This is a genomic window from Roseixanthobacter pseudopolyaromaticivorans, assembly GCF_043195145.2.
Classification (GTDB): Bacteria; Pseudomonadota; Alphaproteobacteria; order Rhizobiales; family Xanthobacteraceae; genus NCEH01.
In genome coordinates this window covers 512,380-624,968 of sequence record NZ_CM195539.1, presented here as the reverse complement: position 1 = coordinate 624,968, position 112,589 = coordinate 512,380, and the positions used below count along the sequence as shown (strand labels likewise).

Here is a 112,589-nt window from a genome sequence, read left to right as displayed (position 1 = left end):
CCGCCGGAGGCGGGGCTGCGCGCCGCATCACCCGCGCGCGGCGTGCTATGGGCCGTTCAGCGCACCGCCTTGCGATAGAGATGCCAGGTGGCGTGGCCGAGCACCGGCATCACCACGATCAGCCCGATCAGCCCCGGCAAGGCGCCGAGCAGCAGCAATGCGGCGACGATCAGGCCCCACGCGAGCATGGGCAGCGGATTGAGCAGCACCGCATCGACCGAGGTGCGGATCGCCGTGACCATCGACACGCGGCGGTCGATCAGCAGCGGAAACGACACGACGGAAATGGTGAGGACCACCACCGCGAACACCGCGCCCACGGATACGCCGAAGATGATCAGCGCCCACCCGGCGGGCGTGGTGAACACCGCGCGCGCGAAATCCGCGAGCGAGGCCGGCATCTGCGGGCCGAGGGTGGCGTAATAGATCGCCATGGCGGCCACCAGCCAGAGGCCGAAGATGAGCGTGAGCAGCACGCCGAGTTCCAGCATCGGCGCCAGCGCGGGCGAGGCGAACACTTTGAAGCCGTCGCGCCAGGAGAGCGGCAGCCCCTGTTCGCGCCGCCGGCTCATCTCATAGAGCCCGGCCGCCGCGAACGGGCCAATGAGGGCGAAGCCCGACACCAGCGGAAACAGCAGCGGCCACATGCCGTAGCCGAGCGCGATCCGCGCCAGCACCAGCCCGGCCAGCGGATAGATGACGCAGATGAAGACGATATCGGTGCGGCAGGCGCCAAAATCGCCGACGCCGCGCCGCAGGGCCTCCCCGAGATCGGCGAAGGTGATGCGGCGCACGCGCGGCATCGGCGTGCCGATCGCCTCCTCGGGTGGCGCGAACGCGGCCCCCGCCGCCCGCGCGGCGTTGAAGGTGAACCGAACTTGGTCGGCACTCCATTCTACTGGATTGCGGATCGTCATGGTGCTTCCTCCCGATGATTTATCGGGACGTCGCAGAGCCGGGGTAAAGCGCAAGCTGCGCAAGGCCACGAACCACGCCGCGACACCCGTTTGAGAAGAAGTGTACGCTTCGCACCACGGCTTGTCAGTTCAACTTCTTCTGGCGCGTCGCTATCGGCGCGCGGGCCCCCTGCGGGGCGATTCCATCTCGCCCTGGTCGGTCAGGGTCGGAAACTCCCCCTGGTTATCGAGGGCGATTGTGGAATCCTCCACCTGCTCCTGCGCGTCGCCCACCGGCTTGGTGGTGGAAAGATAATTCTCCTGCTGCGCCACTAGTTCGCGGGCCATGTCCCAATGCACCGCCTCGCGCCCGTCCGGGCGCCCTTCATCCAGCCAGATCTGATAGGCTTTCTGGCGAATCTTGTCCTGCTCTTCGTCCATGCGCGTGACCTCCTGCGTTCGGCATCAGAACTTGCGGGCGGCACGGCATGTTCCCGGCATTATTGCTACGGCCAAGAACGTTGATATCGGGCACATTTACTGCAACGCTTGCATTTAAATCATACAAATTGCTTGGGTATAGCTTGAAAATTCGCACAATTTCGGAACAACGCGGGGGGCGCGGGGTTGAGGGGGCAGCGGGCGCAGCGGCGTCCGACGACAAATCCCACCAGCGAGGACCGCATCATGGGCTTCTTCTCCAAAGACATTCAGACCTTCGACGACCTGTTCGTGCACACCCTGCGCGACATCTATTATGCCGAGAAGCGCATCCTGAAAGCGCTGCCCGACATGATCGAAAAGGCCAGCGATCCGCAGCTGAAGGCCACCTTCCAGGCCCATCTCAAGGAGACCGAGGGCCATGTGAAGCGCGTGGAGGAAGTCTTCTCCATGCACGGCGCCGAGGCCAAGACGGTCACCTGCCCGGCGATCGACGGCATCCTCAAGGAAGCCGATGAAATCGCGGGCGAAGTCGAGGACACCGAAGTGCTCGACGCCGCGCTCGCCGCCGCCGCGCAGGCGGTGGAGCATTACGAGATGACCCGCTACGGCACGCTCATCGCCTGGGCCAAGCGCCTCGGCCGCGCGGACTGCGCGAGCGTGCTCCAGCGCAATCTCGACGAGGAAAAGGCGGCGGACAAGAAGCTGACCTCCATCGCGGAATCCAAGCTTAACATTCGCGCGGCGGAATAAGCCGTGCTGCGTGCTGGCGGCCCGTCCGCCGGCACCGGGCCATCACTCGCGCCGTGCCTACCCGCGTATTGGGCAAGAGTTTTGCCCGGCCCGGGCGGCACGGCCGCGTTCAGGCCAGGAAGGCCAGCACCTCGTCCAGCGTCTCGCGCGGGCATTCCTCCTGGGGCGTGTGCCCGCAGGGCATCGCGCGGCCGCGCACGTCGTCCGCCTTCTCGCGCCAGGTTTCCAGCACATCATAGAGCGCACCCACCGTGCCGAGGCCGCCCCACAAGGCGAGCAGCGGGACTTTGATGCGCTTTTCCGCGTCCGCGGCATCGTGGTCGAGATCGATGGTGGCGGCGGCGCGATAATCCTCGCAGATGGCGTGGATGGTCTGCGGCGTGTAGCAGCGCAGATATTCGGCGAAAGCCGCCGGCTCCGTGGCGCCGGAAATCTTGATCTGCGCGGCGATGTGCTCGTTCAAAAAGTATTCGCGGTCATTGCCGATCATGCGTTCCGGCAAGGGAAAGCGCTGGATCAGGAAGAACCACCAGAAATAGCGTGTGGCAAACGCCTTGTCGGTGCGCGCATACATGGTAGAGGTGGGGGCGATGTCGAACAGGGCGAGGCGCTCGACCGCGTCGGGAAAATCCAGCGCCATGCGGTGCGCCACCCGCGCGCCCCGGTCGTGCGCCACCACTGCGAAACGATCGAAGCCGAAGCGGCGCATCAGCGCGATCTGGTCCTTCGCCATCTCGCGCTTGGAATAGGCCTTGTGATTCTCCCCACCCTCGGGCTTGGAACTGTCGCCATAGCCGCGCAAATCGGCGGCAATCACGGTGTGGGTGCGCGCCAGCTCCGGCGCGATCTTGCGCCAGGTCACATGGGTCTGGGGATGCCCGTGGAGCAGCAGCAGCGGCGGACCATCGCCCGCCTTGGCGGCACGGAGCGTGATGCCGCCGCCCACGTTCACGTCCAGCAGCTCGAACCCCTCCATGAGGGGTGCCGGGCCGAGGGAAACGATGTCGGCAGTCTCGCTCAGGCCAGCCATGGATTCCCCTTGAGATAGGCGGTTTCGAAGGCGGCGATGTCGTCGCGCGCTTGCAAGGTGGTGCCGATGGCGTCCAGGCCGAGAACCAGCGCCTCCTTGCGTGTCGCCTCGATTTCGAAGCGCAGCGAAGGCCCGCTGGCGGAGATGGTCTGGTTCGGCAGGTCGATGACAATGCGGCAGGTTTCGGGGTCGCTCGCGCGCGCCGAGAGCGCGGCCACGTCTTCCGCCGGCAGGGTGATCGCGAGCAGGCCGTTGCGCGCGCAATTGTCGAAGAAGATGCCGGCGAACGAGGTGCCGATCAGCGCGCGGATGCCGTTCTGCGAGAGCCCCCACACCGCATGCTCGCGGCTCGACCCGCAGCCGAAATTCTCGCCCACCACGATGAACGCCGCCTCCCGCCAGGGATCGCGATTGAGCACGAAATCCGCGCGCGGCGCGCCGTCGGGCCCATAGCGCAAGGCGGCGAAGGTGCCCTCCTTCAGGCCGGAGCGGTCGACGCCCTTCAGGAATTGCTTGGGCATGATGACGTCGGTATCGACATTGGCCGCCGGCAGCGGCGCGGCGATGCCCTCGACCCGTGTGAAAGGCTGCATCATTCGGCTCCGAGATAGGGGCGCGGATCGCAGATGCGGCCCGCGAGCGCCGCCGCCGCGACCATGGCCGGGCTCATGAGATGGGTGCGGCCGCCCGCGCCCTGGCGCCCCTCGAAATTGCGGTTGGTGCTGGAGGCGCAGCGTTCCCCCGCGCCCAACACGTCGTCATTCATGGCGAGACACATGGAGCAGCCGGACTGGCGCCATTCGAAGCCGGCATCGGCGAAGATGCGGTCCAGCCCCTCTTCTTCCGCCTGCCGCTTCACCGCGCTCGATCCCGGCACCACCATAGCCCGTACGCCGGGCGCGACCGTACGGCCGCGCACCACGCAAGCCGCGTCGCGCAGATCCTCGATGCGGGCATTGGTGCAGGAGCCGATGAAGGCCCGCTGGATGGCGATCTCCTCCAGCGCCGTGCCGGGGGTAAGGCCCATATAGGCCAGCGCCCGTTCCATGTCGCGCCGCCGGTCGGGATCGGCCTCCAGGGCCGGGTCTGGCACCTGCCCGCCGACGGGTGCGGCCTGATCCGGGCTGGTGCCCCAGGTCACCATGGGCGCGATGGCGGCGGCATCGATGCGCACCTCGCGGTCGAACACCGCGTCGGCATCGCTCGAAAGCTCCCGCCAGCGGGAAACCGCCATGTCCCACACTTCACCCTTGGGCGCGCGCGGGCGATCCTTGAGATAGGCGAAGACGGTCTCGTCCGGTGCGATGAGGGCGCCGCGCGCGCCGCATTCCACCGCCATGTTGCAGAGGGTCATGCGGCCTTCCATGCTGAGCGCGGAAATGGCCTCGCCGGCAAATTCCACCGCGGAACCGGTGGCCCCGGAGGCGCCGATATCGCGGATCAGCGCCATCACGATGTCCTTCGCCCGCACCCCCGGCCCGAGGCGGCCGGACACCGTGACGCGCAGGGATTTCAGGCGCTGGTAGACCAGGGTCTGGGTCGCCAGATAATGCTCGATGTCGGACGTGCCGATGCCGAAGCCGAGCGTGCCGAACGCGCCGTAGGTGGTGGTGTGGCTGTCGCCGGCGGCGATCACCAGGCCCGGCAGCACGAGGCCGATCTCGGGCATCACCACATGCTCGATCCCCTGCTGGGGATGCAGCACATCGAACAATTCGATGCCGAAGTCCCGGCAGTTCTCGGCGAAATAGACCGCTTGGCGCTGCGCGTCGTCATCCGGCATCCGGGCGGTGCGGGCGCTGGCGGTGGAATTGACATGGTCCACCGTGCCGAGCGCCGCCTTGGGGCGCCACAGCGGGCGGCCCGCCTGGCGCAGGCCGGTGAAGGCCTGCGGGCTGGTGTATTCGTTGAGCACCGTGCGGTCGATATAGAGCAGCACCTGCCGCCCGTCCGCATCGAGGCGGCGGACGGTGTGGGAATCCACCAGCTTGTCATAGAGGGTTCTGGCCAAGGTGCGCTCTCGCTCTCCTGCGTCGGCGGCGATCATGCATCCGATCGCCGCCCGGCGGTGATGCAAACTGCGCATGAATGCGTGCGCGAACCGGCATACAGGCCGGCATCCGCGCCCGCGCTACACCAGCATCTGCATGTCGCCGTCGATGGCGATCGCCTGGCCAGAGATGGTCGCGCCGAGCGGAGAGGCGAGGAACACCGCCATGTTGGCGAGATGCTGCGGCGGGATCAGGCATTTCAGCGAGGTGGCGGAAAGCGCCATGGCCTGCACCTCGGCCATGGAGAGATTGCGCTCGCGCGCCTTGTTCTCGAACACCGAGCGGATGCGCGGGCCATCCACCGAGCCGGGCAAAATGGCGTTGGCGCGGATGCCGAACTCGCCCAGTTCCATGGACAGCGACTTGATGAAGCCGATTACCCCCCATTTTGCCGCCGCATAGGGCGAGCGCAGCGGAAAGCCGAACCGCCCGGCGGCCGACGACAGGCCGATGATGGAGGCGTTCTTGCTCGCCTTTAGCGCCGGCACCGCGAGGCGCGTCACGTTGAAATGGCCAGTGATGTCCACCGCCAGCGTGCGGTCCCAATCGGCGGGGTCGATCTGGTCCACGCGGCCCGTGGGCCCGGCGATGCCGGCGTTGTTCACCAGCACATCGAGCCCGCCGAGGCGCGCCAGGGCGCCGTCCATGAACACCTGCACGCCGGCGCGGTCGGAAACGTCGCAATAGCTGCCGGTCAGGTCGGGATCGCTCTGCGGGAGAGCGGCGAGCGCGGCCTTGTCCACGTCGCACACTTCCACCCGCGCGCCCTCGCGAGCGAAGGCGCGGGCGATCTCCAGGCCGATGCCTCCGGCCCCGGCCGTCACGATGGTGCGCAGGCCGGCAATTCCCATGTCCATGGCGTCTCTCCCTCGGCGTTTCGCCGTTCTTGATTGGGTCCGCGCGGCGCCGGTTCAGTCCGGCAGGATGCCGCGCGAGAGGATGAAGTCTCCGGCGCTCCAGATGTCCGCCAGCAGCGCCTCGCGCGCCGCCGTGCCGTCGCGCCGGCGCATGGCCTCGACCAGGGCGGCGTGGTGGATATGCGCCTCGCCCTCGCGCACGCGCTCCGGCCCGGCCTGGAAATCGAGGTTCAGCACCGGGCCGATCTGCAGCCACAAGCTCTCGATCATGGTGAACAGGGTCGGCAGGCGGGCGGCACGATAGAGCGCGAAATGCAAATCCTTGTTGAAATGCATGGCGGCGGCGCCGTCGGGCCGGGGCTTGTCGCGCTCGGCGGCGAACGCGCGCTCGCAGCGGATGATCTCGTCCAGGTCCGCATCGGTGGCATTCACCGCAGCGGTCTCGGCCGCAAGGCCTTCCAGGCTGGAGCGGATGAGGCGCAATTCCTCGAACCGCGCCCGCGACATGAGCGGCACACGCACGGCGCGGTTGGGCAGCACCTCCAGCGCATTCTCGGCCGCAAGGCGCGAGACCGCCTCGCGCACTGGCATCGCGCTGGTGCCAATCGCGCCCGCGAGCCCGCGCAGCGTGAACCGCTCGCCCGGCGCGGCGCGCCCCGCCAGCAGCAATTCCTTGAGGTCGCGATAGACCGTGTCCGCCAGCGTGACGCGGACGATGCGGCCCATGCGGGTGCCGAGCGTTTCGTCGCTTGCCGGAGCGGGGTCGTCGGCGGGGAGAGGCTTGTGTTCCATCACCATCGTCTGCTAAGTGTGATCACAGATAACAGATTGCCGCGTCAATCGGCAACACTTCCGTCGTCGGATGCAAGGAGGACCCGCCCGCCAGGCGTCAACCTCCTGCGGTTCCCGGCGCGGAGCCATAGGGAAGAAACAACGCCATGACCGAAAAGCCCCATCCCGCCACGATTCTGTCTGCGCCTCTCCCCCGCCGCCGGGTCCTCCAGGGCCTCGGGGCCGCCGCCCTCGTGGGCGGCGTCGGCATGCCCGCCATCGTCAAAGCGCAGGCCGACACCATCACCTTCGGCCACCTCACCCCGCTCACCGGCTTTCTGGGTCCGCTCGGCGCCTATGGGCAGATGGGCGTGCAGCTCGCGGTGGAAGAGATCAACGCCGCCGGCGGCGTGAACGGCCGCAAGATCAATCTGATCATGGAAGACAGCGTCAATCCCGCCACCGCCTCCTCCAAGGCCGAGCGCTATATCGAGCGCGACAAGGCGGCGGTGATCATCGGCGAGATTTCCTCCGCCTCCTGCCTCGCCATCGCCCAGGTGGCCGCGCGCAACAAGATCGTGTTCGTCAACACCGGCGGCAATTCGGACGCCCTGCGCGGCAAGGATTGCAACCGCTACATGTTCCATGTGGAAGGCGCCAACACCCAATATGTGAAGGCGGTGGGCGCGGCGATGCTGCGCGACGGCCTGATCAAGGGCAAGAAGCTGTTCTTCCTCACCGCCGACTACGCCTTCGGCCACGACCTCTCCCGCGTCGCCAAGCTCTACATCAACGCCAATGGCGGCGAGGTGATCGCCGACGAGCTGGTGCCCACCGACGCCTCGGATTTCTCGGCCTATATGCTGAAGATCCGCCAGATGAAGCCGGACGTGGTGATCTCCAACCTCGCGGGCAATCAGATCACCAATTTCATCAAGCAATATGCCGAATTCGGCCTGCCCTTCCCGTTCGGCGGCTTCGGCTTCGACACCGCCGTGGCCTGGGGCGCCGGCAAGGGCAATTTCGGCGGCGTGTGGCCGTGCATCTGGCACCACGACGTGGATGCCGCCTCCTCCAAGGCGTTCGTCGCCGCGTTCGTGAAGAAGTACGGCAAGCCGCCGGAAAACCAGGCCTGGGGCGATTACGTCGCCACCAAGACGGTCGCCCGCGCCATGAACGAGACCAAGAGCACCGACAGCGCGCAGATCATCGGCTTCTTCGAGAAGGAGCCCAAGCTCGACATCCTGAAGGGCCGCGAGGGCTATTACCGGGCGTGGGATCACCAGCTGATCCAGGAGATGTACACCATCACCGCCAAGCCCGTGGCCCAAGTGAAGGACCAGTGGGACCTGATGGTGCTCGGCAAGGCGGTGCCGGCGGCCAATGACGCGCTCGACGTGATCGCGCCGACGCCGGCGGAAAACGCCTGCTCGTTCCCGGTCTGAGACCGGCCCGCCGCCTGCCCGATGAATTCCCTCTCCCGCGTGCGGGGGAGGGTTCGGGTGGGAGCAAGGGCGGTCCCCCGCGCGCGGCCCTCCCGCGCTTCGCTCGGCCCTCTTCCCCCTCCCCCGCACGCGGGAGAGGGAGCCTGCTCGGGGAGATCGGAACCGCCGCCCTCGCTCGCAAACCGCCCTGTCCCCTCTCCCGCTTGCGGGGGAGGGTCAGGGAGAGGCAAGGCGCCGGGCACAGCCCCGCAAGGCGCGCACGACGGAACCGGGTGCCCCCTCCCCAGCCCTCCCCCGAACGCGGGGAGGGAGCTTCTCGCTTCGGCCGAATACATCGCCCTCAGGACGAAGATCGCCATGCCTCTCGAACTCGTCTTCCTCATCGAGCAATTGCTCAACGGACTTCTGGTGGGCGTCGCCTATCTGCTGATCGCGCTCGGCCTCTCGCTGATCTTCTCGCTCGGCGGCATCGTGAATCTCGCCCATGGCGGCTTCTATGCCATCGGCGCCTATATCGCCGTGGAGGTGGGCAATCGCTTCGGCTTTCCCGCCGCCTTCGTGGCCGCGCCGCTCAGCGTGGCGCTGATCGGCGTGGTGATCGAGCGGGTGCTGTTCTCGCGCTTCTACCGGGCCGATCCGATCCTCTCTTTGCTGCTCACCTTCGGCCTCGCCATGGTGATCGAACAGGCGCTGCGGATGATCTTCGGCGCCACGCCGATCCCGTTCGCGATTCCCCAATTCCTGCGCGGACAGGTGTTCATCGGCGACTTCATCTATTCGCGTTACCGCCTCGCCATCCTGCTGGTGGCCATGGCCGCCGTGCTCGGCCTGTGGCTGCTGCTCCAGCGCACCGCCTTCGGCCGTGTGGTGCGGGCCGGGGTGCAGAACCCCGACATGGTTGGCGCGCTCGGCATCTCGCTGCGGCCGTACCTCACGGCGGTCGCCGCCATCGGCATCGGCCTCGCCGGGCTCGCGGGCGTAATGCTCGCCCCCATCTCCGGCGTGCACCCGGCCATGGGCGCGGAAATCCTCACCGCTTCGTTCGTGGTGGTGGTCATCGGCGGCCTCGGCTCGTTCTGGGGCGTGGTGGCGGCGGGGCTGCTGGTGGGCGTGGTGCGCGGGCTGACGGTCTATTTCCTGCCGCCGGCCGCCGAGGCCTCCATGTACATGCTGATGCTGCTGGTGCTGCTGGTCCGCCCGCGCGGGCTGTTCGGCGAACGCATCCTGCGCTTCGAGTGAGGCGGCCGCGATGCACCAGCCCGTGAGCCGCCGCGACACCGCAATCCCCGCCTCCGCCGACCCAGCGAAAGGGAGCGCAATGCTCGCCCGGAACGCCAATCTCCTGATCGCCGCAGCGGGCCTTCTCCTCCTGCCCTATGTCGTCACGGCCTTCGGCCTGACGCTGACCTCCGCCACCGACATCGTGGTGCTGGCGCTCGCCTGCATGGCGCTGAACCTGCTGGTGGGCTACACCGGCCTCGTCTCATTCGGCCACGGCGCATGGTTCGGCCTCGGCGCCTATGCGGCGGCGCTGCTCCAGCGCCACGTGTTTCCTGAATCCGGCATGATCCTGGTGGTGCCGGCGGCGCTGCTGGTGACGCTGGCCGCCATCCCCATCGGCTTCGTGGTACTGCGCCGGCGCGGCGTGTATTTCTCGCTGCTCACCCTCGCCTTCACCGCTTTGCTCTACACCGTCGCCTTCCGCTGGACCGACCTGACCGGCGGCGAGAACGGGCTCGGCGGCGTGAAGCGCGGTGCCGCCTTCGGGCTTGATCTGGAACGGGCCTGGCCGTTCTATGTGGTGGTGGCGCTGGTCACGCTCATCGCGGTCTACGGCCTCCAGCGGTTCGTGCGCTCGCCCATGGGCGCGGTGCTGGTGGCGATCCGCGAGAACGAGCAGCGGGCCCGCTTCATCGGCTATGACACGACCCTCTACAAGGTCGCCTGCTTCGTGCTCTCGGCCGGGCTCACGGCGCTCGCCGGCGGGCTCATGGTGTTTCACCATCGCTTTGCCTCGGCCGACCCGGTGAGCATCGCCTTTTCCGGCGAACTGCTGGCCATGGTGGTGATCGGCGGCATGCGGTCGTTCCTCGGCCCGGCGCTGGGCGCGCTGTTCTTCGTGCTGTTCCGCGAATTCCTCTCCATGTGGACGCCCAACTGGCTGTTCTATTTCGGCCTGCTGTTCGTCGCCTTCATCGTGTTCTCGCCCACCGGGCTGGTTGGGGTGGCGGGCCGCCTGCTGGCGCCGCTGCTGAAGAAACGCGAGCAAGGCTCGGCCATGGGCGCGCGCACGGGGGCCGAATTGCGTCCCCTGCCCTCATCCCTGCGCAGCCAGCCGCGCTGGAGCGGTGCCGGGGCGCTGCTGGAGGCGAAGGACCTCGCCCGCGCGTTCGGCGGCATCAAGGCGGTGCGCTCCGGCGCGGTGGCCGTGAAGGACCGCACGCTGCATGCCCTGATCGGCCCCAACGGCGCCGGCAAGACCACCGCCTTCAACCTGATCTCCGGCATGTTCCGCCCGGATTCCGGCGAGATCCGCCTGGCGGGCGAGCGCATCGACGGGCTGCCGCCCCACAAGGTGTGCGCCAAGGGGCTGGCGCGCTCGTTCCAGATCACCAATCTGTTTCCCACCCTCTCGGTGCACGAGAATTTGCGCCTCGGCGTGCAGGCGACCCACAAGCGCCGGTTCGATCCTTGGACCGACATCGCCGACATTCCCGACATCCACCACGAGACCGGCGAGATGGTCGCCTTCCTCGGCGTCTCCGGCATGGAGCATGCGGAGGCCGGCGCGCTCTCCTATGGCGGCCAGCGGCTGCTGGACATGGGGCTGGCGCTCACCTCGCGGCCGCGCGTGCTGCTGCTGGACGAGCCTTTGGCCGGCCTTGCCGCGGCAGAGCGCACACGGGTGTCCAACCTCATCAAGCAGATTTCCGGCGAGGTGCCGGTGCTGCTGGTGGAACACGACATCGACCGGGTGTTCGAATTGGCCGACGCGGTCACCGTCATGGCCGACGGCGCGGTGCTGGTGGACGGCACTGTGGAGGACGCGCGCTCCGACAAGCGCGTGCAGGACGTCTATATCGGCTCCGGCGCGGCGGCGCTGGCCTCCCGCGACCTCGCCACGGCGGCGACCGACACCGTCATGCTGGAACTGTCGAAGGTGGATGCCTTCTACGGCAAGAGCCGCATTCTCACCGAAGTGTCCATGGTGGCGCGCGAGGGCGAGATCGTCGCCTTGCTGGGCCGCAACGGCGCCGGCAAGTCCACCTTGCTGAAGACCATCGTCGGCATCGTGAAGCCCGCTTCCGGCTCGGTGCGCCTCGCGGGCGAGGAACTGGCCGGCCTCTCCTCCGCCGCCATCGCGCGACACGGGGTCGGCTATGTGCCCCAGGGCCGGGCGCTGTTCCACGGCATGAGCGTGCGCCACAATCTGGAGCTGGGGCGCCTGAAGCGCATCACGGGGGCGGGCCGCCACTTCTCGGAAGAAGAAGTGCTCGACCTGTTCCCGCGCCTGAAGGTGCGCCTGGATACGGCGGCCGACCTGCTCTCCGGCGGCGAGCAGCAGATGGTGGCGGTCGCCCGCGCGCTCATGGGCGACACCCGCGTGCTGCTGCTGGATGAGCCGTTCGAGGGGCTCTCGCCGGCGGTGACCGAGGAATTGTTCGACGCCTTCGACCGGCTGCGCCACCAGCTCTCCCTGGTGATCGTCGACCACCATCTCGACGTGGTGCTGAATCTCGCCGACCGCGCGGTGGTGCTGGAGCGCGGGCAGGTGATGCACGAAGGCCCCGCCCGCCCGCTGGCGCGCGACCTCGACCTGCGGCGCAAGGTGCTGTGGTTGTGAGGGATGTTTGGCGAGGCGGGCCGTGATTTCCCCCCCACCCTTCCCCCGCACGCGGGAGAGGGAGCGCTGGGACTTACGGAACCACCTCCTCGCCCGCACCACCCTTGTCCCCTCTCCCGCGTGCGGGGGGCTGGGGATGGGGCAGGCTGAGGAGAGGAAAGCGCCGCGTCCGACCGCTTTGATCGACACGTACTGAAAGGCCATCCATGACCAAGATCGCCATCATCGGCTCCGGCTTCATCGGCCGCGCCTGGGCCATCACCTTCGCCCGCGCCGGGTTCGAGGTGGCGCTCGCCGACCAGGCCCAAGGCGCGCCCGAGGCGGCGCTCGGCTATATCGACGGCGTCCTGCCTTCGCTCGCGGAAAACGGCCTGCTGAACGGCGATACGCCCGCCGTCGTGCGCGCGCGCCTTTCCGCCGCGCCCTCCTATGCGGCGGCGTTGGACGGCGCCGTGCATGCGCAGGAGAACGCGCCCGAGGTGCTGGACGTGAAGCGCGCTTTGTTCGCGGAACTGGACCGCCTCGCGGCGCCGCACACCGTGCTCGCCTCCTCCACCTCGGCGCTCCTGCCCTCGGCCTTTTCCGAACACTTGAAGGGCCGCGAACGGGTGTGCGTGTGCCATCCCATCAACCCGCCCTATCTGATCCCGGCGGTGGAAGTGGTGCCCGCGCCCTGGACCAGCGCCGAGACCATGACCCGCGCCGCCGATCTCATGCGCGCCGCTGGCCAGGCGCCCATCGTCATGAAAACCGAGCTGGACGGCTTCGTGATGAACCGCATGCAGGGCGCCCTGCTGGAAGAGGCGTTCCGCCTGGTGGCGGAAGGCTATGCCAGCGTGGAGGACATCGACGTCGGCATCCGCGAGGGGCTGGCGCTGCGCTGGTCGTTTATGGGGCCGTTCGAGACCATCGACCTCAACGCGCCCGGCGGCGTCGCCGATTATGCGGCGCGCTACCAGCAGATCTACGAGCGCATCTCGCCCAGCCAATGGCACCGGGTGGACTGGAACGGGCCTGTGATGGCGCAGGTGCTCGCCGAGCGCCGCGCGCGCCTGCCGCAAGACCAGCTCGCCGAGCGGCAGGTGTGGCGCGACCGCCGGCTGATGGCGCTCGCTGCCCACAAGCGCAAGGCCGACGCCGATATCGGCGCGTGACGCGCGCCCAAGAAATCTCCTCTGAATTTCTTCTGAATTCTTCTGAATTCTTTCAGGAAAGGCTGACTTCATGGCTGAGACGAAGACCCCCGCCGCCACCGGACCGCGCAAGGTGGTGATCACCTGCGCCGTCACGGGCGCGATCCACACCCCCACCATGTCGCCCCATCTGCCCATCACGCCGGACGAGATCGTCGCCGACGCGCTGGCCGCGGCGGAAGCGGGCGCCGCGATCCTGCACCTGCACGCGCGCAATCCCGAAACCGGGCAGCCGGACCAGACGCCGGAAGCCTTCGGCCGGTTCCTGCCGCGCATCAAGCAGGCGACCAATGCGGTCATCAACATCACCTCTGGCGGCAGCCCCTATATGAAGGTGGAAGAACGGGTTCTGCCCGCCGCCACGTTCAAGCCGGAAGTCGCCTCGCTCAACATGGGCTCGATGAATTTCGGCCTGTTCCATTTGCTCGACAAGTATCCGGAGTTCAAGTTCGACTGGGAGCGCACCCATCTGGAAAACACGCGGGACCTCGTCTTCCGCAATACGTTCAAGGATATCGAATATATCCTCCAGACTTGCTACGATAACGGCACCCGCTTCGAGTTCGAATGCTACGACATCGGGCATCTCTACAATCTCGCCCATTTCCTTGAGCGGGGCCTCGTGAAGCCGCCTTTGTTCGTGCAGTCGGTGTTCGGGCTGCTGGGCGGCATCGGCCCGCACCCGGAAGACGTCATGCACATGAAGCGCACCTGCGACCGGCTGTTCGGCGATCAATATCGCTGGTCGGTGCTGGGCGCGGGGCGCCACCAATTGCCGATCGCCGGCATGTCCGCCTCCATGGGCGGCAACGTGCGGGTGGGGCTTGAGGATTCGCTCTGGGCCGGGCGCGGCAAGCTTGCCACGTCCAATGCCGACCAGGTGAAGCTGGCGCGCAAGATCATCGAGGGCCTGGGCCTGGAGATCGCCACCCCCGACGAGGCCCGGCAGATCCTGCAATTGAAGGGCGCCGACAAGACCAACATCTGAACCGACATCGGGAACGGCCGCGCGAGCCGTTCCCGGGCGGGCCGCGTGTCTCCCGGCCGGCCCCGCCCCGTGCCCCTTCCCTGGCCTCCGCCGCGCGACCTGGCGCCGGGGACCAGGAATCCCCAATCCTCCCAAACCCCTTCCCGCCCGGCAGCTTGACAGGCTTGCGGCAAAACATGATATATCATGCATACTAATAAGAAGGTCGGCCCCGCCGGGAACGATCATGCATCTGGGAGGAAAAATGCTCACCTTGTCATCATCCAAGGCATGGGGCTTTGCCGCTGCCCTGTTGGCCGGCGCCGCCTTCGCGCCCGCGGCCGGCCATGCCCAGGCGCCGGCGCAGAAGCCGGCCGAGGTCACCATCGGCTTCGTCCTTCCGCTCTCCGGCGGCTCCGCCACCATCGGCAACCAGACCAAGATGGGCGCGCAGGTCGCGGCCGACCAGATCAATGAAAGCGGCGGCATCGCCTCCATGGGCGGCGCCAAGCTGAAGCTGATCTTCGCCGACAGCCAGTCCAAGCCCGACATCGGCGCCTCCGAGACCGAGCGGCTGATCCAGCGCGAGAACGTCTCGCTGCTCGTCGGCGCCTATAACAGCGCCGTCACCTTCCCCGCCTCCGAGGTCGCCGAGCGCTACAAGACGCCCTGGATCGTGACCGGCGCGGTGAAGGACGAAATCACCGAGCGCGGCTTCAAATACGTGTTCCGCCCCAACAACAAGGCCACCTACGACGCGCGCGAGCAGCTCGACGCCATCGATCTCCTCAAGAAGGAGAGCGGACAGGGCCCGAAGACCATCGGCCTGTTCTATGAAGGCTCCGACTGGGGCCGCTCGCACGTGGCGAACATCAAGAAGTTCGCCAAGGAACGCGGCTACGAGGTCACGCTCGACGAGAGCTTCCCGCCCAACCAGGTGGACTTCACCGCGCAGCTGCTGAAGATCCGCGCCTCCAAGCCCGACGCGCTGATCGTCGTGGCCTATACGCCGGACCATATCCTGTTTACGCGCCAGTATTTCGAAAACAAGATCAATATTCCCTACGGCATCCACTCGGTTGGCGGCGGCTCGGAAGACCCGTCCTATTATAAGGCCGTGCCGCAGAAGGCCGTAGACTATCTGTTCGTGCAGGAAGACTGGCAGATCGACCGCCTGAAGACCGACAAGGACCCGAAAGTGCTCGACGCCAACACCCGCTTCAAGACGCTGGCCGGCTACGACATCAACTCCTATGGCGCCCAGGGCGTCTCCAACCTGTACATCATCAAGGACGTGCTGGAGCGCGCCGCCTCGGCCGATCGCGAGAAGATCCGCGATGCGCTGGCCGCCACGGACATCACCTCCGGCATGCCGCTGATCGTCGGCTACCAGCGCATCAAGTTCGACGACCAGGGGCAGAACACCTTCGCGCACGGGGTGATCTCCGAGAATATCGGTGGCGAACGCCTCACCGTGTGGCCGCTGGAAAACCGCGCCGCCACCACCAAGCCGGTGTGGCCCGTGCCGGACTGGTCCAAGCGCTGACCCCCGCCTGAACGGCGGGGCCGCAGGGTCCCGCCGGTCTTTTTGCATGATGCCCCTTTGCCGAGAGCAAGGCTGGCACGAGGCAAGCCGGATCTCCCCCCCAACCCTCCCCCGCAAGCGGGAGAGGGAGCGCGCGAGACTAATCGTCGACCCTTTCGCCCGCCGATGCTGCACGGGTTCTTGCTTGGGCGTGCGGGTGAGGACTGCATCCGTCCCCTCTCCCGTGTGCGGGGGAGGGCCAGGAAGGGGAAGCGAAGCGAAGGCCGCACGCCCCCGGCCTTCGCCCAAAGCAACGCCTCATCCCGCCGACCAAATGACCTTACGGGAGTTTGATATATGGATCTGTTGACCCTCTCGTTCGCGGTCATCAACGGGCTTTTGATCGGCGGCATCTATGGCGGGGTGGCGCTGGGACTGAGCCTGATCTTCGGCGTCATGCGGGTGATCAATTTCGCCCATGGCTCGTTCCTGATGCTGGCCATGTATTGCTCCTATCTGCTGTGGGCGAGCCTCGGCCTGCATCCTTATGTGAGCATTCTCGCCACCGTGCCGTTCCTGTTCGTGGTGGGCTATTTCGTGCAGGGCGTGGTGATCTCGCCGCTGTTCAAGCGCGAGCGCGCCCTGGTGGTGGAGCCCACGAGCGCGCTGCTGCTCACCGCCGGCGTCTATCTGGTGGTGGACAATATCGTGCTCATGGCCTTCGGGCCGGACGTGCGCTCGGTGGCTGTCGACATCACCTATGAATCCATCTTCGTCGCCGGCCTGCCCATCAATCTCGCCCGCCTTGTCGGATTTTTGGCCGCCATCGTGGTGGCGGCGGCGCTGTCCTTCTGGCTGAAGCATTCGGAGATGGGCCGGGCGATCCGCGCCACCGCGCAGAACCGCGATGCCGCTTCGCTCTCCGGCATCAATGTGCAGAGGGTCTACAACGTCACCTTCGGCCTCGGCTGCGCGGTGCTCGGCCTGTTCGGCGCGCTGCTGGTGCCGTTCTTCTCCATCACGCCGAACATCGGCCTGTCGTTCGGCATCAAGTCGTTCCTGGTGGTGGTGCTGGGCGGCATCGGCTCGATCCCCGGCTCGATCCTCGGCGGCCTGCTGCTGGGCGTGTTCGAATCCGTCGCCTCGCAATTCGTCACGGCGACCTCGGCCGCGATCTTCTCGTTCGGCCTGTTCATCGCGATCCTGCTGCTGCGGCCGGCCGGCCTCATGGGCCGGGCCTGAGGTTTCCCATGCGCACCAAAATCACCTTCGTCCTCGGCCTGCCGCTGCTGGCGCTCGCCCTCGCGATCCCGCTGTTCGTGACCGACAGCTACATCCTGCATTCCATGGCGATGGTCCTGTTCTTCGCCTATATGGCTTCGTCCTGGAACTTCGTGTGCGGCTATGTGGGCCAGCTCTCGCTCGGCCATTCAGCCTTCGCCGGGGTGGCGGGCTATGTGACCGTGCTGCTGTTCACCCAGCTCGGCCTTACGCCCTGGATCGGCATGCTGGCGGGCGGGGCGTTCGCGGCCCTGCTCTCGGTGCCGGTGGGCTATGCCACCTTCCGCCTGAAAGGGCCCTATTTCACGCTGACCACCATCGCGTTCGCGGAAATCCTGCGCATCTGGCTGGAGAATACCGACGATTTTCTCGGCATTCCGCTGAAGGGCGCGCAGGGGCTCACCGTGCCGCCGGTGGGGGGCTCGAATTTCCTCGCCTTTCAGTTCGACGGCAAGGTGCCCTATTATTACATCATCCTCGCCATGCTGGTGGGCGTGATGGCGGCGACCGCCTTGATGGAGCGCTCGCGCCTCGGCTTTTATCTCAAAGCCATTCGCGGCGACCGCGACGGGGCGGAGGCGCTGGGCGTCGATCCCACCCGCTACAGCCTGACCGCGCTCGCCATCAGCGCCTTCCTCACCGGGCTCGGCGGCGCCTATTACGCGCAGCTGTTCCGCTACATCAATCCCGAGCGGAACATGGGCATCGATCTGTCCATCGACATGGCCATCATGACCATTGTCGGCGGCCAGGGCACCATCCTCGGGCCGACGCTCGGCGCGCTGCTGCTGCATCCCATCGGCGAGATGGTGCGCGCCACCATCGGCGGCAGCTTCCTCGGCCTGCATCTCATCCTGTACGGCATCATGCTGATGCTGGCGGTGATCTATTTTCCGAAGGGCATCATCGTGCCGCTGCAACGCCTGCTGGACGGCCGCAAGGCCAAGCCGGCGACAGGCCGCAAGGGCGTGAAGGCCGACGCGCTGGAGGGCAAGGGGCAATGAGCGCGACGCAAAAAATCCTGGAAGTGAAGGGCATCTCCAAAAGGTTCGGCGGCGTGCAGGCGGTCTCCACCTTGTCCTTCCACCTGAACCAGGGCGAGATCCTCGGCCTGCTCGGCCCCAACGGCGCGGGCAAGACCACGGCCTTCAACATGATCGCCGGCGCGATCCGCTCGGACACCGGCGAAATCCTGTTTGAGGGACGCAGCCTCGCCAATCTCAAGCCGTGGGACATCTGCCGCCTCGGCATCGCGCGCACCTTCCAGCTCTCCAAGCCGTTCGGCGGGCTCAGCGTGCTGGAGAATGTGATGGTCGGCAGCTTCGTGCGCACGTCGGCAGAGGCGGAAGCCCGCGCCGAGGCGCAGAAGGTGGTGGACTTCCTCGACATGGGCGCAAAGGCCCACACCGACGCCGACGACCTCACCGCCTTCGACCGCCGCAAGCTGGAACTGGGCCGCGCGCTCGCCACCAAGCCGCGCCTGCTTTTGATGGACGAGGTGGTGGCTGGCGCCACCCCCAACGAGGCCGGCGAGATGGTGCATCTGGTGCGCAAGGTGCGCGACCTCGGCATCACCATTCTGATCGTGGAGCATGTGATGAAGGTCATCATGGGCCTGTCGGACCGGGTGATCGTGCTCGACTACGGCAAGCTGATCGCCGACGGCCCGCCCAAGGACGTGGTGCGCCAGCCGGACGTCCTCAAAGCCTATTTCGGAGAGCGCTATGTCGACGCCCGCGCTTGAGGTCCGCGATCTGTGGTCCGGCTATGGCGACCAGGACGTGCTGCGCGGCATCAATTTGGTGCTGGAGCCGCGCACCATCGTCGCTTTGATCGGCGCCAACGGCGCCGGCAAGTCCACCTTGCTGCGCACCCTCTCCGGCCTGCTGCGGCCGCACCGGGGCGAGGCGAAGCTCTATGGCGAAAGCATCTTCTGCCTCCCGCCCCACAAGGTGGTGGAAAGCGGCTTCGTGCAGTCGCCCGAGGGCAAGCAATTGTTCCTCGGCATGTCGATCCGCGAGAACCTGCTGGTGGGGGCGCAGAACAAGCGCGCCCGCGCGCGCCGCGACCAGACGCTGGAGGAAGTGTTCGAGCTGTTCCCCATCCTGCGCGAGCGCCAGGCGCTGAACGCCTCCACCCTCTCGGGCGGGCAGCAGCAGATGGTGGCGGTGGGCCGTGCGCTCATGGCCCTGCCGCGCGTGCTGGCGCTGGACGAGCCCTCGCTCGGCCTCGCCCCCATCATGGTGGATCGCCTGTTCGAGAGCATCGCCAAGATCAAGGAGCGCGATCTCACGATCCTGATCATTGAGCAGAACGTATTCCAGGTGTTGGAAATGGCCGATTACGGCTATGTGCTTGAGAACGGCGTCATGACGCTGAGCGGCACCGGGGCGGAACTCCTCGCGGACGACCATCTGCGCGCCAGCTATCTCGGCCTGTGACGGCCGCCAGAAAGAGACACAGGGACGGAGACCTTTCGTGAGCAGCACCAAGATCGCCATCGTCACCGGGGGCGGCACCGGCATCGGCCGCGCCGTCGCGGAACGCCTTGTTGAGTCGGGCTACACGCCGCTCGCCGTCGGCCGCGACAAGGATGCGGATTTCGCGCTCGACTTCGCCGAGCTGGACGTGACCGACGCCGCCGCCATCGCCGCGCTGGCGGTGCGCTATTCCGAGGTGTCGGCGGTGGTGAATTGCGCCGGCATGATCCTGCACGACATGAAGGAATTCGAGCCGGAGGGCTTCCGCCGGGTGCTCGACGTCAACCTCACCGGCTCCCATCTCGTCACCATGGCGTTCCGCAAGGCGCTCGCGGCGGCGGGCGGCAGCGTGGTGAACATCGCCTCCATGTGGAGCTATTTCGGCTCCGGGCGGAACCCGGCCTATGCCTCGTCCAAGGGCGCGGTGGTGCAGCTCACGCGCTCGCTGGCGGTGGCGCTGGCGCCGGAAAAGATCCGCGTGAATGCGGTGGCGCCGGGCTGGATCGAAACCCGCCTCTCGGCCGGCGCCCTGCAGAATCCCGAGCGCGCGGCGCCCATCATGGCGCGCATTCCCATGCAGCGCTGGGGTTCGCCGGCCGATGTGGCGGAAGTGGTGAACTTCCTGCTCTCTCCGGCGGCGGGCTATGTGACCGGCGCGATCATTCCGGTGGACGGTGGCTACGGCATCGCCTGAGGGTTTTTCAGGGCGGGCACGAGCGTGCTCCCCGCTCGGGCCTGCCGCCTCCCAGCCCTCCCCCGCACGCGGGAGAGGGCGCGCATTGGCGCTGATCGAGAACCGCCCCTCCAGCACGAGCCATAGATCCCCTCTCCCGTTTGCGGGGGAGGGTTAGGGAAGGGAAATCGGGCCGCACGGGCCGTGAGCAAACTGCGCCCCTACCCCAGCCGCTGGGCGACGCCATCCTTGCCGGCGGGCGCGCGCGATTGCGCCTCCACCCAGGCCACCAGCACGCGGCCCCATTCGATATCCGCCTGGATCGCCTCGCGCGCGGCCGCCGGATCGCGGGCGCGCAGCGCGGTGAGCACGTCGTAATGCTTGTGCTCCTTGCCGGCGATCTGGCGCGGCGGCATGGTGGAATGGAACACGCTCAAGAGCGGCCCCATCAGCGTCCACATGTTCTCGACGATGGATTCCACCCGCGGCAATTGGGCGATCTCCAGCAGCGCGAAATGGAAGTCGCGGTTCTTGATGCTGGCTTTCTTGGGATTGGTCGCCGCCGCCTCGATGAATTCGGCCTGGATCGCTTCCAGCTTGCGCAATTGCTTGTCGGTGATCAGCCGCGCCGCCCGCTCCGCCGCCACCCCTTCAAGCTGCACGCGGATGAGCTGGATCTCCTGCAGGCGTGCGGCATCCAGCAGCGGCACGTGGATGGCGGTGGCGGCCTTCATCTCCAGCGCCTGCTCGCTCACGAGGCGAAAGATCGCCTCGCGCACGGGGGTGATGCTGGTGCCGAGCTCGGCCGCCAGCGCTGAGATGCGCAGGCGCTCGCCGGGCTCGAACTGCCCGTCGATCAGCGCCCGCCGGATGCGGCCATAGACCCGCGCCGACAGATTCTCTTTCTCGACTTGCTGCAGCTCGGCCATCGGATCCCGCGATTCCCTGCTTAAACCCTCAAAACATATATCATATTGCCGCCCGCAGCGCCTGCGACCCGGTGCCCGCGCGCGCTTCCAGCGCGAGGATGGCGGCGACGATCTCGGCCTCGTCCAGCACGCGGGGGAAATGGCGGGCGTGGGGCGCAGTGAGGGTGAGGCGCGCGATGGTCTCGGCTTCCTCGCGCGTCGGCCCGGCGCCGGAGAGCGCGGCAAGGCTCGCCGGCAGGCCGATGCGGCCGTAGAAGGCGATGAGATCGTCCATGAAGGCCGCGTCCCGGCGTTCCAGGACCAATTGCACGAGCCCGCCATAGGCCACCTGCAAGCCATGGAGGGCATTGGCATATTTCGGCACGGCGGAGAGCCCGCGCGTCATGGAATGGGAAATGGAGAGGCCGCCGCTCTCAAACGAGAGCCCGCTCATCAGCACGGTCGCCTCCACCACCAGATCGAGCGCATCGTCGGCGCTCTTGCGGTCCACGGCGGCGAGCGCGTCCTCGGCATGGGCGCGCAGCACGTCGTAGCAGCCGCGCGCGAGGATCAGCGCGGTTTCCACGGGGGCCGCGCCGTAGATGTTCTTGCCCTTGGCGCGCACGCACTGTTCCACCTCGAACAGCTTCACCACCGCATCGCCGATGCCGGCGAGGAACAGATGGCGCGGCGCCTGGGCGATCACCTGCGTATCCACCACCACGAGGTCGGGATTGGCGGGGAGCTTCTCCACCGCCAGCAGGCGGTGGTGCTCGTCATAGAGCACGTAATTGTGGCTGGTGGGCGCGTCGGTGGAGGCGATGGTGGGGATGGTCGCGACCTTGGCGCCGAGCCGCCCGGCGAGCGCCTTGCCGGCATCGATGCACTTGCCGCCGCCGGCCGCCGCCACCAGGCTCGGCACGCGCGCGCCGCACTCCGCCACCAGCCGGTCCACCTCTGCGGGCGAGCTTTCGCCGCCGAACGCAATGCGCCGCAGGTCCACGCCGGCGGCGGCGCAGGCTTGCGCGATCCGCGCGCCATGGGCAGCGTCGATGAACGGGTCGATCACCAGCACCGCATCGGTGGCGATGCGGGCGATTTCCGTGCCCAGATGATCGAGCGCGCCAGCGCCCTGGATGTAGCGACGCGGGGCTCCGAAGACCTTCATCATTGCTTTTCCTCGACGGCGCGTTGGCCGCGCCAGATGTGAGTTTGAAGGATTGCCAATGCCCTTAACACGGCAATCGCATTTGGATGAGAATATGATATATCGTGTATGAGCGACCTGCAATTCGCCGCCCGAAGAAACCGCCGCAGGGCCGCCGCTTGAGGCTCGGCGGAGCCCCCTCACCCGCCCGCAGGCATGCGACCTCTCCCCGGCGGGGAGAGGTAACGAGCGGCATGTGCGGGAAACGACCCTCCTCTCCCCGCCGGGAGAGCGCCGGGGTGAGGGGCGCAACGCCGGATCTCCTTGCACAAGGATATATCATATTTTATGACTAGCTGGACGAAGCGCGAAAGCGCCGCTTCGCCGCATCAAGCCGCCCGCACCCTCGCACCGCGAAGGCGGCCGGAACATTTGGGAGCCCACATGAGCGCGGCCGCAAGCCCATCCTCACCGCCCGACCATCGCGCGTCGAATTTCCGGCCCACCCCGGAAACCATCGCGATGCTGCGGGAAAAAGCGCGCTTCGTGCGCCTGGAGACCATCCGGCTGATCGAAGTGGCCAAGGTCGGCCATTACAGCTCGGTCTTCAGCGCCGCCGAGATTTTCGCGGCGCTCTATTACGACATCATGGACATCGAGAAGGGCAATCCGACCCGGCCGGATCGCGACCGCTTCCTGATGGGCAAGGGCCACGCCGCCGTCGGCCTGTTCCCGATCCTGGCCGAGTTCGGCTACATCGCGAAAGAGGTGCTGGACAATTACACCCGCCTCGGCAACCCGCTCGGCGACCATCCCGACATGCGCAAGGTGCCGGGCATCGATTTCTCCTCCGGCTCCATCGGCCACGCCCTTTCCGCCGGCCTCGGCATGGCGCTCGGCGGGCGCATGCAGAAGCTTAATTTCAACGTGTTCGTCATGCTGGGCGACGGCGAGATGCAGGAAGGCCAGGTGTGGGAAGCGGCCCTTTCCGCTGCCCACCACAAGGCCTCCAAACTGGTTGCCATCATCGACCGCAACGGCTTCCAGCTGGACGGCGCCGTGGACGATGTCATGGGCATCGAGCCGCTGGACGAGAAATGGCGCGCCTTCGGCTGGGAGGTGCACGTCGTCGACGGGCACAATCTCGAAGCGTTGACGACGCTCCTGCGCCAGGTGAAGGCGGACGAAAGGCGCACCAAGCCCTGCTGCATCATCGCCCGCACCGTGAAGGGCAAGGGCGTCTCCTACATGGAAACCGAGCCCGGCTGGCACCTCGGCTATCTCGATCCCTCCGACGCGAAGATCGCGGTCGAAGAAATCATGAACAGGGACATCTGAACCATGAGCGAAACCCTGTCCCCCAATCGCCCGCTCTCGCCCAATTCCTGGCAATACCGGGAAATCAACGCCAAGACCCCCGGCCTCAGCTATCTGTCGGATGCACTGATCTCGCTGGCCGAAGCCGGCGAGCCCGTGGTGGCCGGCTCCGCCGACCTGCAATATTCCAACGGCCTCGCCAAGTTCGCGCAGCGCTATCCCGACCGCTACATCCAGTTCGGCATTTCCGAGCAGAACATGGTGACGGCGGCGGCGGGCCTCGCCACCACCGGGCTCAAGCCCTATGTGGCGACCTTCGCCTCCTTCCTCGGGCTTCTGTGCTGCGAGCAGATCCGCATGGATGTCGCCTATTGCGGCCAGCCGGTGCGGCTCATCGGCCACCACACGGGCATTTCGCTCGGCTTCTACGGCACCTCGCACCACGCGACCGAGGACATTTCCACCATGCGCGCGATCGCGGATCTCACCGTGGTCTCGCCCGCCGACGGCCCGCAGCTCGCCGCCGCCATCAAGGCCTCGGCGCACTATCCCGAGCCGATCTATTTCCGCATCGGCCGCGGCCGCGAGCCGGATGTCTACGGGCCGGATGTCACCTTCGTATTCGGCAAGGCCATCGAGCATTTCGCGGGCGATGAGATAACCATCATCGCCTGCGGCCTGCCGGTGCATTCGGCGCTTGAGGCGGCGCGCAAGCTGAACGCGGCGGGCCGCTCGGTGGGGGTCATCGACATGCCCACCATCAAGCCCATCGACAAGGCGGCGATCCTGAAGGCGGCCGCGCGCTCCAAGGTGCTGATGACGGCCGAGGAGCACAATGTGCTCGGCGGCCTCGGCAGCGCGGTGGCCGAAGTGCTCACGGAAGTTGGCGCGGGCGTAAAACTGATCCGCCACGGCATCCATGACGAATACAGCCTGATTGCCCCGCCGACCCATCTCTATGCCCATTACAAGCTCGACGCCGCCGGCATCGAGCACGTGGTGCTGAACGCCATCGGTGGTGCCAAGGGCTGAAGTGGGATCTCCGCAACGCCCCCTCTCCCTGCCGGGGAGAGGGTCGGGGTGAGGGGGCCACGAACACCAGCCGACACACGCCAAGGCATATCTCGCGCCCCGGCCTCCACCGCAGCGCACAGCACGCCGTCCACGTCTTTGCTACCATGCCGGCAAGCGGACAACCGCGATCGCCCGTAACGGGAGGAAACCGAAGAATGACCCAGCCTCAGCATCGCCCCGCCGCCCCCATCGACGAGAAGTGGCAGCCCTATCGCAAGCCCCAGCCGGCCGAGGCGCGCCCCGAACTGGTGGTGCCGAACGCCATTCCCACAGATGAGCGCGTGTGGGTGCCGCTGGAGGAGAATGTGTGGTTCCGCCCGCTGCTGCTTTCCGCCTCCAGCGGCTATTGGATGAACCTGCTGAAGGTGCGCAAGGCCGGCGTGCTGTCCCGCCACCGCCACCCGCTGCCGGTGCACGGCTATGTCATCAAGGGCTCCTGGCGCTATCTCGAACACGATTGGATCGCCACCGAAGGCGGATATGTCTATGAGGCGCCGGGCGAGACCCACACCCTCGTTGTCGATCCCCATGTGGAAGAGATGATCACCCTGTTCCAGGTGAACGGCGCGATGATCTATGTGGACCCGGACGGCAATGTGACCGGCTTCGACGATGTTTTCACCCGGATCGACAAGTGCCGCGCCCATTATGCCGGCAATGGCCTCGGGGCCGACTATATCGACCAGTTCATTCGCTGAATTTCGCGGAAATCGCGGCGAAATCCACGTCAAAGCCCGGCGATCCTGTCGGCGCGCCGAAGTTCGACCGAATCTCCACGGAAGAGGACGAACAAGGGCCGAGATCGCCTTTCGCGGTGATGTTCGTCCGCGCAGCCGGCATGAAATTCGGCGATCTGGCATCGGCGCGTTCGCCCGCGGGCGCGCAAGCGACGAAGGCAGGCGCATGCTCCGCACCATGGACGATTTCGACATCCTGATCCTGCCCGGCTGGGCCAATGCCGGGCCGGACCACTGGCAAACCCAATGGCAGCAAGCCTTTCCCGCCCTGCGCCGGGTGGAGCAGGACGAGTGGCTGCGGCCGGTCTATGCCGATTGGGCGGCCCGCCTGTCGGAACAGGTCGCCCTCTGCCGCAAGCCGGCCGTGCTGGTCGCCCACAGCCTCGGCACCTCCCTGGTGATGAAATGGGCCCATGAGGAACCGGCCGCAAAGGTCGCCGGCGCCCTCCTCGTCGCCCCCTCCGACCGCGACAGCCCGACCGCCGCCGAGCGGTCCGGATTCGCGCCTATGATCTTGAAGCCGCTGCCTTTTCCCTCGCTCGTCGCGGCCAGCCGGAACGATCCACACGTGTCGCTGGAGCGGGCGCGCACGTTCGCGCAAGCCTGGGGATCGCAGGTCGCGGACGTCGGTGCGCTGGGCCATATCGGCTCCGACGCCAAGCTGGGCCTGTGGCCCCAGGGGCTGGTGCTGCTGGGCCAGTTGCTCGCCACACTGGAACCTTGAGGCCGCCCTTCAGGACAGCGCCGGGCGCCGGCGAGGCGAAGCTATCTGATTGTTTTTCGAGGCGATTCCCAATTCCAGGCTGTCGGCGATGCGGCGGGCGCGGATGATGAAATGCGTCGCAGCAGCCGGCGGGCACAGCTCCCGTGCGGTCGCCTCGAACAGGTCCAGCCAGCGGTCGAAATGGACGCCGGAAATCGGCAGGGGCAAATGGCGCGGCATGGGCTGGCCGTGGTAGCGGCCCGTCATGAGCGCCACGGACGACCAGAAAAGACAAAGCTTTTCAAGATGATCGCCCCAGTCGACGACCCGCTCCTCGAAGATCGGGCCGATCAGCGCGTCGCCCCGCACCCGGTCGTAGAACGTGAAGACGAGGCTGCGGATCATCGCCTCGTCGATGCCGGTTTCGGCCATGATGGCGCGGGTTGCTTCCGCGCGGCGGGCGATCATCTGCTCGCTCTCGCCGCTGACGATACGCTCGCGCGCCGTCTCCTCGGCCATGGCCGCCCTCCTCCGCGCGCACCGGCGATCGCGCCATGTGCCTGATAAGCCAAGGGCTTAGCCGCGCCCCGGCAGAACCGCAATCCGGGATTTCCCGGAGGCGGGCAGCGCCGCTCAGGCGCTGGACGCGGCACGCGCAAGCTTCTCGAACCGCTTCACCACCCGCTCGCGCCGCAGCCGCGAGAGCTTCTGAAGCCAGAAGATGCCGTCCAGCTGGTCGATCTCGTGCTGCAAGCACACGGCCAGCAGCCCGTCCGCCTCCACTTCCTGGGGCGTTCCCTCAAGGTCCTGATATTGCACGCGAACCCGCGCCGGGCGCTCCACCTCGTCGACCACGCCCGGCATGGAGACGCTGCCCTCGGGGTGGCGTCCGAGCTCGGGCGAGGACCAGCTGACGCGCGGATTAACGTAGATCCGCGTGTGCCCCTCCTCCGGAAGGTCCAGCACCACCAGCCGCAGCGGCACGCCGACGTGGGGCGCGGTGATCCCGATCCCAGGTGCCGCCTTCATGGTGTCGCGCAGATCCTGCGACAGGGCCGCGAGGGCCGCATCGAACTGAGTCACCTCGGCCGCCGCCTGCCGCAGCCTCGGATCTGGAAACCGAACGATCTCACACACCGCCATGCCTGCTCCTCCGTCCCGCCTTCATAACGGGCCGCGCCGTCCAGGGCATCCATGTAGCGTCGTAGCCCGGCATCATTCCGTTAGGGAAATTCATCCCGCTTGCGCTGCATCAATCGCGCCGCCCCGGTGCGCGCCTACCCTCCCGGCAGAAGGACGTGCCGCGCCCATGTCTTGCAGGCTGCCTTTCAAGACTCTTTCCCGGGGCCCGACCTTCGATGAGGATAGGGGCGATGCCACAGTCTGCCGGAAAACTCCAGGACCAGACCGGCCCCGCCCCGCCGGAGCTGGAGAACGGCCTCACGGACGCGGAAGCGGCCGCGCGCCTGCGCCGCGACGGGCCCAATGAACTGCCAGCGGGCGAGCATCGCTCGCCGCTGAAGATCATTCTCGACACCATCCGCGAACCCATGTTCGCGCTGCTGCTGGCGGCGGGCCTACTGTATTTCGTGGTCGGCGATCCGACCGAGGCGGTGATCCTGTTCGGCTTCGCCACGCTGTCCGTGCTGATCGCGGTGGTGCAGGAATTGCGCACCGAACGCGCCCTCGAGGCCCTGCGCGACCTCTCCAGCCCGCGCGCCTTGGTGATCCGCGACGGCGTGCAGAAGCGTATTCCCGGGCGCGAGGTGGTGCGCGGCGATCTGATCGTCATCGCCGAGGGCGACCGGGTGGCGGCCGATGCCCTGCTGATCGCCACCGCCGCGCTGGAAATCGACGAATCCCTGCTCACCGGCGAATCGGTGCCGGTGCCGAAGGCCTCCGCCTCCGCCGGCGAGATCGCCGGGCGCGGCGAACTCCATGCGGATACGGACGACCGCAGCGCGGCTTTCTCCGGCACACTGGTGGTGCGCGGGCAAGGGCGGGGCATCGTGGTCGGCATCGGCCGAAAGACCGAACTCGGCCGCATCGGCCAGAGCCTCGGCACCATTGAGCGCGAACCCCCGCGCCTGCGCGCGCAAACCCGGCGGCTGGTGCGCCTGTTCGCCGTGGCTGGCATCTCCATCAGCATTCTCGCCGCCGTGCTCTACGGGCTTGCAGGCAACGATTGGACCAGCGCGACGCTGGGCGGCATCGCGCTCGCCATGGCCATGCTGCCGGAGGAATTTCCGCTTATTCTCACGGTCTTCACCGTCATGGGCGCGATCCGCATCGCCAAGGCCCGCGTGCTGACGCGGCGCGCGGCGGCAATCGAGGCGCTCGGCGCCGCGACCGTGCTGTGCACAGACAAGACCGGCACGCTCACCCAGAACCGCATGACCGTGGTGGAGCTGCGCGACGCCGAAGGCGCGCCGGTGGATCTTTCGGACGCAGACACGGCCCTCGCGCCCGAGGCGGCGCACCTCGCGCTGCTTGCGGCGCACTCCAGCCGCGACCGCACCTTCGACCCCATGGAGCGCGCCTTCCACGACCTCGCCGCCCGCGCCGGGAGCACGCCGCCATGGCCGCCCGTGGCGGTCTGCGATTTTGATCTGCGCGACGATCTCCCCGCCATGGCGCGGGCCTGGGGCATGGCCGACGAGACGCCTCGCCTCGCCGCCAAGGGCGCGCCGGAGGCCATCGTGCGCCTCTGCCGCCTGCCTCCCGGAAAAGCCCAGCAGGCGCTAGCCGCCGCCGCCGACATGGCGGGACGCGGTCTGCGGGTGCTCGGCCTTGCCGAAGGCGAATTGCGCGAAGCGGCGGACCCTCGCCTGGAGGGGCAGGACCTCGCCTTCCGGGGCCTGATCGCGCTTGCCGATCCGCTGCGGCCCGGCGTGCGGGAGGCGGTGGGCGAATGCCGCGCCGCCGGCATCCGCATCGCCATGGTCACGGGCGATCATCCCGCCACCGCCGCCGCCATCGCGCGTGCCGCCGGGCTCGAGGCAGAGCCGGTGCTCACTGGGCGGGAGCTCGCCGCGCTCGATCCGCAGGCCTTCGCAACGGCGGTGGCGCAAGCGGCGGTGTTCGCGCGCATCGTGCCGGAGCAGAAGTTGAAGATCGTCGAGGCCTTGAAGGCGCAGGGCGCCATTGTCGCCATGACCGGCGACGGGGTGAACGACGCGCCCGCCCTCAAGTCGGCCCATATCGGCATCGCCATGGGCGGACGCGGCACGGACGTCGCCCGCGAGGCGGCGGCGATGGTGCTGCTGGACGACGATTTCAATTCCATCGTGCGCACCATCCGCCTCGGCCGGCGCACGTTCGACAATCTGCGCAAGGCCATGGGCTATGTGCTCGCCATGCATGTGCCGATCGCCGGGCTCGCCTTCCTGCCGCTCGCGCTCGGCCTGCCGCCGCTGCTCGGGCCACTGCATATCGCGTTCCTGGAAATGGTGATCGACCCGGTCTGCTCCATCGCCTTCGAGGCCGAGCCGGAGGAGCCGGACCTGATGCAGCGCCCGCCGCGCAAGGCCACTGACGCCCTTCTGCCGCCCGCGCTGATGGCCTGGAGCGTGATCCAGGGGCTCGCTGCCTTTGCCGCCGCGGGCGGCGTCTATGTGCTATCCCTGTATGCCGAATTGCCGCCGGATGTGGTGCGCGGGCGCGCCTTCCTCACCCTCATTCTCGCCAGCGTCGGGCTGATCGTCGTGGACCGCTCCTTCAGCTCCTCGCTGCTGACGGCGCTGACCCGGCCCAATTCCGCTCTGGTTGCGGTGATGGGCCTGGCGGCGGTCATGCTGGTGATCGTGCTCGACGTGCCGCCGGCGGCCGCGCTGTTCCGGTTCGGCCACGTGGGCCTCGCCGGGGTCGGCATCGCCTTCGCCGCGGCGATCGCCATGATGCTGGTGCTGGAACTCGCCAAGGCCCTGGGCATCGCCGCGCGGCTGCGGCGCTGAAAAGCCTCTAAGGCACCAGCACCGCCGCGCCCTGGAAGCGGCCGGCCCGCAGATCCGCAAGCGCCTCGTTCGCCCGTTCCAGCGGGTAAACGGTGGTGGTCGTCTTCACCCCGGCCTTTGGCGCGAGCGCGAGGAATTCGTGCGCATCCGCGCGCGTGAGATTGGCGACGGACAGCACCTGCCGCTCCTCCCACAGGATGGAATAGGGGAATTGCGGAATGTCACTCATGTGGATGCCGCCGCACACCACGCGCCCGCCCTTGCGCACCGCCCGCAAAGCGTTCGGCACCAGCGCGCCGACGGGGGCGAAGAGGATGGCGGCGTCAAGCGGCTCGGGCGGCGTTTCGTCCGAGCTGCCGGCCCAGCGGGCGCCGAGGGAAAGGGCCATCGCCTGCGCGGCCGTGTCCCCCGCGCGGGTGAAGGCATAGACCTCGCGTCCCTGCCAGCGGCACACCTGGGCCAGGATGTGGGCCGCCGCGCCGAAGCCATAGAGCCCGACGCGCCGCCCTTCGCCGGCTTTCACGAGGGAGCGCCAGCCGATCAACCCCGCACACAGCAAAGGCGCTGCCGCCACCGGATCGTCGAAGCCGTCGAGCGGAAAGGCGAAATCGGCATCCGCCACCACATGGGAGGCGAAGCCGCCGTCGCGGGTGAAGCCGGTGAAGGCGGGCGTGTCGCACAGGTTTTCCTGGCCCGAGGCGCAATAGGGACAATGCCCGCAGGTGTGGCCGAGCCAGGGAATGCCGACCCGCGTTCCGAGCGCCGGGCGCGTCACCCCTTCCCCCAGCGCCTCCACAATGCCAACGATCTCGTGGCCCGGCACAATGGGCAGCACCGGGTTCGGCAGATCGCCGTCCACCACGTGCAGGTCGGTGCGGCACACCGCGCAGGCCTCTACCCGCACCCGGATTTCGCCAAAGGCAGGGATGGGAGCGGGCCGCTGTTCCAGCACCAAAGGCGCGCCGATGGTGTGGAGGACCATGGCCTTCATGTCGTGCTCCCGTCGGGCCTGAAGGCGGGGTTTCAGGCCGCGCCGCGCTCGGCCGCGTCCGCGCCCGGCGGCAGGATCACCATGCCGGACATGGGCTCGACCCACACCAATTGATCGACCACGCTGGTCACGCCCGGTACGTTCTCCGCGCAGACCCGCGCCGCCATGCGCTCGCGGTCATCGAAGATGGTGCCGCGCAACTCGGCGACGCCGTTTTCCAAATGCACCCGGATCAGCCCGCTGCCGCTCCAGGGCTGCCGCGCCAGCTCGGACAGAATGGCGGCGCGCAGGCGCGCATCGTCGGTCTCAACCACCGAGGCGGTCGGCAGCGCGGCGGCCAGGGCCCGCAGCAGGTCCGACCGGGAGATGATGCCGACCAGCTTTCCATTCTCGACCACCGGTAGGCGCTTCACCCGGGCCCGCGTCATGGTCTCGACGATCTCGGAGAGCGGCGCGTCCTTGGTGGTGGTGAGCACGTCGCACGTCATCACCTCTTCCACCTTGCGGCCGTGGGCGTGGACATATTCCTCCGCCTCTTTGCCGGGGCTCGCGATCAGTTCCAGCCACCAGGAGCGTTTGACCTGCGTGCCGAGTTCGGCGCGCCGTAGGAAATCGCCCTCGGTGACCATGCCGACGAGCGTGCCGTCCTTGGCGACGACCGGCAGGCCGCTGATGTGTTGCGCCAGCATCAGGCGCGCGGCATCGGCGATGGATGTGGTGGGTTCAACGCTGATGACCGGCGTGGTCATCACATTCGCAACGCGCATGGTCGCCTCCCGCGGCTCCCGCTGAATGAAGTGCAGTTCGCATTGTGGCCCGCAGGCGGGATGCTGCATTGAGCCGCATCAACACTACCCGGACACCCTCATTGTGCTCCAAGCAGGGCCTTGCGGAACCGCAGGGCCGCCAGCGCGAAGAACGCCGCGCCGATGGCGAGCAGCGCCAGGAGCTGCGGCCAGACGATAGCCAATCCAGCGCCGCGGTAAAGGATCGCCTGCGAGAGCGCCACGAAATGCGTCGAGGGCGAAAACTGCATCACATTCTGCAACCAAGCCGGCATGCTTTCCAGCGGCGTGGTGCTGCCGGAAAGCAGGTTCATGACGATCAGGATCGGCATCACGATCAGTCCGAACTGGGCCATGGAGGTGGAGACGGTCGCCACAAGAATGCCGAGCGAGGTGACCGAGAATTGATAGGTGACGGTCGCCAGAATGAACAAGGCGAGCGAGCCTTGCACCGGCACCGCCAGGATGTGTTCCACCACCACCACCAGCGACAGAATGGCCGCGACGACGATGACGAGCCCGTTCGCCCAGATCTTCGCCAGCATTATTTCGATGGGGGTCACCGGCATCACCAGCAGATGCTCGATGGTGCCGTGCTCGCGTTCGCGGATCAGCGCCGCGCCCGAGAGGATGACCGCCAGCATGGTGATGTTGTTGATGACCTGCATCACCGCCGTGAACCAGGCGGACTTGAGGTTGGGATTGAATTTCGCGCGCATCACCACGGCGATGGGCTGCGCCTGGGTGGTGCCCGGCAGGGCGGTGCTGACTTCCTGGAGGATGATGTTCTGAAGGTAGGACGCGCCGTTGCCCGCCTGGGACATGGCGGTGGCGTCCACATCGATCTGCACCGTCGGATGCTTGCCGGAAATGGCGTCCTGCTCGAATTTCGGCGGGATCTCCACCACGAACACGAAGCGGCCGGAATCCATCACGCTGTCGATCTCGTTGGCGCCGATCAGCACCGGCTCCTTGAAGAAGGGCTTCAGGATCGCCGCCCGCACCTGCCGCGAGAGCGCCGACTGGTCCTCGTCCACCACCGCGACGGCGGCATTTTCCACCTCGAACTTCGCGCCGCTGGCCACCGCATAGATGGCGAAGGTGAAGGTATAGACGATCAGCCCCAGTAGCACCGGATCGGCCTTGAGGCTGTAAAGCTCCTTGATGCCGAGGCGCCAGATGCGCATGAGGCGGGCGCGCATGTCAGGCGCCCTGCTTGCGCAGCGCGAGCACCGCCGCGCCGATGAAGCCGAGCGCAAACAGCACCAGCACCGCGATGTTGGGCCACAGCGCGGCAAAGCCGAGCGCTTTCGCGAAAACCCCGACGCTCACCGGCTGATACCAGGCGGCGGGAAAGGCGAGCCCCATCAGCCGCGCCCCGCCGGAGAGCGAGGACACTGGCACCAGCAGGCCGGAAAAATTCACCGCCGGAAGGATGGCGAGGATCGAGGTTGCGAAGATCGCCGCGACCTGGCTGGAAACGAAGCTCGAGACGAACAGGCCGAAGCCGGTGGTGGCGAACACATAGGCGAGCGAACCCAGCGCCAGCGTCGCGAAAGACCCCTTCAGCGGCACCTGGAAAAACAAGGTGGCCAGCACCACCAGCGACAGAAAGCTCAGGAAGGCGATGAAGACATAGGGCAATTGCTTGCCCAGCAGGAATTCCACCTTGGTGACGGGCGTGGATTGGAAATTGGAGATGGAGCCGGTCTCCTTCTCCTTGACGATGCCGAGCGCGGTCATCACCGCCGGGATCAGCACCAGCATCAGCACGATCACGCTCGGCACGATGGCGTTGACGCTCTTGAACGCCTGATTATAGCGGAAGCGGGTGTCGATCTCGATCGGGTAGAGCGGCACCGCATGGCCATAGCGCCGCAGCATTTCGTCGGCCATATAGGTTTGCGCAAGGCCGGAGACGTAGCCGCGCGTGGTCTCGGCGCGGAACGGCATGGCGCCGTCCACCCATACCCCGACCTCGGGCTGGCGGTCGCGCTGCAATTGCTTGCCGAAATCTGACGGCACCTCGATCGCCACCGAGAGTTCGCCGCTCTTCATGCGCGTATCGAGCTGCGTTGTGGAATTGATGGGCGCCTTCTCGGTGAAATAGCGCGAGCCCTGGAAGCTTTCGAGCAATTGCCGGCTCTGGGCGCTCTGGTCCTGGTCGAAGGCGGCGTAGGGCAGATGCTCCACGTCGAACGACACGCCATAGCCGAAGGTGAACAACAGCAGCACCGGGCCGATGAAGGCGAAGGCGAGGCGGGCGGGATCGCGCAGGATCTCCAGCGTCTCGCGCCACGCATAAGCCCACAGGCGGCGCAGATCGACCCGGCGCGGCGGACCGGACGATGCCGGAACAGCGGCTTCGGAGACCGCCGCGTCGCCCTCCTGCCCCATGCCGGCCTGCTCCAGCACGGCGATGAACACCGCTTCCAGCGACTGCGTCTTGCGCTCCGCCTTCAGTGCGTCCGGCGTTCCGACCGCCAGCACCTTGCCCTGATGCATCAATGAGATGCGGTCGCAGCGCTCGGCCTCGTTCATGAAATGGGTGGAGAGAAAGATCGTCACCCCGTCCTCGCGCGACAAGGCGATCAGCTGTCGCCAGAAGCCGTCCCGCGCCACCGGATCGACACCGGAGGTCGGCTCGTCCAGGATCAGGATCTCCGGCCGGTGGATGATCGCCACCGCGAGCTGCAAGCGCTGGCGGATGCCGAGCGGCAGGCTCTCCGGCCGCGTGTCCGCAACCTCGGACAGGTCGAAGCGGGTCAGCATTTCCTCTACGCGCGGCACGATAGTGTCGGGCGGCAGCTCGAACAATTGGGCGTGCAGCATCAGATTCTGCCGCACGGTGAGTTCGGTATAGAGCGAGAACGCCTGGGACATGTAGCCGACGCGGCGGCGCGTCTCCATGTCCCCGGCGTCGAGCTTCTGGCCGAAGAGGCGCGCCTCGCCCTCGCTGGCCGGCAACAGGCCGGTCAGCATCTTCATGGTGGTGCTCTTGCCCGAGCCGTTGGAGCCGAGAAAGCCGAAGATCTCGCCCTTTTCGATGCGAAAGCTCACATGGTCCACGGCCGTGAAGGCGCCGAAGCGGCAGGTGAGCCCTTCCGCCTCGATGGCCGGCACGCCGTCCTGCGGCACGCGGGGCACCTGCACCACCGGCCCGTCGGCACTGCGCGCCTCTTGCGGCAGCAGCGCCACGAAGGCCCGTTCCAGCGTCGACTCGCCGGTGCGGGTCTTGATCTCCCGCGGGCTGCCGCTGGCGATCACGTGGCCGTCGTGCAAAGCGGCGAGCCAGTCGAATGCGTCCGCCTCCTCCATATAGGCGGTCGCGACGATGACGCTCATGCCCGGCCGCCGCGCCCGCATGCGGGAGATGAGATCCCAGAACTGGCGGCGCGAAAGCGGGTCGATGCCGGTGGTCGGCTCGTCCAGGATCAGCAGATCGGGATCGTGGATCAGCGCCGTGCAGATGCCGAGCTTCTGCTTCATGCCGCCGGAGAGCTTGCCCGCCGGCCGGTCGGCGAACGGGGCAAGGCCTGTGGCGGCCAGCAGCTCGGCGCTGCGCGCCCGCCGCTCTGCCGCGCCCTGGCCGAACAGACGGCCGAAGAAATCGAGATTTTCCGCCACCGAGAGCGTGGGATAGAGGTTGCGCCCCAGCCCCTGGGGCATGAAGGCAATGCGCGCACCGGTGAGGCGCCGCAGCTCGCGGTCCGCCATGTTGGCGCCGAGCACCTCGACCGAACCGGCCTGGATCTTCGTGATGCCGGCGGCGAGCGAGAGCAAGGTGGATTTGCCCACACCGTCGGGGCCGATAAGGCCAGTCATGCAGCCGGAGGGGATCTCAAGGTCGACACCGCCGAGCGCGACCGTCTTGCCATAATGATGGACGACCCCGGCAAAGCGGACCGCCGCCTCGCTCATTGGGGAAGCTTCACGGCAAGTTCCGCCGGCCAGACCGCCGTGCGGCTGGTGCGCACGAAAGCGGTGCCGCGCACGCCGGTCTTCACCTGCGCCTCATATTGCTTCAGCAGGCTCGGCGCGATCTTCAGCTTCACCCGGAACATCAGCTTCTCGCGCTCGTCCGCCGTTTCCACCGTCTTGGGCGTGAACTGCGCCTCAGTGGCAACGAAGGACACCGTCGCCGGGATCACATAATCGGGCGCCGGATCGAGCACGATGCGCGCCTCGTCGCCGAAGCCGAGCCGCCCGGCCACGCGGGCCGGCAGGAACACCGTCATGTAGACGTCCGCAAGGTCGAGCAAGGTCGCGATCGGCGCGCCGGCGGCGACAACCTCGCCCGATTGCACGAGCTTGTATTCGATACGCCCGCGCCGCGGCGCGGTGAGCACGGAATCGTCGAGCTGGGAGCGAATGCGCGCCACGTCCGCCCGCGCGCTATCGGCGGCGGCCTGCGCTTGGTCGAAGCTGGCTTGAGCCGCCCGCTTGGCGCCTTCGGCCACGTTCATCTGGCTGCGCCGCTGATCCAGCGACTGGATGGTGCCATAGCCGCGCTCGCTCAAGGTCGCGGCTCGTTCGTATTCCTGGTGGGCGAGCAGCACTTCGCTTTCGCGCTGGGTGATGGCCGCCTGCGCCTCGGTCATGGCCTTTTCGGCACGGCGCACCTGCGCTTCCGCGCCCGAAAGCTGGGCATCGAGTTCGGCCGTGTCCATGCGCGCGACAACCGCGCCCTGGTCCACCGTCTGGCCCTCTTCCACCAGCACCTGGAGCACCCGGCCGGCGAATTTGGCGGAGATCAGGACCTGTTCCGCCTCGAGCCGCCCGTTGGTGCTGGTGATATCGGCCGGCAACTTGTTGCCCGCAAGCTTTTGCCAGAAGCCGTGCAGCCGATCGCCGAGGTTCTTGGACTCCTGCGCGGCGACAGGGCCCGCGCAGAGCGCGACGAGGGCGATCTGGCACGCGAAGAGAAGCGCGATCGGACGGCAGCGCACGAATGGACTCCTGCGAGCAAAAAACGCGGCAAGCGAAGGCTGGCAGATTTAGCGCAGCATCGCTGCCCTATCATTGACGCACATCATGCGCCTGTCCGTTCGCCAAAAGCTATGAAAACAGAAAGGCCGGCACGAACCTATTTATCCGCACGGGTTCCAGCCGGCGCAGCATTTCCCGCTCGCAGCAGATCGGCCAAGCCAAGCCGCGCCGCCAGTGCCCGGGTGGCAGCGGGCGAGAGGTTGCGGCGGATATGATCGAGATCATAATAGAGGAACTCGCCCTCCACCGTGGATTGGCAGCTGTCCGGTCCGCACAGCGTGTCGGCGGGAATGGCGATGGTCGCATCCCCATAACGCCCGCGCATCGCCCGGAACACATCGTTCACGTCGCGCTGCCAGGGATCGTAATCGCCTTCAGCGAGCCGGCTCACGGTGCGCCCGCACGGCGCGCGCAGCAGCGAGCCGTCGTTGGCGGCCACGCAGGGCACGGGGTCGCTGGCCCAATGGGGAATGTCCGCCATCACCAGTACCCGCCGCCCAGGTGCGGCAAGGCGCGGGATCAGATCGTCGAACCCTTCCTGCAGCAGGCGGCGGCCCGCCTCGTAGCCCACCGCCTCGCCCGGATGGCGATAGAGATTTTGGGCAGTGGCCGGCCACGCGCCGGCGAGGATCACGAGCGTGATGTCGGGCGCCGCCTTCAGCAGGGCGAGCACCGCCGCACGCGAGGCACGGCAATCCTCGTTATAGGTCGGGATTCCCGCGAAATCGCGCCGGATGCCGCCGGCCTCAATGATCGCCGGGCAGGCGCGGAACAATGCGATCGACGTGTCGGCCTCCCGGCCGGCCACATCCAGCATTGGCATGAGCTGCTCGGCATGGCTGTCGCCCCAGATGATCGCCCGCGTGCCGGCGCTCGCCCACGGGGCGCCAACGGCGCATAGGCCCTTCGCGGGCCCATCGGGCACGTGCTGCGGGCAGGTCCAATCCCACATGCGGTCGCGCCATCCCATGGCCTGAAGCTGCGGCGACACTCGCCCGGGCAACCCGCCGGTGAAGAAGATCGCAAGGCCGAATGCCGCGACGGAGCCGGCCGCCAGGGCCCCGACACCGACGCTCACGCGCGGCGCTGGCCGCATGTGGCGGAACGGCTGTTCCACGAACCGCCATGACAGCCATGCCGCCGCAAACGAAAGCACCAGTGCGGCCGCGCCCCAGGCAAGTTTCAGTCGCTCGCCGTTCTGATAGTGCCGCATCAGCACGATGATCGGCCAATGCCAGAGATAGAGCGAATAGGAGATCCGCCCGACGAACGGCAGCGGCGCCAGCGCCAGCGACCGTGCCATACGGGTCGGCGCCCCGGTGGGCATCAACAGCAGCGCCGTCCCGAGCACAGGGGCGAGCGCATTGGCGCCCGGAAACGGGCTCTGCGCCGTCAGCAGCAGCATCGGCACCAGAATAGCCAGCAGGCCGGCGAGCTTCAGCACATCGCCCAAGCGGGCAGATATTGCGCCCGTCCAGGCGGCGGGGATGAACACCAGCGCCCCGCCGACGGCCAGTTCCCAGGCCCGTGTCCAGGGCTGGTAGAAGGCGCTCTTGGGATTGGTGCCCACCTTCTGCACCGCATAGGCGAAGCTCGCCAGGATGAGCGCGCCCACCAGCGCCGGTACCAGGCGCGGCCAGCGCGCGGAAAGCCGCAGCGCGGTGACGAGCAGGAGCGGCCACACCACGTAGAATTGCTCCTCAACGCCCAGCGACCAGGTGTGGAGCAGCGGCATGGTCTCCGCCGCCGCGTTGAAATAGCCGGTGTTGCGCAGGAAGAAGAAGTTCGAGATGCCGCCCGCCGCATAGGCCGCGCTGCGGCCGAGCACCGCATAATCGCCGGGCGTGAGAACGAAAGAGCCGGCGACCAATGTCGCCAGCACCACGAGTGCCAGGGCGGGCACGATGCGGCGCACCCGGCGGTCATAGAAGCGCAGCAGGGAGAACGACCCGTCCCGCACGTCGGCGACGATGTTCGCAGTGATGAGGTAGCCCGAGATCACGAAGAACACATCGACGCCGACGAACCCGCCCGGCACGCCGGGAACGCCGAGGTGAAACAGCAGCACGCTCAGCACGGCTATGGCGCGGACGCCGTCGATATCCAGGCGGTAGGTCATCGGGCAGATGCTTTAGGCCACTCACCCGCCGCCCGGCAACCCGCCGCCGATCCCATCACGTGTGACGCAAGCGTGGCGGGCGGTGTCGGCGGACGCAATTCGTGCTACCTCCTGCCCCAGTCACCGCACCCACACCCCTCGGAGCGCCAGATGGCCGATATTCCCGCCCTGATCCTCACCGGCCTGCGGATCAGCTTCCTGCATCCCGAGGACATGCCGAGCGCGCTGATCCTCGATGTCACCACCGACGAAGGCGAGCAGCGTTTCGTCCTGCCGTGCGACCCCGCGCTCGACAGCGAGACGGTGGAGCAGATCGGCGATGAATTCATGGATTGCCTCGACCGCCTGATCGCCCCCTCCGACGACGAGGACGAGGACGGCGAAGAGGGTGAGGAAGACGAGGACGAGACCGGCGACGGCAACGACGAGAAGCGCTGATCCTATCGACGCGTTGGACGCGGGTGCGCGGGGCTTTCCCCGCGATCGGCCCGAATCAACGCCTCCGCGCCCGCTTAACTCCATTGAGGCCGGCCGGCCGATGCAGGGCGCTTGGAACGACACGGCGCGCGGATCAAGGCGCGTCAATGACAAATCCCGCGGAAACGTGACCTTGGGCTGGCACAAAATGGCGTGTCCGGCGTTGGTATCACACCACGACCAAGGACATGACATGCCCTTTCGACCCGCACGGCTCTGGCACCCTCCGTCTCGCCATGCGCCAAGTCCGCCGCCGGGCGGCGCCCAACGCCGACTTGCCCGCGCCACAGCCGTGCTGGACAGTCATCCTCACGCGGCCCTGATTTCGACTGCCGCGGTGACCCGCCCGCTGGTGATTTTGCTCGCGTTTGCGCTGCTGTGCCTGATGGGGCTCGGCGCCATGGCAGAGCCCGCGCTTACGCCCACCGGCCACCCTGCTCTTTCCAAGTTGATAACCGTAGCGGCGATGGACATGGCGCAGAGCAGTGCGCCGCAGGCACAATCGCCCGCAACAACGCCCACCGTCCCGCCTTCTCCGGCTCCCGCCATCGCGCCGTTGCCCCAGCCCGCCCCGGTGCCCGCGCCGCCCGGCTCAGGTGCCGACGTGCCGAAGGAAAAGGCAGCGGCAGAACCCTCTTCGGACACCGCCCTGGTGCGCACCTGCAAGACCCGAGCGCTGGCCGTCCTGAGGCAGCGCTCGCCCTCCATCGAGGACATCTTCATCGACGTGGACGGCCTCACCGTGGCGGAAGCCGATTCGACGGTGGGCAACGAGAAGGTTCGCCACGTTCTGATGGGCGAGGCCTATATTCAGCGCGACAAGACGGACAAGGTGCACCGCTTCCTCTGCCTCACAGGCGACGAGGGAAAGGTGCTGATGACCTTCTTCACCGAACGCTAGCTGGGTCTCATTGCTGGGCGATGCATTTGGGCTTGCCGCTCTGGGTGCGCGCGAGCGCGGGAAACGCGATGCGGGTTTCGACGGCCAGTGCCGCGCCAAGGCCATTCGCCGCATATTCCTTGAATTTCGGACAGTTGGCCGCGTTCGCCGGCCCGGTCACCGCCCAGAGCGTCACGCCCGACGCAGCGATCTTCACCGGCACCTGATCGTCATAGGGAAGCGCGAGCGCGACCTTGCGCGCCGCAAGGTCATAGATCACCAGCACCCGGCTCGGCCCCGTTCCCCGATCCATCACGAGATGAGTGCCGGCAAGGCCGAGAACGGTGTCGGCCTCGTCCGCCGTGCTGATTTCGATATCCCCGCTGCGCTTCGAAAAGATGCAGGGACCGGCGGCATTCGCCGGCACGGCGCGGGCAATGATGTCGTTGCCCGCCGCGCTTGTGCGCTCGCGGGAGATGACCTGAAAGCCGCCACCGAACTTGCACTGCGCCTCATTCGCCGATGCGGACGAGACGAGGCCAGGGGCAGAAAGACCTGCGAGGCTAGCAAGCAGAGACAGGGCGAGGCGAAATGTGCGGTGCATGCGTGCTCCGATTTCCGGCCCCAGGGCCGATCGCGCGTCTCAAGCACGAACCCGTGGTCGAAGTCGAGCCCTGCGCCCCCGGCCGGCGGCATCCTCCACCTTTGGCTTCAGCATGCGGAACACAATGGAGGCGGAGACGTTGCCCCTGCAGCATCCGCAAACAAGAGGCACGTCATGAACAATTTGATCTATATCGTTGGCTTGGTGGTGGTGGTTCTTGCCGTGCTGTCGTTCTTCGGCCTGCGCTGACCCTGGCTCCGCCGCTCAGGCTTCGCGCGGAGACTCGTCTCTGCGGCTGAGAGCGGCGGGAATCCATAGCCGCGCCTCCGGCCCCAGTGGCCCCCGCGTGATCTGCAGGCTGCCGCCCGCGCTGGTCGCGAAGGCTCTCGTCTCTTCAAATCGCGCAGAGCTGGCCCCAGCGTCCTCCGCTTGCCTGCTGCAGGCGGCGGACAGCGTGACGCAGACGTAATCGCCCGCTTCCACGCCCTCCAACTCCGAGCGGATCCCCTCGCGGCGCGCGCTAAGCGTGATCTGACTGCCGGCATCGGCGCGCTGCTTCACATACATCGTGAGATCCATCACCGCCAATTCGAACCGCGCGCCGTCCACGAACACGTCGAGCCCCTTCCCGTCGCCGGTCAGGTCGATTTGGATCGGCGGCCATACCGAGCCGATCAGGAGACATCTGACGTTGTTGAGCACGGTGGGCGCGTGGACGATCCGCGGCGTCGCCCCGCGCCGTCCAGCGTCGAGGAGGCGCTGGGCGAGGCGTACCCCATGAACGGCGCCGTTCAGAGCGTCGGACTCCGACTCGTCTCCGTCCGCCCGGTGTCCGGCGCCAACGAATGTGAGATCGCCCAGCACCGGCGTCAGGACACGATCCACAGCGGCGGCGGTCTGGTCGCTCAGCGCACCACGCGGCGCGGCGGCCTGCCGGTTCCGGGTGAGCGCGCCGCGTCCCCGCATCCTGGCCGGTCGGCCGGTCAGCACCGCCAGCGCGAAGCTGGCGAGCCCGCCCGCGAGAAAATAGCCGGCCGCCCGCTTGTACCAGGAGGACAGAATGTCACCCTCGCTGAGCGCATAGACCACTGTGAGGTCGGTGCCGGGAACGGCGCGATAGGCGGCCGCAGCAGGACTTCCCTCGATCAGCGCGGTAGCGGCGAGCAGGCCGGATTCGTGCTTGAGGCGCTCCTCCGGCACGTCGGGAATGACCACTGGCGCCTCGGGCGGCGCGCGCACGTCCGGTGAGCGCAGCAGTAAGGTGCCGTCCTTGCGCACCAGCGCCGCCACCGCACCCGTGGCAGGCACCAGCAGGCCGCGATAGGACGCATGAAAATATTCCGGAAAGACGATGGCGCCAATGACGCCGCCAAAAACCCCGTCCCGCCAGACCGCGCGGCTCACCGAGAACGACACGGACCGGCTCGCGCTGCCCCGGAATGGAACCGAGAACGCCAGCCCGTCCTGACCCGCCTTCGCGGAAACGAAGAACTCGCGCTGGCTAAGGTCGCGCTCGGGGGCGGGATAGGTGCGGCTGGTTGAGGCCAGGCTGCCTTTCTCGTCGATGACGAAGGCCAGTTCGAGTTCCGGCATCCGGCGCACCAGGCTTGCCAGCAATTGATGCATGTCGGTGTCGGTGCGCAGGGCCGTCACCGGGCGCGTGCCGAGCGTTTCGCGCACCTGGGCAAGAGCGAGATCAACCGAGAGGAACAACGCACCGGCGTGCTCGGACAATACGTGGGCAGAGGCGATGACCTTCTGGCGCCCCGCCTTCAATTCCGACTCCCGATCGAACCAGACGACCAGCGCCACCAGAACGAGAGGCAAACCGACCACCGCCACGATGCGTGCAAGTCCCGGCAGACTGGCGCGCCGCGCACCAAACCGGCGCAGCACTTGTGGAATGCCGATCTTCATACCTCCTGCCCCCCCTGCAGCGGGACCGACCATAGTCCAGCCGCGCGGGGGTGATCAAACCAGCGGGCTAACGGTCCTAACAGGATAGCAAGAGGGTCACGCGCGGTTCGCGCAGCAACCCGGCCCTCGGCAGCACCTGCGGCGTGCGAGCGAATCGGGATTCCCATACGCAGAAGTGTGCTGCGCCGCGCGGGAGCAGCCTGCGCCGATCGATAGCTTGCGCCTAAGATGCGCGGTCAATGCGGGGATAGAGCACCATGACGGGCGACGCCTATTATTTCTACACGCCGGCCGAGGGCCACGGCCTGCCGCACGATCCGCTGAACGCCATCGTCGGGCCGCGCCCCATCGGCTGGATTTCATCGCGTTCGGCCGAGGGGACACTGAATCTTGCTCCCTACAGCTTCTTCAACGCCTTCAACTATCGCCCGCCCATCATCGGTTTTTCCAGCGTCGGCTGGAAGCACAGCGTCGCCAATATCGAGGCGACCGGCGTGTTCGCCTGGAATCTGGCGACCCGGCCGCTGGCCGAGGCGATGAACGCCACCAGCGCCGCCGTGCCCGCGAATGTGGACGAATTCGCCCTCGCCGGCCTCACCCCCGCGCCGAGCCGCCATATCGACGTGCCGCGCGTGGCGCAGAGCCCGGTCTCGTTCGAATGCCGGCTGACCCAGCTGATCCAGCTGCGCAGCGCGGCAGGCGAAGCGATCGACTCGTGGCTGGTGCTGGGCGAAGTGGTGGGCGTGCATATCGCCCGCACCCTGCTGAAGGACGGGATCTATCAGACGGCAGAAGCTCATCCCGTGCTGCGGGCCGGCGGACCGAGCGGCTATGTGGAGGTCACGCCGGAGGCCGTGTTCCACATGTGGCGGCCGGGCGCCTGAGGCGGCACCCGTCAATCACCGGCACGAGCCGGATGCGCCCTGCTGCGTCCATCGCTTCGGCCCTGAGACCGAGGTTCGGGAATTTCAGGAAAAGAGATTTGGTGGGCCAGGCGGAATCGAACCGCCGACCTCTTGAATGCCATTCAAGCGCTCTCCCAACTGAGCTATGACCCCACCGGGCCGCGGGCTTCGCGCTGCCACCTCGCCGCGGGCAAACCGCCCAATTCGAAGCGCTGGCGCGTCGGGAACTCCCGCGACGTTTCCCGGGGAAAGATCGCCCCCGGGCACGAGCGGGCCTTGAGGCGGCCCGCAATCCTTATAGCCTTATCTCTTTTCAGAGCCGGCGGAAACGAAATGGTGGAGCCAGACGGAATCGAACCGACGACCTCTTCAATGCCATTGAAGCGCTCTCCCAACTGAGCTATGGCCCCACCGGATCGCGAGGTGCGCGCAGGCGGTCATTTAAATGACATGGGATGTCAATTAAGGAACCAGTTGCGCGTCGGGATGCCCCGCGACGGATGCCAGGGGAATCGCGCCCCCCGGCGAGAGCGGCCTTTAAGCACAGGCCGCAGACCGTATCAAGCCTCTTCGTCGTCCTCGAGGCCCTCGCCGATCAAATCGGAGACGTCGTCCCCTTCGTCCTCATCCTCTTCGAGGAACGTGTCGTCGTCCGCGTCCGCGACGAGGTCGTCATCGACGTCCACATCCACGTCCACGTCGTCCACCGGGACCTTGGCGCCGACGGCTTCCTCATCCGCCTCTTCCAGGCTGATGACCTCGACGTCCGGCACCTCCTCGTCCGCGTCCGCGGCCACGGGCACGGCGGCGGCACGGGCCGCTTCGCCGCGGCTGCGGACCACCGGCTCGAAATAGGAGCGTGGATAGGACTCGCCGGTGAAGGGAGACACCACCGGGTCCTTGTTCAAGTCGTAAAACTTGCGCCCTGTAACAGGACAGATGCGCTTGGTGCCGAGTTCTGGCTTCGCCACGGCAAAGATCCTAGGGGGCTGTCAAAAGGAGGGTGCTCCATTGGCGAAACCCCATGCCCCTGTCAAGCACCGAATCCGCATCGGCCGCGTGGCCAGCGTGCACGAGCTTGTGTTAGACGGCATGCAATCCATCCTGGAACGGCGGCCGGCGGGGCTTTGCGAGGGTCCGCGCGCCGAAAATGGGAGCAGTCCATGTCCAGCGCCGTCGCTCATTCTTCTTCCCATGGCCATGGGGAAAATGTCGTTCCCGGCGCAAGCCTGCCTTCGCCGGGCCTCGCCGGAACGGTGCGCGTGCCGGGCGACAAATCGGTTTCCCACCGCGCGCTGATGTTCGGCGCCCTGGCGCGCGGGGAAACCCGCATCACCGGCCTGCTGGAGGGCGAGGACGTGCTGAACACCGCCAAGGCCTGCATCCAGCTCGGGGCGGAGGTGGAGCGCCTTGGCCCGGGCGAATGGCGGGTGGTGGGCGTTGGCGCGGGCCATCTGAAGAGCCCCGAGGCGCCGCTGGATTTCGGCAATTCCGGCACCGGCGCCCGACTGATGATGGGCGTGGTTGCGGGAAACCCCATCGTCGCGACCTTCGACGGCGATGCCAGCCTGCGCCGCCGGCCCATGAAGCGGGTGCTGGACCCGCTCGTCGCCATGGGCGTGGTGGTGGAAGAGGAAGCCCCCGGCGGCCGCCTGCCGCTACGCCTCAAGGGCCTCACCGAACTGAAGGCCTTCACCTATGAAACCCCCGTGCCTTCGGCGCAGGTGAAGTCCGCAGTGCTGCTGGCCGGGCTTGCCGCGAGCGGCGACACGGTGGTGGTGGAGCGCGAATCCACCCGCGACCATACCGAGCGCATGCTGACCCATTTCGGCGCCGACGTGCGCGTCGAGCCCCACGGCGCCCACGGCCGCCGCATCACCCTCGCCGGCCGGCCGGACCTGAAGGGCGCTCCCGTGGCGGTGCCGTCCGATCCCTCCTCCGCCGCCTTCCCGCTGGTGGCGGCGCTGATCGTGCCCGGTTCCGACATCATCCTGAAAGACGTGATGATGAATCCGCTGCGCACCGGCCTCATCACCACGCTGAAGGAGATGGGCGCCTCCATCGAGACGCTTTCAGAGCGTACGGAGGGCGGCGAGGTCGTGGCCGATCTGCGCGTGCGCCACTCTGTGCTGACCGGCGTCGACGTGCCGCCGGAGCGCGCGCCCTCGATGATCGATGAATATCCGGTGCTCGCCGTGGCGGCGGCGTTCGCGCGGGGCACGACCCGCATGCGCGGCCTCAACGAGCTGCGGGTGAAGGAGAGCGACCGTCTCGCCGCCGTGGCCGACGGGCTCGCCGTCTGCGGCGTACCCTATGAAATCATCGGCGACGATCTGCTGGTCACCGGCCTCGGGCCGGACGGGGTCGTGGGTGGCGGGCCGGTGGCGACCCATATGGACCACCGCATCGCCATGGCGTTTCTGGTGATGGGCTTCGCCGCCCGCGAGGGCGTGCGCGTGGACGACATGACCTTCATCGCCACCTCCTTCCCCACCTTCGTGCCCATGATGGGCGGCCTCGGCGCTGTGCTGAAGTGAGCGATACGATGATCATCGCCATCGACGGGCCGGCTGCGTCCGGCAAGGGGACCCTCGGCCGCAAGATCGCGGCGACCCTCGGCCTGCCCCACCTCGATACCGGCCTGCTCTATCGGGCGGTGGCGGCGCGCTGTGTCGCCGACGGCACGCTGGACGACGAGATGGCGAGCGCCGAAGCCGCGCGCACCCTCGACCTGCGCACCCTGGACGCGGAAACGCTGCGCACGGGCGCGCTGGGCGAGGCGGCCTCCGTGGTCGCGGCCCGCCCGGTCGTGCGCGGCGCCCTGCTGGAGTTGCAGCGCCGCTTCGCGGACCAGCCCGGCGGCGCCGTGCTGGACGGGCGCGACATCGGCACGGTGATCTGCCCCAATGCGCCGGTAAAGCTGTTCGTCACCGCCTCGGCGGACGTACGCGCCACCCGCCGGCATCGCGAACTGCTGGAGCGCGCAAGCGAGGTCGCCTTCGAAGACGTGCTGGCCGACATCCGCAAGCGCGACGAGCGCGATTCGCATCGCGCCGCAGCGCCGCTGGTGATGGCGCAGGACGCAGTGCTGCTGGACACCACGCATCTCGGCATCGACGAGGTGCTGGCCGCCGCCCTGAAGATCATCGCCGCCAAGACCGCAGCGGCAGGTGCTGGGGCGGACCCGTCCCAGCACGGCTGAGGCATGACGTGCCGCTTCATTGACTTCGCGTCGGAGCGGTTCTTAAGTGTCGGCGTCGATGGTCCCGGTTCGGGCGGCTTGCCGCTTCCGCCGGGTGAAAAGGGAATGCGGTCGCGCCTGGATTTTCCCGGCGATAGCCGCAGCTGCCCCCGCAACTGTAGGCGGTGAGTTCCGGCCGAAAAGCCACTGGGAGAAGGGCCTTGCGCCGCTTCCGGGAAGGCGGCCGCGAACGGCGATCCGCGAGCCAGGAGACCTGCCACCGACAAGAACGCGCGCCGGGCGGGGTGCCCTGGCATGGCGATTCTTCCTGTGGCACGCGGTTGCGGGCCGCGCGCACCCATGGAAAGCGGCGTGGAGCGACCTTCCAACGACGATGCGCCTTTCGCGGCGGGCGACACGACGCCGCGCACCCCCGCGCCCGCCGATGGGCCGGCACGGGATTCCCTGCGGGTCGCCAGCGTTCCGGCCGTGACCCTGTTCGTGTGCACCACCTGCAAGCTCACCGGCGCAGACTCGGATGCGCCACCCGCCGGCGCCGCGCTGGCGCGGCAGGCCCTGGATGCCTTTGCGCGGACCCCCGACGCCGCCATCGCCGTGAAGGAGGTGCGCTGCCTCTCCAATTGCAAGCGCGCCCTCTCCGCCGCGCTGGTGCGCACCGGCGGCTGGTCCTACGTGTTCGGAGATCTTTCGCCCGACAGCGCCGCCGACCTCCTAACCGGTGCCGCGCTCTTCGCCACCTCCACCGACGGCATCCTGCCCTGGCGCGGGCGCCCCGACAGCCTCAAGCGCGGCATGATTGCCCGCATCCCTCCCATGAGCTTTTCCGAGGACCAGCGATGACCTCTCTCGCCCGCATCCCCTGCACCATCGTCACCGGCTTCCTCGGCGCGGGGAAGACCACCCTGATCCGCAACATCCTCGAAAATGCCCAGGGCAAGCGCTTGGCGGTGATCGTCAACGAGTTCGGCGACGTGGGCATCGATGGCGAGATCCTGAAGGGCTGCGGCATCGAGAGCTGCCCGGAGGACAATATCGTTGAGCTCGCCAACGGCTGCCTGTGCTGCACGGTGGCGGACGATTTCGTGCCGGCCCTGGACCTCATCCTCTCCCGCACGCCGCGCGTGGACCACATCCTCATCGAGACCTCCGGCCTTGCCTTGCCCAAGCCCCTGGTGCAAGCGTTCCAGTGGCCGGCCATCAAGAGCCGCGTGACGGTGGACGGCGTGGTGGCGGTGGTGGACGGCCCGGCACTCGCCGCCGGCCGCGTCGCGGACGACCTCGAAGCGCTCGCCGCCCAGCGCGCCGCCGATGACAACCTCGACCATGACGACCCGGTGGAAGAAGTGTTCGAGGACCAGATCGCCTGCGCCGACCTGATCATCCTCTCCAAGTCGGACCTGCTGGACGCGGCCGGCGCCGAAATCGCCGACGCGCGCATCGCGAAGGCCCTGCCGCGCGCCGTGAAGGTGGTGCGCGCCGCCGGAGGCAAGGTGGACGCAGCGGTGCTGCTCGGCCTCGGCATCGGCACGGAGGACGAGATCGACGCCCGCCGCACCCATCATGACGACGAGCTGGACCACGACCACGACGATTTCGACAGCTTCATCGTCCGCCTGCCGGAGATCACCGATCCCGCCGCTTTGGCGGCCCGCGTCGCCCGTGCCGCCGAAACGCCGGACGTGCTGCGGGTGAAGGGGTTCGTCCCGGTCGCCGGCAAGCCGCTGCGGCTGCTGGTGCAGGGCGTGGGCACGCGCATCTCCCACCAGTTCGACCGGCCCTGGCGCGCGGAAGAGCCGCGCACCGGCGCCCTGGTGGTGATCGGCCTGAAGGGCTTCGATCGCGCAGCGGTGGAGCGCGCATTGCTGGCCGAGGAACCGGCGGCGCTTTCCGCTTGATCGTGGGCTAAGCTTTCCCATGCACCTGCTCGCGAGCACGTCCGCAACCATCGAGGATCTGGCAGAGCCCATCGACCTGCGCCAGCCGCCCGGTGACGTGCTCGCGCTCTCGTTCACCGACAGCGACCTGCTGGCGCTTTCCGCCGCCTGGCGGCAGGACCGCGCATGCCTGCCGAGCCTGCGGCTGGCGCGGCTGAAGGACCTGCGCCATCCCATGTCCGTGGACCTGTGGATCGACAAGGCGGCGCGCCACGCCAAGGTGATCTTGGTGCGCCAGTTGGGCGGGCTCGACTGGTGGCGCTATGGCGCCGAGCGGCTGGCGGAGCTTGCCCGCGCGCGCGGCATCGCGCTCGCTCTGCTGCCGGGCGAGGACCAGGACGACCCCCGCCTCGCCGCGCTCTCCACCGTGCCGCCGGAAGAATTGGCCGCATGGCTCGGCTATTTCCGCCAGGGCGGCCCGGGCAATATGCGGGCGCTGCTGGAAGATGTGGCCCGCGTGGTGCGGGGGGAAACCGGCGCCGCGATCCTCGCGCCGAAGCCCGTGCCGCCCGCGAGCTTCTACTTTCCGGGCAAGGGCGCGGTGGATCTGGCGGGCGTGCTACGCAACGCTTCGCTTGCGCCTCAAGATCTCGTTCCCCCTCCCCCGCCCTCCCCCGCAACCGGGAGAGGGAGCGCGGTGGCGCCTGAGCCGCGCGACGTTCCGGCCGCGCCGAGCCCCTGCCCCCGTGCCATCATCCTGTTCTATCGCTCCATATGGCTTGCGGCCGATCTTGCGCCGATCGACGATCTCTGCGCCGCGCTCGAGGCACGCGGCATCGTGCCGGTGCCGCTGTTTCTTACCAGCCTGAAGGACCCGATCTCTCGCGCCTTCGTGCGCGATGCCATCGCCGCGATCGCTCCGGACCTGATCCTCACCGCCACCGCCTTCGCGGCAGGGGAAGCGGAGGATATCTTTCCGGCCGGCGGCCCGCCGGTGCTCCAGATCATCCCCGCTACCACCGCCCGGGAGGCATGGGCGAAAAGCCCGCGCGGCCTCGCCGCCGCAGACCTTGCCATGCACGTGGTGCTGCCGGAGCTGGACGGGCGGGTGCTCGCCGGCGCCATCTCCTTCAAGGACATGGCCGCCCCCGATGCGGACCTCGCCTTCTCCGCCGCCATCAATCGCGCGGAGCCGCAGGCGATCGCCCACGTGGCGGCGCGCGCCGCCGCCCTCGTCCGCCTTGCCCGCACATCCCGTGCGGAGCGGCGCATCGCCATGCTGATGCCGGACTATCCCGGCGCCCCCGGCCGCACCGGCTATGCGGTGGGCCTCGACGTGCCGGAAAGCGTGCGGCGCCTGCTGGAGACACTGGCGGACGCGGGTTACGACGCGGGAGCGGCGCCCGCCGATTCAAAAGCCCTGCTGGACCGGATCGGCACCGCCGAGGCCCTGCCGCTCGCTGACTATCATCGCCTGTTCGCCGCCCTCCCCGAGCCCGTCCGCGCCGCGATCACAGCCGCCTGGGGTCGGCCGGAGGACGACCGAGACGTGCAGGGCGACGCCTTCCATTTCCGCTGCGCCCGCTTCGGCCATGTCACGGTGGCCCTCGCACCCGATCGCGGCGCCTCGCTCGACCGGCGGGCGGACTATCACGATCCCGCGCTGCCGCCGCGCCATGGCCTGCTGGCTTTCGGCCTGTGGCTGCGGCACGGGCTCGATGCCCATGCCCTGGTCCATATGGGCGCACACGGCACGTTGGAATGGCTGCCCGGCAAGGCGGTCGCACTCACGCCGGACTGCTTCCCGCAGGCGGTTCTGGGCGCGCTTCCGGTGGTCTATCCCTTCATTGTCTCCAATCCCGGCGAGGCCGCGCAGGCGAAGCGCCGCATCGCGGCGGTGACGCTCGGCCATCTGCCGCCGCCCCTCACCGGCGCGGGGCTCACCGAAGCCGAACAGCGTCTGGAACGCCTCGTGGATGAATATGCCGAGGCCGACGGCCTCGACCCGCGCCGCCGCGACCGCCTCGCCCGGCTGATCGTGGAGAGCGCGGGGGAAACCGGGCTTTCGGTGCAGGCCGGCGTCGATGGCGCCACCGACCCCAACGAGGCCTTGCGCCGCATCGACGCCTGGCTGTGCGACGTGAAGGACATGCAGGTGAAGGACGGCCTGCACATCTATGGCGCCGCAGACGGCGATCCCGCACGAGCGCCCAGCGCAGAGGGCGAGCGCGCGGCGCTGCTCGCGGCATTGGACGGCCGGCATGTGAGCGCCGGCCCGGCGGGCGCCCCGGCGCGCGGGCGGCGCGACGTGCTGCCCACCGGGCGTAATCTTTACACAGCCGATCCGCGCCACCTGCCCACCCCCACCGCTCTCGACCTCGGCCGCCTCGCCGCCGACGAGGTGGTGCGCGCCTTCCTCCAGGAGAATGGCGACTATCCCCGTGCCGTGGTGATCGACCTGTGGGGCAGCGCCACCTTGCGCACGGGGGGCGAGGAGATCGCTCAGGGGCTGCATCTCATGGGCTGCCGCCCCGTGTGGGACCACGCCAGCGGCCGCGTCACCGGTATCGAGGTGCTGCCGCCCGCGAGCATCGGCCGCCCGCGCGTGGATGTGAGCTGGCGCGTCTCCGGCCTGTTCCGCGATATCTTCCCGGCCCAATTGGCCTTGCTGGATGCCGCCGCCCGCGCGGTCGCGGCACGGGAGGAGGAGGAAAGCGAAAATCCGCTCGCAGCCCTGGTGCGGTCCGGCAGCGACGTCGCCCGCGTGTTCGGCTCCGCGCCGGGCGCCTATGGCGCCGGCATCGAGGACGCCCTGGCCCGCGGCGCGTTTGGCGATCGCAGCGAACTCGGCGCGGCTTATCTTGCCGCCGCCTCGCATGTCTATGACGGGCCGCAGGGCGCGGCCCGCCCGGCCGCCGGCGCCTTCGCCGCCCAGGTGGCGCGGGCCGACGCGCTGTTGCACACGGCGGACGATCCCGCGCGCGACCTGCTGGACGGGGCCGAGGACGGGGCCTTCATGGGTGGCTTCGCCGCCGCCGCCGCACTGCTCGGCAAGGCGGTGGATCTGGTGGTGCTGGACACCAGTGATCCCGAGAAACCCAAGGCCCGCCCCTTGAAGGATGTGCTGGCGCGCATCGTCCATGGACGGGTCTCCGCCGCCTTCATCGCCGGGCAGATGCGGCACGGGCCGCGTGGCGCCGCCGAACTGACCGAGACCGTGGACCGGCTGGTCGCCTTCGCCGAGACCACCCATCAGGTGCCGTCGCATCTGCTGGATCAACTGCACGCGGCCTATCTGCAGGACGAGGCCGTATGCGCCTTCCTGCTGCGCGAAAACCCACAGGCGGCGGAGGCGATGGCGCGCCGCTTCGAGGATGCCCGCCGGCGCGGCCTGTGGCATGCGCGGCGCAACGATCTCGACGCGGATCTGGCTGCCCTGCGTGCGGAAGCACGCGACGTCGCAACCCAGCGCGCGGAGGCTGCGGAATGAATGCACTCTCCCGCCGGCGCGGCGCCTGCCCGGCGCTGAGCGCGCCCATGGAGACCGGCGACGGGCTTCTCGTGCGTCTGGTGCCGGCCGACGGCATCTTCGCTCCCCGGGCTCTGGTGGGGCTCGCGCACGCGGCGCAGGCGTTCGGCAACGGCATATTGGAAGTGACCGCGCGCGGCAGCCTGCAGATCCGCGGCCTGACGGACGAAAGCGTCGGCCCGTTGAACGATGCGGTGACGGCGCTCGGACTGGTGCCGCGCGAGGGGCTGGCCATCGACGCGTCCCCGCTCGCCGGCATCGACGCCACGGAGATCGACGACGCCCGCGCCCTGGCGCGGGAGATCGGCGCGGCGGTTGCGGCCGCCGGCCTGCTGCCGGGGCTCGGGCCGAAGGTTTCGGTGGTGATCGACGGCGGCGGTGCCTGCCCACTCGACGCCTCCAAAGCCGACGTGCGGCTGTTGGCCGTTGGTAGCGAAGCCGGCGTGGCGTGGCGTATCGCACTGGCTGGCGATGCGGCGGCCGCACGGCCTCTGGGCGCATGGCGTGCGCGGGAGGCGGTCGCGGCCGTGGTCGGCCTGCTCGGACGCATCGCCGCACTCGGGCGCGCGGCACGAATGGACGATGTCTTGCGCGGAGGAGGAACGCCCTTCGCAGGCCTGGATCCGACGCTTCTGGCTGGCCCGGCTGCTTTCCCCCTCCCCGAAACCCGCCACGGCCCGCTATATCTGCACCCGCTCGCCGACGGCACCTTCGCGCGCGGCATCGGCCTGCCGTTCGGCGCCCTGGAGGCCAGATCTTTCATCGCTTTGATTGATGCCGCCGAGGCCGCCGGCGCGCGGGAAATCCGCCTCGCCCCCGGCCGCTCCCTTCTGGCCGTGGGCCTGACGCTGGGCGGCGCAACCCGCCTGGAACAGGCCGCCACGACCCTCGGCCTGCTCACCGATCCGGCTGATCCGCGTGGCTTCATCGCCGCCTGCCCCGGCGCGCCGGCCTGCGCCTCCGGCCGGTTGGCGGCCCGCGCACTCGCCCCGCAGGTGGCGCGGGCTCTTGCACCGCTGCTCGACGGCTCGTTCGAGGTGCATGTCTCCGGCTGCGCCAAGGGCTGCGCCCATCCCGCGCCCGCCGCCTTGACCCTGATGGGACGCGAAATCGCGCCCGCGACCGGCTTGCCCTCACCGGAGGCGCCGACGCTAGACTTTCCCATCGCCCTCGTGCGAGAGGGCAAGGCGGACGGGGCGGCGCAGGCCACGCTTTCGCCCGCTGCTCTCGTCCCCGTCCTCACCCGCCTCGCCGCGCCGGGCCGCCATCCCGGCGAAACCGGGGCGCAGGCCCTGTCCCGCCTGCTCGCGCAGGCTTTTCTGGAGCGTTCCGCCTGATGGCTGCCGGGTTCGATTATGTGCGCGATGGCACCGCCATTTACGAGCGCTCCTTCGCCATCATCCGCGCCGAGGCGGACCTCTCGCGCTTCAGCGAAGCCGAGGCCGACCTCACCGTGCGCATGATCCATGCCTGCGGGCTGGTCGAGGCGGCGCGCGATTTCGTCTTCGGCCCGAGGTTCGTGGAGGCCGCGCGCGGGGCGCTCAAAGCCGGCGCGCCGATCCTGTGCGATGCGCAGATGGTGGCCCATGGGGTCACCCGCGCCCGCCTGCCGGCGCATAATCCCGTGCTGTGCACCTTGCGCGAACCTCAGGTGCCGGAATTGGCGGAGCGGCTCGGCACCACCCGGTCCGCCGCCGCGCTGGAATTGTGGCGGCCACACCTTTCGGGCGCGGTAGTGGCCATCGGAAATGCGCCGACCGCTTTGTTCCATCTCCTGGAAATGCTGGATGCGGGCGCGCCGCGCCCGGCCGCCATCCTCGGCATGCCGGTGGGCTTCGTGGGCGCGGCCGAATCCAAGGATGCGCTGGCGGAAAACCCGCGCGGCATCCCCTTTGCCATCGTGCGCGGACGGCTCGGCGGCAGCGCCATCACCGCCGCCGCTCTGAATTCGCTTGCGAGGGCCGGCCTGTGACGGGACGTTTGATCGGTGTCGGCGTCGGGCCCGGAGACCCGGAGCTCATCACGCTGAAGGCGGTGCGCGCGCTGGGCGCAGCGGACGTGATCGCGCATTTCGCCAAGGCCGGAAATTCCAGCCATGCCCGCGCCATCGCCAGTGCACATTTCGCCGAAGGGGCGGAAGAAGTGCCGCTGCTCTATCCCGTGACGACGGAAATTCATCATCGGCACGAAGCCTATCGCAGCGCCATCACCGCCTTCTACGATGCCTCCGCCGCGGCGCTCGCCGAACGGCTGATGGCGGGGCAGACGGTGGCCGTGCTCAGCGAGGGCGACCCGCTGTTCTACGGCTCCTACATGCACCTGCATGTACGCCTCGCCCATCGCTTCCCCACGCAGGTCATCGCCGGTGTCACCGGCATGTCCGGCTGCTGGTCCACGGTGGGTGCGCCCATCGCCCAGGGCGAGGACGTGCTCATGGTGCTGCCCGGCACGCTGGACGAAGACGCGCTGATGCTGCGTCTCGCCCAGGCCGATGCCGCCGTGATCATGAAGGTGGGCCGCAACCTGCCGAAGATCCGCCGCGCTCTGGAGCGCGCCGGCCGGCTGGAGCGCGCCATCTATGTGGAGCGCGGCACCATGGAGGGTTGCACCCATATTCCGCTCGCCACGCGCGACGATGCGCGCGCGCCCTATTTCGCCATCGTCCTGGTGCCGGGCTGGGAGGGCGCGGCGTGAGGGGGCATCTTTGGGTCGTCGGCCTCGGCCCGGGGTCGCCCGAGCAGGTGACACCCCAGGCCCGTGCCGCGCTCGACGCCGCCGATGAGGTCTTCGGCTACGGGCCCTATCTCGCCCGCGTGCCGGAGAAGCCCGGCCAATTGCGCCACGCCACCGACAATCGCGAAGAACTGAGCCGCGCCGGCGCGGCGCTGGAGCGGGCGGCGGCAGGGGCGCGGGTGGCCATGGTCTCGGGCGGCGATCCCGGCGTGTTCGCCATGGCGGCGGCAGTGTGCGAGGCGATCGAGCACGGCCCGCCTCACTGGCGCGCGGTGGAGGTGGAGATGGTGCCCGGCCTCACCGCCATGCTGGCCGTGGCGGCCCGCATCGGCGCCCCGCTGGGACACGATTTCTGCGCCATTTCCCTGTCCGACAATCTCAAGCCCTGGCCGCTTGTGGAATCGCGCCTGAGGGCGGCGGCCGAGGCCGGCTTCGTGATTGCGCTCTATAATCCCATCAGCCGCGCGCGGCCCTGGCAGTTGGATGCGGCTTTCGACCTGCTGCGCGGCGTCATAGCGCCCAGTGTGCCGGTGATCTTCGGGCGCGCGGCGGGCCGGCCGGACGAGCGCATCGTCCTCTCCTCCCTCGCTGAGTCGAAAGGGGAACAGGCGGACATGGCGACCTGCGTCCTCATCGGCACGCAAGAGACGCGGATCGTGGAGCGGCCGGGCTTGTCCCCATTGGTCTATTCCCCCCGCTCCGTGCGGTCCCCGGGATGAAGACGGGCGTCCAGCCACGCCAGTGCCGCGTCTGCATCGCTCACGCGCGGAACGTCCGGCAGCGGCGGACGGCGCAGCATCACAACTTCGATGCCGAGCGCCCGGGCGGCGGCGATCTTGCCATAGGTGGCGGTGCCCCCGGAATTCTTGGCGACAATGGCGTCGATGCCGTGGCGCGCAAGGAGAGCGCGATCGTCGGCTTCCGCGAACGGTCCGCGCGCCAGCACATATTCGGCATCCGGCACGGCCAGCGGCGGGTCGATGGGATCGACACTGCGCACGAGATAGGCATGCTGGGGCGCGGCCTCGAAGGCGCGCACCTCGTTGCGGCCGAGCGCCAGGAACACCCGGCGCGGCGCCATGCCGAGCGCCTCCACCGCCGCCGCCACATCCTCAACCTCGCGCCAGCGATCGCCCGCCTGCGCCTCCCAGGCCGGGCGACCGAGGGCGAGAAGCGGCACGCCGGTCGCCGCGCAGGCCAAAGCGGCATTGCGCGAGATGTTGGCGGCATAGGGATGGGTGGCGTCGATCACCGCGCATGTCCCGTGGGCGCGCAGGAAATCCGCCAAGCCCTCGGCGCCGCCGAAGCCGCCGCTGCGCACCGGCACCGGCTGGGGCGCGGGATTTTCGGTGCGTCCCGCAAGGGAGAGCAACACGCTAAGATCGGCGCGGTCGGCGAATCGCGCCGCCAGTTGCCGGGCATCGCGGGTGCCGCCCAGAATGAGTACGGGGCGCCTCATGGCTGAAGTGCAGGACGCGGACGAAACATCGGGCAAGGCCACCGGCGCCGGAGGAACGGAGCCGGAGACTGCCGCACCCGCCCCCTGGCTGTCCATCGTCGGCATCGGCGAGGACGGGCTGGATGGCCTTTCGCCTGCCGCCCGCGCGCGCATTGAACAGGCACAGATGGTCTTCGGCGGCGCGCGGCATCTCGCTCTGGCGACGGAGGCCGTCACGGGTGCGGCGCATCCCTGGCCGAGCCCGTTTGCCGAAGGCGTGGCGCAGGTGCTCGCCGCGCGGGGAAAGACCGTGTGCGTGCTCGCCTCGGGCGATCCGTTCCTGCATGGCGTCGGCGCCACCCTCGCGCGCCATGTTCCGGCCCGCGAGATGCACGTCATTCCCGCCCCCTCCGCCTTCAGCCTCGCGGCGGCGCGGCTCGGCTGGGCGTTGGCCGACGTGGCGCAGGTGTCGCTGCATGGGCGCGAGATCGGCCGCATCCGCCCGTTCCTGCATCCCGGCTGCCGCATTCTCGTGCTCACTTCGGACGAGAGCGGCCCACCCGACCTCGCTGCCCTGCTGGCGGGGCTCGGCTTCGGCGCCTCGCGCCTCACCGTGCTCGAAGCGCTGGGCGGCCCGCGCGAACGCATCCGCACTACGCAGGCCCATGATTTCGCCCTTCCCGGTATCGACCCGCTCAATGTCCTCGCCATCGAGGTTCAGGGCACGGGCGCTGTGCTGACCCGCGCCAGCGGGTTGGACGACGCTTTGTTCGAACATGACGGGCAGATCACCAAGCGCGAGATCCGCGCGATGACCCTCTCCGCGCTCGCGCCGCGCAAGGGGGAATTGCTGTGGGATGTGGGCGGCGGCTCCGGCTCCATTGCCATCGAATGGCTGCTGGCGGACCCCTCGCTCACGGCCATCACGATCGAATCGCACGCCGGGCGCGCGGCGCGCATCGCACGCAATGCCGAGGCGCTCGGCGTGCCCCATCTGCGCATCGTGGAGGGCACGGCGCCCGGCGCGCTGGCCGATCTGCCGGCGCCGGACGCCATCTTCCTCGGGGGCGGGGCGAGCGAGGACGGCGTGGTGGCAGCGGCGGAAGCGGCGCTCAAGCCCGGGGGGCGGCTGGTGGCGAACGGCGTGACGCTGGAAACCGAAGCGGTGCTGCTTGCGTTGCATGCGCGGCTCGGGGGTGATCTGCTGCGCCTCGCCCTATCGCGGGCGGAGCCCATCAAGGGCATGACGGGCTGGCGCCCGGCCATGCCCATCACCCAATGGCGCTGGATGAAGCCAGGAAGGGACGCGCAATGATCGTCGCCGGCATCGGCAGCCGCCGTGGCGCCTCGGCGGAGGAAGTGATCTCCGCCATCGACGGTGCGCTGGAGCGCGCGGACCTCGGGCGGGCCGACCTCGGCGCCGTGGCGACCCCGGCCGTGAAGGGCGGGGAAGTGGGCATCTCCCAGGCGGCGGCCGAACTCGGCCTGCCCTTGGTGCTGGTGCCCCAGGGCCAGCTTGAGGCCATGGCGGAACGGGCGCAGACCCATTCCGAGCGCGTGGTCGCTTTGCTGCGCGTGCCCTCGGCTGCGGAGACGGCAGCACTCGCCGCCGCCGGGCTCGGCGCCCAATTGCTCGGCCCGCGCCTCGCCCTAGGTCCGGTCACCTGCGCCCTCGCGCGCAGCGGAGAAGCCGCGTGACCGTTCATTTCATCGGCGCCGGACCCGGCGCCGCGGACCTCATCACGGTGCGCGGGCGCGATCTGCTGGCGCGCTGCCCGGTGTGCCTCTATGCCGGCTCCATCGTCGCGCCGGATCTGCTCGCCTATTGCCCGCCCGGCGCGCGCCTCATCGACACCGCCCCGCTCGATCTCGACCGCATCGAACAGGAATATGTGCGCGCCCATGCGGCGGGGCAGGATGTGGCGCGGCTGCATTCGGGCGATCTTTCGGTCTATAGCGCGGTGGCCGAGCAGATCCGCCGGCTGGAACGTCACGGCATTCCCTATACCCTCACCCCCGGCGTGCCGGCGTTTGCCGCCGCCGCCGCCGCGCTCGGGCGCGAACTGACCGTGCCGGAGGTGGCGCAGAGCCTCGTCATCACCCGCATTTCCGGCCGCGCCTCGGCCATGCCGCCGCGCGAGACCCTGGCCGCCTTCGCGGCCACCGGAGCGACGTTGGCGATCCACCTCGCCATCCACGGCCTGGAGCGGGTCGCGGGCGAACTCATCCCGTTCTACGGTGCCGATTGCCCGGTGGCGGTGGTGGCGAAGGCGAGCTGGCCGGACGAACGCTTGGTGCGCGGCACGCTGGCCGACATCGCCGCAAAGATCGCCGCCGACCCCATCGAACGCATGGCGCTGATCCTGGTGGGACCGGCGCTCGGCGCGCGCGATTTCCGCGAGAGCGCACTCTACGACGTCGATTACGTGCGCCGCTTCCGGGGCATGGAGGGATAGGGCTCAGCCCTTGCCCGCCGGTGCAAACGGCGCGCGGCCCATGAACGCGCCGGCGCGGTCGAACACCAGGATTTCCAAAGCCACATCCGCCCGCCCCAGCGCCGCCGCCGCAGTGGTCCAGGCGCGCACGGCTACCAGATCGCCGAGCGCGAGCCCCTCCGCCGTCGCATGCTGAAAGGCTTCCGCTACCGTATTGGCGGCGCGGATGCGCGCGGCGAGCCCGGCCGAGCCGCCCGCCTCTTCGGCAAGGCGTGCGAGGGCTTCCAGATCCGGCGCGCCGCGCTTGGAATGCAGGTCCAGCAGCCCTTGCGCGAGCTTGGTCATCTTGGCGACGCCACCCGCGACCGTGACCTTGGCCACGGGATGGGCGCGCAGATATTTCAGCATGCCGCCGACGAAATCACCCATGTCGATCAGCGCCACCTCGTCGAGGCCGTGAAATTTCCGCGCCGCCGCCTCGGAGGCCGCTCCCGTCGCCCCCGCCACATGGTCCAGCCCCATGGCGCGAGCGACATCGATGCCGCGATGGATGGAATGGATCCAGGCCGAGCAGGAGAACGGGATGACGATGCCCGTCGTCCCCAGAACCGAGAGCCCGCCGAGGATGCCGAGGCGGGGATTGAGCGTTTTCAGCGCCAGTTCGGCGCCGTGCTCGATGGAAATCTCCACCTCCGCATCCGCACCGATGCCGTGCGCCACCGCCACTTCCGCGATGCCCTGCGCGATCATGGCGCGCGGCACGGGATTGATGGCGGGTTCTCCGGGCGGGATCGGCAGGCCGGGCCGCGTCACCGTGCCGACCCCCTCACCGGCGCGAAACACGATGCCAGCACCCAGGGGTAGGCGGCGCACCCGCGCCTTCACCAGTGCGCCGTGGGTGACGTCGGGATCGTCCCCCGCATCCTTCACGATGCCGGCCAGGGCGCTGTCCCCGTCGCGCGCCTGCACCGCCAGCGCAAAAGCCGGGCGGGCGCCGGAGGGCAGTTCCACCTCCACCGGATCGGGAAAATCCCCGCCCGCGAGTGCCGCGAACGCCGCCTTGGCGGCGCCGGCCGCGCATGTGCCCGTGGTCCAGCCGCGCTTCAACGGCCGGTCGGGCGGCAGATCGAAATCGGCACCGTCGGGACCGGCGGCGTCGGGGTCGGACGCGGAGGGATCGCTCATGGCCCTTTCATACGTCCCACGCGGGGCTGCGTCACGGGGCGCCCGCTTGCCGCCTCCGCCCGCCTCCTCTAAGACGCGGCCTTCCGCACAAGAACAACAGGCGCATTTCCCATGTCCACGCAGAGCAACAAGCCGAAGGCCCGGCTGCCGCGCGGCCTCGTCGACCGTCACGGCGCCGAGCTGACCGCGACACGCGCCATGCTGGACAAGATCCGCGCCGTCTATGAGCTGTACGGCTTCGACGCGCTGGAAACCCCGGCGATCGAATATACCGACGCGCTCGGCAAGTTCCTGCCCGACCAGGACCGGCCGAACGAGGGCGTGTTCTCGTTCCAGGACGATGACGAGCAGTGGCTCTCCCTCCGCTACGATCTCACCGCTCCGCTCGCCCGCCACGTGGCCGAGCATTTCGACGCCTTGCCCAAGCCGTTCCGCTCCTATCGCGCGGGCTTTGTGTTCCGCAATGAGAAGCCCGGTCCGGGGCGGTTCCGCCAGTTCATGCAGTTCGACGCCGATACGGTGGGCGCGCCCTCGGTCTCGGCCGATGCGGAAATCTGCATGATGGCCGCCGACACGCTGGAAGCGGTGGGCATCGCGCGCGGGGATTACGTCATCAAGGTCAACAACCGCAAGGTTTTGGACGGCGTGCTGGAGGCCATCGGCCTCGGCGGCGATGAGAATGCCGGGCGTCGGCTCACCGTGCTGCGGGCCATCGACAAGCTGGACAAGATCGGCGTCGACGGCGTGCGCGACCTGCTGGGCGCGGGCCGCTGGGAAAACCCGGAGGCCAAGAGCGGCGACTTCACCAAGGGCGCAGGGCTTGCGGCCGAGGCCATCGATAAGGTGCTGGCCTTCGTCAATGCCGGCACGGGTGTCGAGGGCCTCGCCCGGCTCGTGGACGTGGTGGGGGAGAATGCCGCCGGCCGCGCCGGCGTCGAGGAGTTGCAGCTCATCGCTGCCCTGGTGGCGGCGGCCGGCTATGACGACGGCCGCATCCTCATCGATCCCTCCGTCGTGCGCGGCCTCGAATATTATACCGGCCCGGTCTACGAGGCCGAGCTGACCTTCCAGGTGAAGGACGAGGACGGCCGCCCGGTGCGGTTCGGCTCGGTGGCGGGCGGCGGGCGCTATGACGGGCTCGTGGCGCGCTTTAGGGGCGAGGCGGTGCCGGCCACCGGCTTTTCCATCGGCGTCTCGCGCCTGCTCCATGCGTTGGCCCATCTCGGCAAGATGGATGCGGAGCCGGAAATCGGCCCCGTGGTGGTGCTGGTGATGGACAAGCAACCCGAGCGCATCGCCGATTACATGAAGATGGTCTCGGACCTGCGGGCGAACGGCATCCGCGCGGAAATGTATCTCGGCGGCGGCGGCATGAAGGCGCAGATGAAATATGCCGACAAGCGCAATGCGCCGGCGGTCATCATCCAGGGCTCGAACGAGAAGGAAGCCGGCGAGGTCCAGGTGAAGGATCTCGTGGAAGGCGCGAAGATCGCCGCCGGCATCGCCGACAATGCGGAATATCGCGCCGCCCGCCCGGCCCAGTTCGCGGTGAAGGAAGAGGAATTGGTGGAGGCCATTCGCGGCGTGCTGGAACGCCGCGCTGCGCCGTCTCTCGGCCTCGCGGACTGAAGCGCACCTTCCCTCACCCCAACCCTCTCCCGCAAGCGGGAGAGGGGGCAAGCCCGCTCCGGCGCGGCCGGCGCGGGCAGCGAGCAGATGCCTAAGGCGCCACCGCCGCCCGGCGCACCTTGGTGCCGCGCCCGAGCGCCACGATGCCCACCACGGCCGCCGCAAACAGCACGGTCTCCAATTCCGGCGCCTCGCCATTGATCGGCCAAGCCAGGCCGACGGTCACGAAGGTTTGCAGCAATTGCACCTGCGAGACCCGCGAGATGCCGCCCATGGCAAGGCCCGCATTCCAGAAGAAGAAGCCGATGAACTGGCTCATGACCGCCACATAGCCGAGCCCCGCCCAGGCAAGCGCGGGTGCAGCCGCCACATTGGCGGGAAAGGTCAGAAGGGTGAGCGGGATGGTGAGCGGCAGGGCCAGGACCAGGGCCCAGGAAATCACCTCCCACGCCTCCATGTGGCGCGCCAACCGGGCGCTGATCGGATAGCCGATGCCGCAGGCCACCACCGAGAGCACCAGCAGCGTATCGCCGAAGCCGAACCGGCCGGCGCCGCCGTTGCGCAAGGCGAACGCCACCACCACCCCCGCTCCGAGCAGGCTGAGTAGAATGAAGGCGCGGCTTGGCCGCTCTCCGGCCAACGCCGCCGCCCCGGCGACGGTCGCCAGCGGCAGCAGGCCAAGCACAACGCCAGCATGGGCCACGGGAACGGTGGCGGTGGCGGTGCCCATGAGCAAGGGAAAAGCGAAGATCAGGCTGGCCACCACCACCAGCAGATCGCGCAGCACGCCGGGCGCGCGGGGAAGGGAGCGCGCGCGCAGCATCAGCAGCGGCGCCGCCAGCAGGCCGGCCATGGCCGCGCGTGCGAAGGTGACGAAAGCGGGATCAAAACCGGTCAGGGCGAGGCGCGTCGCCGGCAGGGTTGCGCCGAAGATCACCACCCCGACGAAGCCGAGGAAAAGTCCGAGAGGAACGCGCGACGCCATGGAACCTGCACCAAAACGCACCGGCCTTGCGGAAAGCGCGAACGCGCAAACACGCGCCGCCAGGGCGGCCGATTCCTGCTGCGCCTGGGCACCGCCGCGTCGGGCCGGCTGAAGGTCCGGGGTTCCGTTCTAGTCTTGGGTTGGGCGGGCGAATAGCAAAAGGATGCGATGCCTCCCATCACTTCTGGTGACACACGCACGCCGCTTATCACACCCGCGCGCGCCAATAATGGGCCGCGAAAGCCTGCGGGGAAGCGGCTTTGCCCTGTCATATCTTGGACTTGACCATGCGCTATGAGATCGATGCCGGCAAAATTCTTCATGGACGTGTGCGCCGCAACAGCTACACTTGGGCCCGGTAAAGTGCAGTGCCGCATTCGGTCGGGGGGACCATCCTCGGATGGCAGATCGGCGGCCTTCAAGGGGATGTTCGATGACGCAGCCGCAGCGACCGGGCCACGAGGTGGACCCCAAGCTTCTGGAAATCCTGGTCTGCCCGCTGACCAAGGCGCCGCTTTCTTATGACCGCGCCCGCCAGGAACTGGTGTCGCGCGCGGCCAAGCTGGCGTTCCCGATCCGCGACGGCATCCCCATCATGCTGGCCGACGAAGCCCGCCGCCTCACCGAATCCGAGCTCAACGGCTGACCTAACGTGATCAGCCGCCGCGCGCTCCTGGCAGCGGGCGCATGTGGCCTGCTGCTGACCGGCTCCCGGCGCCTGGGTGCCGCTCCCGCCTTCGAGGTGGAAGAACACTCCTGGTCGCTGGGCGGGCTGAGCGGAACCCTGGCGATGGCCCGCGATGGCCGCGCCGCCGGGCCCGCCATCCTGCTTCTGCCGGGCTCCGGCCCGCTGGATCGCGACGGCAACGGACCGTCCATCGCAACGGACCTCTATCGCCAGCTGGCGCTCGGACTCGCGGGGGCCGGCTACCGGGTGCTGCGCTACGACAAGCGCGGGGTGGGTGGCAGCCGCGATCTTGTGGCGCGCGAAGAGGATCTGCGCTTCGACCAATATGTGGACGACAGTGTCGGCGCGCTGCACGCGCTCGCCGCGCGGGTGGACGTCTCCAGCCTCATCGTGATCGGCCATAGCGAAGGCGCGAGCGTCGCGACGCGCAGCGCCGCACGGGTGCCGGTGGCAGGGCTGGTGCTGCTGGCCGGTGCCGGGCGGCCGCTGGCGGATATCCTGCACGACCAGTTCGTGGCCATGAACCTCACCGATTCCATGCTGGACGAGGCGCTGAGCATCCTGCGCACGGTGGCGGCCGGCGGCCGGGTGTTCCAGGTGCCCCCGGCGCTGCGCATGGCGTTCCGGCCCTCGGTTCAACCCTTCCTGGCCTCGGAATGCGCGGTGGACCCGGCGCACGACCTCGCCCGCGTACGCACGCCGACCCTGCTGGTTCAGGGCTTGCGCGACCTTCAGGTGAACGGACAGGATCTCGCCGCCCTGCGGCGCGGGCGGCCGGACGCCGAAGTGGTCACGCTGGCCGACGCCAACCACATGTTCAAGGTCGCGCCGGAGGACCGGGCAGCGAATTTCGCCCTTTACAAGAACCGCGCCGCGCCGCTGCACCCGGGGGTGCTCCCGGCGCTGGTGCGGTTCATCGAGACCCAAGCCTGAGTCGAGGCCCAGGCCGCGGCGCGCGGGACGCTTTTTGAAAAAGCAGGCGCAGGCCGGAGGCGACCCCGCCCCTCAGCCTTCCACCTTTCCCGCTTCCCAGCCGAGTATGGCGCGCTTGCGCGTCAGGCCCCAGTGATAGCCGGTGAGATCGCCATTCTTGCCCAGCACCCGGTGGCAGGGCACCACGAAGCTGATGGGATTCTTGCCCACCGCCGCGCCCACCGCCCGCGCCGCCTTGGGGCTGCCCACCCGGTCGGCGATGGTGGAATAGGTGGTGGCTCGGCCCATGGGAATGCGCAGCAGCGTTTCCCACACCCGCACTTCGAAATCCGTGCCGATGAAGACGATGCGCAGCGGCTGGTCCTCTCGGCAGGCGGCGGGGTCGAATATGCAGCGCACCAACGGCGCGGTCGCCGCCGGCTCCTCCACGAAACGGGCATTGGGCCAACGGGCCGACATGTCGGCGAGGGCCGAGCGCTCCTCGCCGGCATCAGCGAAGGCAAGTCCGCACAGGCCGCGCGGGGTCGCCATGGCGAGCGCGAGGCCGAACGGCGAGGGATGGAAGCCGTAGCGGATCACGAGACCCGCTCCGCCGGTCTTCCATTCTCCCGGCGACATGGCCTCGTGCACCACGAACAGATCGTGCAGCCGGCCGGGGCCGGACAAGCCCAGTTCCAGCGCGGCGTCGAGCACATTGCCGCTCTGCGCCAGCACCTGCCGGGCGCGGTCGAGCGTGACGGCTTGCAGGAACGCCTTGGGCGTGAGGCCGCACCAGCGGCGGAAGACTTCGGTCAGCGCGCGGCTGGTGACGCCGGCGGCGCGGGCGATCTCCTCCACCTCCGGCTGCTGGCGCATGTGGGTGGTAACGTAGGCGACCGCACGGCGCACCACGTCATAATCGGCGGCGGCGATGTCCAGCTCGTTGGCGGGGGTCAATGGAGCAAAGCCAGCCACCGGGGGCAGCGTCAGCGTGGGGGAATCGTGCAGCAGCACGGGCGTGGCTCCTTCTAAGGATCGAGGCGCCATATCACCAGCTTTTGTCATGGGCGCCCACCCGATTTCCCCGGAGGATCAGAACACCGTGCGGGTCACGCCGCGCTTCACTTCCAGCAGGGCGGCGTTGAGATCATCCGCCAGTTCCCCCTTCTGCACCGGGCCGAGATGGATTCCCACGGGCGTGTGATGCCCGCGCGAAACCAGCGCCATGTCGATGGTGCCGAATTCCTCCACCTCCCGCCGCCACAGGCGGGTGAAGAACGGATTCATCCGGAAATCGCGGGCCTCGCCACGTGCCGGTAGGTGGCGCACCTGGATCAGGCTCGGCGTGACGCGGATGTATTCGCGCGCAGAGGCGGAGCGGAAATTAGCGCGGAAGGCAAAATAGATCAGCGCCACGTCGAGGCCGAAGAAACCGAAAATCGGCCAAGCGCCCATGGCCAGGAACATGGCGCCGCAAACGAAGCTGATGCTGCCCACGCCCAACATCAGCAGCAGAAAGCCGCGCTGCGACAGCGAGCGGTGCGGCGCCATGGTGGCGGCGAACACCGTCGGTTCCCCATCGTCAGGGAAAGGCAGGTCATTGGCCTTCGTCATGGGTGGGATTATAGGGACAAAATGGCGCGAAAAACCACATCTCCCCGAGCCGGCTCTCAACTTGTCGCGACGCCCACGGGGTCTGCAGAGACTCGCCCGGCGCCCGCGGCGAAGAACTCCCCTCAGACCACGGCACCGGGAAAAACACGCGCCGTGGGGAAGGTCACACCGCCCGCCAAAGGCACCACGCCCGACCGGGCGGCAAAATCCGCCACTCCGCCACCTCTTCCCATCTCAGTCGCCGGACGGCTGAAGAATGAGGCGGCGGCGGGCGTTGTTCCTGCGCGTCGCCGCGCCGTGGCGAATGCCGCCGCTGCCGCGCACGGGCGTACGGTCGCGCCATGGAGCGAAGCTGAAATCGTCGAAGCCTTCACGCGGTTCGAAAGGCGCGATCCAGAGCCCAAGGGCGAGCTGGATTATGTCGACCCCTTCACCCTGCTGGTTGCGGTGGTACTTTCCGCACAGGCCACCGATGTCGGGGTGAACAAGGCCACGAAGGGCCTGTTCGCCGCCGCCCCGACGCCCGCCGCCATGGTGGCGCTCGGGGAAGAAGGCATCGCCGGCTTCATCCGCACCCTCGGTCTGTTCCGGGGCAAGGCGAAGAACGTGGCCGAACTCTCCCGCCTGCTGCTGGAGCGCCACGGCGGCGAGGTGCCCATGGACCGCGCGGCGCTTGAAGCGCTGCCCGGCGTCGGCCGAAAAACCGCGAACGTGGTGCTGAACATCGCCTTCGGCCTGCCGACCATCGCGGTGGACACCCATCTGTTCCGCGTCGCCAACCGCACCGGCCTCGCCCCCGGCGCCACCCCGCTGGAGGTGGAACTGGGCCTGGAGGCGCGCATTCCCGAGCGCTTCAAGCGCCACGCCCATCACTGGCTGATCCTGCACGGGCGCTACATCTGCAAGGCACGCCTGCCCGATTGCCCGATCTGTCCGATCAATGATCTGTGCCGCTGGCCGGACAAGCCGATCTAGGCCTCGATCAGCCTTTGCGTCGGCACCGCCTTGAGCCGCTTGTGGAGGTGCACCATGAAGGCCGTGCCGAACACCGGCATGATGAGATTGAGAACCGGCACCATCAGCAGCGGCGTCATGAGCAGGCCGGCGATGAAGATGCTGGTGGCGTTCGCCTGGCGCAGCGCGCGCGCCTGGGCGGGCGAGGAAAAGCGCATCGCGGCCATCTCGAAATATTCCCGGCTGAGCAGATAGGCATTGGCCAGGAAGAAGGCGATGAGATTGACGCCCGGCACCAGCAGCAGCAGAAGCGCCAGGATGTTGACCGCCAGCACGAGGACGAAGAACCGCGCCGAATAATAAAGCGAGGTCGCCAGCGGCTGCGGCGTGCCCACCGGGTCGTTCGGATAGCTCGCCCGCTCCACCTTCTCCGCCACCTCGTCCACGAACAGGCCGGCGACCAGCGAGGACGCGGCCGGCACGAGATAGGCGATGCCGAACACCAGGCCGAGGCCGGTGACGATGGCAAGCGTCGTATCCAGCCAGGGATAGGGCAGCTCGGTCAGGTATTCCACTGCCACGAACAGGCCGATGCCCAGCACCGCCAGCACCCCCAGCCCCAGCAGCACCGACCTGAACAGAACGCCGCGCAAGAGCGGCGAGAACACCTGCCCGAACGCGGTGAAGGCGGCGGCGAACATGAAGGGCCTCGCGGGTGACAGAAAACGACCCCCCTCACGTAGGGTGCGCCGCGGCAGGCCTCAAGGGTTCATGACGCGCGAACTATGGATTGACGCGCACCGGAAAATCCACGTGGAACACCCGCCGCTGCCCGAAGCGCTGGATATAAGCGCTCTTGATTTCGCCCAGCTTGGCGCTGGCGTCGGGCGTATTGGGATGGACGATAAGCAGCAGGCGCGTGCCAGGTCTCGAGAGAGCGAGCGCGGCGGCGGCCGAGAGGGAGGCGGCAAGCGCCGGGTCCGGCGCGAGCGCGGGGGTCGAAGCGGTCCCTGCGGGCGCCGCATTGCCCACGGATGTGCCATTGCCAGCGGGGCCGCCGCTTCCGGCTGGCGCCGCGGCGGATGGCGATGCCGCGCCCGTGGCGGCAGAAGCGGGTGCAGCAAGAGCCGGCGCGCCGGCGCCGGCGAGGCCCTGCGCCTCCAGAACCGTCAGCCCGCCGGGAAAGCGCGGCGCGACGATCTCCGCAACGAACTGCACCCATTGCTGCTCACTCACACCGCGCCCGTCAGGCGTATTGAGGCTGAAGAACAACTGGCTTTCCAGGAAGACGCTGTCGGCCCATGGCGTCGGCTGCCAGCCGGGTGCGGACACGGCATTGTCCTGCGCGCGGGCCGGGCCGGCCAGCAGAGCCGCCAGCAGCAGCGGGGCAAATATTCTCGGCGCGCGCATCTTCACTCCCCCAGCTTTTTGCGATCCAGGCCCTGCCCGGCTCTTCTGCGGCTGCCGCGCGTCCTCACTCGCCCGCGGCGGCCTTGAGGTTCCACGCGACGGTGCGCAGGATCGCCTGATCGAGGCCGACGGTCCTGCGCACGCCCAGATCCTGGGTGATGGCATCCACCGCCGGCACATAGCGCCCGGGATTCCACCCCGAATCCGCAGCGCCCTGGATCTCATATGAGCCGTTCCCGACCAGCCGGGCAACCCGCGCCGCAAGCTCGCCGATGGAGACCGCCTCGTCCGATCCCACGTGATAAAGCCCGCCCGTCGGCCCGCGCGCGAGCAGGCACCACAGCCAGGCGGCGAGATCGCCGGCATAGAGATAGGAGCGCACCGCCCGCCCGTCGCCCTTGACGACGACCGTCCGCCCCGCCAGAGCGTCGCGGATGAAATTGCCGATGGCGAAGCGCGAATCGAGCGGTTGGAACGGGCCGGCGAAGGCGAACAGCCGAGCGATGGACACATCGAGTCCGAACTGGCGGCCGTAAATCGCACACAGCATTTCCGCGGCCCGCTTGCCTTCCCCATAGGCGTCGCCGGCATTGGCGCTATCGGGAACGCCGGCGAAGCTTTCCGCCATATGCGGCAGGGTCCAGGGCTGGCGCCCCAGCACCGCGCCGGTGCTGAGATGTAGGATCCGCTTCACGCCCTTGGCGACCGCGAAATCGAGCACCCGACGGGTTCCTAGCACGACCGTGTCGAACATGGCGCGCGGATCGCTCATGCCCAGATCGCCGGCGGAATCGGTGGCGCCGTGAATGAAATGGGTGAAGTCACCGAGCGGATAGGCAAACTCCCGCACATCCCCGCGATGAAAGGAAAATCCCGACGCAGAGGCAAGGTGCGGGGCGCGCGCCGCGAACCCATCCGGCTCTCGGGTGAGGATGACCGCGTCGATCCCGAGACCCAGCCGCACGTCCGCCCGCGCGAGCGTTTCCAGCAGCCAGCGCCCGACAAAGCCGGTCCCGCCGGTGATGAACAGGCGGGCTCCGCGCAAGGCTTCCCATGCGGGGCCGACCGCATCGACCGCGAGATCGAGATCGTCGTCCAGCTTCCAGGTGAGGCCGAAGGCGTCGAGAGCGCCGGGCCGGAGCTGGGTCGTCCACCTTGCCTGTTGCATGTCTCTACCGTGGCCGTTCAAGAACCGTCAGGCCTACCCTTCGCGCCTTTCGTGAAGCTGCCCGGCAGCAAAGGGGCCGCCTTTCGGCTTATGAAATAACGAGAACGAACATTCGCTCTTGACCTGAGACAGGACGCTCGCCATGGTGAGAGCGAATGTTCATTCTCACCCCTGAGGTTCCATGGCCCTGGGCGCCCCTGATATTTCCGTGCTCGATCACCGCTCCGAGCAGCAGAAGCGCATCCTCACTGCCGCCGTGCAGTGTTTCGCCCGCGACGGTTTCCACGGCACGTCCATGCAGAAGATCTGCGCCGAAGCGGGCATGAGCCCCGGCGCGCTCTATCGCTATTTCCCCTCCAAGGAATCCCTCATCGGCGCCATCGTCGAGGGCGAGAGCGCGGAGCGGGCCAAGCTGTTCGAATATCTCGAACAGACGCCGAGCCTGATCGACGGGCTGACCGAATGCATCGCCGCCCTTCTTTCCAAGGAGAGCATCGACTGCGCCAAGCTCGGGCCGGAAATCATGGCCGAAGCGATCCGCAACGAAAAGCTGCGCGAGGCGCTGGAGCCAGTGGAGGAAGAGAGCCACGTGCTGCTGCGCGCCGCTCTGGTCTCAGGCATGGAGCGGGGCGAAATCGATCCGGAAGCCGATCCCGATACGCTGGTGATGCTGCTGAAGGTGATGGGCGACGGGATGATCCTCCACAATCAATTGCACCCGCAATGGAATCTGCCGGATCGCCTGCCCGCCTTCGCCACCCTGGTGCGGCGCATGCTGGCGCCGGAAACAAAAACCTCCCGGCCATGAGCATCAGCTTGCCGCAATTTCCGTATCGTCATGCGCCCGCGCGTTTGCCCCGGCTTGCCGATGCGTCCGCGCCCGGACACAGAGAGACCGACCGACCCATGCCCCGCTTCGCCCGCAGCGCCCCGTTCCAGACCTCCAAGCGCCCCGCGCCGCTGCCGCATCGCCTGCTTGCCGGTGCGCTCTTCGCCGCAGCGCTCGCGGCGCCCCAATTCATTCCCCCCGCCCTGGCCGAGGCTCCTGCCGCCGAAGCCGTGAAGGGTCTGACCGTCAGCGTCACCCGTCCCGAAAGGCGGGAGATGGTCGAGACGCTGCTGGTCACCGGCTCCCTGATCGCCCGCGAGGAAATCCAGGTGGGCCCGGAAATCGAGGGCTATCGCCTCACCGAGATTCTCGCCGAGGTGGGCGACAGGGTGAAGCAGGGACAAGTGCTCGCCCGCCTCAATCGCGAGGTGCTGGAAACCCAGTTGGCCCAGAACACCGCCAACCGGGCCAAGGCGAAGGCCGCCATCGCCCAGCAGCGCGCGAATCTCGACCAGATGCTGGCGCAGGAGGCTGAAGCCACCTCGGCGGTGGAGCGTTCGCGCCAGCTGCGCAAGACAGGCGTGGTCTCCCAGGAAGCGCTGGACGAGCGCGAGCGTGCCGTGAAGGTGGCCGCCGCCCAGGTCGCCGCCACACGGGAAGCGCTCGCCGCGAGCGAGGCCGACGCCGGCCTGGTGGAAGCGCAGCGCTCCGAAATTGAGCTGAAGCTGACACGGACCGAGGTGAAATCCCCCGCCGCCGGCGTGGTGCTGGCGCGCGATGCCCGCATCGGCGCCATCGTATTGTCCACCCGCTCTGAGCCGCTGTTCCGCATCGCCCGCGACGGCGCCATCGACCTCGATGCCGAGGTGCCGGAGGCGGTCATGCCGCGCATGCAGGTGGGGCAGAGCGTCAGCGTGACCCCGGCGGGTTTCTCCGCGCCGCTGAGCGGCAAGGTGCGTCTCATCTCGGCGCAGCTCGACAAGGCGACGCGCCTCGGCAAGGTGGAGATCGCGCTCGCCGACGATGATCGCCTGCGCCCGGGCACCTATGGCCGCGGCTTGATCGAGATCGCGCGCCGCACGGGGCTCGCCGTGCCGCAGTCCGCCGTCATGTTCGACGCCAAGGGCGCCTATGTGCTGGTGGTGAAGGACGGGGTCGTCGCGGAGCGCCGCGTCGAGCCGGGCCTCAAGGGCGAGGGCCGTATCGAACTCGTCTCCGGCGTCGGCGCCGACGATCTGGTGGTCGTGCGCGCGGGTGGTTTCCTGCGCGAAGGCGACCGCGTCACCGCAGTCGAGGCGGACCGCACCGCCGGAGCGAAATAAGCGCCATGGCCCTCAATATCTCCGCCTGGGCGATCCGCAAGCCCATTCCCTCCCTGGTCCTGTTCGTGGTGCTCACCGCGCTCGGCATCGTGCATTTCCGCTCGCTGCCGGTCACGCAGATGCCAAACATCGACGTGCCCATCGTCATGGTCTCCATTTCCCAGCCCGGCGCCGCGCCGAGCGAATTGGAAACCCAGATCACCAAGAAGGTGGAAAACGCCGTCGCCGGCGTGGCGGGGGTGAAGCACATCACCTCCTCGCTGTCCGAAGGCTCCTCCGTCACCACCATCGAGTTCCATCTGGAAACGGCGGTGGACCGGGCGGTGAACGACACCCGCGACGCCGTCACCAAGATCCGCACCGAACTGCCCCAGGCCATCGAGGAGCCGCTGATCCAGCGGGTGGATATCGAGGGCCTGCCCATCGTCACGTTCGCGGTGGCCTCGCCCACGATGAACGCTGAGGAACTCTCCTGGTTCGTGGACGACACGGTGGCCCGCACGCTCCAGGGCATTCGCGGCGTTGCCCAGGTGAAGCGCGAAGGCGGCGTGGATCGTGAGATCCGGGTTGCGCTCGATCCCGACCGGCTGATGTCGCTCGGCATCACGGCCGCCGAGGTCTCGCGCCAGCTCCGCGCCACCAATTTGGACGTCTCGGGCGGACGCGGGGAAGTGGGTACGCAGGAACAGTCCATCCGCACGCTGGCTGGCGCCGCCAGCGTGGACGACCTCGCCGATACGCGCATCGTACTCTCCAACGGGCGTTATGTGCGGCTGAAGGATCTCGGCACCGTCACCGACGGGGCGGCGGAGCAACGCGTGTTCGCGCGGCTCGACGGGCGCCCCGTTGTGGCCTTCGGCGTCTATCGCGCCAAGGGCTTCTCCGACGTGGTGGTCTATGATCGCACCCAGGCCGAGGTCCAGAAGCTGGTCGCGGCCCACCCGGACGTGTCCATCACCATGATCGACACCACCGTGCGCTACACCAAGGCGGACTATCAATCCGCGATGCACACGCTGATCGAAGGCGCGATCCTGGCGGTCATCGTGGTCTTCATCTTCCTGCGCGACTGGCGCGCCACCCTCATCACCACGCTCGCGATCCCGCTGTCCATCCTGCCGACATTTTGGGTCATGGACGCGCTCGGCTTCTCGCTGAACGCGGTGAGCCTGCTGGCCATCACGCTCGTCACCGGCATCCTGGTGGACGACGCGATCGTCGAGATCGAGAACATCGTGCGGCACATGCGACAAGGGAAGTCCCCCTATCGCGCGGCCATCGAGGCGGCGGACGAGATCGGCCTCGCGGTGGTGGCAACCACGCTCACCATCGCCGCCGTATTCGTGCCGGTGTCCTTCATGGGCGGCATCGCCGGGCAATATTTCAAGCAATTCGGCATCACGGTTGCTGTGGCGGTGCTGTTCTCGCTCGCGGTGGCGCGGCTCATCACGCCGCTGATGGCCGCCTATTTCCTGCGCGACCACGGCCATCGGGAAACCGGCGACGGCTTCATCATGCGCCATTACGTGCGCCTGCTGGGCTGGTCGGTGCGCCACCGGTTCGCGACCATCGCCATGGGCTTCGGCGTGTTCGCCGGCACCATCTTCCTCTCCACGCTGCTGCCCTCGGGCTTCCTGCCCAATAACGACATCTCCCGCTCCATGCTCTCCATCGAGATGCCGCCCGGCACCACGCTGGCAGAAACCCAGGCGGTATCGGACCAGATCACGGCGGACCTGCTGAAGCAGCCCGAGGTGGCGAGCGTCTACGCCACCGCCGGCACCGGCGGACAGGGCGGGATGGCGATGATGGCGAGCGAGGTGCGCAAGGCGCAGATCGTCGTGAACCTCAAGCCGCGTCACGAACGCAGCATCGACCAGAAGACGTTTGAAACGCGCCTCCACGACGAGCTGGCAGCACTGCCCGACATGCGCTTCACCTGGAGCCCCAACGGGCAAGCGGCGCAACGCGGCTTCTCCATGATCCTCTCCGGTAATGACGGCGAGGCGGTGGAACAGGCGGCGCTGAAGCTGGAGAAGGAGGTGCGCGACCACGTGCCGACTCTCGCCAACGTGGTCTCCAGCGCCGCGCTGGACCGGCCGGAAATCCGCATCGTGCCGAAACTCGATCAGGCGGCGCAGCTCGGCGTCTCGGTGGATACCATCGCCGAGACGGTGCGCATCGCCACCATCGGCGACATCGCCGCGAACCTCGCCAAATTCTCGGCCAAGGATCGCCAGATCGATATCCGTGTGCAGATGGACGAGAGGGCGCGCGCCAAGCTCGCCACCTTCGATGCGCTCAAGGTGCCAACCTCCAAGCCCGGCGTCTCGGTGCCGCTTTCCTCGGTGGCGGACGTGAGCTTCGGCAAGGGCCCGACCTCGCTGGACCGCTACGACCGCGCCCGCCGGGTGGCCGTAGAAGCGGACCTGGTGGGTGACACCCCGCTCGGTGCTGCGATCGAGGCGGTCAAGGCGCTGCCCGCTGCGAAGAACCTGCCACAGGGCGTCGCCTTGAAGGAGTCCGGCGATGCCGAGATCATGGGCGAGGTCTTCTCCGGCTTCGCACTCGCCATCGCGGCGGGGGTAATGCTGGTGCTCGCGGTGCTGGTGCTGCTGTTCCAGGATGTGCTGCAGCCCATCACCATCCTGGTGGCGCTGCCGCTCTCCGTGGGCGGGGCGTTCATCGCTCTGCTGCTCACCGGCAATTCCATCTCGCTGCCGGTGGTGATCGGCTTCCTAATGCTGATGGGCATCGTGACGAAGAACGCCATTCTGCTGGTGGACTTCGCCATCGAATCCATCGCCAAGGGCATGGACCGCACCACGGCGCTGATGGAATCCGGCCGCAAGCGCGCCCAACCCATCGTGATGACCACCATCGCCATGGCCGCGGGCATGCTGCCGTCCGCGCTGGCGCTGGGCGAAGGCGGCTCGTTCCGCGCGCCCATGGCCATTGCGGTGATCGGCGGGCTCATCGCCTCCACCGTGCTGTCTCTGGTTTTCGTGCCGGCGGTGTTCTCGGTGATGGACGATTTCAGCCACATCATGGGCCGCGTCTTCGGCCGGTTCGTCGGCAAGCGGGACGAACATCCGGGCCACGAGCACGACGCGCACGGGCCGGACGCGCAAGGCGGGCAGAAACACCTGCCCTTCCCTCGCGCGGCCGAATGACATCGCGCGCTCCGGCCGGAAGGGGTGAAACGGCCGAAGCGCGCATGCGCCGGGACGCCTGCGCTCAGCGCAGGCCGCCCGAAGCGAAGATGATCTCACCCGTCAGCCAGCCGGCATCGGCGGAAGCGAGGAAGGTTGCAACGGTCGCGATATCCTGCGGCTGGCCGCCACGGCCGAGCGGGGTCTTGGCGATCAATTGCCGTTCCATGTCGCTTCCGGCGATGTTCAGGCTCCGCGTGCCTTCCGTCTCCACCCCACCGGGGCTGATGGCGTTCACGCGGATCTGGCGCGGGCCGAGCTCGGTGGCGAGCACGCGCGTAATGGAATCCACCGCCCCCTTGGTGGCCGTATAGACGGAAGCGCCCGGTAACGAGACGGTGGTGACCGCCGAGGAAATATTGATGATGCTGCCGCCCTCGGCGGAGAAGTGCTTGACCGCTTCCCGCGTCGCCAACAGCAAGCCGAGCACGTTGGTATCGAACTGGCGGTGGAAGTGCTCCTCGTTCACGTCCTCGATCGTCGCGAAAGTGTAGATCCCGGCATTGTTCACGAGAATGTCCAGCCCGCCGAACGCGGCCTTCGTTTCCGCAAACAGGCGCGAGACATCGGCGGCCTTCGCCACATCGCCCTGCACCGCAAGCGCCTTGCCGCCGGCAGCCTTGATCTCCGCTACGACACGGTCTGCGCCCTCCTTGCTGGACGCGTAATTCACCGCCACCGCAGCCCCTTCGGCCGCAAGGTTTTTCGCGATGGCTGCGCCGATTCCCTTGGAGGCCCCAGTGACTACCGCGACCTTGCCTGACAGCTTACCCATCTCATCTCTCCCAACCGAAACGATTCGATAATTAGATAATCATCGAATTGATGTGCGGCGTAGATGGGAAGGCCGGCTGCGGTTGCAAGGGGTCACCGCGCGGGAGGTGGCGCCCGAAGTTTCGGGCCGGCCGCGAACGGGGGCACAAATGCGCGGGCGGGCGGCTCAGATCTTGGAAAGCTGGTCGAGATAGGCGCTCAGCACGTCGCGACGCAGGACGAGCTTGGCGAACTTGCCCTCGCGCACGATATCCACGAGGCCGGCTGTCTCAAGCTCTTTCAGATGGTGGGAAATGGTCGCGGCGCTCACGGAATGGCACTCCGCCAGCGCAGTGCAGGCGAGTTGCGCACCGGCGGCACCGATCTCCTTCAGCATCTGGTAGCGGCGCGGTTCCGCCAGGGCGCGGGCGATCTGGGCAAACTGCTTCTCGCTCAGATGAATGGATTCCGCAGACGACATGATCTCAAAACTCGTGGGCGCAACGATCCTCACATGGTCGCCGCGACGCTCAATATGTGGTCGGCACCTCGCTTTGACAACGCCGCGGGGGCCCTCCCCCGCGGCGCACGCTCGGCCATGCTCCTCCCGGCGGCCCCGCGCGGCGCGGGCCGAAAATCTATTTCACATTCATTTCAGGCGGCTTGACTTGTTCGCCAAAACGAACGATGTATCGAGGCGGGAAACATCAACGATGGGTGCGGCCATGATGCGCTGCCTATGTATGCGAATGTGATTGCGGCCTGATTGAAGCGCCGCGTCTTTTGCCGCCCGAAATTCCCTTCCAGCCGTCGGTTGCCTGCGTCCCGAGATGGACCGCCAGGACGAACGCGCGTTCGCGTTCAGGGTCCGACGAAAGCCGGAGATGATCGTGACCGCCATCCTGCCTATTGTCGCCGCATCGGCACAGGAAGCCGATCCCTCGGGAAGGCCCGCGTCCGTGCAGAACTCCTTCGAACCCGCCCACACACGCCGCGCCGTCATCGACTTCGCGCATGTGGGAAAAACCTATGCCGCCCGCGCGGGCACCCCGCTGGTGGCGGCTTTGGAGGATGTGAGCCTGTCCGTGCCCGAGGGCGCCATCGTCGGCGTCATCGGCCGCTCGGGCGCGGGCAAATCCACCCTCATCCGCCTCGTGAACGGGCTGGAGCGGCCGAGCTCCGGGCGCGTCGTGGTGGACGGCACCGACATCACCGCCTTGTCGGAAAAAGGCCTGCGCGAGGCGCGCCGGTCCATCGGCATGATCTTCCAGCATTTCAACCTGCTGGCCCGGCGCACGGCTTATGAGAATGTGGCGCTGCCGCTGGAAATTGCCGGTGTCTCGCGTCGCGAGATCAAGGCGCGGGTGGAACCGCTGCTCGATCTCGTGGGCCTAGCCGACAAGCGCGACCGCTATCCCGCAGAACTCTCGGGCGGGCAGAAACAGCGCGTCGGCATCGCCCGGGCGCTCGCCACCCGCCCGCGCGTGCTGCTCTCGGACGAAGCCACCTCCGCCCTCGACCCCGAGACAACGAACCAGATCCTCGCGCTGCTGCGCAAGGTGAATGCCGAACTCAAGCTCACCGTGCTTTTGATCACCCACGAGATGGCGGTCATCAAATCGGTGGCGAACCGGGTGGCGGTGCTGGACGGCGGGCGCATCGTGGAAGAAGGCCGCACGTTCGAAATCTTCGCCCATCCCCGGCACGCGACCACCAAAGCCTTCATTTCCGCCATCACCGGCGCCGCGCTGCCGGCGCAGGTGGCGGATCGCCTGAAGCCGGTCCGGGTGGGCGAGGCGCAGGCGGTGCTGCGCATCGTCTTCACCGGCACCCACGCCACCGACCCGGTGCTCTCGCGCATCTCCCGCCTGCTCGGCGTGGATGTGAACATCATCCAGGCCCAGGTGGACGACATCGCGGGCGAGCCGTTCGGCGTCATCGTTGTGTCGCTGCCGGGCGACATCGCCACCGTGGCGGCCGTGCAGGCCGCGGTCACCGGGCTTGGCCTCGGCGTGGAGGTGCTTGGCTATGTTTCCTGAAATCCTGCCCCCCGCCATCGTCGATCTGCTGATCGATGCCACCCGCCAGACCCTCTACATGGTCGCCGTTGCCGGGCTCATCGGCACCGCCATCGGCTTGCCGCTGGGCGTGTTCCTCGCCAACAGCCGGAGCGGTGAACTGTTCGCCGCCCCCGTGCTCAATCAAGCCTTGGGCCTGGTGGTGAATGCCGCCCGCTCCACACCCTTCATCATCCTGGTGGTGGCCATCATTCCCTTCACCCGGCTCATCGCCGGCACGTCCATCGGCACCAATGCGGCCATCGTGCCGCTGACGGTGGCGGCGGCCCCCTTCATCGCCCGGCTGATTGAGGGCGCGATCCGCGAGGTGGATCAGGGCTTGGTGGAAGCCGCCCGCGCCATGGGCGCGAGCCCACTCCAGATCGTGGCCAAGGTGCTCCTGCCGGAGGCGCTCCCGGCCATCACCCTTGCCCTGACGCTCGCCGTGGTGAGCCTGCTCGGCTATTCCGCAATGGTCGGCGCCGTGGGCGGCGGCGGCCTCGGCGATCTCGGCATCCGCTTCGGCTACCAGCGCTTCATGCCCGACGTGATGGCCGCCGTGGTGGTCGTCCTCATCCTTCTGGTGCAAGCCGTGCAAAGCTTCGGCGATCTGCTGGCCCGCCGCCTCGACAAGCGCAACCGGCGCGACTGACCCGTTCCTTAAAGGAGATCCGAAAATGAAAGTTCGCTTCCGCGCGCTCGCGACCGCGCTCACCCTATCGTTCGCCCTGACGAACGCTGCCGCCTTCGCCGAGACCATTTCGGTGGGTGTCACCCCCGGGCCCCACGCCCAAATTCTGGAAGCCGTGAAGCCCGTCGCCGCCAAGCAGGGCCTCGACATCAAGATCGTCGAATTTTCCGACTACGTTGTGCCGAACACCGCGCTGGAATCCGGCGAATTGCAGGCGAATTCATTCCAGCATCAGCCTTATCTCGACAATCAGGTGGCCGATCGCGGCTACAAGATCGTCTCGGTGGGGCAGACAGTGAATTTCCCCATCGGCATTTATTCCAAGAAATTCAAAAGCCTGGACGATCTGCCCGTCGGCGCGACCATCGCCATTCCCAACGATCCCACCAATGGGGGGCGGGTGCTGCTGCTGCTCGCGGACAAGGGCTATATCAAGCTGCGCGACGGCGTCGGCTTCAAGCCGAGCGTCGCGGACATCATTGAAAACAAGAAGAAATTCAAGATCGTCGAGATCGACGCCGCCCAGCTGCCGCGCTCGCTTCCCGACGTGGACGCGGCCGGCATCAACACCAATTATGCCAAGGAAGCCGGGCTCGATCCGGTGAAGGACCCGATCCTGCGGGAAGACCCGAAGGGCCCCTATGTCAACGTCATCGCGGTGCGGACGCAAGACAAGGACAAGCCCTTCGTGAAGATCCTGGTGGAAAGCTATCGTTCACCCGAGGTGAAGGAGTTCATCCTCACCACCTTCAAGGGCGCAGTGCTTCCGAGCTGGTGAGAAAGCTCCGTAAACGTGCCCCTCTCGCTGGGGAGAGGGGCATTTTTCAGGCGTTGGCTTCGAGGCGCGAGATCACGGCGGTGCGCGCTTCGTCGATCTGCTGTTCATAATTGTCCGCGAGCGGCTCGCCCAAGGCATTTTCCAGCACGCCGCGCACCGCATAGAGCGCGGCCAATTCGGCGGGATGTTCCAGATCGTCCCGCGCGTCCTGTTCCGCGGGATCGTCGGTGATCCGCGATATCAGGTCCAGCAGAACCACGGCCACCGAACGGTCCAGCGTCATCACCACATCGCCGCTGGGCAAGGTGACGGAATCGGTGAGCGGCTCATTCTGGGGCGCTGACATGGGCGTTTTTCCGTTCGAAGATCAAAGAACAACCCTATAGGGCGTTTGCGGCAAGGGCGCGACCGTGCGTCAACGCCGGGCGATCAGGAACAAGCGCGGAAAAGCCAGCAGCGCCTTTCCGTCTGTCCGAAGCGGATAGGCGGCCGCAAGGCGGGCCTGGTAGGCGGACAGGAAATCGCCACGCTCCGCAGTGTCCAAAGGATCGAGGAACGGGCGCAGGCCGGTGGACTTCAGCCATTCCACGATCGCGCCGTGGCCCTCGAGCGGGTGATAATAAGTGGTGCGCCAGATATCCACCTGCGCGGCTCCGGCGATCAGGAGATTATAATAATCGCCCGCCGAAGGCAGCTCGGTGCGGGCGCCCACCGCCCCGGCCAGCCTCCCCTTCCACGGTCCGGCCAGCGCGGTCTCGCGCATGGCCACATGGGATGGCTGGTCGAGGTTATCCGGCATCTGCACCGCGAGCACGCCGCCCGGAGCGAGCATGGAAACCAGCCGCGGAAATAGAGTCTCATGCTGCGGCACCCACTGCAGGACCGCATTGGCGAAGATCAAGTCCGCCGGCCGATCGAGCGTGAATGTGGAAGCATCGCCCGCCTCGAAGCGCGCCTGTGGCAGACGTTTGCGCGCCACCTCCAGCATCGCAGGCGAAGTATCGATGCCCAAAACATCAGCGCCGGGAAAGCGCTGTGCCACCAACTCCGTGGAATTGCCTGGCCCGCAGCCAAGATCGACAGCGAAATTTGCGTCGGCGAGCGGCACATGGGCCAGCAGATCCCGCGCCGGACGGGTGCGCTCATCCTCGAACTTGAGATATTGGCGGGCGTTCCAATCCTCGGCCATGGCAGCACTCCGCGCTTCAAAGTTGAAAAGCGGGCGGCGCGCCGCCCGCCTTTTCAATCAGCGGCCGAACTTCTTGTAGTGAATACGCTTCGGAATGATGGAATCGATGCCGAGACGCCGCTTCTTGTCTTCCTCGTAATCCGCGAAATTGCCCTCGAACCATTCCACGTGACTGTCGCCCTCGAAGGCGAGCATGTGGGTGGCAATACGATCCAGGAAGAAGCGATCATGGGAGATGATGACGGCGCAGCCGGCATAATCTTCCAGCGCCTCTTCCAGGGCCCGCAGGGTTTCCACGTCGAGATCGTTGGTCGGTTCGTCGAGCAGCAGCACATTGCCGCCGCGTTGGAGCGTGCGGGCGAGATGCACGCGGTTGCGCTCGCCGCCGGAGAGCATGCCGACCTTCTTCTGCTGGTCGCCGCCCTTGAAATTGAAGGCCGCGCAATAAGCGCGCGAAGGAATTTCCTTCTTGCCGACATAGATGATTTCATTGCCGCCGGAGATTTCCTCCCAGACGGTCTTCTTGTCGTCCAGCGCGTCGCGGCTCTGGTCGACATAGCCGAGCTTCACCGATTCACCGATGGTGATGGAGCCGCTGTCGGGCTTCTCCTGGCCGGTGATCATGCGGAACAGCGTGGTCTTGCCCGCGCCGTTGGGCCCGATGACGCCAACGATGCCGCCCGGCGGCAGCTTGAAGGAGAGATCGTCGATCAGGAGGCGGTCGCCGAACGCCTTGTTGAGATGGTCGAAGGCGATGACGTTCTGGCCCAGGCGCTCGGCCACGGGAATGACGATCTGTGTCGCCGAGGGCATGCGCTCGGAGGCCTTCTCCAGCAATTCCTCATAGCGCTGGATACGCGCCTTGCTCTTGGCCTGGCGGGCACGGGGCGAAGTGCCCATCCATTCCTGCTCGCGGGCGAGCGCGCGCTGGCGCGCCTCGTCCTCGCGGCCTTCCTGGGTCAGGCGCTTCTGCTTCTGGCCGAGCCAGGAGGAATAATTGCCCTCGTAGGGAATGCCGCGGCCGCGATCGAGCTCCAGGATCCAGCCGGTGACATTGTCGAGGAAGTAGCGGTCATGGGTGACGATCAGGATCGCACCCGGATAAGAGCGCAGATGGCCTTCCAGCCAGGCGGTGGTTTCCGCGTCCAGATGGTTGGTCGGTTCGTCGAGCAGGAGGAGTTCCGGCTGTTCCAGCAGCAGGCGGCACAGGGCGACGCGGCGGCGCTCGCCGCCCGAGAGCTTGGCGACGTCGGCGTCGTCCGAGGGGACGCGCAGCGCGTCCATCGCCTGGTCCACCTTGCTGTCGAGATCCCACAAGCCCTGGCCTTCGATCTCGTCCTGAAGGCGGGTCATCTCGTCCGCCGTCTCGTCGGAATAATTCATGGCGAGCTCGTTGTAGCGATCTAGGATCGCCTTCTGCTTCGCCACGCCGTCCATGACGTTTTCGCGCACGCTCTTGGTGGGATCGAGCTGCGGCTCCTGGGCGAGATAGCCCACGCGCACGCCTTCCGCCGGGCGCGCCTCGCCGGTGAAGTCCTTGTCCATCCCGGCCATGATCTTCAGCAGGGTGGACTTACCGGCACCATTCGCGCCCAGCACGCCGATCTTGGCGTCCGGGTAGAAAGACAGGTGCACATTGTCGAGCACCTTCTTGCCGCCTGGATAGGCCTTGGTGAGGCCATGCATGTGATAGGCATATTGATAGGACGCCATGCGTCACCGGCTCCGGAAAAGGGATGCAGGAAAGTTGCCGTCGTTCTAGCCTCCTGTGAAGACGCGGGCAAGCAAGCCCGTCGGCGATCCTAGGGAGACGCACATGGGCGGACCGCACGATCATCCCCATACGCATGGCGACCACACGCACGGCCCGCAGGCCGGCGAGACCCCCATCCCCTCCCCCGGCATCGACTGGCGCACACAGGGCGTGAAGGTGATTCCGGGCGACAATCTCGATCCCAATACGGCCCAGACACCGGGCATGAACCGGGCCACTGCCATCAACCGGGCCCGCGCCGGCGCCGAGAAGCTCTGGGCCGGCACGGTGCATATCCATCCCGACGCCAAGACCGGGGCGCATCACCATGGCGATCTGGAAAGCGTGATCTTCGTGGTGAAGGGCAAGGCGCGCATGCGCTGGGGCGACCATCTGGAGTTCACCGCCGAGGCCGGCCCCGGCGATTTCATCTATGTGCCGCCTTACGTGCCCCACCAGGAAATCAACGCGTCGCCCGACGAAACGCTGGAATGCGTGCTGGTGCGCTCGGGGCAGGAGCCCGTGGTGGTGAACCTCGATATCGAGCCTGTGGAAAAACCTACCGCCGTCAAATGGATCGACTCGATCCACAAGGAATGAGCCGGCGAAAGGGTTTTCTCGTCATTCGCTGGCATCGCAGGGCCACGCTCCATGACGCTGGCCGGGGAATTTTTCCCCAGGCCGACGAGAAACGGCGCGAAAGCCTGTTGCAATCCCGATTTCGTTTTGGCATAGACACGCACCTGCCCGGCGGCACACCGCCACGGCAGATGGATGCGGGTGTAGCTCAGGGGTAGAGCACAACCTTGCCAAGGTTGGGGTCGAGGGTTCGAATCCCTTCGCCCGCTCCAGTTTCTCTTCAGAAAATCAGATGCTTAGCAAACGCCCTTCGGGGCGTTTTCTGCTTACCGGCCAAAGCTGGGCTATCTCGGCAAGCAGGCGGTAAGCGCGGCAGGGAAAGCCGTGGCGCGCTCCAGCGTAGGCGACCGTCCTGCCCGGCCGGTCAGCGACAGCCCGGAAGGGGAGGCACGGCTGTTCGACATGCCTCCCACCGCTTGCGGAACGCGCCCCGTCGTCCGTCGAGAGCGAGAGGCTGGCCGGGTTTGCCATGACGGGTTGAGGACCGGGAGAGAGGCTTCCGGCGCCCGTCATGGAGTTTGGTCCGATGACTGAAGTTCAGGTCTTGGATGCGCGCCGTGATGCGGCAGGCGGGTACAAGGTGGATGCAAGCCGCGGCGAGCGGAGTGGGCGCGTGTCCTCGGAGTGGTTCTCCCGGCCGGCGGACGAGCGCTACCTGTCCCTGTCGGAGCTGTACGGCGCCGTGCGAAGGCGGTCTGACCGGAGCCGGACGCGCACCGTGGAGAGCGCCGCGATCAGCGTCGAAGCGAGCCGGGAGATGCCGGACCGGCTGACGCTCGCACTGCCCGGGGCAGATGCTCCCGTTGCCCCGACCCACTGGAGCTTCGGCCAGCTCGCGAGCCTCGTCGGCGCACCGGCGTCCTATCGCCATGCTGCTCATCGGCGTGCAGCTCTATTTTTCCCTGCGTCGCAACCGAAAGCCGGAATTGGACCTCCCGGCAAACCCGGCGGTGGTGTCCGAGGAATGAGGCCGACGGGCTGTTCGCCGGGCAGTGCTGACCCCTCATGAAAGATGCCGCAAACGAGAGCACGCTTCGCTTGGTCAGCGCACTGCGTCAGCCTGAAGAGCCGGAGGTCGAACCTGAATGGATAACGAAGACATTCTCCTTCACCGGGGCACTGCGACCATCGAGATCACGATCAACCGACAGGACAAGCTGAACGCTTTGCGGGAGCAGACAGCACGGGAGATTCTCGACGCACTGCATGCTGCCGAATTCGATCCGTCCGTGCGCGCCCTCATCTTGGCGGGCAATGAAAGAGCCTTCTGCGTAGGTGTCGACGTCAGTGAGCTTGACGGACAGGCCGGTCCATTTGAGTTCTACCGGTTTCGCAAGCGAGCTCGGAAGCTCAGCCGGCTTTTCTCGGAATTGTCTGCGTTCACCAAACCCGTCATCGCGGTGGTGGAGGGCCTGGCCTTGGGCGGGGGCTTCGAGCTCGCCCTGGGTGCCGACATGGTGGTCGCCGGCGCCAAGGCCGAATTCGGGTTCCCCTAGGGCAGGCTCGGCCTCATGCCCGGTGGTGGCGGCACGCAACGGCTGCCGCGTCTTCTCGGCCCGCAGCGGGCCAAGGAGCTGGTGTGGACCGGTCGGTGGATGAGCGCAGCGGAAGGGGATCGGTTTGGCCTTGTCACCCGTTTGACGCCGGCGGGCGAGGCGCTCCGCCAGGCGCGCGAGATGGCCGATGCCATTTCGAGGAGCGCCCCGCTCGCCGTAATGCTTTCGAAAGCCGCCATCGATCGCGGCCTGCAACTGCCGCTCAGCGAGGGACTGGCCACGGAAAGCGACCTCGCCTTTCTGCTGTCCTTCACTCACGATCGGCGGGAAGGCGTTGCAGCGTTTCGGGAGAAGCGTCCGCCGGATTTCAAGGGGGAATAGGGCGGGGTCCGGGCAGGACCAAGGGCGCAGCGGGCGCGCATTCCCCCGCTGTCCGTGTGCGGCAGGATCAGGCAAGAAAGAAGCAGGAACGCCTCTACCCTTCGCCCTTGGCTGAACATAGCTCTCGGTGACCATGGGCCGTGTAGCGGCCCGCGGCTCATAAGCCTCCGGGAAGCATCAAGATGAAGACATGGTTCGTGACCGGCGCCAGCCGAGGATTGGGTTTGGAAATTGCCCGCGCTGCCCTCGAAGCTGGCGACCGGGTGGTCGCCGCCGCGCGAACGCCGGCGCATATCACGGACGCGCTCGCAGGACATGCGGATCGCCTGTGCGCGCTCGCGCTCGATGTCACTGACCCGGCCGCCGTGCAGTCCGCCGTGGAACAGGCGGTGGAGACGTTCGAACGCATCGACGTACTGGTCAACAACGCCGGCTACGGCCAGCTCGGGGCGTTCGAGGAAGTCTCCGGCGCCGCGCTGGCGCTGCAGTTTGCCACCAATGTTTTCGGCGTCTTCGACGTGACCCGAGCTGTCCTGCCGATCATGCGCCGGCAGCGCTCCGGGCACATCCTCACCATATCTTCCATCGCCGGCATGGAAGGTTTCGAGGGCTCGTCCGTCTATTGCGCGACCAAGCACGCTGTCTCGGGCTGGTCTGAAGCGCTGGCGAAGGAGGTCGCGCCCTTCGGCATCAAGGTCACCTGCGTCTATCCCGGGCGTTTCCGGACCGACTTTCTCGACGGCAGTTCCGTCCGCTACGGCGAAATCGAGATCGACGACTACAAGGCATTTTCTGAGCGCCGGCGGGAGGCGCTCGATGCCGACAATCATCTTCAGATCGGCGACCCGATCAAGCTCGCCGCCGCCATCGGCACGCTGGTCGCGGCCGAGCACCCGCCCGTCTGGTTCGGCGCGGGCTCGGACGCCTACGCGGTGTTCACCGCCAAGGCCGATGCGCTGTGCAAGAATGTGGAGGACTGGAAAGCGCTCATGGTCTCGACGGACTTCACCAGCTCCAGCTGAGATCGGAACGGCGGGCTGCAGGACCGGGTGCCGGTCCCAATGCCCGCCGCGTCCGAGGGAGGCCTCAGGATCACGCGGTCTTGAAGCCGGGGATCTGCGCCATGATGCGCTGAAGCTCGCGATCGTCCGAGATACCCTGGAAGTCGTATCGTGGGGTGTAAGGGGCTTCGAGAAGGCGAACCTCCTCATCGCTGAGCGTGATCGATAGCGAGGCGACCGCATCGTCGATCTGGCTCGCTGCGCTGGCGCCGACGATGGGGGCGCAGACGACCGGATTCGTCCTCAACCAGGCCAAGGCAACTTGTGCACGCGAAACGCCACGTCCCTCGGCCACATTGCCGACGGCCTCGACGATCGCTTTGTCGCTTTCGGCGGTTGCAGCCGTGTAGAGCATGTCCGCGAACGGATCACTGCCCGCACGTGCGGTCGCTTTCGCATCGCCCCACGCACGCGCCAGCCGACCGCGGGCGAGCGGGCTCCAGACCATGGTGCCGACGCCCTCGTCCTGGCAGAGCGGCAGCATCTCGCGCTCTTCCTCGCGGGCGATCAGATTGTAGTGGTTCTGCAGCGTGACGAAGCGCGCCCAGCCATTGGCTTTCTGCATGTGCAGGGCCTTGGAAAATTCCCAGGCACGCATGGACGAGGCGCCGATATAGCGGGCCTTCCCGGCCTTGACGACATCGTGCAGCGCTTCAAGCGTCTCCTCCAGCGGCGTGGCGGGGTCGTTGCGATGGGTCATGTAGACATCGACGTAATCGGTGCCGAGCCGGCGCAGGCTGTGGTCGATTTCGGCCATGATGGCCTTGCGGGACAAGCCCTTGCCGTTCGGCCCCGGCCGCATGGGATGGCGCACCTTGGTGACGATCACGACGTCGTCGCGGTTGGCAAAATCCTTCAGCGCGCGACCCAGGATTTCCTCGCTGGAGCCTTGAGAATAGAGATTGGCGGTATCGAAGAAATTGATGCCCTGCTCGATCGCGTGCCGGATCAGCGGCCGGCTGTCTTCCTCCCCCAGCGACCAGACCGGGTGGCCGCGTTTGGGATCGCCATAGGTCATTGCTCCAATGGCGATGGGCGAGATGTCCAGCCCCGTGTTTCCGAGCTTGATATAGTTCATGGTGGTCCCTATCGTTCGCGTATCGGAGAACTCTCCACTTTGATCGGATGGGCTTAACGGAGAATTCTCCGCTTATCAAGAGCCCATTGCCGATGCCATTCGAGGACGAGGTCGTGTCAGAAGGTCCCCCGACGGCGAAGCGCGCCGATGCGTTGAAAAACCGTGAGCATATTCTCGAGGTCGCCCACGACGCGTTCGCGGAGTCCGGGCTGATGTCGCTGAACGAGATCGCCAAGCGTGCAGGCGTCGGCGCCGGCACGCTCTATCGCCATTTTCCGACGCGGGAGGCGCTGATCCTCGCGGTCTACCAGCATGACATCGAGCGGCTGGTGGACTCCGTCCCGAGGCTGCTCGCGGCGCATCCGCCGCTAGAGGCCTTCCGCACGTGGTTCCTCACGCTCGCAGACTATATCCGCGTGAAGCACGGCCTGGGGGAGGCCCTGCACAGTCCGGCGGCACAGGATGCCATCCGCGGCACCTATGCGCCCGTCACGGCGGCGGTGGACGCGCTGCTGCGGGCCTGCGTTGCGCAGGGCAGCCTGCGCCCCGGCCTGCAGCCGTCCGACGTGCTCCTGCTCATGGGCTTTCTCTGGCGCATTCCACCCGGTGCGGAGGGCCAAACGCAGGCCCAGCGGATGATGGATCTGGTCCTTGCGGGTCTCGCAGGGGCAGCCAGCCTGCCAAAGAAGGGCGCCGATCGATAGGAATAGGCAATTATTCCAGCGGATTGGGCTAGCCGACGCAAGGCGCCGCTCCTATTTTCCGGGAAACTCAGCCTCGTTCATCATCAGACCGGAAGCGGGGGCCGTGGATGATCATCGCAGAAAGAAGCGCCGCCGGCCCGGATGCCGCGGTCATCTTTGCCCGCAGCCGGATCGCGGATATCGTCAAACGCCATCTGGACAGCGGCGGCCAGCGTGAGCAGACCCCGGTCGCAGGCCTGACCATCCATGGCAAGACCGGTCCCGCCGAGCCGACGTCCTTCCTTTACGATCCCTCTTTCGCCCTCATCGCCTGTGGGTCGAAGCGCGTCGTCCTGGGCGATGAAAGCTATGTCTATGACGAATCCCATTTTCTGCTGACGTCGGTCGGGCTCCCCACCATCGTGCAGGTTCTCGACGCCTCACCATCGCAGCCCTATTACTCCATCAAGCTCAACATCGACCTGGAGCTGGCGCGCGAGCTCATCTGCGAGGTTGCGCAATATGGCCCGGAGTCGAGCGCCGGCACCGGCATGGCCATCGGCCCCCTCGCCCCGCCCCTTGCCCTGGCCGCCATGCGCCTCGTGGAGCTGCTCGACAGCCCGCAGGATATCCCGATCCTCGCCCGGACGTTGCAGCGGGAAATTCTCTATCATGTCCTGACAAGCCCCATCGGGGACCGGCTGCGGCAGGCGGTGCAGCTGGGGACGCGCACGAACAGGGTCGCGGCAGCGATCCAATGGATCCGCGAGAACTTCACCGAGGCCCTCAGGATTGATGAGCTGGCCCAACGGGCGGGCATGGGGGAATCGACCCTGCATCACCATTTCCGGGCCATCACCGCCATGAGCCCGCTGCAGTATCAGAAGCAGCTGAGGCTGCATGAGGCGCGGCGGCTCATGGTGAACGACCGGATCGATGCGGGCCTCGCCGCCTTGAAGGTCGGCTATGAGAGTCCCACGCAGTTCAACCGGGAATACCGCCGGATGTTCGGTGCGCCGCCCAAGCGCGACGTGGCGTCGGTTCATCGGTGCCGCGCTTCCCCTGAAGAAGGGCCTTGCGACGCCGCTGCCGGCTGGTGCCTCCCTTGAGCCCAATGCTTTCGTGCGCATTGGCTCCGACGATGTCGTGACCATCCTCAGCAAGCACATCGAATTCGGCCAGGGCGCCCATACCGGCATGGCGACGCTGGTGGCGGAAGAACTCGATGCGGACTGGTCGACCATCCGCGTCGAGACCGCAAGGGCCGATACCGCCGTGTACAAGCACCTGATCTATGGCTGGCAGGGGACCGGCGGATCGAGTGCGATCCGCGAGGCCTATGATCAGATGCGCCGGATGGGCGCCATGGCCCGCCGCATGCTGATGGAGGCGGCCGCCAGGGACTGGGCGGTGCCGATCGAGGAAATCCGCACCGAGACCGGTGTGCTGCTGCACCCGCCTTCCGGTAGGGCGGCACGCTACGGAGCGCTTGCGGCTTTGGCTAGCACATTGGCCGCACCGGACCCTGCGACGCTGAAACTCAAGTCGCCGTCGGAGTTCCGACTGATCGGCAAGACATCTCACGTGCCGCGCGTGGACTCGCGAGCAAAGGGCGACGGCAGCGCCGTGTTCGGCATGGACATCCGCGAGCCCGGCATGCTGACCGCCGTCATCCGCAAAGCGCCTCGCTTCGGAGGAAAGGTGCGCGCCTTCGATGCCTCCCGCGCGCTCGAAGTGCCCGGCGTCGTCGCGGTCCGGCAGATCGATACCGGTATCGCCGTCTACGCGACCAGCACCTGGGCCGCGATCCAGGGCCGAGAGGCCCTCGACGTGACCTGGGATGAGAGCGAAGCAGAGACGCGCAACACCGCCGACATCTTCGCGGCGTTCCGCACCGTTGCTGGCAAGCCGGGCCTGATCGCGGCGGAGCGCGGCAGCGTGGAGCGGGCCTTCGCCGGGGCCGACAGGATCATCGAGGCCGAGTTTACCTTTCCCTATGTCGCCCATGCGGCCATGGAGCCGCTCTGCGGCTTCATCATCTGGGACGGGGCGAGCGTGAGGGCTCGGTACGGCTGCCAGATGCACACCTTCGATCAGCGGCAATTCGCGCGCCTGTTCGATCTGCCGATCGAGAAGATCGAGATCGAGACTGTTTATGCCGGCGGCAGCTTCGGCCGCCGCATCGACCTGGGCAACGAAGTCCTCGGCCCGGACTTCGCCGCCGACATGGCCGCCGCCGCCAAGGGGATCGGCCCAGGCCGGGGCGTAAAGGTGATGTGGACACGGGAGGACGACATCACCGGCGGCTGGTACCGGCCCATGATCCTTCACCGCATGCGGGCGGCCATAAAGGAAGGCCGGCTCAGCGCGTGGCACAACAGGATTGTGGGTCACTCCTTCGGGGTCGACAGCGTGCTGCGCGCCCGCATGCCGAGCGGCGCAGACGCGCTGATGGTCGAGGGCGCCGCCAATATGCTGTACGGCGTCGGCAATTTCCTGTGCGACGCGCATATCGTGCGGGACAAGGTTCCGACATCCTCGCTGCGCTCGGTCGGCAGTACCCATACGGCCTATGCCGTCGAGCGTTTCATCGACAAGGTGCTGGAGGCACTCGGCCAGGATCCAGTCGAGGGCCGCATCGCCCTCCTCGGCACGGCGCCGAAGGAGGTCGGGGTCCTCAAGGCCGTCGCGCAGGCTGCCGGCTGGTCCGGGCCGATGGTTGGCAATGGCCGGGCGCGCGGCGTCGCGGTCGGCAGGGCCTTTTCCACCTCGGTCGCCCAGATCGCGGAGGTCTCGATGGGGCCGGACGGGGTGCCACGTATCCACAAAGTGTGGTGCGCCGTCGACTGCGGTATGGCGGTCAACCCGGATGTCATCAAAGCCCAGATCGAGGGCGGCACCGGATACGGTCTCGGCATCGCCCTGTTCGGCCAGATCGACCTCAAAGACGGCCGCATCGTGCAGTCGAATTTTCACGACTACCGAGTGCTGCGCCATGAGGAGATGCCGGAAGTCGAGGTGATCATCGTTCCGTCCAAAGAACCGCCAACGGGCGTTGGGGAACTGGGCGTGCCGGTGATCGGCCCCGCCGTCGCGAATGCCCTGGCCCGGCTCGGATGGTCGGACGCCGCGCTCCAGCTTCCGCTCCACGCTTCCTCCGCACGACTCTGAGAGGCCTCGAAATGGCATCGGATACCCGACAGACAGAAGGGTTTGTCTTCACGCTGAATGGCCGGGAGGTCACCTTCGAAGGCGATTCGAACATGCCGCTGCTCTGGTTCCTGCGCGACGTTCTTGCGCTGACCGGCACCAAATTCGGATGCGGCGCGGCGATGTGCGGGGCCTGCACCGTGCATGTCGACGGAGCGGCGACGCGCTCCTGCGTCCTGCCCGTCGACGCGGTCCGTGGACTGTCCGTCACGACGATCGAGGGCGTCGGCAACACGGCGGTCGGCAGGGCTGTGCAGGACGCCTGGGTCGATCTGAATGTCGTCCAATGCGGCTACTGCCAGTCCGGCCAGATCATGAGTGCGAGCGCGCTGCTATCGGAGAACCACGCGCCGACCGACACCGATATCGATGCCGCGATGAGCGGAAACATATGTCGCTGCGCGACCTATCTGCGCATTAAGGCGGCGATTCATCAGGCCGCGAAAGCGCTCGGATGATTTCTAAAAACAGGGGAGCTAAGCGGGCATGCCAGCAAACAGCCCGCTTAGAATTTCGTGAAAGCCAGCTCTCAGCCTTCAAGGCTCACGGCGGCGTCATCTGGAATTGTGTCCGGCTGGCCTGTTCCGCGGCGATCACTGGATGGAATAGCCGCCGTCCACCATCAAGATTTGCCCCAGAACAAATGACGAAGCATCCGAGCACAACCATAGCACCGCCTCGGCCACTTCCTCGGGCCGACCCGTCCGGCCGATGGGATGAGCCGCGCGTATGGGCTCCATGACAGCGTCTGTCCCCGCCAATTCAATGAAGCGCTCAATCATCGGGGTGTCGATCGTCCCCGGCCCGACAGCATTGATGCGGATGCCTTGCCTGGCGTAGTCGAGGGCGGCGCCACGGGTCAGGCCAAGAACCGCATGTTTGGTGCCGGTATAGGTCGAGAGCCCGGCGATGCCGACCACCGCCGACATGGATCCCATATTGACGATGGCGCCATGGCCCTGCCTGACCATCTGGTCAATCTCGGCGCGCATGGAGAGCCACACGCCACGCACGCTCACGTCGAACAGCTTCTCGTAGGTGTCGGAGGGCTGCTCGGCGAGGGGTTGGGAGTTCTGGGTGAGACCGGCATTGTTGAACGCATAGTCGAGCTGTCCGTATGTCGTGACGGCTTGGCCGACAAGCGCACTCACCTGAGATTCATCGCTGACGTCGGTAGCAACGAAGATCGCTTCACCGCCGGCCTGGACGATCCGGCGAACGGTCTCTTCGCCGGACGCCGGGTTGATGTCCGACACGACGACCCTCGCGCCCTGGCTGGCGAAGGCGAGCGCGGTGGCGCGACCAATTCCGGAGCCCGCGCCGGTGACCAGCGCGACCTTGCCTCTGAACTCATCATAGCGTGGCATGCCTATGGTTCCTTTCGTAGATGCGCCTCGTCCTGCGGCGGCGCCAATCATCTTCATGCGCTTCGCGCCAAGGCCTCGGGTCGGTATGGTGGATAGTCGACGTAACCCTTGCTGCCGCCGGTGTAGTAGGTGGCGCGGTCGGCGGCATTGAGCGGCCAGTCGTTGCGCAGCCGCGCGACCAGGTCCGGATTCGCGATATAGGCCTGTCCAAATCCCGCGAGATCGATCACCCCGTTGGTGATCAGTTCGTTAGCGCGCGCCTTGGTCAAGCCGCCGTCAAGCAGGATTGCGGTATTCGGCGCGACCGAGCGCCACGTGATCAGCACGTCCTTGATGAGATCGCTGGTGGGCTTCTGACCGGCCGGCGTGTTGAAGAAACCCGTCTGATCCATCACGTGGAAATAGGCGATCCGCCGCTCGCCGAGGGCTTTGCCCAGCAAGACATAGGTTTCCTCGGCATCCTCAAACATCGGCACTGAACCGATCACGCCATAGGGGGTCAGGCGGATGCCGACCTTGCCGGGGCCGATCGCCTTGCCGACAGCATCGACGACCTCGAGCGTGAAGCGCAGCCGCCCCTCCATCGTGGCCGCGCCATAGCGGTCGCTGCGATCGTTGATCAGGGGATTGAGGAATTGGTCGAACAGATAGCCGTTGGCGGCGTGCAGTTCGACACCATCGAAGCCGGCCTCCATCGCGTTGCGTGCGGCTTGCACGAAATCGGCGACGACGCGGGCGATCTCTTCAGTGGCGAGCGCGCGTGGTCGCGACGCCTGGACAAACCCGACCTGCCCGTGATCATCACGGCCAAACGCCATCGAACCCTCTGCGATGCGGTCGGTCGAGCTCACCGGCGCGGCCCCGCCGGGCTGGATGGACGTGTGTGAGATCCGACCTACGTGCCAGAGCTGGATGAACATCCTGCCATCCACGCTATGGACGGAGTTCGTCACCATCCGCCAGCCCGCGATTTGCTCAGGCGTGAAGATGCCCGGATTGTAGAAGTAGCCCTGCCCTTCGGCCGAAATCGGCGAGCCCTCGGAGATGATGAGCCCGGCCGTCGCGCGCTGCGTGTAGTAGAGCGCCACCTGTTCGGTCGCGGCATCCCGCGGACCGCGAGACCGGGTCAGCGGGGGCATGAAGATGCGGTTGGGAACGGGAAGTCCCGATAGGTCGAAAGGAGAAAACAAGTCCGTCATGTCGAGCCTGCTGTGATCTGTGCTGGCTCTTGACTACCAAATGGGATGAGGCCAAAAAACTTTCTTTAATTCGTTTCACTGCGGACGGATTTTCGCTTATGGCCTCTACGGTGGAGAGCATCGGCGCGATGCAGGCCTTTGTTCAGGCCGCGGACAAGAGAAGCTTCAAGCTGGCGGGCCAAGCCGTTGGCTTAACGCCGTCAGCGGTCGGCAAGGCGATCCAGAAGCTGGAGGATCAGCTTGGCGTGCGGCTGTTTCACCGGTCGACCCGCTCGATTACAATTACCGACGAGGGATTGCTCTTCCTTGATCGATGTCGGCGGATCCTGGCCGAAGTCGAAGCGGCCCAGAGCGAGCTCGCAGTCGCCGGTGCCGCCCCCCGAGGTCGCCTCAAGATCAGCTTGCCGGTCGAGCCAACGCTCCTCCTGCCCGTGGTGTCGGAGTTCGCCAAGGCGTATCCGGAGATCGAGCTGGACCTCGACATCAACGATCGCTTCGTCGACGTCCTCGAGGAAGGCTTCGATGCCGTCATCCGGTCCGGCGTACCCAAAGACAGCCGATTGCTTCACCGCAAGCTCGGCACGTTTGAATGGAGGTTCGTCGCTTCACCGGACTATGTCGGCATGTACGGCGCCCCCATGGCGGCGAGCGACCTCACCGTGCATCGCTGCCTCCGTCATCGCTATCCGGAAACAGGACGGCTGATGCCATGGCCGGTTGAACCGGTCCTGGAAGCGGCCGCAGTCCCCGTGACGATCGCCGCAAATATGATGGGGCCTCTGCTTGAACTGGCGGAGATGGGCCGCGGCATCGCCTTCCTTCCGCATTTCGCTGTCTGTCGGAAGATCGAAGCCGGCTCTCTCTTGGAAGTCCTCCCCGGTCACAGCAATGAGGTCGGATCTCTCAACCTTCTTTGGCCAGCGAGCCGCCATCCGCTGCCCAAAGTGCGTGTTTTCGTCGATTTCATCTCGACGCGACTTGCTCGCGAGTTTGCCGAACTGCGAACAACTGCAGCTACATGAGAAATCCAGGACAGCCCGGCTATTATTCGGCCCGCGCGGCAGGCAGCGAAGCATTGGCCTCAATCAGGTTTTGCTGTTTGAGCTCGGTCCAGAAGTCGACGGGGATTTTCGCCTGCATTGAATTATAATCTTCAAGAATCTGCTGGTCGCTGCGCGCACCCACGACAAGAGCTACAGCTTCCGACGCGGCGGCAGAGAACTGCAAGGCCGCGGTGCGCAGATCGACACCATGGCGCGCCGCGACCGCGCGGAGCTTTTCGCGCTTTTCGATCACGTCCCGAGGTATTTTGAAGTTCTCCTTGCCATAATTGTAGCGTGCGCTCCCGGAGATGAAGCCGGCATTGAGCGACGAGCCCATGACCAGTGAGACGTTCTTCTCGCGTACGGCCGGAAACACCTGATTGAGCGCATTGGCATGATCGATCAGGGAGTATTGGCGCGCGCACAGGCAGACGTCGGGATCCGCGTCCTCGATCACCTTCAGAATCGCATAGGGCGTGTTCACGCCGACGCCCCACGCGCGGATGACGCCCTCGTCGCGCAATTTCGAGAGCGCCGGAAAGGCGCCCTTGCGGGCGGTCTCGTATTGCTCCTCCCAGCCGTTCGGAAAATAGGCGAAGTCGGGCGACAGATCGTGGACGAAGGCGATGTCCAGGTGGGAGACGCCAAGGCGCTGGAGGCTGTCCTCGATCGAGCGACGCACGCCGTCGGCCGTATAGTCGATGACCAGATCGTTGGGCGAGTCCGAGAGCGGAAAGATCTCGGCGTGGCGGTTGTTCTTCGACGCCTTGAAGAGCTTTCCCACCTTCGAGGACAGAAGATAGTCGTCCCTGTTCTTGTTGTGCAGGAAATGGCCGAAGCGACGTTCGGAGAGACCGAAGCCATACCAAGGCGCGACATCATAATAGCGCACGCCTACGTCCCAAGCCGTCTCCAGCGTCGCCTCGGCCTCCTTGTCGGTGTGCTTGTCGAACTCGTTGCCGAGCGGCACGCCGCCCAGACCGAACTGAAATTCCGGCTTGAAAATCTGCTTTGCGCGATTGGTCATAGATTAATGTTCCTGTCGTTTGCCATTGGGCAGCCGCGGAGACCGGTGCGAGGCACTGGCCGCGAAGCCAGCGGACGCCAGGGTCGGAAATAGGTGGCGGCCGCCTCCTGTCGATGATGCGGTGTGTCAGGAACGTCCCATCGCTCACTTGGTTCTCCGAGCTCTGCTCGATGCCGCGCTCAAGTGCGTGATGTCTGCCCTTCCGCGCCCCGCGCGCCGATCACAATGGCTTCATCACCATCACCCGCGGCAGAAGCAGAATCACGGAGTCCGCGCCCGCGGACGGGTGGCGGCGTTCGTGGGTCCGCGCGATCCCGGCCGTCTGGAGCGTCAGCGGCCGGTCCATGGCGGCTGCTTCTCGGGGCTGAGCGGCCCAAAGCTCGAGGCGAGCGGGTTGCGAACGTGGCCGACCGACGACAACAGATGATCCTGCGATGCTTCGACGCGACGCTGAAGCCCCGCCAAGTCCAGATCGACCATTTGCCCATCTCGCTTGCGGAAGCGGCCCGCGACCATCACGTCGCTGATGTTGGAGCGGTCGGCACCGTGGACGATCGCTCCGGCGGCATTGTTGGTGCCCAAGAGGCTGATCCCGTCTGTCCGTACGACGATAAGATCGGCCTGTTTGCCCAGCGTCAGGCTGCCGGTGCGATGATCAAACCCCGCGCAACGGGCCCCGTCGATGGTCGCCGCCCGCAGAAGGTCTTCAACCCGTATCGGCGCTGGCGCCGCTTCATCTCCGGCGTAGCGCCGGCCCTGTGCGGTGGCGCGCTGCAGGGCGAAGGCCACGCGCAATTCCGTCGGCATGTCGCCGCCATAGGCGGTTTCCAGATCGGTGCCGATGCCGGGGCGCAAGCCGTGATCCACGGCCTGCTGCCAGGCAAAGACCCCGCCGGCGAGGGCGTACTGGGCGTCCGAACGCGGATCGACCGTCACGCGGACGTCCTTCTCGGCAAAAACGCGCCAGGTCGCCTCGGGCAGGCTGGTGCAGTGGTTGAAAATCTGGTCCGGGCCGAGCTGATCCTCCAGCCCGTCGAGCATGGCCGCCATCGGGCCGAGAAATTCGATGAGCATGCGCAAGTCTGACTCGCGCGCGAAGGCCCAAATGTCGGGATCGGGTGTGCAGAATAGTCCGAGGGTGAGCAATTGGTCGCTCGATGCGAACCGCGCGCTCTTCAGCCGCTTCAGATCGTGTGGCCAGTGCTCCGCCCAGGCGCCGGCCAGCGGCTTGCCGGGCATGTGCAAGGCGCGGATGCCGGCGTCCTGCAGGGCGTCGAGGCAGGCGTCGGTATGCTCCGGGCTACGGGCGTTGTGGGATGCATCCACGATCGTGGTCGTCCCGGCATCCAGGCTGCCAAGCGCCGTCAGCAGATTGCCGACATAATGATCCTCGGGCCGATAATGCGGCGCCAATGTGAGGTGTGTGTCCTGCACATAGGCGTCGAGCGTGTCCACGTTGGGCATGAGCTGCCGCAGCGTGCCCTGCCAGGCGTGACGGTGCGCATCGACAAAGCCCGGCATGAGGATGGCGCGCGATGCATCGATGGTGTCGGCGTCCGCGACGCCGAGGCCGGCTCCGATCGCGGCGATCCGATCGCCGTCCACGAGCAGATCGGCGTTGACGATATCCCCGATCGCCGGATCCATCGAAAGAATGGTCGCGCCCGTGAACAGGGTGCGCGGTCGTTGGGTGCTTGTGGTCACGCGTGTCTCCTCGCAATGACCGACTAGTATCAAATCGATACCAGATGTACATTACGCACGTTGACGGCACCTGGTATCACTGGAGTTACTCATGTCCGATACCATCGATCCCGAGCTGCGGCGCGACCGCGTGCTGCTGGATCTCATCGCGGACAAATGGACGCTGTTGGTGCTGGGATCGCTTTGCGATCATGCGGGCGTTCGCCGCTTCAACGCGATCCGGCGGGACATTCCCGACATCTCGCAGCGCAGCCTCGCCTCGTGCCTCCGTCGGTTGGAGAGGAACGGACTGATCCGCCGGCGTGTCATCGATGGGCGCCAGCTTGGGGTCGAATACAGCTTTACGGAGCTTGGCTATTCGCTCGACGAACCCGTCACCACGCTCCTCCTTTGGACGGCGAAGCATGCCGAAGGGGTTCGAGCCGCGCAGGAGACATATGATGAAGCAGGCGGGGCGATGTCGCGCGCAGACCGCGAGGGCGCGGAACCCTGAAGGTTAAAGACATCCGTTTTATTTACACCGGCTTGGTCGTTGCGATTTGGTCGCCGCTAGGAAGGCTGTTCCGCCCCCACAGGGCGATCCAGCGGGACGGACCGGCCGGCACTGTCGGCATCTGCGCGATATCGCGCCCGCCACTGTCCCGGTGAGAGGCCCGTTGCCGCGCGGAAAGCGCGGCTCAGGGCGATGTCCGACCCGTAGCCGGACAGTTCGGCCGCCTTCGCGATGGAGTGTCCGCCCGCAAGCAGCATCTTGGCCCTGTAGATTCGCCAGCCTGCGATATAGGCCAGCGGCGGCACGCCGACCACCGACTTGAAAAGGACGGCGAAGGCGGAGCGCGACATGGCCGCGCTTCGCGCCAGCGTCTCAATGGTCCAGGGCTTCCGCAGATCGGCATGGATCAGGCCGAGCGTTCCGGCCAGTCGATGATGACCGAGACCCGCGAGCCAGCCGGACGGAATATTTCCCTCGGCCTTCGCCCAGGCGCGAATGACCTGGATGAAGAGGGTATCGATGAGCCGGCCGATCACGAAGCCTGCGCCGAGGCCCCGCTCCGCCTCTTCCTGGCCGATCAGGTCGAATATCGCGAGGAGCCGGCCGGAGTCTCCAGCGCCGAGTGGCACATGCACGACCTCGGGCAGGAGCGCCAGAAGCGGCTCGCCGGCCGTGTGGTCGAATGTCATGCGGGCGGAAATGAACGCGCATGCCGCGCCGGTACCACCGAATTCCACGGCGTCGCCGGTGACCCGATCGACGACCTGCCCGCACGGCGTCAGGTCGCCGCCGGGCCTATCCGCTATGGCGCACTCGGTGCCCTTCCTGATGATGAGGCAATCACCGGCGTGAAGCTGAAATGGCGGCTGCCCGGTCCGGGTGAACCACGCATCCCCGGATGCGACCACCAGAAGCCTCGCCTGATACCCGCTGTTGAACCCGATACCCCAGGGCGCACGCGCACGGATCCGAACGTAGAGCGAGCTTTCCACGTCCATGGCGTCAAGAACTGAATCGAAGGGGTGCATGGGCACTTTGGACGATAGGTTAGGAAACCCGTTATCTTAGCCATGGATCGTCCGGTCAAGTCGCATTAGGCCTCGGGCAAAGGACGGTGCCCGATGAAGACATACCGCTTGCAGCAGATTGGCTCGGTCGATGGTCTGGAACTCTGCGAGGAGCCCGTCCCTACGCCGGCCGCCGGTGAAGTGCTGGTTCGCATAAAGGCCAATTCGCTGAACTTCCGCGACCTCGCCATCCTCCAGGGATGGATGCCCTTCGGCGTGGAAGAAGGACGTGTGCCGCTCTCCGACGCCGCCGGCATCGTCGAAGCCATCGGCCCGGGCGTGACGCGCTTCAAGGTGGGGGACAGTGTCGTCAATTCCACCATGCCGAACTGGTTCGGCGGCCCGTTCCGGGAACTGCCGCTCCAGTATGGAATCCATCTTGATGGCTGGCTCAGCCAGTATCGCTGTGTCAGCGAGCAGGAAATTGTGGCGATGCCCGCCTTCCTGACCTTCGCGGAGGCGGCCTCGCTCCCCTGCGCGGCCGTGACGGCCTGGACGGCGCTCGCCGGCGTCGGGCCGGGGCAGACCGTGCTCACCCAGGGGACCGGCGGCGTGTCGCTGTTCGCCTTGCAGCTCGCCAAGGCATCCGGCGCCAGGGTGATCGCGACGACCTCGTCGGAGGCCAAGGCGGCGCGCCTGCGCGACCTCGGCGCCGACCATGTCATCAACTACAAGACGGCCGAGACTTGGGGCGAACAGGCGAAGCACCTGGGTGGAGGGTATGGGATCGATCGGATTGTGGAGGTGGGCGGATCGGGAACGCTTGCGCAATCTCTGAAGGCAGTGGCCATCGGCGGCCAGATCTCGCTCGTGGGCGTCCTCGCCCAGGGCCAGATGCCCGGCTTCATGGACATCTTCATGGCTCAGGCCACCCTCCAACCGATTCCGTCCGGAAGCCGGCGCGATCTGGAGGACATGCTGAAGGTGTTCGCGCAGCATCGCCTTCATCCCCAGATCGACCGCACCTTTTCCTTCGAAGATGCAAGGGCGGCCTTTTCGCACTTCGGCGCGCGTGATCTTTTCGGCAAGGTCGTCATAACCCAGGATGATTAAGGGGCGGGGTCTCGCCGGCCGCAGCAGTCTTGAGCAGATCGATGAAAGCGCGAAGGCCGGGCGGGACCTGACGATGGCCGGGATAATAGAGAAAGATCCCGGGATAGGACGGACACCAGTCCTGCAACACCGCCTGAAGCGCCCCGCCATCGAGGTGGGGCTGCGCGAGCCGTTCCGGCACGAAGGCAAGCCCCAGCCCCCGTAGCGCCGCTTCAATCATCAGCTCGGTGCGATTGAGCATGAGCGGACCGCCCACATCGACGGTCAGCGCATGTCCGTGGCGCTCGAATTCCCACTTATAGGGGCGGCCTCCGGGCGTTCGTGACCGGATGCAGATGTGCCGCGCGAGGTCGTCGGGCGTGACAGGGGGGCGGCGACCTTCGAGATAGACCGGCGAGGCCACCGCCAGCATCCGCGACGGCCCGCCAAACCGCACCGCGACCATGTCGCGCGGCACCGCCTCGCCGAGCCGGAATCCCGCGTCGAACCCCTCCGCCACGATGTCCACGAAGGCCGGCTCCGCGACCAGATCCACGGTCATCTCCGGAAACGTCTCGAGAAACCGGGGCAGGATCGTCTGCACCAGCAGCATGGAGACCGTCTCCGATGCGGTGAGGCGCAGCAGGCCGCTGGGCCGCTCACGCGCGGCATCGACCTCCGCCAGCGCCCTATCGAGGTCGCCAAGGATCGGCTGAAGGCGCGCCACCAGCTGCGCGCCGGCCTGGGTCGCCGATACGCTGCGCGTGGTCCGGTTCAGGAGCCGCGTCCCGATCCGGGTCTCAAGGCCCGTGATCATATGGCTGATGGTCGAGGGAGCCATCTCCATCTCATCGGCGGCCTTGCGGAAGCTGCGATGCCGGACGATGGCTGCGAGCGCCCGAAGTTCCAGCAAGGTGGGTTGGTCATTCATGGCCATTCGCCATCATAGCATGCCGGATTGAGCCGGTTATGGCGGTTAATGCCGGCCCTTAAATGTGAGCGAGCACTGGCCGACAGAGGACTCAAAATGGCTCGCACTTGGCTTATCACGGGGGTCAGCAGCGGCTTCGGTCGCGAGATGACCGAGCAGCTTCTCGCGAAGGGAGATCGTGTCGCCGGCACGTTACGCCAGCTGGATGCGGTCTATGACCTCAAGGCCCGTTATGGCGATCGCCTTTGGACCGCTCAACTCGACCTGACGGACGGGCCCGCCATCCACGCGGTCACAACACGCGCTTTCGCCGAACTCGGCAGGATAGATGTGGTGGTCAACAATGCCGGCTATGGGCTTTTCGGGGCGGCCGAAGGACTGACGGACGCGCAGGTCCGTCATCAGATCGACACCAATCTGGTCGGCCCCATCCAGGTCACGCGCGCAGCCCTGCCGCATCTGCGCGCACAGGGCGGAGGCCGGATTCTGGCCGTGTCGACCTATGGCGGACAGGCCACCTATCCCGGCGCTTCCCTGTACCACGCCAGCAAATGGGGGCTGGAGGGCTTCTTCGACTCCCTCGCCGGGGAAGTGGCTGCGTTCAAGATCGGGGTGACGATCATCGAGCCTGGCGGCGCTCGGACGGGGTTCCGCAGCACGGCCAGCGCGCGCATGGGCGCGGCGCCGGACGCTTATGACGGCACGCCGGTCGGCATGATCCGCACGGTGCTCGACGATCCCAAGCGCATGCCCAATGGCGATCCCTCGAAAATGGTGCGGATCATGATCGACAGCGTGGACCAGGAGCCCGCGCCGAAGCGGATCGTGTTGGGCAGCGATTCCTACATGATGATCGAGAAGGCCCTGACCGAAAGACTCGCATCCATGCAGGCGCAAAAGGAGACGGCGGCGTCGACGGATTTTCCCGCCGACGTTTGAATCCCGAGATCGCGTATCGAGACCCGCTCAATAGCGCGTGGGGCTCGCGGTCAGCGATGGCGACACGGGGGTTCGCACGCCGTCGATGATCGTGTCCGGGAAGCCCAGCATGCGGGCAAAGGCGGCATAGCGGGCCGGGAAACCCAACACAGGCTCCGACACGGCATCGAGCCGCGCGATCTGGTCCGCGGTCAGCGAGACATCGAGTGCGGAGAGATTTTCAGTCAGCTGGTCCAGCCGGCGGGCGCCGATCAGGGTCGAGGTGACGCCGGGCCGGCCGCGGACCCAAGCCAAGGCAACCGCGGCTGGCGATGCGCCGATCTCCTCGGCAACGGCGCGCACGGCATCGATGACCACATGGTCGACTTCGCTCGGCCGGCCGGTCAGGGCGCTGCGCGGCGAATCGACCGCTCCGTCATCGCCGCGCCTGAACTTGCCCGACAGGAAACCGTTCTTCAGCGGGCTCCATGGCATGATGCCGATGCCCATGTCCTGCGCCATGGGGATCAGCTCGCCTTCGACTGTCCGCTCCAACAGCGAATATTCAAGCTGCAGCGCGATCACCGGCGCCCATCCTCGGAAATGCGCGATGGTCTGGGCTTCCGCCACCTTCCAGGCCGGGAGGTCGGAGAAGCCGATATAGCGGACCTTGCCGGACGTCACGAGATCCTCAAGCCCGCGCAAGGTCTCCTCGATGGGCGTCTGCCGGTCCCACATGTGCAGCCAGTAGATGTCGAGATAGTCGGTTCGCAGACGCCGCAGCGAGGCCTCGGCCTGCTGCATCAGCGCCTTCCGGCCTGCCCCGCCACCATTGGGATCGCCCGAGAACAGATTGCAGTAGAACTTGGTGCCAATGACGACCCGATCACGGCGCACGGCCGAGGTGGAGAAGAAATCACCGATGATCTTTTCGGAATGCCCGTTGGTGTAAATATTGGCCGTATCGATGAAGTTCCCACCGAGATCCAGATAGGTTTCGAGCATGGCCACCGAGTCGGCGGGGCTCGCGCCCCAGCCGTGATCCTCGCCGAAGGTCATGGTGCCGAGGCAGAACGGGCTGACGCGTAGGCCCGACCGGCCAAGCGTGACATAAGAATCGAGCGGCATGGCGGTGTCCCTGAGGATCGAAGGCGCGGCCGAAGCCCTCGCCGGATGCCGCCTTTGAAGCACACCCGAGGGCGCGCCCAGTAGATCGATTCCGCCAGCCTCTTGCACGATCCTGCCAAGCAGGCGGCGATCATGCATTTTCGCCTTGTGATGCCGGCGGCGCGATGCTCGAGTCCGACGATGGATCCGATCGTCGAACTTCGCACCCTGATCATCCGCCATGCGGGACAGCAAGCCACGCCCCGGGCCTTGCCCGACATCGTGCTGGCGGTGGCCGACAGCCTGAGCGAGCCGCGCGGCCATAGTCCCGGGCCGACATTCGCCCTGGTGGCGCAGGGCGCCAAGCGCGCGGTTCTGGGCGACAAGGTGTTTGACTATGCGGCGGGGCAATATCTGATCGTCGCGCTGGAACTTCCGCTGGTCGCAAGCCTGACGCGCGCCAGCCGGGATGAACCCTTCCTCGGCTTCGGCCTGATCCTCGACCCGCTGGCGGTCGCCGAACTGCTGCTGGAAGCGGGGCTTGATGAGCCGAGGGGCGCACCACCCGGAATCGCAGTCAGCACGGCCGGCGACGATCTGCTGGAGCCGATCGTCCGGCTACTCCGGCTGCTGGACCGGCCCTCCGACCTGCCCATTCTTGCCCCCGCGATCCGACGCGAGATCCTCTGGCGCCTCATCAATGGCGCGCAGGGCGCGATGATCCGGCAACTGGGACTGGCCGACAGCCACATCCGCCAGATCAGCCGCGCGGTGCGCTGGATCCGGGATCATCACGCGGAAACACTGAGGATCGACGAGCTGGCGCGGCTGGCGAATATGAGCCAGACCTCCTTCTTCCGGCATTTCCGGACCGTGACGTCGCTCACGCCCATCCAGTACCAGAAGCAGGTCCGCCTCCAGGAGGCGCGAACGCGGCTGCTGGCCAATCCGGGCGATGTGGCTTCGGTGGGCCACGCAGTCGGCTATGAGAGCCCTTCCCAATTCAGCCGCGAGTACAGGCGGCTGTTCGGCGCTCCACCCGGACGGGACGTTGCACAACTCATGGACACGTTGAAGAGCCCCAATACCAACTGACGCCGCCCTTCCGTGCGTCCGGTTCCATATCCTCATGCTGCGCGCGAGCGTCACACGGCTCGGCAAGAACCCATCCCCGCCGAGCGACGCGAAGACCGTCAGTGGCTAGCGGTTGGAACTTGCCACCTGAGCGAGGCGGCCCTGTCCCTGGAAGCCGAACATCCAACCGGGATATTCGCCGGGAAGTTCGCTGACCTTGGAGATCGCGGCGCGCTCATCTTGGCTCAGCGAGAGACTTGCGGCCTTTAGATTGTCTTCCAGCTGGTCCATCCGCTTGGCGCCGACCAGAACGCTCGACACCACCTTCTGATGCAGCAGCCAGGCCAGCGCGATCTGGGCGATGGACGCTCCATGGGCCTCGGCGATGGGGCGCATGACATCGAGCGCATTGTAGCCCCGATCCTCATCCAACGGCGGGAATGGATTTGCAGACCAGCGGCTCCCGTCCGGCGCGGCGGCGCCCCGGAGTTTCTTTCCGCTCAGAAAGCCACCGGCCAAGGGACTCCAGATCAGAAGACCGACGCCCTCGCTCAGCAACAGCGGCGCGATCTCACGTTCAATGTCGCGGCCGGCGACCGAGTAATAGGCTTGGAGCGAGGCGAAGCGCGTGATGCCCAGACGCTCGGATACGCCAAGCGCCTTGGCGATCTGCCAAGCTGCCCAGTTCGAGACGCCGACATAGCGTACATGCCCCTGGCGCACGAGATCATCGAGCGCACGAAGCTGCTCCTCGATCGGGGTTGCGGCGTCGAAGCCATGGATCTGGTAGAGGTCGATATGGTCGACACCCAGCCTCTTGAGGCTGTTCTTTGCGGCGTCCAGCAGGTGCCCGCGTGACGCGCCGGCGTCGTTCGGACCCTCTCCCATGGGCGAAAAGGCCTTGGTCGCAATCAGGTATTTCTCACGCGGAACGCCCAGGCCCCGCAAGGCTTCGCCCAGAAAACGCTCGGAGGCACCCTGGGCATAGTTGTCGGCCGTATCGAACAGATTGACGCCTGCTTCATACGCTCGCGCCACGAGCCCATTCGCTTCTGCCTGGCCAAGCCCGCCGAGGGTGGGGTGCCCCTCATTCTCGCCGAATGTCATGGCGCCGAAGCCGAGTTCGGAGACGAACAATCCGCTTGTTCCAAGACGGTTATATTTCATGGCATTTCTCCACATTGTGGCACCGGATTGGGCCCGCCGTTCCGGAGCGTCCGGAGCGCACGCTGTCCTTTTCGGTCGTGGGATCGCAGTGTGGATCTTGTAGTCGCCATGCACCGGAGACGGGTAGCCTGATCCCCTCTCATTTCTGCCTGATTATCTCTCTACCCGAGATAATAGATACAAAGCGAGGCGCCCGCGTGATAGGGCGTAAGGCATGGTGAAATCATCACGCAAGAGCGCCCAGGCAGACCCAGCAGCGGATGTCAGCGAACTTCTCCGCCGCGAAATCGAAGAGGTCATCGCGCGCCATTCGCAAAGCATTGGCAGCTATGAAACCGCGGTGCCGGGCCTGCATGTCGCGCGCATCACCCGTCCGGTTCCTCCGACGACGCATCTGAGCGACGCGTCCGTCTGTATTTGTGTTCGCGGCGCGCGGGAAGTCGCCGTGGGCGATCATGTATGGTCGCAGGACGAGAGCAGATTTCTGCTCAGCGCCATTGGATCGCCAGCGATCGTGACCATTCCCGACGCGAGCCCCGAACGCCCCTATACGGCGCTGCGGATCGACCTCGATCTAGACCTTGCGCGACAGGTCATGGCCGATATCGACTTGCGGGGAGCGACGGACGAGACCGTGCCCCCTTCGCAGCTGGGGCGCGTCGATCGCACACTCCTCGATGCCGTGGCGCGACTGGTCGGGCTGATCGAGCGGCCCGGCGACGTGCCGTTCATGAGCGGCCTCATTCACCGCGAACTTCTTTACAGGCTTTTGTCCGGCCCGAGCGGCCATCGCCTCCGCCAGATCGTTCGCCTCGGGTCACAGGGTCATCGTATCGCCCGCGCCGTCGCCTGGCTGCGGAGCCACTATCAGGAACGCCTGAGGATCGAGCACCTGGCATCGATCGCCGGCATGGGGGTTTCGACACTGCACCGCCATTTTCAGGAACTCACGGGCATGAGCCCGATCCAGTACCAAAAGCATCTCCGACTGCATGAAGCACGCCGGCGTTTGCTCGACGACGACGCCGATGTCGGCACCACAGCTCTAGGCGTCGGCTACGAAAGCGCCACGCAGTTTATCCGCGAATACCGCCGCCTGTTCGGCGAGCCGCCGCTCCGGGACGTCAAGGCGTTGCGCGCGCGGGGAGGCAGCCCGTCTTTGGTTTAGCTTTTGGTGAACTCATAACAACTTACTGTCCGTATGGGAGCCTGATTCAAAGTTTTGAACGATGCCTGTTCAGCGAGACGGAGGGGCGGTGGATGGAGCCTCTGTCTCCAAACAAGTCGCGCGGCATGGCCTGCGCGGATCCCCGCAGGGTGATCAACGGATCTCCATATATCGCTTTGAACCGCGTCCAGCATTATCTCGACGACCCCTTCGCCATGATGATCCACCGGGGCAAGCGCCCGATGTCCAAGCCCAGACACCGCGCGATCGTAGAGCGCACCTGTGCCGGGTCGAGTCGCTCTCCTTGATGCCGCAGGACTTGAGGACCTCTTCGATCGGAGATTGCTAGACGGTTTGGCCGCGGAGTTCGAAGCAGAGCCCCTCCGTGAAGCCGACCAATCGTCCCGGGTGATGACGCGCCGCCGCCAGCAGCGAGCCAAGGCAGCGTGATCCCAGCGCAACTGGAGCCAATCGGGCAACTCGGAAATAGGCCAGCATTCTCCGCGTCCATGCGGAGAATGTGAGGGCCAAACTCCGCATCCCTTCACCGGGCTCAACAGGTCGGCGCCAATCGTTGCCGTCCGACGTCGTTAATACGCAAGGCACTGGCTTTCCGTGCGGGCAAGTCAGGCGATCGCGCGCAGGCCCTTCGCCCTCACGAGGTTTAGCAGCTTGAGCGACGGCCCGTCCGGGCGCTTCTCGCCGCGCTCCCATTTGCTGACGGCATCCTTCCGGACATTCAGGTACTGCGCAAAGACGGGCTGGGAGACCTGCTCGCGCTCGCGCAGCGCCCGGATTTCTTCGGGGGTCAGGGGCTCAACGGGGGTAAGGCACAGAGCATTGAACTCGCGCATGGTCGCCTTGTCCACGAGCCCAGCCTTGTGCAGGCCGGCTGCAGTCTTGTGGACCGACGCCAGAATCCCGCTCTCAGCCATTTTCTTTGTCGCCGCCATCACTCTCCACCTCGATCAACTCCCCTGCGGCCTGAGCCGCTTCGAGCTGCTCCTCCGAAAAACCGAGAAGCACATCCGCCAACCGCTTCAGGGCCTTCAGCTCGTTGGCCGATACGTTGGCCCTGTCGTTCTTGGCGAACCCGTAGGCGAAGAAGCTGTGGCTCCCGACCCGAAACAGGATGATCGTTCGAAACCCACCCGACTTGCCAGCGCCTTCCCGGGCGACGCGCTGCTTGAACACGCCGCCTCCCATATCGGCATCATACCTGCCAGCCGCCACATCCCGCGCGGCCTGGAGCAGCTTTGTGTCAGCCAGTCCCGCCTCTCGGGCAAACCGGGTGAACTCCTTCGTGAGGTAGACGCTCATCCCTAACAAGGCTCGCCGGACACAAACGAAATATAGCTCTCAGGACTACAATTATCAAGCAACTCGGACACGGCGTTCTCCTCCCTCCGAGGCGTGAGCTAGCCGCCTTTCCAGTCCTCGGGTCCAGCCCCGCGGCGGGAGGGCAGGCTTGCCTTTTGAGCCAGATTTGCTTCACCGTGTCACGATTCTGCCGGCGGCGCCCCCCTGATCCGTTCCCCGAAATTACTGCAACTGGCGTGCTCCACGCCGAGGAGACGCGCAGCCGTCGCCTTGCCGTCGAGGATGTCGACCATCTCGTCCGCGACGCGGTCGGCCGCAAGCCGCAGCGCCTCGTCGATATGGATGTAGCGCTGCGTCACACCGCGCGCCGCGTGGCCGAGCAGAGCCGCGATCGTCAGCTCGGAAAAGCCGAGGTCGCCAGCGACGCTGGCGAAGGTGTGGCGCAGGGTATGCGGGGTGACGTCCTCCAGTCGCGCCATTGCGCAGACGCGATCGAGCACGCGTACGATCCCGACGAAATGCCCTTCACCCCAGTCGGCCGGGAAGAAGAAGCGCGATCCGGCCTGTGGCTGAGCCAGCAACAAGTCGACGGCGGCGCGGCCGATCACCCGCGTCTGCGCGCCGCTCTTCGTGTCGGGAAATCTGATCGAGCCTTCCTCGTCACGAAGCCAGGTACGCTCCAAAGCGAGCCCTTCCATTCGGCGCAGACCCGTCACCAGGAAGAAGCGGATCGCCGCAAGGCCGGTCGGGTGCTCCCCCTCCTGCTCCGCGGCCCGGATCGCTTGGCCGAGCTTTTCGATCTCAGCGCGGCTCAGCCGGCGGTCGCGGGGCGTGCTGGCGAGGCGACGCACGCCCCGCGCCGGGTTACTCTCGATCTTTCCCAGCCGGACACCGTGCTCGAAGATCGCGTGCAGAGTCGACATGGTCCGCGCAGCGACGCCCTCGCCGCCAGTCGCGGCACCGCCGCGACTGGCGGTGCGGGGCTTGGACGTCTTGCCCGCCGCGATGTCGGTCTGTGCCCCCTCGATATCGCCGAGCTTGAGCGCGCTGACCGCGCGCTTCCCGAGGAGCGGCCGGACATGCACGTCGATTCGGCTGCGATCCATGGCAAGCGTTGACGCTTTGATGGGGCGGCGTCTCTTACCGAGGATCCGGCCGGCCTCCGCCTCGGCCAAATACCAGTCGCACACCTCAGCAACGGTGATGGCGTCACTGGCCGCCGCTTGCTTTTCCTCGAGAGGGTCGACGCCCCTGGCGATCCGGCCGAGGACGTTCTTCGCCTCGCGCCGCGCCTCCTCCAAGGTCATGACGCCGTAGCGGCCGATCATGATGCGACGGCTGCGGCCTTGGGCGTTGCGATATTGGACGACGAAGGTCTTCAAGCCCGAGGCGACGACCTTGACGCCGAAGCCCCGGAGCTCCTGATCCCACTCGATCGAATACTAACCTTTGACCCCAACCCTCGAAGGTTTCAGAGCATCGACCGTTTGTTTCGTGAGCTTTGCCATTATATATCAGTTCATTAGCTGAATTTAGCTTACTTTATCACGAGCCACCCGCCGAAGTAAGCAGAAAGTCAGCTTTTCAGGGCGCGTTCAGGCGCGCCATGGAGGAGGATTGGCGGCGGAAATGATTAAAATATTATTTAGTTGTAGTAGTTTATACAAACCTAGCGCAATTCCTCGCAGCGTGGCGCAAGCGCCTGGGGCACCTTGCCAAGGTTGGGGTCGAGGGTTCGAATCCCTTCGCCCGCTCCAGTTTCTCTTCAGAAAATTAGATGCTTAGCAAATGCCCTTCGGGGCGTTTTCTGCTTCCGTTTCGCTTGGATGGAGGCAAGGAAGAATCGGGGCCCAAGGCGCGGGATATATGCCGTGGTCCCACGGGCTGCCCGGACCTCTCCCGAGATCGCCATTCGACATTCAAAAGCATGCCGCCTCTCGGTTGGCCCATGAGGCGACGCCAACGCTCACGCGCCGCGTCGACGAACATCTCGACGAACTGGAGACAGCCGCGGCTAAGTCGGATCCTCCAGCACGCGGGCGGAAAAATACGGGAGCAGGCCGGTCGAGTGAGCGCAGTTGACGTATTCGAAATCGGGTGCGTCCTGGTCCAGCACATAGATCTCGTTGTAGGTGCGCAGCTCCAGCGCCTCCTGGTATTTGCGCCGCTCAGCAAGCGCCCGGTGATAGATGGCGAGGTGAGTCGGGTGGTGTTTCGCCCAGGCCTCCAGATGCCCGAGCGAGAGAAAGTGGCCGAGGGAGTAGGCCTCCTGGAGCTCAATGCCCTCTCTGTCCGCCAGCATCACCTGCCGCAATCCGAAGCAGCCCGCCTCCACAGGATTGCGGCGCAGATAGTCCATGCCCGCATCGAGCTTGGGCCTGACATTGCGCTCGTAGCTCTCCCGCTGCTCCGCGCCGCAGGCGGCCCATGAGACCCCCGAGCGGATTACCGTGAGACCCGCGGGCGGATGGATGGCAAGGCGTCTGCCACGCGTCTCCGGCGGTGTCTCCAGCGGCGCAAGCCGCGGCGTCTCGCCCTCCAGGCGGTCCCAGGCCGAGGCGGGGATGCGGTCTCGCGCGGCACCCCAATAACCGGTCTCCCCCATCTGCTCCAGGCGCGAGAAGGGGCAAGCGGATAAACCGCGGCGATACTCGGCGAAGGCGATGGTCTCCGCTCGCTCGGGCACGATGCTTACCGGCTCCCACCACTGGCCGAAATCCTCGGCGAGAGCCCGCACGCCCGCTCGCCAGGAGGCGATCTCGGGCGTCGCTCCCCAGCGCGCGCAGGCGGCGCGGTCGGGCCAATAAAGCGCCGCCATATGGTTCGGCCGCCCCTCAAGATCGGTGAAGGTGGCGCGATCGAAATAGGCCGGGCCGTCGGGAGCATTGGACGCCGAAGCGAGGAAGTCCGAGAGCGCGCGCGCTGCGCGATCCCCCTCGGCCGCAGCCATGCCCACGAACAGCACCGCGAGGCGATCCGGTGCATGGTCGAAGCGCGAGGAGTAGCGCGGGATCGGCGGGGCATGCCCCGCCGGCCGGCTCATGGGGTAGAGGCGCGTAGACCGCTCGCTCATAGTTGCTCGGACCGTTCAGCTCTTGTCCATGGCGAAAGCGCTCAGCTTCGGGTCGTCCGCGATCATCTTCAGAAATTTGTCGGTGATGTAGTCCTTGGCGTCTGGGGTCTTGGCCAGCGTGCCGGTGGACTTCAGATACTCGGCAAGGTCTGTGTGCCAGACATCCATCACTGAGGGCCCTTTCGAGCGGTCAAACAGCTTGAGCTGCTCGTCGAGGGTGTAGATGGGCCGCTTGTCGTAGTCGACTTCGACAAAATGATCCGACAGCGTCGTGCCGCCTTCCGGATAGAAGACCTTCATGTAGGCCATGGTCTCGGCGCGGTGCTTCTTCTGCCAGGCAATGGAGCGCAGATAGACGGCCAGCACCTTGGCGACCGTCTCCGGATGCTCGGCAGCATAGTCGGCGCGCACCACAACTGCGGCGGTCACCGCTGCGCCACCCTCGCGGCCGGTGCAGATGGGCTTGGCATCCGCCTTCTCCAACAGCGTGTAGCTGAACGGCGGCCAGGCGGCCGCAATGGCGCCGTTGCCGGAGGCGTAAGCGGCGATGGTCTGCGCCGGGCCGAGATTGACCACCCGCACGTCGTTGGGGCCGAGGCCCATCTTCTTGAGGCAGGCCACCGCCGCGTAATGGCCGGTGGAGTTCGTGGTGAGCAGGATCTCCTTGCCCTTCAGGATCGAGGGATCCTTCATGATAGCGTCCGCGTCCTTGGTGCGGGCGGCAACCCAGGCGGTGTCGGACTGGTCGTCCGCCAGCGCGATGGTCACGAGGTTGAAGCGCACCGCGCCGAGCACGGCCGGCGGCGAGCCGGTGCCGCCGATGTCCCATGACTTGGAGGGCGCCGCCGCGATCTGCTGCGGACCGGCAGGAAAGGTGGAGAAGCTCGGTTCCAGGCCCACTTCCTTCCACCAGTTCTTCTCGGTGGCAATGTAGAAGGGCAGCGACCAATAGAGTGCCGGCTGGTAGGAGATCTTCACCTCCTCGGCGAACGCGGGGGCAGTGAGCGCCGGCGCGGCGAACGCCAGACCGGCTGCGAAAAGCGTGCGTGCGAAGACCGCGCGGCGACTGACCATGATCTCAACTCCTGTTCCCGATGTTCTGGAAGGTCTTGTTTTTTATAATTGTTTCGTCGTCGCGCCTCAGGACACCATGGACAGGCGGCGCGTCGCCGCCTCCTCCTGATGGGTGCCGGCCGAGCGCAAGAGGCGCCACAGGCGGGTGCGGATGCGGGTAAAGGATTCCAGCTCCATCACCTCCTCCACCGGGCGCTCCGCCCAGCGCTCGGACTTGCGCAAGGAGCCGACATCGACGATCTCGCGGATGGAGCCGGGACGACCCGCCATCACCACCACCCGGTCAGCGAGGTAGGTCGCCTCCTCCACCGAATGGGTGATGAACAGCACGGTGCGGCGCTGGCCCGCGGTGAGGCGGATAAGCTCCTCCTGCATCTCGATGCGGGTCTGGGCGTCGAGGGCGCCGAACGGCTCGTCCATGAGCAGCACCTCTGGCTCCAGGATGAAAGAGCGGGCGATGGCAACCCGCTGCTGCATGCCGCCGGAGAGCTGATGCGGATAGCTGTCGCCATGGCCTTCCAGCCGCATGGTGGCGAGATAGCGCTCCACCAACGGGCGCGCCTCCGCCGCGCTCATACCCCGGCACTTCAGCCCAAAGCCGATATTCTGGCGCACCGTCTTCCACGGCAGCAGGGCGAACTGCTGGAACACGACCGCACGGTCTGGTCCCGGCCCAGCCACCGTCCTCCCGCCCACAGTGACACTGCCGCTGGTCGGATGGTCGAGGCCGGCCGCAAGGCGCAGCAGCGTGGTCTTGCCACATCCCGAGGGACCCACGATGGCAACGAACTCGCCGTCCGGCACGTGCAGGGTGACAGGCTCCAGCGCCTGGTAAGCGCCCCCCTTGCGCTCGAAGGACCGGGTGACGTCGGTGAATGCGATGCCGCTCATGCGCCCGCCCTCCAGTTGCGCCCGATATGGGCGTCGATCTGCCGTAGACCGAGGTCGATGACGAGGCCGATGAAGCCGATTGTCGCCATGCCGGCCATGACGATGGGCGTGTCCACCGAGCCCTGCCCTTGCACGATCAGGTAGCCCACCCCCGAGGAGGCGACGATCAGCTCGGCGCCGATCAGCGACTGCCAGCCTAACGCCGCCGCCACACGGATACCCGCCATGATGGAGGGCAGCGCCGAGGGCAGCAGCACGTCGACGATCAACCGCCAGTTGCCCGCGCCCATGGTCCGGCAGGCCTCGATGAGGCGCGCGTCGGTCATGCGCGCG

The 112,589-nt window shown here is 67.0% G+C and carries 103 protein-coding genes, 3 tRNA genes, 3 pseudogenes and 1 riboswitch (1 of these 110 running past the window's edge); of the genes and pseudogenes, 57 read left to right on the top strand and 52 right to left on the bottom strand.

The annotated features are described in order from the left end of the window. Positions 1-56 precede the first annotated feature (56 nt). Positions 57-917, bottom strand: coding sequence for a DUF2189 domain-containing protein (locus V5F68_RS02915; protein WP_394014547.1), 861 nt, complete (start codon positions 915-917; stop codon positions 57-59). 150 nt (positions 918-1,067) lie between these two features. Continuing rightward, the gene (locus V5F68_RS02910) at positions 1,068-1,337 is read right to left on the bottom strand and encodes a DUF2934 domain-containing protein (RefSeq protein WP_394014549.1); all 270 of its coding nucleotides are present in this window, start codon (positions 1,335-1,337) and stop codon (positions 1,068-1,070) included. 246 nt (positions 1,338-1,583) lie between these two features. Here V5F68_RS02910 and V5F68_RS02905 point away from each other — a divergent pair, with 246 nt between their 5' ends. After that, positions 1,584-2,090: a YciE/YciF ferroxidase family protein gene (locus V5F68_RS02905; protein WP_394014550.1), complete on the top strand. Its 507-nt coding sequence runs from the start codon at positions 1,584-1,586 to the stop codon at positions 2,088-2,090. Between the two features lie 109 nt (positions 2,091-2,199). Here the strand turns inward: V5F68_RS02905 and V5F68_RS02900 are convergent, their stop codons facing one another. From V5F68_RS02900 to V5F68_RS02880, 5 genes are all read right to left on the bottom strand, one after another. Further along, a complete protein-coding gene (locus tag V5F68_RS02900; protein ID WP_394014551.1) occupies positions 2,200-3,120 on the bottom strand; it encodes an alpha/beta fold hydrolase in 921 nt (306 codons plus the stop codon). Further along, on the bottom strand, positions 3,108-3,716 hold the full coding sequence (gene leuD, locus V5F68_RS02895) for a 3-isopropylmalate dehydratase small subunit (RefSeq protein WP_394100483.1): 609 nt from the start codon (positions 3,714-3,716) through the stop codon (positions 3,108-3,110). The genes V5F68_RS02900 and leuD overlap by 13 nt, the downstream gene beginning before the upstream one ends. Further along, positions 3,713-5,167, bottom strand: a complete 1,455-nt coding sequence (gene leuC, locus V5F68_RS02890; RefSeq protein WP_394014553.1) for a 3-isopropylmalate dehydratase large subunit — start codon at positions 5,165-5,167, stop codon at positions 3,713-3,715. The genes leuD and leuC overlap by 4 nt, the downstream gene beginning before the upstream one ends. 84 nt (positions 5,168-5,251) lie before the next feature. Continuing rightward, complete coding sequence (locus tag V5F68_RS02885) at positions 5,252-6,028, bottom strand: SDR family oxidoreductase (RefSeq protein WP_394014554.1); 777 nt, start codon at positions 6,026-6,028, stop codon at positions 5,252-5,254. A gap of 54 nt (positions 6,029-6,082) precedes the next feature. Then, positions 6,083-6,820 (bottom strand): GntR family transcriptional regulator, encoded by a 738-nt coding sequence (locus V5F68_RS02880; protein ID WP_394014555.1) that lies wholly within the window; start codon positions 6,818-6,820, stop codon positions 6,083-6,085. 146 nt (positions 6,821-6,966) lie between these two features. Here V5F68_RS02880 and V5F68_RS02875 point away from each other — a divergent pair, with 146 nt between their 5' ends. The 11 genes from V5F68_RS02875 (at position 6,967) to V5F68_RS02825 (ending at position 20,228) form a co-directional block, all read left to right on the top strand. Next, a complete protein-coding gene (locus tag V5F68_RS02875; RefSeq protein ID WP_394014556.1) occupies positions 6,967-8,244 on the top strand; it encodes an ABC transporter substrate-binding protein in 1,278 nt (425 codons plus the stop codon). A gap of 357 nt (positions 8,245-8,601) precedes the next feature. After that, on the top strand, positions 8,602-9,483 hold the full coding sequence (locus V5F68_RS02870; protein ID WP_394014557.1) for a branched-chain amino acid ABC transporter permease: 882 nt from the start codon (positions 8,602-8,604) through the stop codon (positions 9,481-9,483). Positions 9,484-9,562: 79 nt separating this feature from the next. Next, positions 9,563-12,088 carry a branched-chain amino acid ABC transporter ATP-binding protein/permease gene (locus V5F68_RS02865; protein ID WP_394014558.1) on the top strand — a complete coding sequence of 842 codons (2,526 nt, stop codon included), beginning with the start codon at positions 9,563-9,565 and terminating at the stop codon, positions 12,086-12,088. Positions 12,089-12,294: 206 nt separating this feature from the next. After that, the gene (locus V5F68_RS02860) at positions 12,295-13,242 is read left to right on the top strand and encodes a 3-hydroxyacyl-CoA dehydrogenase (protein WP_394014559.1); all 948 of its coding nucleotides are present in this window, start codon (positions 12,295-12,297) and stop codon (positions 13,240-13,242) included. Positions 13,243-13,312: 70 nt separating this feature from the next. Further along, a complete protein-coding gene (kce, locus tag V5F68_RS02855) occupies positions 13,313-14,269 on the top strand; it encodes a 3,5-dioxohexanoate:acetyl-CoA acetone transferase (RefSeq protein WP_394014560.1) in 957 nt (318 codons plus the stop codon). A 244-nt stretch (positions 14,270-14,513) separates the two neighbouring features. Then, the gene (locus V5F68_RS02850) at positions 14,514-15,794 is read left to right on the top strand and encodes an ABC transporter substrate-binding protein (protein ID WP_394014561.1); all 1,281 of its coding nucleotides are present in this window, start codon (positions 14,514-14,516) and stop codon (positions 15,792-15,794) included. A 336-nt stretch (positions 15,795-16,130) separates the two neighbouring features. Further along, a complete protein-coding gene (locus V5F68_RS02845; protein WP_394014563.1) occupies positions 16,131-17,015 on the top strand; it encodes a branched-chain amino acid ABC transporter permease in 885 nt (294 codons plus the stop codon). An 8-nt stretch (positions 17,016-17,023) separates the two neighbouring features. Next, positions 17,024-18,058, top strand: a complete 1,035-nt coding sequence (locus tag V5F68_RS02840; RefSeq protein ID WP_394014564.1) for a branched-chain amino acid ABC transporter permease — start codon at positions 17,024-17,026, stop codon at positions 18,056-18,058. After that, complete coding sequence (locus tag V5F68_RS02835; RefSeq protein ID WP_394014565.1) at positions 18,055-18,798, top strand: ABC transporter ATP-binding protein; 744 nt, start codon at positions 18,055-18,057, stop codon at positions 18,796-18,798. The genes V5F68_RS02840 and V5F68_RS02835 overlap by 4 nt, the downstream gene beginning before the upstream one ends. Then, on the top strand, positions 18,779-19,495 hold the full coding sequence (locus tag V5F68_RS02830) for an ABC transporter ATP-binding protein (protein WP_394014566.1): 717 nt from the start codon (positions 18,779-18,781) through the stop codon (positions 19,493-19,495). The genes V5F68_RS02835 and V5F68_RS02830 overlap by 20 nt, the downstream gene beginning before the upstream one ends. A gap of 37 nt (positions 19,496-19,532) precedes the next feature. Next, positions 19,533-20,228, top strand: coding sequence for an SDR family NAD(P)-dependent oxidoreductase (locus tag V5F68_RS02825; protein WP_394014567.1), 696 nt, complete (start codon positions 19,533-19,535; stop codon positions 20,226-20,228). Positions 20,229-20,428: 200 nt separating this feature from the next. Here the strand turns inward: V5F68_RS02825 and V5F68_RS02820 are convergent, their stop codons facing one another. Both V5F68_RS02820 and V5F68_RS02815 read right to left on the bottom strand, forming a co-directional pair. After that, positions 20,429-21,136 carry a GntR family transcriptional regulator gene (locus V5F68_RS02820; RefSeq protein WP_394014568.1) on the bottom strand — a complete coding sequence of 236 codons (708 nt, stop codon included), beginning with the start codon at positions 21,134-21,136 and terminating at the stop codon, positions 20,429-20,431. Between the two features lie 40 nt (positions 21,137-21,176). After that, positions 21,177-22,286, bottom strand: a complete 1,110-nt coding sequence (locus tag V5F68_RS02815; protein ID WP_394014569.1) for a glycerol dehydrogenase — start codon at positions 22,284-22,286, stop codon at positions 21,177-21,179. A gap of 420 nt (positions 22,287-22,706) precedes the next feature. Between V5F68_RS02815 and V5F68_RS02810 the strand changes: the two genes are divergently transcribed. The 4 genes from V5F68_RS02810 to V5F68_RS02795 all read left to right on the top strand — a co-directional run bounded on the left by V5F68_RS02810 (position 22,707) and on the right by V5F68_RS02795 (position 26,114). After that, positions 22,707-23,600 (top strand): transketolase, encoded by an 894-nt coding sequence (locus V5F68_RS02810; RefSeq protein ID WP_394014570.1) that lies wholly within the window; start codon positions 22,707-22,709, stop codon positions 23,598-23,600. Positions 23,601-23,603: 3 nt separating this feature from the next. Next, a complete protein-coding gene (locus tag V5F68_RS02805; RefSeq protein WP_394014571.1) occupies positions 23,604-24,611 on the top strand; it encodes a transketolase family protein in 1,008 nt (335 codons plus the stop codon). Between the two features lie 197 nt (positions 24,612-24,808). Further along, entirely contained in the window at positions 24,809-25,351 is a 543-nt protein-coding gene (locus V5F68_RS02800; protein ID WP_394014572.1) for a 2,4'-dihydroxyacetophenone dioxygenase family protein, read from the top strand. Between the two features lie 205 nt (positions 25,352-25,556). Beyond that, complete coding sequence (locus V5F68_RS02795; RefSeq protein ID WP_394014573.1) at positions 25,557-26,114, top strand: RBBP9/YdeN family alpha/beta hydrolase; 558 nt, start codon at positions 25,557-25,559, stop codon at positions 26,112-26,114. A 9-nt stretch (positions 26,115-26,123) separates the two neighbouring features. Here the strand turns inward: V5F68_RS02795 and V5F68_RS02790 are convergent, their stop codons facing one another. Together V5F68_RS02790 and V5F68_RS02785 are read right to left on the bottom strand one after the other, a co-directional pair. After that, complete coding sequence (locus tag V5F68_RS02790) at positions 26,124-26,612, bottom strand: group III truncated hemoglobin (protein WP_394014574.1); 489 nt, start codon at positions 26,610-26,612, stop codon at positions 26,124-26,126. A 114-nt stretch (positions 26,613-26,726) separates the two neighbouring features. Continuing rightward, positions 26,727-27,236 carry a peptide deformylase gene (locus V5F68_RS02785; RefSeq protein ID WP_394014576.1) on the bottom strand — a complete coding sequence of 170 codons (510 nt, stop codon included), beginning with the start codon at positions 27,234-27,236 and terminating at the stop codon, positions 26,727-26,729. A 230-nt stretch (positions 27,237-27,466) separates the two neighbouring features. Here V5F68_RS02785 and V5F68_RS02780 point away from each other — a divergent pair, with 230 nt between their 5' ends. Further along, positions 27,467-30,046, top strand: coding sequence for a cation-translocating P-type ATPase (locus V5F68_RS02780; RefSeq protein WP_394014577.1), 2,580 nt, complete (start codon positions 27,467-27,469; stop codon positions 30,044-30,046). Positions 30,047-30,053: 7 nt separating this feature from the next. Here V5F68_RS02780 and V5F68_RS02775 read toward each other — a convergent pair whose 3' ends face one another. The 6 genes from V5F68_RS02775 to V5F68_RS02750 form a co-directional block, all read right to left on the bottom strand. Continuing rightward, positions 30,054-31,037 carry a zinc-dependent alcohol dehydrogenase family protein gene (locus V5F68_RS02775; RefSeq protein ID WP_394014579.1) on the bottom strand — a complete coding sequence of 328 codons (984 nt, stop codon included), beginning with the start codon at positions 31,035-31,037 and terminating at the stop codon, positions 30,054-30,056. 32 nt (positions 31,038-31,069) lie between these two features. Beyond that, entirely contained in the window at positions 31,070-31,804 is a 735-nt protein-coding gene (locus V5F68_RS02770) for a CBS domain-containing protein (RefSeq protein WP_394014580.1), read from the bottom strand. Between the two features lie 98 nt (positions 31,805-31,902). After that, complete coding sequence (locus V5F68_RS02765; RefSeq protein ID WP_394014581.1) at positions 31,903-33,024, bottom strand: ABC transporter permease; 1,122 nt, start codon at positions 33,022-33,024, stop codon at positions 31,903-31,905. Position 33,025: 1 nt separating this feature from the next. Beyond that, positions 33,026-35,743: a ribosome-associated ATPase/putative transporter RbbA gene (gene rbbA, locus V5F68_RS02760; RefSeq protein ID WP_394014582.1), complete on the bottom strand. Its 2,718-nt coding sequence runs from the start codon at positions 35,741-35,743 to the stop codon at positions 33,026-33,028. After that, complete coding sequence (locus V5F68_RS02755) at positions 35,740-36,771, bottom strand: HlyD family secretion protein (RefSeq protein ID WP_394014583.1); 1,032 nt, start codon at positions 36,769-36,771, stop codon at positions 35,740-35,742. The genes rbbA and V5F68_RS02755 overlap by 4 nt, the downstream gene beginning before the upstream one ends. Before the next feature lie 137 nt (positions 36,772-36,908). Next, complete coding sequence (locus V5F68_RS02750) at positions 36,909-38,930, bottom strand: acyltransferase family protein (protein WP_394014584.1); 2,022 nt, start codon at positions 38,928-38,930, stop codon at positions 36,909-36,911. Positions 38,931-39,080: 150 nt separating this feature from the next. On the opposite strand from V5F68_RS02750, the gene V5F68_RS02745 reads away from it, so the two are divergent. Then, a complete protein-coding gene (locus V5F68_RS02745; protein WP_394014585.1) occupies positions 39,081-39,368 on the top strand; it encodes a hypothetical protein in 288 nt (95 codons plus the stop codon). 232 nt (positions 39,369-39,600) lie between these two features. After that, the gene (locus V5F68_RS02740) at positions 39,601-40,308 is read left to right on the top strand and encodes a hypothetical protein (RefSeq protein WP_394014586.1); all 708 of its coding nucleotides are present in this window, start codon (positions 39,601-39,603) and stop codon (positions 40,306-40,308) included. 7 nt (positions 40,309-40,315) lie between these two features. Here the strand turns inward: V5F68_RS02740 and V5F68_RS02735 are convergent, their stop codons facing one another. After that, the gene (locus V5F68_RS02735) at positions 40,316-40,891 is read right to left on the bottom strand and encodes a hypothetical protein (protein WP_394014587.1); all 576 of its coding nucleotides are present in this window, start codon (positions 40,889-40,891) and stop codon (positions 40,316-40,318) included. 264 nt (positions 40,892-41,155) lie between these two features. Continuing rightward, positions 41,156-42,808 (bottom strand): PDC sensor domain-containing protein, encoded by a 1,653-nt coding sequence (locus tag V5F68_RS02730; protein WP_394014588.1) that lies wholly within the window; start codon positions 42,806-42,808, stop codon positions 41,156-41,158. A 257-nt stretch (positions 42,809-43,065) separates the two neighbouring features. Here V5F68_RS02730 and V5F68_RS02725 point away from each other — a divergent pair, with 257 nt between their 5' ends. After that, positions 43,066-43,692 (top strand): flavin reductase family protein, encoded by a 627-nt coding sequence (locus tag V5F68_RS02725; RefSeq protein WP_394014589.1) that lies wholly within the window; start codon positions 43,066-43,068, stop codon positions 43,690-43,692. 99 nt (positions 43,693-43,791) lie between these two features. On the opposite strand, the gene V5F68_RS02720 is transcribed toward V5F68_RS02725, so the two are convergent. The 3 genes from V5F68_RS02720 to V5F68_RS02710 all read right to left on the bottom strand — a co-directional run bounded on the left by V5F68_RS02720 (position 43,792) and on the right by V5F68_RS02710 (position 44,684). Next, a tRNA-Ala gene (locus V5F68_RS02720) sits at positions 43,792-43,866 on the bottom strand. A gap of 181 nt (positions 43,867-44,047) precedes the next feature. Beyond that, positions 44,048-44,123, bottom strand: a tRNA-Ala gene (locus V5F68_RS02715). A gap of 150 nt (positions 44,124-44,273) precedes the next feature. Further along, positions 44,274-44,684: a TIGR02300 family protein gene (locus V5F68_RS02710; RefSeq protein WP_348847173.1), complete on the bottom strand. Its 411-nt coding sequence runs from the start codon at positions 44,682-44,684 to the stop codon at positions 44,274-44,276. Positions 44,685-44,876: 192 nt separating this feature from the next. On the opposite strand from V5F68_RS02710, the gene aroA reads away from it, so the two are divergent. From aroA to V5F68_RS02665, 9 genes are all read left to right on the top strand, one after another. Further along, on the top strand, positions 44,877-46,250 hold the full coding sequence (gene aroA / locus V5F68_RS02705; protein ID WP_394014590.1) for a 3-phosphoshikimate 1-carboxyvinyltransferase: 1,374 nt from the start codon (positions 44,877-44,879) through the stop codon (positions 46,248-46,250). An 8-nt stretch (positions 46,251-46,258) separates the two neighbouring features. After that, a complete protein-coding gene (cmk, locus tag V5F68_RS02700; RefSeq protein ID WP_394014801.1) occupies positions 46,259-46,915 on the top strand; it encodes a (d)CMP kinase in 657 nt (218 codons plus the stop codon). 42 nt (positions 46,916-46,957) lie between these two features. After that, positions 46,958-47,190, top strand: a riboswitch (cobalamin riboswitch). Positions 47,191-47,209: 19 nt separating this feature from the next. Continuing rightward, on the top strand, positions 47,210-47,755 hold the full coding sequence (locus V5F68_RS02695) for a DUF1636 family protein (RefSeq protein WP_394014591.1): 546 nt from the start codon (positions 47,210-47,212) through the stop codon (positions 47,753-47,755). After that, positions 47,752-48,810, top strand: a complete 1,059-nt coding sequence (cobW, locus tag V5F68_RS02690) for a cobalamin biosynthesis protein CobW (RefSeq protein WP_394014592.1) — start codon at positions 47,752-47,754, stop codon at positions 48,808-48,810. The genes V5F68_RS02695 and cobW overlap by 4 nt, the downstream gene beginning before the upstream one ends. 19 nt (positions 48,811-48,829) lie before the next feature. Further along, positions 48,830-52,279, top strand: coding sequence for a cobaltochelatase subunit CobN (gene cobN, locus V5F68_RS02685; RefSeq protein ID WP_394014593.1), 3,450 nt, complete (start codon positions 48,830-48,832; stop codon positions 52,277-52,279). Further along, on the top strand, positions 52,276-53,655 hold the full coding sequence (gene cobG, locus V5F68_RS02680; protein WP_394014594.1) for a precorrin-3B synthase: 1,380 nt from the start codon (positions 52,276-52,278) through the stop codon (positions 53,653-53,655). The genes cobN and cobG overlap by 4 nt, the downstream gene beginning before the upstream one ends. After that, a complete protein-coding gene (locus V5F68_RS02675) occupies positions 53,655-54,290 on the top strand; it encodes a precorrin-8X methylmutase (RefSeq protein ID WP_394014595.1) in 636 nt (211 codons plus the stop codon). Before cobG ends, V5F68_RS02675 begins: the two co-directional genes overlap by 1 nt. Further along, complete coding sequence (locus V5F68_RS02670; protein ID WP_394014596.1) at positions 54,287-55,012, top strand: precorrin-2 C(20)-methyltransferase; 726 nt, start codon at positions 54,287-54,289, stop codon at positions 55,010-55,012. The genes V5F68_RS02675 and V5F68_RS02670 overlap by 4 nt, the downstream gene beginning before the upstream one ends. Next, the gene (locus tag V5F68_RS02665) at positions 55,009-55,770 is read left to right on the top strand and encodes a precorrin-3B C(17)-methyltransferase (RefSeq protein WP_394014597.1); all 762 of its coding nucleotides are present in this window, start codon (positions 55,009-55,011) and stop codon (positions 55,768-55,770) included. The genes V5F68_RS02670 and V5F68_RS02665 overlap by 4 nt, the downstream gene beginning before the upstream one ends. Here the strand turns inward: V5F68_RS02665 and V5F68_RS02660 are convergent. After that, entirely contained in the window at positions 55,737-56,510 is a 774-nt protein-coding gene (locus tag V5F68_RS02660) for a cobalt-precorrin-6A reductase (protein WP_394014598.1), read from the bottom strand. The two genes, V5F68_RS02665 and V5F68_RS02660, sit on opposite strands and share 34 nt — an antisense overlap. Between V5F68_RS02660 and cbiE the strand changes: the two genes are divergently transcribed. From cbiE to cobM, 3 genes are read left to right on the top strand one after another with little or no spacing between them, the layout of a single operon-like run. Next, entirely contained in the window at positions 56,509-57,804 is a 1,296-nt protein-coding gene (gene cbiE / locus V5F68_RS02655) for a precorrin-6y C5,15-methyltransferase (decarboxylating) subunit CbiE (RefSeq protein ID WP_394014599.1), read from the top strand. The two genes, V5F68_RS02660 and cbiE, sit on opposite strands and share 2 nt — an antisense overlap. Further along, positions 57,801-58,187, top strand: a complete 387-nt coding sequence (locus V5F68_RS02650; protein ID WP_394014600.1) for a cobalamin biosynthesis protein — start codon at positions 57,801-57,803, stop codon at positions 58,185-58,187. Before cbiE ends, V5F68_RS02650 begins: the two co-directional genes overlap by 4 nt. Further along, positions 58,184-58,945: a precorrin-4 C(11)-methyltransferase gene (gene cobM, locus V5F68_RS02645; RefSeq protein ID WP_394014601.1), complete on the top strand. Its 762-nt coding sequence runs from the start codon at positions 58,184-58,186 to the stop codon at positions 58,943-58,945. The genes V5F68_RS02650 and cobM overlap by 4 nt, the downstream gene beginning before the upstream one ends. A gap of 3 nt (positions 58,946-58,948) precedes the next feature. Here cobM and V5F68_RS02640 read toward each other — a convergent pair whose 3' ends face one another. Then, entirely contained in the window at positions 58,949-60,109 is a 1,161-nt protein-coding gene (locus tag V5F68_RS02640; RefSeq protein ID WP_394014602.1) for a cobalt-precorrin-5B (C(1))-methyltransferase, read from the bottom strand. Positions 60,110-60,220: 111 nt separating this feature from the next. On the opposite strand from V5F68_RS02640, the gene hisS reads away from it, so the two are divergent. Further along, the gene (gene hisS, locus V5F68_RS02635) at positions 60,221-61,738 is read left to right on the top strand and encodes a histidine--tRNA ligase (RefSeq protein ID WP_394014603.1); all 1,518 of its coding nucleotides are present in this window, start codon (positions 60,221-60,223) and stop codon (positions 61,736-61,738) included. A 91-nt stretch (positions 61,739-61,829) separates the two neighbouring features. Here hisS and V5F68_RS02630 read toward each other — a convergent pair whose 3' ends face one another. Then, positions 61,830-62,723 carry a DMT family transporter gene (locus V5F68_RS02630; protein ID WP_394014604.1) on the bottom strand — a complete coding sequence of 298 codons (894 nt, stop codon included), beginning with the start codon at positions 62,721-62,723 and terminating at the stop codon, positions 61,830-61,832. Between the two features lie 433 nt (positions 62,724-63,156). On the opposite strand from V5F68_RS02630, the gene V5F68_RS02625 reads away from it, so the two are divergent. Beyond that, entirely contained in the window at positions 63,157-63,369 is a 213-nt protein-coding gene (locus V5F68_RS02625) for a Trm112 family protein (RefSeq protein WP_348847190.1), read from the top strand. A 6-nt stretch (positions 63,370-63,375) separates the two neighbouring features. Next, positions 63,376-64,344 carry an alpha/beta hydrolase family protein gene (locus V5F68_RS02620; protein WP_394014605.1) on the top strand — a complete coding sequence of 323 codons (969 nt, stop codon included), beginning with the start codon at positions 63,376-63,378 and terminating at the stop codon, positions 64,342-64,344. Positions 64,345-64,416: 72 nt separating this feature from the next. On the opposite strand, the gene V5F68_RS02615 is transcribed toward V5F68_RS02620, so the two are convergent. Both V5F68_RS02615 and V5F68_RS02610 read right to left on the bottom strand, forming a co-directional pair. Then, positions 64,417-65,307, bottom strand: coding sequence for a methylated-DNA--[protein]-cysteine S-methyltransferase (locus V5F68_RS02615; RefSeq protein WP_394014802.1), 891 nt, complete (start codon positions 65,305-65,307; stop codon positions 64,417-64,419). Between the two features lie 108 nt (positions 65,308-65,415). After that, on the bottom strand, positions 65,416-65,937 hold the full coding sequence (locus V5F68_RS02610; protein WP_394014606.1) for a DUF2244 domain-containing protein: 522 nt from the start codon (positions 65,935-65,937) through the stop codon (positions 65,416-65,418). A gap of 231 nt (positions 65,938-66,168) precedes the next feature. Here V5F68_RS02610 and nth point away from each other — a divergent pair, with 231 nt between their 5' ends. Further along, positions 66,169-66,912 (top strand): endonuclease III, encoded by a 744-nt coding sequence (gene nth, locus V5F68_RS02605; protein ID WP_394014803.1) that lies wholly within the window; start codon positions 66,169-66,171, stop codon positions 66,910-66,912. On the opposite strand, the gene V5F68_RS02600 is transcribed toward nth, so the two are convergent. The 3 genes from V5F68_RS02600 to V5F68_RS02590 form a co-directional block, all read right to left on the bottom strand. Continuing rightward, positions 66,909-67,592 carry a sulfate transporter family protein gene (locus tag V5F68_RS02600; RefSeq protein ID WP_394014607.1) on the bottom strand — a complete coding sequence of 228 codons (684 nt, stop codon included), beginning with the start codon at positions 67,590-67,592 and terminating at the stop codon, positions 66,909-66,911. The two genes, nth and V5F68_RS02600, sit on opposite strands and share 4 nt — an antisense overlap. A gap of 82 nt (positions 67,593-67,674) precedes the next feature. Beyond that, complete coding sequence (locus V5F68_RS02595; RefSeq protein ID WP_394014608.1) at positions 67,675-68,301, bottom strand: DUF3574 domain-containing protein; 627 nt, start codon at positions 68,299-68,301, stop codon at positions 67,675-67,677. A gap of 64 nt (positions 68,302-68,365) precedes the next feature. Beyond that, positions 68,366-69,469 carry an NAD-dependent epimerase/dehydratase family protein gene (locus V5F68_RS02590; RefSeq protein WP_394014609.1) on the bottom strand — a complete coding sequence of 368 codons (1,104 nt, stop codon included), beginning with the start codon at positions 69,467-69,469 and terminating at the stop codon, positions 68,366-68,368. 181 nt (positions 69,470-69,650) lie between these two features. Here V5F68_RS02590 and V5F68_RS02585 point away from each other — a divergent pair, with 181 nt between their 5' ends. From V5F68_RS02585 to V5F68_RS02575, 3 genes are all read left to right on the top strand, one after another. After that, positions 69,651-70,277: a TetR/AcrR family transcriptional regulator gene (locus tag V5F68_RS02585; protein WP_394014610.1), complete on the top strand. Its 627-nt coding sequence runs from the start codon at positions 69,651-69,653 to the stop codon at positions 70,275-70,277. 98 nt (positions 70,278-70,375) lie between these two features. Next, entirely contained in the window at positions 70,376-71,620 is a 1,245-nt protein-coding gene (locus tag V5F68_RS02580) for an efflux RND transporter periplasmic adaptor subunit (protein WP_394014611.1), read from the top strand. 5 nt (positions 71,621-71,625) lie between these two features. After that, positions 71,626-74,793, top strand: coding sequence for an efflux RND transporter permease subunit (locus tag V5F68_RS02575; RefSeq protein WP_394014612.1), 3,168 nt, complete (start codon positions 71,626-71,628; stop codon positions 74,791-74,793). A gap of 64 nt (positions 74,794-74,857) precedes the next feature. On the opposite strand, the gene V5F68_RS02570 is transcribed toward V5F68_RS02575, so the two are convergent. Next, positions 74,858-75,607 carry an SDR family NAD(P)-dependent oxidoreductase gene (locus V5F68_RS02570; RefSeq protein ID WP_394014613.1) on the bottom strand — a complete coding sequence of 250 codons (750 nt, stop codon included), beginning with the start codon at positions 75,605-75,607 and terminating at the stop codon, positions 74,858-74,860. A gap of 165 nt (positions 75,608-75,772) precedes the next feature. After that, entirely contained in the window at positions 75,773-76,066 is a 294-nt protein-coding gene (locus tag V5F68_RS02565) for an ArsR/SmtB family transcription factor (RefSeq protein ID WP_394014614.1), read from the bottom strand. 478 nt (positions 76,067-76,544) lie between these two features. Between V5F68_RS02565 and V5F68_RS02560 the strand changes: the two genes are divergently transcribed. The 3 genes from V5F68_RS02560 to V5F68_RS02550 are packed head-to-tail and all read left to right on the top strand — an operon-like array spanning position 76,545 to position 79,111. Continuing rightward, positions 76,545-77,624, top strand: a complete 1,080-nt coding sequence (locus V5F68_RS02560; RefSeq protein ID WP_394014804.1) for a methionine ABC transporter ATP-binding protein — start codon at positions 76,545-76,547, stop codon at positions 77,622-77,624. Next, positions 77,614-78,294 carry a methionine ABC transporter permease gene (locus V5F68_RS02555; RefSeq protein WP_394014615.1) on the top strand — a complete coding sequence of 227 codons (681 nt, stop codon included), beginning with the start codon at positions 77,614-77,616 and terminating at the stop codon, positions 78,292-78,294. Before V5F68_RS02560 ends, V5F68_RS02555 begins: the two co-directional genes overlap by 11 nt. 25 nt (positions 78,295-78,319) lie before the next feature. Then, entirely contained in the window at positions 78,320-79,111 is a 792-nt protein-coding gene (locus V5F68_RS02550) for a MetQ/NlpA family ABC transporter substrate-binding protein (RefSeq protein WP_394014616.1), read from the top strand. A gap of 46 nt (positions 79,112-79,157) precedes the next feature. On the opposite strand, the gene V5F68_RS02545 is transcribed toward V5F68_RS02550, so the two are convergent. The 3 genes from V5F68_RS02545 to ettA form a co-directional block, all read right to left on the bottom strand. Beyond that, entirely contained in the window at positions 79,158-79,457 is a 300-nt protein-coding gene (locus V5F68_RS02545; protein WP_348846561.1) for a hypothetical protein, read from the bottom strand. 69 nt (positions 79,458-79,526) lie between these two features. Next, on the bottom strand, positions 79,527-80,300 hold the full coding sequence (tam, locus tag V5F68_RS02540; RefSeq protein WP_394014617.1) for a trans-aconitate 2-methyltransferase: 774 nt from the start codon (positions 80,298-80,300) through the stop codon (positions 79,527-79,529). Between the two features lie 57 nt (positions 80,301-80,357). Continuing rightward, complete coding sequence (ettA, locus tag V5F68_RS02535) at positions 80,358-82,013, bottom strand: energy-dependent translational throttle protein EttA (protein WP_394014618.1); 1,656 nt, start codon at positions 82,011-82,013, stop codon at positions 80,358-80,360. 103 nt (positions 82,014-82,116) lie between these two features. Between ettA and V5F68_RS02530 the strand changes: the two genes are divergently transcribed. The 5 genes and pseudogenes from V5F68_RS02530 to V5F68_RS02510 all read left to right on the top strand — a co-directional run bounded on the left by V5F68_RS02530 (position 82,117) and on the right by V5F68_RS02510 (position 85,591). Then, entirely contained in the window at positions 82,117-82,653 is a 537-nt protein-coding gene (locus V5F68_RS02530; protein WP_394014619.1) for a cupin domain-containing protein, read from the top strand. Between the two features lie 176 nt (positions 82,654-82,829). Next, positions 82,830-82,904: transfer RNA gene (locus tag V5F68_RS02525), tRNA-Gly, on the top strand. A 314-nt stretch (positions 82,905-83,218) separates the two neighbouring features. Next, positions 83,219-83,557: pseudogene (locus V5F68_RS02520) on the top strand (DUF932 domain-containing protein); the annotation flags it as partial. Between the two features lie 220 nt (positions 83,558-83,777). Further along, positions 83,778-84,569, top strand: a pseudogene (locus tag V5F68_RS02515) (enoyl-CoA hydratase/isomerase family protein). 182 nt (positions 84,570-84,751) lie between these two features. Next, positions 84,752-85,591 (top strand): oxidoreductase, encoded by an 840-nt coding sequence (locus tag V5F68_RS02510; RefSeq protein WP_394014620.1) that lies wholly within the window; start codon positions 84,752-84,754, stop codon positions 85,589-85,591. A gap of 151 nt (positions 85,592-85,742) precedes the next feature. Here V5F68_RS02510 and V5F68_RS02505 read toward each other — a convergent pair. After that, positions 85,743-86,708, bottom strand: a pseudogene (locus tag V5F68_RS02505) (aldo/keto reductase); the annotation flags it as partial. A gap of 92 nt (positions 86,709-86,800) precedes the next feature. Between V5F68_RS02505 and V5F68_RS02500 the strand changes: the two are divergent. The 4 genes from V5F68_RS02500 (at position 86,801) to V5F68_RS02485 (ending at position 91,059) form a co-directional block, all read left to right on the top strand. Continuing rightward, complete coding sequence (locus tag V5F68_RS02500) at positions 86,801-87,412, top strand: TetR/AcrR family transcriptional regulator (RefSeq protein ID WP_394014621.1); 612 nt, start codon at positions 86,801-86,803, stop codon at positions 87,410-87,412. A gap of 107 nt (positions 87,413-87,519) precedes the next feature. Beyond that, on the top strand, positions 87,520-88,500 hold the full coding sequence (locus V5F68_RS02495; protein WP_394014622.1) for an AraC family transcriptional regulator: 981 nt from the start codon (positions 87,520-87,522) through the stop codon (positions 88,498-88,500). Further along, positions 88,403-90,562 (top strand): xanthine dehydrogenase family protein molybdopterin-binding subunit, encoded by a 2,160-nt coding sequence (locus V5F68_RS02490; RefSeq protein ID WP_394014623.1) that lies wholly within the window; start codon positions 88,403-88,405, stop codon positions 90,560-90,562. The genes V5F68_RS02495 and V5F68_RS02490 overlap by 98 nt, the downstream gene beginning before the upstream one ends. Before the next feature lie 11 nt (positions 90,563-90,573). Further along, entirely contained in the window at positions 90,574-91,059 is a 486-nt protein-coding gene (locus V5F68_RS02485; RefSeq protein ID WP_394014624.1) for a (2Fe-2S)-binding protein, read from the top strand. A gap of 135 nt (positions 91,060-91,194) precedes the next feature. Here the strand turns inward: V5F68_RS02485 and V5F68_RS02480 are convergent, their stop codons facing one another. Together V5F68_RS02480 and V5F68_RS02475 are read right to left on the bottom strand one after the other, a co-directional pair. Next, positions 91,195-91,968, bottom strand: coding sequence for an SDR family oxidoreductase (locus V5F68_RS02480; RefSeq protein WP_394014625.1), 774 nt, complete (start codon positions 91,966-91,968; stop codon positions 91,195-91,197). A gap of 53 nt (positions 91,969-92,021) precedes the next feature. Beyond that, a complete protein-coding gene (locus V5F68_RS02475) occupies positions 92,022-93,167 on the bottom strand; it encodes an alkene reductase (protein WP_394014626.1) in 1,146 nt (381 codons plus the stop codon). A 29-nt stretch (positions 93,168-93,196) separates the two neighbouring features. On the opposite strand from V5F68_RS02475, the gene V5F68_RS02470 reads away from it, so the two are divergent. Further along, positions 93,197-94,189: a LysR family transcriptional regulator gene (locus V5F68_RS02470; RefSeq protein ID WP_394014627.1), complete on the top strand. Its 993-nt coding sequence runs from the start codon at positions 93,197-93,199 to the stop codon at positions 94,187-94,189. Positions 94,190-94,211: 22 nt separating this feature from the next. Here V5F68_RS02470 and V5F68_RS02465 read toward each other — a convergent pair whose 3' ends face one another. The 3 genes from V5F68_RS02465 to V5F68_RS02455 form a co-directional block, all read right to left on the bottom strand. Further along, a complete protein-coding gene (locus V5F68_RS02465) occupies positions 94,212-95,237 on the bottom strand; it encodes an aldo/keto reductase (RefSeq protein WP_394014628.1) in 1,026 nt (341 codons plus the stop codon). Between the two features lie 220 nt (positions 95,238-95,457). Then, positions 95,458-95,583 (bottom strand): hypothetical protein, encoded by a 126-nt coding sequence (locus V5F68_RS02460; RefSeq protein ID WP_394104114.1) that lies wholly within the window; start codon positions 95,581-95,583, stop codon positions 95,458-95,460. Continuing rightward, positions 95,568-96,941: an amidohydrolase family protein gene (locus V5F68_RS02455; RefSeq protein WP_394014629.1), complete on the bottom strand. Its 1,374-nt coding sequence runs from the start codon at positions 96,939-96,941 to the stop codon at positions 95,568-95,570. Before V5F68_RS02455 ends, V5F68_RS02460 begins: the two co-directional genes overlap by 16 nt. Positions 96,942-97,032: 91 nt before the next feature. On the opposite strand from V5F68_RS02455, the gene V5F68_RS02450 reads away from it, so the two are divergent. Then, entirely contained in the window at positions 97,033-97,434 is a 402-nt protein-coding gene (locus V5F68_RS02450; protein ID WP_394014630.1) for a winged helix-turn-helix transcriptional regulator, read from the top strand. A gap of 56 nt (positions 97,435-97,490) precedes the next feature. Here V5F68_RS02450 and V5F68_RS02445 read toward each other — a convergent pair whose 3' ends face one another. Then, a complete protein-coding gene (locus V5F68_RS02445; protein ID WP_394014631.1) occupies positions 97,491-98,462 on the bottom strand; it encodes an AraC family transcriptional regulator in 972 nt (323 codons plus the stop codon). Positions 98,463-98,555: 93 nt separating this feature from the next. Between V5F68_RS02445 and V5F68_RS02440 the strand changes: the two genes are divergently transcribed. Further along, the gene (locus tag V5F68_RS02440; RefSeq protein WP_394014632.1) at positions 98,556-99,554 is read left to right on the top strand and encodes a zinc-dependent alcohol dehydrogenase family protein; all 999 of its coding nucleotides are present in this window, start codon (positions 98,556-98,558) and stop codon (positions 99,552-99,554) included. Here the strand turns inward: V5F68_RS02440 and V5F68_RS02435 are convergent. Next, positions 99,535-100,464 (bottom strand): LysR family transcriptional regulator, encoded by a 930-nt coding sequence (locus V5F68_RS02435; RefSeq protein WP_394014633.1) that lies wholly within the window; start codon positions 100,462-100,464, stop codon positions 99,535-99,537. The two genes, V5F68_RS02440 and V5F68_RS02435, sit on opposite strands and share 20 nt — an antisense overlap. Before the next feature lie 96 nt (positions 100,465-100,560). On the opposite strand from V5F68_RS02435, the gene V5F68_RS02430 reads away from it, so the two are divergent. After that, a complete protein-coding gene (locus tag V5F68_RS02430; RefSeq protein WP_394014634.1) occupies positions 100,561-101,403 on the top strand; it encodes an SDR family oxidoreductase in 843 nt (280 codons plus the stop codon). Between the two features lie 27 nt (positions 101,404-101,430). Here the strand turns inward: V5F68_RS02430 and V5F68_RS02425 are convergent, their stop codons facing one another. Further along, on the bottom strand, positions 101,431-102,510 hold the full coding sequence (locus V5F68_RS02425; protein WP_394014635.1) for an aldo/keto reductase: 1,080 nt from the start codon (positions 102,508-102,510) through the stop codon (positions 101,431-101,433). Positions 102,511-102,690: 180 nt separating this feature from the next. Between V5F68_RS02425 and V5F68_RS02420 the strand changes: the two genes are divergently transcribed. Further along, positions 102,691-103,584, top strand: coding sequence for an AraC family transcriptional regulator (locus V5F68_RS02420; RefSeq protein ID WP_394014636.1), 894 nt, complete (start codon positions 102,691-102,693; stop codon positions 103,582-103,584). Positions 103,585-103,689: 105 nt separating this feature from the next. Here the strand turns inward: V5F68_RS02420 and V5F68_RS02415 are convergent, their stop codons facing one another. Beyond that, positions 103,690-104,730 (bottom strand): aldo/keto reductase, encoded by a 1,041-nt coding sequence (locus V5F68_RS02415; protein WP_394014637.1) that lies wholly within the window; start codon positions 104,728-104,730, stop codon positions 103,690-103,692. A 214-nt stretch (positions 104,731-104,944) separates the two neighbouring features. Here V5F68_RS02415 and V5F68_RS02410 point away from each other — a divergent pair, with 214 nt between their 5' ends. Continuing rightward, positions 104,945-105,898 (top strand): AraC family transcriptional regulator, encoded by a 954-nt coding sequence (locus V5F68_RS02410; RefSeq protein ID WP_394014638.1) that lies wholly within the window; start codon positions 104,945-104,947, stop codon positions 105,896-105,898. A 626-nt stretch (positions 105,899-106,524) separates the two neighbouring features. Here the strand turns inward: V5F68_RS02410 and V5F68_RS02405 are convergent. From V5F68_RS02405 to V5F68_RS02375, 7 genes are all read right to left on the bottom strand, one after another. After that, the gene (locus tag V5F68_RS02405) at positions 106,525-106,833 is read right to left on the bottom strand and encodes a helix-turn-helix domain-containing protein (RefSeq protein ID WP_394014805.1); all 309 of its coding nucleotides are present in this window, start codon (positions 106,831-106,833) and stop codon (positions 106,525-106,527) included. Further along, entirely contained in the window at positions 106,826-107,218 is a 393-nt protein-coding gene (locus V5F68_RS02400; RefSeq protein ID WP_394014639.1) for a type II toxin-antitoxin system RelE/ParE family toxin, read from the bottom strand. Before V5F68_RS02400 ends, V5F68_RS02405 begins: the two co-directional genes overlap by 8 nt. Positions 107,219-107,397: 179 nt before the next feature. Beyond that, positions 107,398-108,600, bottom strand: coding sequence for a tyrosine-type recombinase/integrase (locus tag V5F68_RS02395; RefSeq protein ID WP_394014640.1), 1,203 nt, complete (start codon positions 108,598-108,600; stop codon positions 107,398-107,400). 632 nt (positions 108,601-109,232) lie between these two features. Next, positions 109,233-110,291 carry a phenylacetaldoxime dehydratase family protein gene (locus V5F68_RS02390; protein ID WP_394014641.1) on the bottom strand — a complete coding sequence of 353 codons (1,059 nt, stop codon included), beginning with the start codon at positions 110,289-110,291 and terminating at the stop codon, positions 109,233-109,235. Positions 110,292-110,306: 15 nt separating this feature from the next. Then, positions 110,307-111,365 (bottom strand): ABC transporter substrate-binding protein, encoded by a 1,059-nt coding sequence (locus V5F68_RS02385; protein WP_394014642.1) that lies wholly within the window; start codon positions 111,363-111,365, stop codon positions 110,307-110,309. A gap of 66 nt (positions 111,366-111,431) precedes the next feature. Beyond that, entirely contained in the window at positions 111,432-112,256 is an 825-nt protein-coding gene (locus V5F68_RS02380; RefSeq protein WP_394014643.1) for an ABC transporter ATP-binding protein, read from the bottom strand. Continuing rightward, positions 112,253-112,589: the 3' end of an ABC transporter permease gene (locus V5F68_RS02375; protein WP_394014644.1), read on the bottom strand. The gene runs 506 nt beyond the window's last position; only the last 337 of its 843 coding nucleotides appear in the window; its start codon lies off the right edge, out of view — the gene reads right to left on this strand; the stop codon is at positions 112,253-112,255. Before V5F68_RS02375 ends, V5F68_RS02380 begins: the two co-directional genes overlap by 4 nt.

Bases quoted from the DNA above. Each gene is read 5' to 3' on its own strand.
- V5F68_RS02500 (WP_394014621.1), top strand. From the start codon at position 86,801: ATGCCATTCGAGGACGAGGTCGTGTCAGAAGGTCCCCCGACGGCGAAG.
- cobN (WP_394014593.1), top strand. From the start codon at position 48,830: ATGCACCTGCTCGCGAGCACGTCCGCAACCATCGAGGATCTGGCAGAG.
- V5F68_RS02795 (WP_394014573.1), top strand. From the start codon at position 25,557: ATGCTCCGCACCATGGACGATTTCGACATCCTGATCCTGCCCGGCTGG.
- V5F68_RS02435 (WP_394014633.1), bottom strand. From the start codon at position 100,464: ATGAATGACCAACCCACCTTGCTGGAACTTCGGGCGCTCGCAGCCATC.
- V5F68_RS02660 (WP_394014598.1), bottom strand. From the start codon at position 56,510: ATGAGGCGCCCCGTACTCATTCTGGGCGGCACCCGCGATGCCCGGCAA.
- V5F68_RS02765 (WP_394014581.1), bottom strand. From the start codon at position 33,024: ATGCGCGCCCGCCTCATGCGCATCTGGCGCCTCGGCATCAAGGAGCTT.
- V5F68_RS02750 (WP_394014584.1), bottom strand. From the start codon at position 38,930: ATGACCTACCGCCTGGATATCGACGGCGTCCGCGCCATAGCCGTGCTG.
- V5F68_RS02565 (WP_394014614.1), bottom strand. From the start codon at position 76,066: ATGTCGTCTGCGGAATCCATTCATCTGAGCGAGAAGCAGTTTGCCCAG.
- V5F68_RS02405 (WP_394014805.1), bottom strand. From the start codon at position 106,833: ATGGCTGAGAGCGGGATTCTGGCGTCGGTCCACAAGACTGCAGCCGGC.
- V5F68_RS02440 (WP_394014632.1), top strand. From the start codon at position 98,556: ATGAAGACATACCGCTTGCAGCAGATTGGCTCGGTCGATGGTCTGGAA.
- V5F68_RS02725 (WP_394014589.1), top strand. From the start codon at position 43,066: ATGACGGGCGACGCCTATTATTTCTACACGCCGGCCGAGGGCCACGGC.
- V5F68_RS02860 (WP_394014559.1), top strand. From the start codon at position 12,295: ATGACCAAGATCGCCATCATCGGCTCCGGCTTCATCGGCCGCGCCTGG.
- V5F68_RS02805 (WP_394014571.1), top strand. From the start codon at position 23,604: ATGAGCGAAACCCTGTCCCCCAATCGCCCGCTCTCGCCCAATTCCTGG.
- V5F68_RS02695 (WP_394014591.1), top strand. From the start codon at position 47,210: ATGGCGATTCTTCCTGTGGCACGCGGTTGCGGGCCGCGCGCACCCATG.
- V5F68_RS02570 (WP_394014613.1), bottom strand. From the start codon at position 75,607: ATGGGTAAGCTGTCAGGCAAGGTCGCGGTAGTCACTGGGGCCTCCAAG.
- V5F68_RS02630 (WP_394014604.1), bottom strand. From the start codon at position 62,723: ATGGCGTCGCGCGTTCCTCTCGGACTTTTCCTCGGCTTCGTCGGGGTG.
- cobW (WP_394014592.1), top strand. From the start codon at position 47,752: ATGACCTCTCTCGCCCGCATCCCCTGCACCATCGTCACCGGCTTCCTC.
- cbiE (WP_394014599.1), top strand. From the start codon at position 56,509: ATGGCTGAAGTGCAGGACGCGGACGAAACATCGGGCAAGGCCACCGGC.
- V5F68_RS02735 (WP_394014587.1), bottom strand. From the start codon at position 40,891: ATGCACCGCACATTTCGCCTCGCCCTGTCTCTGCTTGCTAGCCTCGCA.
- V5F68_RS02410 (WP_394014638.1), top strand. From the start codon at position 104,945: ATGGTGAAATCATCACGCAAGAGCGCCCAGGCAGACCCAGCAGCGGAT.
- V5F68_RS02530 (WP_394014619.1), top strand. From the start codon at position 82,117: ATGGGCGGACCGCACGATCATCCCCATACGCATGGCGACCACACGCAC.
- V5F68_RS02800 (WP_394014572.1), top strand. From the start codon at position 24,809: ATGACCCAGCCTCAGCATCGCCCCGCCGCCCCCATCGACGAGAAGTGG.
- V5F68_RS02390 (WP_394014641.1), bottom strand. From the start codon at position 110,291: ATGAGCGAGCGGTCTACGCGCCTCTACCCCATGAGCCGGCCGGCGGGG.
- V5F68_RS02915 (WP_394014547.1), bottom strand. From the start codon at position 917: ATGACGATCCGCAATCCAGTAGAATGGAGTGCCGACCAAGTTCGGTTC.
- aroA (WP_394014590.1), top strand. From the start codon at position 44,877: ATGTCCAGCGCCGTCGCTCATTCTTCTTCCCATGGCCATGGGGAAAAT.
- V5F68_RS02385 (WP_394014642.1), bottom strand. From the start codon at position 111,365: ATGGTCAGTCGCCGCGCGGTCTTCGCACGCACGCTTTTCGCAGCCGGT.
- cmk (WP_394014801.1), top strand. From the start codon at position 46,259: ATGATCATCGCCATCGACGGGCCGGCTGCGTCCGGCAAGGGGACCCTC.
- V5F68_RS02845 (WP_394014563.1), top strand. From the start codon at position 16,131: ATGGATCTGTTGACCCTCTCGTTCGCGGTCATCAACGGGCTTTTGATC.
- V5F68_RS02510 (WP_394014620.1), top strand. From the start codon at position 84,752: ATGAAGACATGGTTCGTGACCGGCGCCAGCCGAGGATTGGGTTTGGAA.
- V5F68_RS02625 (WP_348847190.1), top strand. From the start codon at position 63,157: ATGACGCAGCCGCAGCGACCGGGCCACGAGGTGGACCCCAAGCTTCTG.
- V5F68_RS02600 (WP_394014607.1), bottom strand. From the start codon at position 67,592: ATGTTCGCCGCCGCCTTCACCGCGTTCGGGCAGGTGTTCTCGCCGCTC.
- leuD (WP_394100483.1), bottom strand. From the start codon at position 3,716: ATGATGCAGCCTTTCACACGGGTCGAGGGCATCGCCGCGCCGCTGCCG.
- V5F68_RS02880 (WP_394014555.1), bottom strand. From the start codon at position 6,820: ATGGAACACAAGCCTCTCCCCGCCGACGACCCCGCTCCGGCAAGCGAC.
- V5F68_RS02420 (WP_394014636.1), top strand. From the start codon at position 102,691: ATGGATCCGATCGTCGAACTTCGCACCCTGATCATCCGCCATGCGGGA.
- V5F68_RS02730 (WP_394014588.1), bottom strand. From the start codon at position 42,808: ATGAAGATCGGCATTCCACAAGTGCTGCGCCGGTTTGGTGCGCGGCGC.
- V5F68_RS02380 (WP_394014643.1), bottom strand. From the start codon at position 112,256: ATGAGCGGCATCGCATTCACCGACGTCACCCGGTCCTTCGAGCGCAAG.
- V5F68_RS02835 (WP_394014565.1), top strand. From the start codon at position 18,055: ATGAGCGCGACGCAAAAAATCCTGGAAGTGAAGGGCATCTCCAAAAGG.
- hisS (WP_394014603.1), top strand. From the start codon at position 60,221: ATGTCCACGCAGAGCAACAAGCCGAAGGCCCGGCTGCCGCGCGGCCTC.
- V5F68_RS02905 (WP_394014550.1), top strand. From the start codon at position 1,584: ATGGGCTTCTTCTCCAAAGACATTCAGACCTTCGACGACCTGTTCGTG.
- V5F68_RS02780 (WP_394014577.1), top strand. From the start codon at position 27,467: ATGCCACAGTCTGCCGGAAAACTCCAGGACCAGACCGGCCCCGCCCCG.
- V5F68_RS02640 (WP_394014602.1), bottom strand. From the start codon at position 60,109: ATGAGCGATCCCTCCGCGTCCGACCCCGACGCCGCCGGTCCCGACGGT.
- V5F68_RS02840 (WP_394014564.1), top strand. From the start codon at position 17,024: ATGCGCACCAAAATCACCTTCGTCCTCGGCCTGCCGCTGCTGGCGCTC.
- V5F68_RS02575 (WP_394014612.1), top strand. From the start codon at position 71,626: ATGGCCCTCAATATCTCCGCCTGGGCGATCCGCAAGCCCATTCCCTCC.
- cobG (WP_394014594.1), top strand. From the start codon at position 52,276: ATGAATGCACTCTCCCGCCGGCGCGGCGCCTGCCCGGCGCTGAGCGCG.
- V5F68_RS02400 (WP_394014639.1), bottom strand. From the start codon at position 107,218: ATGAGCGTCTACCTCACGAAGGAGTTCACCCGGTTTGCCCGAGAGGCG.
- V5F68_RS02775 (WP_394014579.1), bottom strand. From the start codon at position 31,037: ATGAAGGCCATGGTCCTCCACACCATCGGCGCGCCTTTGGTGCTGGAA.
- V5F68_RS02810 (WP_394014570.1), top strand. From the start codon at position 22,707: ATGAGCGCGGCCGCAAGCCCATCCTCACCGCCCGACCATCGCGCGTCG.
- tam (WP_394014617.1), bottom strand. From the start codon at position 80,300: ATGGCCGAGGATTGGAACGCCCGCCAATATCTCAAGTTCGAGGATGAG.
- V5F68_RS02485 (WP_394014624.1), top strand. From the start codon at position 90,574: ATGGCATCGGATACCCGACAGACAGAAGGGTTTGTCTTCACGCTGAAT.
- ettA (WP_394014618.1), bottom strand. From the start codon at position 82,013: ATGGCGTCCTATCAATATGCCTATCACATGCATGGCCTCACCAAGGCC.
- V5F68_RS02900 (WP_394014551.1), bottom strand. From the start codon at position 3,120: ATGGCTGGCCTGAGCGAGACTGCCGACATCGTTTCCCTCGGCCCGGCA.
- V5F68_RS02430 (WP_394014634.1), top strand. From the start codon at position 100,561: ATGGCTCGCACTTGGCTTATCACGGGGGTCAGCAGCGGCTTCGGTCGC.
- V5F68_RS02475 (WP_394014626.1), bottom strand. From the start codon at position 93,167: ATGACGGACTTGTTTTCTCCTTTCGACCTATCGGGACTTCCCGTTCCC.
- V5F68_RS02550 (WP_394014616.1), top strand. From the start codon at position 78,320: ATGAAAGTTCGCTTCCGCGCGCTCGCGACCGCGCTCACCCTATCGTTC.
- V5F68_RS02785 (WP_394014576.1), bottom strand. From the start codon at position 27,236: ATGGCGGTGTGTGAGATCGTTCGGTTTCCAGATCCGAGGCTGCGGCAG.
- V5F68_RS02865 (WP_394014558.1), top strand. From the start codon at position 9,563: ATGCTCGCCCGGAACGCCAATCTCCTGATCGCCGCAGCGGGCCTTCTC.
- rbbA (WP_394014582.1), bottom strand. From the start codon at position 35,743: ATGAGCGAGGCGGCGGTCCGCTTTGCCGGGGTCGTCCATCATTATGGC.
- V5F68_RS02450 (WP_394014630.1), top strand. From the start codon at position 97,033: ATGTCCGATACCATCGATCCCGAGCTGCGGCGCGACCGCGTGCTGCTG.
- V5F68_RS02870 (WP_394014557.1), top strand. From the start codon at position 8,602: ATGCCTCTCGAACTCGTCTTCCTCATCGAGCAATTGCTCAACGGACTT.
- V5F68_RS02465 (WP_394014628.1), bottom strand. From the start codon at position 95,237: ATGACCAATCGCGCAAAGCAGATTTTCAAGCCGGAATTTCAGTTCGGT.
- V5F68_RS02850 (WP_394014561.1), top strand. From the start codon at position 14,514: ATGCTCACCTTGTCATCATCCAAGGCATGGGGCTTTGCCGCTGCCCTG.
- V5F68_RS02875 (WP_394014556.1), top strand. From the start codon at position 6,967: ATGACCGAAAAGCCCCATCCCGCCACGATTCTGTCTGCGCCTCTCCCC.
- V5F68_RS02745 (WP_394014585.1), top strand. From the start codon at position 39,081: ATGGCCGATATTCCCGCCCTGATCCTCACCGGCCTGCGGATCAGCTTC.
- V5F68_RS02480 (WP_394014625.1), bottom strand. From the start codon at position 91,968: ATGCCACGCTATGATGAGTTCAGAGGCAAGGTCGCGCTGGTCACCGGC.
- V5F68_RS02770 (WP_394014580.1), bottom strand. From the start codon at position 31,804: ATGCGCGTTGCGAATGTGATGACCACGCCGGTCATCAGCGTTGAACCC.
- V5F68_RS02590 (WP_394014609.1), bottom strand. From the start codon at position 69,469: ATGCAACAGGCAAGGTGGACGACCCAGCTCCGGCCCGGCGCTCTCGAC.
- V5F68_RS02740 (WP_394014586.1), top strand. From the start codon at position 39,601: ATGCCCTTTCGACCCGCACGGCTCTGGCACCCTCCGTCTCGCCATGCG.
- kce (WP_394014560.1), top strand. From the start codon at position 13,313: ATGGCTGAGACGAAGACCCCCGCCGCCACCGGACCGCGCAAGGTGGTG.
- V5F68_RS02425 (WP_394014635.1), bottom strand. From the start codon at position 102,510: ATGCCGCTCGATTCTTATGTCACGCTTGGCCGGTCGGGCCTACGCGTC.
- V5F68_RS02790 (WP_394014574.1), bottom strand. From the start codon at position 26,612: ATGGCCGAGGAGACGGCGCGCGAGCGTATCGTCAGCGGCGAGAGCGAG.
- V5F68_RS02610 (WP_394014606.1), bottom strand. From the start codon at position 65,937: ATGACGAAGGCCAATGACCTGCCTTTCCCTGACGATGGGGAACCGACG.
- V5F68_RS02595 (WP_394014608.1), bottom strand. From the start codon at position 68,301: ATGCGCGCGCCGAGAATATTTGCCCCGCTGCTGCTGGCGGCTCTGCTG.
- V5F68_RS02580 (WP_394014611.1), top strand. From the start codon at position 70,376: ATGCCCCGCTTCGCCCGCAGCGCCCCGTTCCAGACCTCCAAGCGCCCC.
- V5F68_RS02885 (WP_394014554.1), bottom strand. From the start codon at position 6,028: ATGGACATGGGAATTGCCGGCCTGCGCACCATCGTGACGGCCGGGGCC.
- V5F68_RS02820 (WP_394014568.1), bottom strand. From the start codon at position 21,136: ATGGCCGAGCTGCAGCAAGTCGAGAAAGAGAATCTGTCGGCGCGGGTC.
- V5F68_RS02815 (WP_394014569.1), bottom strand. From the start codon at position 22,286: ATGATGAAGGTCTTCGGAGCCCCGCGTCGCTACATCCAGGGCGCTGGC.
- leuC (WP_394014553.1), bottom strand. From the start codon at position 5,167: ATGATCGCCGCCGACGCAGGAGAGCGAGAGCGCACCTTGGCCAGAACC.
- V5F68_RS02545 (WP_348846561.1), bottom strand. From the start codon at position 79,457: ATGTCAGCGCCCCAGAATGAGCCGCTCACCGATTCCGTCACCTTGCCC.
- V5F68_RS02650 (WP_394014600.1), top strand. From the start codon at position 57,801: ATGATCGTCGCCGGCATCGGCAGCCGCCGTGGCGCCTCGGCGGAGGAA.
- V5F68_RS02555 (WP_394014615.1), top strand. From the start codon at position 77,614: ATGTTTCCTGAAATCCTGCCCCCCGCCATCGTCGATCTGCTGATCGAT.
- V5F68_RS02585 (WP_394014610.1), top strand. From the start codon at position 69,651: ATGGCCCTGGGCGCCCCTGATATTTCCGTGCTCGATCACCGCTCCGAG.
- V5F68_RS02675 (WP_394014595.1), top strand. From the start codon at position 53,655: ATGGCTGCCGGGTTCGATTATGTGCGCGATGGCACCGCCATTTACGAG.
- V5F68_RS02910 (WP_394014549.1), bottom strand. From the start codon at position 1,337: ATGGACGAAGAGCAGGACAAGATTCGCCAGAAAGCCTATCAGATCTGG.
- V5F68_RS02415 (WP_394014637.1), bottom strand. From the start codon at position 104,730: ATGAAATATAACCGTCTTGGAACAAGCGGATTGTTCGTCTCCGAACTC.
- V5F68_RS02445 (WP_394014631.1), bottom strand. From the start codon at position 98,462: ATGCACCCCTTCGATTCAGTTCTTGACGCCATGGACGTGGAAAGCTCG.
- V5F68_RS02830 (WP_394014566.1), top strand. From the start codon at position 18,779: ATGTCGACGCCCGCGCTTGAGGTCCGCGATCTGTGGTCCGGCTATGGC.
- V5F68_RS02495 (WP_394014622.1), top strand. From the start codon at position 87,520: ATGATCATCGCAGAAAGAAGCGCCGCCGGCCCGGATGCCGCGGTCATC.
- V5F68_RS02460 (WP_394104114.1), bottom strand. From the start codon at position 95,583: ATGGACCGGCCGCTGACGCTCCAGACGGCCGGGATCGCGCGGACCCAC.